Below are 115343 nucleotides of genomic sequence, written 5' to 3'. Positions count from 1 at the left end.
GTGAACATACACCGCCCGATCACCGTGCGCCTGTTACCTTACCAATATATACTCAAGGGGATGCCAAAAATGGTGCTACTATCTATAAAGAAGCTTGTGGTCAGTGTCATCAGCTGAATGCTGGACTTAATAAGAAAGGCCCGCAGTTGATGAATATATATGGTGCGCCAGCCGCTCAGCTCAAGGATTACAACTATAGCCATGAGCTGGCACAATCAGGCTGGGTTTGGGATGCCAAGACGCTTGATCCTTATATTGCCGATGCCCAAAAAGCCATACCAAACTCCAAGATGCTCGCAGACCCCATGCCTGATGCGAAAGAGCGTACTGATTTGATCGCTTATTTATCGACGCTTCGTGCGGTAGTCCCAGCGGCAGACGATAATAAAAACAATCCTTGATCATCATTCCCCTAACAATGAGCCAGTAACTTACTATGACCCATTCAGCGACCGACTATCAACACAATCAGCAAAAAATCGCCAAGATGATGATACAACTCAATCAAATTGTTTTGGACAAGCCGCAAGCAGTCAAGTTGGCACTCAGTGGCATACTGGCAGGTGGACACTTATTGTTGCAAGATTTGCCAGGTATGGGCAAGACAACCTTGGCGCAAGGGTTGGCGCAGTTATTGGGGTTGAGCTTCAGCCGTGTTCAATTTACCAATGATATGTTGCCTGCTGATATTTTAGGCATGAGCATCTACGATCAAAGTAAGCTAAAGTTTGAGTTTCGGCCCGGTCCTATTTTTACGCAGTTATTGCTTGCAGATGAGATCAACCGCTCTAGTGCTAAAACGCAAAGTGCTCTATTGGAAGCCATGGAGGAGCGTCAGGTAACACAAGATGGACAGACTTATCCGTTGCCTCAGCCGTTTTTTGTGATTGCAACGCAAAACCCTTTGCAGCAAGCGGGCGTATATCCATTGCCTGAGTCGCAGTTGGATCGGTTTTTATTGTGCTTATCGCTGGGCTATCCTTCAACCGCCGCAGAGCGTGAACTGTTAAAAGGACAAGATCGCCGCGAATTATTAAAAGATTTGGAACCGATGCTGGATACAGAGACGGTGCTCTTAGCTCAACAAAGGGTCAAGCAAGTTTACGTCGCTGATGTGGTGTTGGATTATTTACAGCGTTTGGTGGCAAAGACCCGATCAAGCCAAGAATATCACGGTCTATCACCGCGGGGCGTATTGTCCTTGCAACGTGCTGCACAGGCTCACGCCTATGTGTCGGGTCATATGGAGATGACGCCTGAAGACATTCAGGCAGTATTTGCAGCCGTGACCGATCATCGTTTGGGTCAGCGTTTTGTACCAGCCCATGTGACAGGTGGCGGGCATGCGCCGCAGACCATTGCGCAGCGTATCTTGGCGGATGTCCCCGTAATCAATTAGAAGTGCATGAATGTTTGACGCACGACTGTTAGCAAAACTTTCGCCGTATCTCTATGATGTTTTTAATGATGGGGTAAGAATAGGGTAATCATGAGCCTTTTGCCAAACGCCTTAACAGCGCCTATCACATCAGCATTGAGCCGATGGTTTGCCTCGCGGGCGCCCAAAAGTGACAGCGCGACGCTCAATTTGCGTAACGTTTATATCTTTTTTAGCCGCGAAGGCATGTTGTTTGCTTTGCTGTTGGTTATCACCTTTATCGCAGGCGTCAACTATGGCAATAACTTGGTGCTGGGGCTGTGCTTTTATCTCGTCAGCGTTTGGCTTATCAGCTTTCATGTAACCTTCGCTCATATTTCAGGGCTGCAAGTCCGTCTGCTAGAAGTAAGCATGGCAGAGTCGGGTGCGCCTGCTTGGGTTACGCTACAAATACGTAGTGATAGCCGTCAACCAAGACGACAACTTGCTTTTGGTTTTGAGTCACGCAATAAAAAAACCTCTAAGCGTCAGGATAAAGAAAACAAAAACAGCGAAGAGGATCAGCAGGCTGTGCTGGTCACGCAGCTACAAGGGGAGCAAATCATTCGCCTACCTGTGCAGACTCACACTCGTGGACAGCTTGAGTTACCGCGTTTGACAATAAAGACCGTCTATCCGCTAGGTATCATGCGTGCTTGGTCCTACGTTTATTTTGCGCGGACAGCATGGGTTTATCCGAAGCCTGAAACATTTGATTGGCAAACGCACTATTCAATAGTCAGTGTAGAGGATTTGCCAACGGGTGGGCAGTTTCGGCAAGGGCAAGATGATTTTGAGCGCTTGGATGATTACAGAGAAGGCGAGTCGTTGGCACGCGTTTCTTGGGGTCATGTGGCGCGCGGACAGGGTATGTTTACCAAACATTTTGCTGATCCCGTCGGTCATGAGCAAACCTTAGATTATATGGATATGCCAGCAGCTCATCACGAACATAAGCTGTCACAATTGGCGTATGGGGCGATCAAACTGGGCGAGCTGGGTGTACCTTTTAAAATGCGTTTACCAAATGATGCATCAGCCTCCGCTGCGATGGGTGAAGGTGACGGTTTTGCACAAACCTGCTTGCTAAGATTGGCGAAAGCACCATGACTGACTCTCAGCGTTTTATTAAGACGCCTTCTACCAATTCCTCTCAAGAAACCTCTACCGCAAGCTTGGCAATCTTTGAGCGCTTAGCGTTGGGGCGGCTCGGTGCGCAGGCTAGCCTTGGCAGCGAAAATAAATGGTATCGCAAGCTCTTGGCATTACCTGCTTATTATTGGGTGCTGATCGCGCAAGTGATTGTGGTTTTGCCGCACGCCGCTCATCTACCCTTGTGGTTGATAGGGTTTGCTATTATCAGCATCATCGCCCAGCTACCAAGGCTAAAGACACGCTTTAAGGAAGTAAGACATTTAAAACGCGTGTATCAAGGCATGCAAATGCTTGGATTTTTACTGGGGCTGGCAGGTCTGTGGCTGACTTATGGGACAGCGTTTGGGCTGGATATGGGGATAGCCTTTTTGGTGTTATGCCTGATCAGTAAGCTGTGGGAGCTGTATAAGCGCCGTGATGCGTATGTTGTTTTGAACTTATCCTTGTTTGTACTGGCTGCTTTGTTTTTGATGGATCAAGGACTACTGACCACGCTAGAAGTGGTTATCGGTGTGCTGGTTGTTGTGCTAGCGTTTATTGCGCTAAACGATGACGGTAATACTCGCGGAGAAGGCCGTCTACGTACGCTGGGCGTCTTAGGTATCGGAGCGTTGCCATTACTGGTTGTGCTGTTTTTGTTTTTTCCGCGCCTGCCACCGCTTTGGTCTGTACAGTTATCCAGCGGACAAGCGACCACCGGCGTGTCCGACAGTATGTCACCTGGCGACTTTGCCAATTTGGGACAATCTACTGAATTGGCTTTTCGCGTCGAGTTTGAAGACAACCGACCACCTAGGCAAGCGCTTTATTGGCGTGGATTGGTATTTAGTGATTTTGATGGTGTTACGTGGCGACCAAGTCCGCAGCAGCGGCAATGGCGTCCAACAGCGCGGCCGCCCGTGTGGATCGAAAATGCCCTTGCCACTATTCCTGATGCCGCAAAAAACACACCTGCAAGTTATAAGATTGTTCTAGAGCCGACTCAGCAAGACTGGCTATTTGGACTCGATTATCCTTTTACTCAGCGCCAAGACGTGAGTGTAACGTCAGACTTTACGCTCTTAAAAGATCGACCTGTCACCCAGCAACTGCGCTACGATGTATTACAGTTTGCACCCATGCGTATTGATCCCGTTTTAAGTGCAGAGATGCGGCAATTGAACCTAGCGTTACCAGCCGAAGGCAATCCCCAAGCGCGGACATTGGCCAAACAACTCTTTGCGCAATCAGGCTCTGATCCGGTTCGTTATATGAATGCTATCGAGCACTGGATCAATCAAACAGAGTTCCGCTATACGCTATCACCGCCACGGCTGAACAACGACCGTATTGATGAGTTTTTATTCAAGACCAAAGCGGGGTTCTGTGAGCATTACTCGTCAAGCTTTACCTTTATGTTGCGAGCGGCTGGTATTCCAGCACGCGTTGTGGCCGGCTATCAAGGTGGTGAGTTGAGCCGTGGCGGCAATGTTTGGGAGGTACGACAAAGGGACGCACATGCTTGGACGGAGGTTTGGCTCGACGGTCAAGGCTGGGTACGTATTGATCCGACGAGTTTTGTTGCACCTGAGCGCGTAGAGCAGGGTATGAACGCGATCACGCAATCGCGCGGGGCGTCAATGTTTGGAGAGGGAGCTGGTGCCCAAATCAGTTATCAGCAGTACCAAATGCTACAAACCTTGCGCCGTTTATCCGACCAAGCCAGTTATTATTGGCAAAAAGACGTGGTCGGCTACGATCAAGGTAAGCAGGCAGACTCATTATTAAAGTGGTTCAATATTCGCTCCATCATGGAGCAAATTATCTGGTTGGCCGCCAGTGCTATTACGGTCATTGCTATTTTGGTATTGATTATTTGGCAGCGTCGCCGCAAACGCTGGCATCCTGCTGATCGACCACTGGCACAGCTGTCCAAACGTCTTGGTAAACGCGACAAATTACTGGCGCGAGCTGACAACGAAGGGCAACTGGCATGGCTTGAGCGCTTGGCAAAAACAATGGTCAATCAACATAATGATACAACTGATCAGACGGATGACAGTCAGCCAAACAGCCTGCAAGCAAAAATTGCGCTGATTCAACAAGACTATCGGCAACTGCGTTATGGACGTTTGAGCACAGTAGAGACCAATGATGGCGACTATCAAAAGGTTTTAGGCGAGTTGAAAAAGAACGTACGAGAATTGCGCTAACAGTTTGAAGAATAAGAGAGAAAAGCTATGGCCATCTATGTAGATTTTGTGCGTATAGAATTTAAAGGCCACCGCTGGTGCCATATGCTGGCCGATACATTACAAGAGTTACATGAGTTTGCCGCACTGATTGACGTGGACAAGCGCTTATTTCATCGCAACGCCAGCTATCCACATTATGATATTACGGTACAGATGCGAGAAACAGCGCTTGAATATGGCGCACTGCCTGCCGATAGAAAAAAGATTATTGAATGTGCTAAGAAACTCAAAATAGAATTAAATCATCAAGCCTAGTAGCTTTTTAAGCCAAACATGCTGCTAGATAATCTACCAGCAATCTAATCTTTGGTGAGAGATGGCGGTTATGCGGATACACCGCCCAAATGCCTTCTTCAGGCTCCCTGTAGCAGTCGAGCAAACTCACCAGCGCACCGGACGCTAAATGCTTTTGCACATAATAATCGGGTAGTTGCACGATGCCCAGCCCCTTTAGCGCCGCATCAACCAGACTATGACCGCTATTATATTGCACCGATCCGGACACCTGTAAGTTTCTCTCTTTTCCAGATTCAACGAAGTGCCAATAGTCACGAGTGCCCAGTAGACAATTATGCTGACTAAGGTCATTTAACGTCTCCGGAATACCATATTGCCCAAGATAAGCGGGCGCGGCGCAAACAAAATTGGTACGCCGACTGAGTTTCTTTGCCATCATCGTCGAGTCACTCAATTTACCAATGCGAATCGCCAAGTCATAGCCGCCTTCAATCAAGTCAAGTTTTTGGTTGCTCAAAAAAGCCGTCACTTCGATATCACGATGCTGCACCATAAAATCATTCATCAGCGGTACCAATTGTTGCTCGCCATAAGTCACAGGCGCGGTCAGCTTAATTCGACCTTGCGGTTTTGACTGTAAATTGCTGACCGCTTGCTCGGCGGCATCGAGGCCATCGAGTACACCGCGGCAATGTTGGTAAAATACACGGCCTTCTTCGGTCAGGGAGACTTTGCGTGTGGTACGGTACAGCAGTTTAATATTAAGCCGCTTCTCTAAGGCACTGATCTGACGACTGACTTGCGCGGTGGATATCCCAAGCGCTTTTGCCGCGCGGGTAAAGCTCTCGTATTCTGCCACGTAAACGAACTCGCTAATACCGTCCCAGCGCATGATTATTACCTGTGTGTAAAAGATATTTGCAAATATAGCATATTGTTATCACCACAGAAAAAACTATAATGGTAATCATTAAATAAAGCGCAACACTCTATTACCTTACAGCTTGCCTACACTAGGTAAGCAGGATAAGCTAGTGTTATTGTCAATTGACCCGTCATTTAAATCAGTTACTTGAATCAGTCAGTATAGGCATTTCAAAATAAAATCGATACATTGATCGCCTCAGAAGTAACCACAGGTGACGGGTATAGATTTTACTTGCTTACTGCTAATACAGAGGCTGCGCAAAATTCTTTCCAGTCGCTCTTAAAAAAAATCGACTATACCCCATAAAAACAATCCATTAAAAAAGAGAATATGCTTATGTCAGACCAATTTATCAAATCCAAAGCCGCCATTGCATGGGGCCCAAAGCAGCCACTATCGATCGAAGAAGTGGACGTTATGCTGCCCAAAAAAGGCGAAGTCCTAGTCAGAATCGTGGCAAGTGGCGTGTGCCATACCGACGCTTTTACCTTGTCTGGTGAAGACCCAGAAGGCGTGTTTCCTGCGATCTTGGGTCACGAAGGTGGTGGTATCGTTGAGCAGATCGGTGAAGGCGTGACCAGCGTCGAAGTTGGCGATCACGTCATTCCTTTATACACGGCAGAATGTGGCGTCTGTAAAATGTGTCAGTCAGGTAAAACCAACCTTTGCTCTGCGGTGCGTGAAACTCAGGGTAAAGGTCTGATGCCAGATGGCACCACGCGTTTTTATAAAGACGGCGAGCCCATCTATCATTATATGGGCTGCTCAACTTTTTCAGAGTATACCGTTTTGCCAGAGATTTCTTTGGCCAAAGTTAATAAAGAAGCGCCATTAGAAGAAGTTTGCTTACTCGGGTGCGGTGTCACTACGGGTATGGGCGCGGTCATGAACACTGCCAAAGTAGAAGAGGGCGCAACGGTTGCCATCTTTGGTTTGGGCGGTATCGGACTATCCGCTGTTATCGGTGCTACGATGGCCAAAGCTCGCCGTATTATTGCCATTGATATCAACGAAAGCAAGTTTGAGCTGGCCAAAAAACTGGGCGCAACTGATTGCATCAACCCAAAAGACTACGACAAACCAATCCAAGAAGTCATTGTTGACTTAACGGACGGCGGTGTTGATTATTCGTTTGAATGTATCGGTAATGTCGATGTCATGCGCTCAGCGCTTGAGTGTTGCCACAAAGGCTGGGGCGAATCGATCATCATCGGTGTCGCAGGCGCAGGGCAAGAAATCTCGACTCGTCCATTCCAGCTAGTCACCGGACGTGTCTGGAAAGGCTCAGCGTTTGGCGGTGTCAAAGGCCGTTCAGAATTACCAGGCTATGTTGAGCGTTATCTAGCCGGTGATATCCCACTACAAGATTTCATTACCCACACTATGCCACTAGAAGATATCAACGAAGCGTTTGATTTGATGCATAGAGGCGAGAGTATCCGCTCTGTGGTTCACTTTACAGAATAACGTTTTACTCCCTTTTTAGAAGCGTAAAAAAATGCTACTCCAATAATGGGGTAGCATTTTTTATGTTCAACAGGCCCTAGTCAATCCAATATAAAATACATACAGTGCTGCCAACGTCATATTTCCTTGCTTGCTGTGCCTTCGCAAACAGAGGCTACGAAAATAGATCGTTGGCGATTCATTATCATTGTTGTACCTTTTTTATTTAGGATTAACTAACCAATGTTAAATGGACAGTTGCCAGTGATGCAATCAACTATCCCGTCCATTATTCAACCACTTGTTAAACCGATTTTTTACCAATTATTTGATCGGCAAGGGCAATCAAGTCTGCTGCCATAAAGTTTGGCTTAGGGACATTGGTTGCCGGAAGCATGGCATTATGCGGCCTTGTGAGAAAAGCGGAATAACAACCAGCTGCTTGTGCGCCTATGTTATCCCATAGATGGCAAGCGACGAGACACAAATCCGACGTATCTACTGTCAGCGCATCGGCAACCATTTGATAGGTTTCAGGGGCGGGCTTGAACTTACTGACCGTCTCAACGCTAAAATGATGCTCAAAAAAATGGCTTAACGCCGCTTTTTCCAGTGGCGTCGGTGACGCACTGCTCGGTGAATTAGTTAGCGTCACCAATCGAAAACCCGCCTTACGCAAACGAGTCAGCGCTGGTACTGCGTCAGGATGAGCAGGCATACTACTCATGCGCGCTTTTAATTCAGCAATATCACTGTCGCTCAGCGTGACCTGATGAATGTAAGCCACCATACGTAATGCGCCAACCCCAAGCTCACTAAAAGACGTATACAGACCAGACAAAGTCATGGTTTGTGAATACAGCACCAGTTGTGCAAACCATTCTCTGAGCACAGTTTGCTTATCAAAAACTCGCTCAAATAAAGGGGCAAGCGTGTTGATATCGAGCAAGGTTTCATTCACATCGAATACTAGGATATTTGGCGTATTATCTGAGGACATGTCAGATCCTTTTTATTCTCAATAATGGTTTAGTTGGGCGTGGTTTTAGTCAGACATTTTTAGTCAGGCATGTTGGCCAACTGCTCTAAAATATTAATATAATTATCGACCCCTTGTGCTCCGCTAACCAGATGGCGCTCATTAAAGACAATGGCAGGCACGCTTTGGATACCTTGTTGTTGCCAATGCTGCTCTTCTGTCCGTACTTCTTTTGCAAAAAACTGACCTTCTAATACTGCCAACGCCTCACTACGATCAAGTCCAGTTTCGGCTGCAATATCGGCAAGCACCTGAATGTCGGATATATTTCTATTGTCGGTGAAATGCGCGGCAAACAAGGCTTGTTTTAACTCGTGCATACGTCCTTGCTGATCGGCCCAATGTAAAAGCTGATGCAAGTTAAATGTATTGTGCATACGCGTGTCATCATTGAAGTTAAATTCAAAGCCAACCTCTCTCCCAGCTTCCGCCATTCTTTCTCGGCTGGCATCAGACTCTTGCTTGCTAGAGCCGTATTTTTCCATGATGTGCTCGCGTAAGTTTTGACCTTCGGCTGGCATGTTGGTATTAAGCTCAAACGGATGCCAATGAATGGTATGGGCAGTATTCGTTTGTTTGAGGGCTTCTGCCAACTGACGATAACCAATGACACACCAAGGACAGACGACATCTGAGACAATGTCTATGCGTAAGGGTTTTTGGGACTGGTTCATAATGCCTCTCAGGATTTGTTTTGGGGTTCTATTCTAGACGTTTATTTTTTTCTAGCTGTCTGTTTTCTTATCGCTTTCTATTGCCTAAAGATTGATTAGACGACAATTGAAGTGTTAAACGCTACTAGATACTTTAAATAATACTAAGAGAATGTTAAAGCGATTGCAATGTAGGCTCAGTTACTACTTCAGTTACGCCCTGTAACTTCAATGTTGCACAAATTAAACGCATCACAAAATGAGCAGTAAGCAGGGAGTACTGAGCAATAGGCGATTTGGCGAGCACATAGCGATGCTTTGCTTAATAACAAATGGTGTGAACAGTTAACCAATCTGTAACGGTCACAAAGTCGATTTATACTTAAAGTTGGTGTGGTCACAGTGACAGGAATGATAGATAAATTGTAATGATATAGTTGATCCACTATAAAAGAAATACAGCAATACTGGCAACCATTTTGCGCCGCCTCTGTCAGCAACGGCACAGCAAGCAAGGAAAATGGTTGCCAGTATCGCATGATCATATGTGTATCTTTTTTATTTAGGACTGACTATATATTACCCATTGCGATACATAACTTATGGCGATACATAATTTACGGTAAAAAGCTGTTATTAGAAACTTGTCACTGTAAAAACTTGTCACTATGGAAATTTTTATTGAAATATTAAATAATAAAAAAGAATAGCAATTTTTAGTACCCAATGAAAAATAGGAGTACCAGATGAAAAATCTCAGTGAAGCCATGAATTGGCGTTATAGCACGAAAGCATTTGATCCCAATAAAAAGATATCTGAAGCGGATTTTCAACATTTAAAAAATATTCTGCGTCTTAGCCCTTCAAGCGTCAATATTCAACCTTGGCATTTTGTGATTGCTGATGATAAGTCTGGTAAGTCTCGCGTTGCTAGAGGGACGGAAGGAAGTTATGAGTTCAATATGCCCAAAGTCATAGATGCCTCACACGTTATCGTTTTTTGTAGCCGTATCTATGCTGATGATAGTTTTTTAGATGAAGTATTGGACAAAGAAGATATCGATGGCCGCTTTGCCAAGCCGGACCTCAAAGAGCAGATGCATCAAGGTCGTAAGATGTTTTTGGAGACGCGTCGCTATGATCAAAAAGATGAGTCACATTGGTTGATTGAACAAGTTTATCTAAACATGGGCGCGCTATTATTGGGTGCTGCTACTTTGGGTATCGATGCTGTACCAATGGAAGGAGTAGACCTAAAGGCGCTTGATGAAGAGTTTGCTTTACGAGCCAAAGGTTATACTGCGGTTGGCATCGTGTCCTTGGGTTACCGCTGTGAAGATGATTTTAATGCAAACCTGCCCAAGTCTCGTTTGAGCGAAGAAGTTATCATCACCAAAGCATAAAAAACACTCAAGTATAAAAATCGCTAAACCATAAAAAACATGAGTGAAAAAATGGAAGGCTAAAGCCAAAAATTAAAAAACTACACCCTAACCACTACAAAGTAAAAACAAAACAACATTTTTGATAGGTCATAATAAATTTTAATAACGCTAGCGCAATAAGCGTTTGTACATAACTACTATTTTCTGATTATCTGCCAGCGAGAAGCCAGCATGTCTACTTTGACGTTAACAATAAATAAGCAAGATTATCAGCTTGATAATCTCGATGCGCGTACGACATTACTTGATGTCTGCCGTCATCATCTTCAAATTACAGGCCCAAAAAAGGGGTGCGATCACGGCCAGTGCGGTGCTTGTACCATTCTTATCAACGGACGACGGGTTAATTCTTGTTTGACCCTTGCCGTCATGCACGAAGGGGATGAAATCACGACCATTGAAGGTATTGGAATGCCTGAAACATTGTCAGAATTACAGCAAGCGTTTGCTGATCATGATGCCTTTCAGTGTGGTTACTGCACACCCGGTCAGATATGTTCGGCGACCGCTCTCATAGAAGAGGTCAAGCAAAATTGGCCAAGCTATGTGACCAAGGACTTAAAAAATCCTGATGGATTGTTGGTTCAAGAAATTGCTGAACGTATGAGTGGTAATATCTGCCGCTGTTCTGCATATCCCAATATCATTAAAGCCATCTCACAAGTACTCGAAAACCAAGTGAATGAGCCATCTACAAAACCTACCACTGACTCGATATCTACGACTGATTCAGGTTCGAAAGTGACAGGTATTTGGTCACCGCCGCCTAGCGAAACCCAGCTTGGTAAGTCATCACACAATCCGCAAGCAACCAACACGCTAGGAGGCCGCTCATGAAACGTTTTGACTATGATCGTGCAAATTCACCTGAGCAAGCGGCGACATCAGCGGCTGCTAAAGAAGCCTCATTCATTGCAGGTGGTACCAATCTACTCGATTTAATGAAGTTTGAGATTGAGACGCCGACCAAACTTGTAGACGTAACCCGTCTGTCATTGGCGCAAGTAGAAACCACCTCTGACGGTGGATTGCGTATTGGCACGTTGGTCAGCAACAGTGATCTGGCAGGCCACCCTGAAGTGATTGCCAACTACCCAGTGTTATCGCGAGCCATTTTGGCAGGTGCCACCGGGCAGCTACGCAACAAAGCCACGACTGGTGGAAACTTCTTACAGCGTACGCGTTGCTATTACTTTTATCAAACCGATAGCCCATGTAACAAGCGTGAACCGGGCACAGGCTGTCCTGCTATCGATGGGGAAAACCGTAGCCTTGCCATTTTAGGAACCAGTGATGCTTGTATTGCTCAGCATCCGTCTGACATGGCAGTTGCGATGCGTTTGCTGAATGCTCAAATCGAAACCGTGAAAGCAGACGGCAGTACACGCACCATTCCGGTTAGCGAGTTTTATTGTTTACCGAAAGATACACCACATATCGAAAATGTATTGGAGAGTGGTGAGCTTATCACGCATGTCGTTTTGCCCGCGCCAATTGATGGGATGCATACTTATGACAAAGTGCGTGATCGCGCATCTTACGCCTTTGCACTGGTCTCTTGTGCAGCCGTTCTAGACGTTGATGACAGCGGCCATTTGAATACCGTACGTCTAGCGTTTGGTGGTATTGGTACCGAGCCATGGCGTAATGAAGCCGTTGAGGCATTATTAACGGATACAGATGGCAATGATGAAGTGGTCAAACAGGCCGCAGACCTACTATTGCAAGACGCAAAAGGCAATGGGCAAAACGATTTTAAAATACCACTGACACGTCGTTTATTAAAACAAGTCATTCAGCGTGCATTAGCTGGCGAAGGAGCATAATCATGTCATTATTGGACTCAGTACTTCAATCAGAACCTACCAAAAAAATGATGATGAATGAGCCTGTCGGTTCTTTGTTTAACGAAACAGCAAATAATTTGGTTGGTAAACCTATTAACCGTGTTGATGGCTCCCTAAAAGTGAGTGGTCAAGCACCTTATTCAGCAGAGATTCATCGAGAAAACCAAGTCTATGGTGTCTTGGTTAGTGCCAAGATTGCCAAAGGACAAGTTGAAGATATCGATAGTAGTGCCTTAGATAATATCCCCGGCATCATTAAGGTGGTGACTGATCCAAAGCAGTTTTTGCGTAACTCACAACAAGGCGGCGAGACCAAAGCGCCGACTCAAGGCGTGAGTGAAGTCTTTTATCATGGTCAGCCTATCGCGGTGGTCATTGCAGAAACCTTTGAGGCCGCAACAGAAGGCGCTCATGCTCTGAAGGTCACTTATAAAGATGAGACGGATCAAGCTACTTTAAATTTCACCAAAGCACTGCCTGAAGCTCATGACGTCAATGAGCAAAAAGGCTCAGATAAAAATTCGGTAACGGGCGATCCTGAGCAAGGACTAGCCGATTCAGCGGTGACGCTTGATCGCTTTTATCATACCCCAAGTCAGAGTAACTCTCCGATGGAGCCGCATGCAACGTTGGCTTATTGGGAAGAAGATAAACTCATTTTGTATACAGCCAATCAGATGATTGCGTCTTGTAAGCAACAAGTAATGGATGCTTTAAACCTAAATAAAGATCAGGTGCAACTCATCTCTTATTATGTGGGTGGCGGTTTTGGTAGCAAACTAGGTATCGCGCCTGAATTGATTGCAGCCGCCATTGCATCAAAAGATTTAGATCGTCCTGTGTTGATTTGTATGACACGTCCACAAGTGATGGAGGCGACGGTTAGACGCTCAAATACCCGTCAGCGTATTGCCATTGGCTGTGATGAACAAGGTGTCATCAATACTTTGATTCACGATACCGTGTGTAGCAATTTACCTGGTGAGGCGTTTTTTGAGCCTGCGGCCTTATCGACCCATTATTTGTATCGCGGTGAAAATCGCCGTGCAAATTACAAGCAAGTAGACATGAACCAAGTGCTGGCAGGCTCTATGCGTGCGCCTGGTGAAGCAGTGGGTATGATCGCCCTTGAATGCGCCATGGACGAGCTTGCCACGCAGTTGGACATTGATCCCATTGAGCTACGCCGCCGTAATGAGCCTGAAAAAGATCCCAGCCAAGATATTCCATTCTCGACGCGTCAACTCATTGCGTGTATGGAACAAGGTGCTGAGCAATTTGGTTGGAGTGAGCGTAATCCCAAACCTGCCAGCCAGCTAGAAGGTGACTGGTGGATAGGAACAGGGATGGCTGCGTCTTCTCGTGGCAACATGCTACAGCAATCGGAGGCGCGTGCGACTTTGCAAGTCGATGGATCAACAGCGCTCGGTATTAAGGCAGTTATCGAAACGGATATGACCGATATCGGTACAGGTTCTTATACGGTGTTTTCGCAGATAGCGGCCGATTTATTAGGTTTGCCTGTCGATCATATTGAGATGAAACTGGGCGATAGCGAGTTGCCACCCGCATCCGGTTCAGGTGGTAGCGTAGGCGCTGCAAGTTCTGGTAGTAGTATCTATCTTGCTTGTGAGCAACTGCGCGATATGCTGGCCGAAAAAGTCGGCTTGTATCCGGACAACATCGAGCTTGATCAAGGCCAAGTCAAACGTTCAGGCTCACATCATCTGAGCGGCACAGAAGCGGCGATTGAAAGTCTCAAAGATAAAGCAGAAGGTCTAAAACAGAAAGTCAATGAAAAAACAGGTTTGGGTCTGCCAGAGCCTGCCAACCAAGACTACGACTTTAGCAATTTTCAATCGTATGCGTTAGCAGATATCATCGCTGACTATGATGAGCAAAAAATCAGTGCTAAAGGTCAAATCAAACCGGGTAAAAATGAGCAAAGCCATCGTCAGGCGTCTTTTGGTGCCAACTTTGCAGAAGTTGCTGTACACAAGGTGACGGGCGAGATTCGGATCAGACGTATGACTGGCGCTTTTGCAGCAGGTCGTATTCTCAATCATAAGACTGCCACCTCGCAGTGTTATGGCGGTATGGTGTTTGGTATTGGTTCAGCCTTGATGGAAGAGATTATCCATGACAAGCGTGATGGTCGTTTGTGTAATCATGACCTCGCGGAATATCACGTTCCAGTCAACGCCGATGTCCCGCAATTGGAAGTGATATTGGTCGAAGAAGATGACCCTTATACCAATCCTATGCACATTAAGGGTATTGGTGAAACGGCGATTTCTGGTGCGGCTGCGGCCATTGCCAATGCCGTTTATAACGCAGTTGGTGTGAGAGTATATGACTTTCCTATTACGCTCGACAAACTGCTTTATGAGATGCCAGAGTAAGCGTTAACATTCTTTGCTTTATAAAAACCCGCTTAATTAGCGGGTTTTTATGACCTAGATATCTGTTATAAATAAACAATATAAATAAGTAGAATAAGAGACACTATGAATCAAGTTGCTGATATTCTGAAGCTGGCAAATGATGCTCAGCAAGACAACGTGGATGCAGTACTGGCTACGGTCGTACGTACGGAAGGCTCGGCCTATCGCCGCGCAGGCGCCATGATGCTTATTTGCGCAGATGGCCGTTCGGTTGGAATGATCAGTGGTGGCTGCTTGGAGCCGCATATTATCAAACGGGCTTTTTGGCTCACTCGCAGCGGTGCTAATGTACAAGTTTATCAAACGGGTGAAGACATTGAATACACCAAAGATGGCGAGGCAAAACAGAGCAAGTTAGAAGAGGGCAAGTTAGAAGAGGGCAATCAAAATGATAAGACAGCAAGCAACGAGCTTTTAGATAACGCTAGCTTTTATGATGATGAGGATGACATTAGCGAGTTAGATGAGTTGAATTTTGGCCTAGGCTGTAACGGACGGGTTCATGTTTTGTTTGAGCGTTTAGACAGGGCCAAACCCTTGTTAGAGACCATTGCTCAGGTTCGTCGTACTCAGCAACCAGTCACAATGGCCACGTTAATTCGTTCCAACAGTGGACAGAGTATGCCTGAGTTGCCAATTGGTATGCGAGTCAATCTCAACCAAGCCAGCAAGTCGGAACCGTTGGCCGCTGTTACATCTGAGCAAGCATCCTGTCTCACTGACTCTGCTGTATCGAGCACCCTCACCAATATGGTTGATGCATTAACGGAATACGAGATATCTGATAAAAATGTTGAATATGTCGTTTTAAAAGATGCAGACGTATCAACAGAGTGGCTCGTACAACGCCTACAACCGCAAATTCGCTTATTGATTTGCGGTGCAGGTAACGATGTGATGCCATTGGTCACGATGGCAAAACTGCAAGATTGGCATGTGACCGTGATAGACAGTCGCGCTCAATATGCGACACGTCTGCGTTTTCCTCAGGCGGATGCTGTACATGCGCTGCCATTAGACAATACCGAGCAGTTACTCAAGCTCAGTCGCAATGCCGCCGTTGCTTTGATGTCGCATAGTCTGAGTCAAGATCGTGCGCGTTTGGCTACGCTATTGGAATGTCCTGATAATTATCAATATATTGGCCAGTTGGGACCGCGCTATCGTACCGAGCGCTTGATTCGAGAGATCGGGGCGACCAAAGCCGATCCTAACGCCATAGCGGAAGGTATTCGTAAATTGCATTATCCTATTGGCTATAAATTGGGCGGCGATGGCCCTGAAGCGTTGGCACTTGGGATCATAGCGCAAGTCAATGCGGTGATGTACAAGCAAACATCGCCCGCCGAATTTGCAAAATCTGAACTGACTACTTCTGCGTTTGCCAATGCCAATGCTTGATCATGCACTGACCTCCAATCACGCTGTGATTATTTTGGCCAGCGGACTCAGTCAGCGTTTGGGTCAAAAAAAGCAATTGCTCTATAAAAATGGCAAACCGTTAATCAGCCATATGACCACCCTTGCATTGACGGGCAAACCACAAACCATCATTGTGGTCATTCCTGATAATAATCCTGCAATCGAGGAGGCGATAGCGCCCTTGTGTTTACAGTATCCAGTTATTCAAACAGTAAAAAATCCGCAGCCAGACACGGGTATGGCGCACAGTTTATATTTGGGTATCGAGACTTTATCTGCCATAAATTTATCAGTTGATCGAGTATTGATCATGGGCGTCGATCAAATATTGCTTGATGAGACACATTTAACTGCATTGTTGACCGGCAGTCAGGCAGTGGTGGCGAGTGGTTATCATAACTGGACACCTGCTGACAAGCATGTAAATGACCCTTCTGCGAGCAATGTATCGGCAAAAAATATCATCGGATTACCGTTAGTCGTGGATGAGGATTTACTCAAACAATGGCAATCTGTATTGGCAGGTGACAAAGGCTTACGTCATTTGATTAGAAGATTGCCGTCCAGCCAAATAAGGACAGTGACCAACGCTCAACTCAGCTATGATATAGACACGCCTGAGCAGCTGGTTTTTGCTCAGAAAAAAGGCTGGCTTGATAGATAAGCTTGACGACATGAAATAGTAAGAAATAGAGATAACGCATGATAGAAACCGAGCGGCTGTACCTTAGACAATGGCAAGCGAGCGACTTTGCCACATTTGCTGAGATGAATGCCGATCCTGAAGTGATGAAATACTTTCCTAAATTATTAACCACTTCCATGAGTAATATTATCGCCAAAAAATGCCAAACGCTGATTGAAGATAATGGGTGGGGGTTTTGGGCAGTCGGTTTAAAAAACGCCGTAGCAAAAAGTGATGCTTTTATCGGCTTTGTGGGTTTAAACAATACACATGCGGATATGTCGTTCGCGCCTGCTGTCGAGATTGCTTGGCGACTTCATAAAGACTATTGGGGACAAGGCTATGCCACTGAAGCCGCGCGTGCAGCATTAGATTTCGCTTTTACCGAGCTGGTGCTTGAAGAAGTGGTCTCGTTTACTGCGGTCATCAATAAGCGCTCACAAAAGCTTATGCAGCGCCTTGGTATGACCAATATACAGGAGGATTTTTATCATCCTATGCTTGACGCCAAGCACCCACTTGCTGAGCATGTCCTGTATAAAATCACACGAAAGCAATGGCAAGCCCTTAGCGCATAATGCATTCTATTTATCTGATACGGCTGATCTTGAAAACGTCAATATATGCCCTTTAAACGGCAACTCTAGATAAGTCGTATTTTCAGGTTTAACGTGCTGACTACTGAAGCCAAATTCCGTCATTTTATGGGTCAGTTTGTTTTTGCGGCCGCGACCCGGATCGACGACGATGACTTCACAGGTTGGTCGTGCATGACGCTCAATAAATTCGGCCAAAATATCAATGTGTTGGTCTTCATACAATAAGTCGCTACCGATAATGATATCGAACTTGCCAAGATGACTATTGTCTTCGGCCCAATCCAAACGCTCAAAATTGATTTCTTTATTATTATTCAGTGTCGTATTGCGATCAAGAAAATATTCAACCGTTGGATGATAATCAGTCGCCGTGATATCGGCATGTCGGTGATTGAGCAATAAACTGGATAGCGCCATGCCGCAGCCCACTTCCAAAATACGTTTGCCCGCAATATCATAATCGAGCATATGATTGGCCAGCACCAAACTTGACGGCCATATCACCCCAAACATCGGCCAAGAAGCCGAGCAAATACCCAAATTTAACGCTTCATCGCCAGGATCACTAAACTGTTGATTGTCACGTAGGGTGCAAATGTGAATGTCGGTGTTGCCAATTTCAATCGTTTGATAACGCACACGCACAGTGGTCAGCGAAGTCATAAACTGTCCTAAAAAATAAGCAGGAATGCAAGGGCTGGCAAAGGTTGCCACTTTCTATGAGGATCGTTGGAGAGGAGGTCTTGACGCTTAGAGCTTTAATAAAAATGTCGAGATAAACAAATAGGAGTATTTAAAAATAGGAAGGGTAGTATGACTTAATAACCGATAAGTTGTTGTTAATTCTCAGGGTATTATTATTACTATGATCGATTTAAACAGAATAAGAATAAATATTGTCATATGTGAACAAAGGCACCTAGCTGACGGTTAGGTGCCTTTATTATGAAGATAGGTCTAATGCTGAATTTTTATGAGATGGCGGCTAAAAGTGTTCGGTGTTTTAATTTAAGAATCTCAATCCTGATGTGTTCAATGCCCATACCAGCTCCACAAAAGCACGACTGTTGGTCAAGGGTTCGCCATCGATGATGAGTACATAGCCTGCGCCATCAATCCATAAAAACACAAAGCTGGTCTCAGGAATCAGCAAATCCACTTGCTGAAAAAACGAGATGGCTTGGCTTTCTACTGCCCAGCCGCGCTGCTTTTGTCGTATCATAAAACCTGAAAAGTCAGCTGCTGCCACACTCAGCATGTCCGCCTCTTCTTGGCTATAGCCAATGCGTGCCAGACAAAATCCTTCGTCAGAGCCAATCGCTGCTCGGCGTTTGCCAGATAAGCTGGCAACCACATAGGGCAAAAACTGATCTAGCGGTAAGTTGGGCGCAGGTAATAGTAGGGACAGTTTTTCAATCCAGCCTTGCTCAATGAAGTACTGTAACCATTCGTCAGAATAGTGCTCAAGCCAACTGGCTGCAAGTAGCGTCTGTTCATGAGACAGCAAATGTTGTAAGGCTTGCTGCTCATCAGTGGGTTCACTTTGTGAAAATGCCTCAAAAATACCAGCTGGCGTTAGGGTCAGATAGGTTTTATCAGCATTCAAGTAAGAGGACATAGCGGCTACCATTAGAATAAAGGGGTTGGATAGAAGGTAAATTATGTTTTGACGGTTTGATCAAGATGTTGCTGGCAGTTATTCCAGCGCTCATCAAATTGCCAGTCACTTTTGCCCAAACGGAACCAGACCAAAGAAAAAGCAAGACGATCATTGCGAGCGATACAGTGGGCAAAAAATTCATTTTCGATTTGCTCGATGGTGCCCCAATCCTCTTTATCACGCGCTTGCATCAGCTCGTTTGTGATGTCTTTGGAGATTTGTTTGGCGTCATCACTACTGATACGCAGTCGCTGCTCTTGCTCATTGAGAGAAGGCGAGACCAAGACACTCCAGCGCGTTGCCAGCATACTGTTGCGCTGAATGTATCTTTTTTTATCAATACAATCGCGGAATCCTTGCTGCACATGAGGATACAGACGATCCTTAATACGGGTAAACAAGTTGTTTACATCGTAAGGAATATCATACCAGCAGCCATAAAAAAAGTCGGCAACCGCGCCTTGTAAGGGTTCTTTTTCCTTTAACAATAACGCGGCGTTGATACGTTGTTCATGAAAATGGCGGTTATTGGGTGCCAAAAATACTTTACGCGAATACAAGCGAAACACGCGGTGCACCTCTCTTGCATTTTCTTCGATAAGGTCTACATCAGACATAATGGTGTCCTTTGAGTCATGGCAACTGGTGCTATCGTCTGGCGATGATCATTGATCGCCTATAGGCCATGACGTAACTAAGCAAAAAAACAGCACGCCAACGAATCAGTCAATGGCCAGTTAAAAACAAGTCAGTTAAAAACCGGCCAGTCAAGCGGTGACTAGTCAAGTAAGGTCTGCATCAAATCTATCATAAATTCGCCATCTTCTTCGCTCATTGCCTCAAATCCTTGCGGCATGCCAAGTTCAGTCAATGCGTCTTTACCTTCTGCATCCTTGTTCAAATTAAGAATGGCATCCACGAAGATTTGGGTATCAGGAAACCCGTCTTTGATCAAGAGCACGTGGCTGATATCGGCCAAATCACTTTCGATAAGGACAGACAACTGAGTCTTGGTCAGACGTGAAAAGCTGTGAAAAATCTCTGATAAAAAGAAAGCGGCTTGAGCTTCACCTTTGATGACTTTGCGGGCGGCGGCCTGATAGGTCTCAGTAATATCCCAATTGAGATCTGCTTCTTCGATATCAACCGCTTCTAATAACCGTAGGCCGATCAGTTTGACATCGCGATTGTTTGCCATGGCAATAGTGGCACCAGCTTGCACGTCTTCTAAGCGATTGATATCGCTATTTGCCGCAGCAGCAATCACCATTTCATCAGATTTACCGATGGGGCGGGCAACGGCTCGGTAGCCCTGCTCACGGATCAGCGTCGCTGCATCAAAGGGATTGGCATAAATGATCTGAATATCACCTGCGTTAATAAGCTGTTCTTGTTCGCCATGTGAGGCTGGTATGTTTAGGTGCATGTTTAGGTTGGCACGTTTTTGGATCAAGGTATTAAACATGTGCCAGCCTGCAAAACGCTCAGGCGAAAAATCAGGGGCGATTAACATATTGTGTGTCGTCATGATTCAGCCTTCCTCGTTCTGTTTCATTTGGGCATATTGAGTCATTGCGGCTTCGATTTTGCTGCGTGAGGGCTTACGACGTACCGAGGTATAGCCCACGGTTTCACCGCGTCGAATATTAGGCACCACGGTCGCATAAACCCAATAGTGACTCCCATCTTTGCATAAGTTTTTGACATAGCCATGCCATTTTTGTCCAGCGGCTGCCGTATCCCACAAATCTTTATAAGCGGCTTTTGGCATATCAGGATGGCGCAAAATATAATGCTGTTGTCCGATGAGCTCATCAATATCGTAGCCACTAATCTCGACAAAAGCATCGTTGACGTGCGTGATGATACCGTCCAAATCGGTGCGCGATACAATCAACTTACCGTCAGGGTAGGCACGCTCAATGCCCGTATCATAGACCGTTCGCGATACGCCATCATGATAAGTCAAGGTAATCTGCTCAGCAGGCATATCAGGCTTAAGTGCGTCAGGGATCTGAGAACCCATAGTAATATCCTTCATTTATCGTTATATTCATGATTAAAAAGCCAATTTGGTCGGGTATTTACCCATCAAACCTAAAACGACTTATCAGATCAATTTTGCAAGGGCTTCTGAGGCACGCTTGATATCTAAGAATATCAAACCGAGCTTCGCATTCGGTTTTGCCATGATAGTGAGTACGGCTTCCTCACCTGATGAGGTCATAATCACATAACCTTTTTCGCCTTGAATCATAATACGGTCAATACTACCGCGCGCCAGTTCACGACCTGCGCGGTCACCCAATGACAATAACGCGGCAGACATAGCGCCAACGCGGTCTTCATCAACGCCTGTGGGCAGGGCTGAGGCAATCATAAGGCCATCGTTAGAAATTAAGGCAGATGCTTCAACATCTGCTGATGAGCTGTTTAGGTCTTCCAAAATTTGCTGGAACGAATCTGTACGCATATCGATTTCTCTATGACGGGTTATTGAATGTATCAAATAACTGGTGTTAAGGTTAAAAAGGAGTTTTTGTCTCAGTCGATAATTATAAACCCTTGCTGCTAATAATGATATAGATTGGTAAACACAAATCGCCAAGTTTTTATACCAGTCAGTATTAACGATAATTATTTATAGCCAACCTTGATTAGACAGGGTTCTGATAGTGATGTTCACTAGAGTGATATAGTTGATCCTAAATAAAATGGATACAAGAAGTGATAGAGCGAGACTTGAACCAATTTTTCTTGCTTGCTGTGCCTTCGCAGACAGAGGCATCAAAAAATGAGTCCCATTCTCGCTGTGCCTTTTTTATATTGGATTGACTATACGTGTCAACAACTAACAATGTCATACAGTGGCAAGATAGATTTTTTGTCACTATGGACGATCATTATTTTTACTAAAGGAGCGCTATATGAGCATCAGTCAGGCCATCGAAAATATCGAGACACGTTATACCCATCAACCTGAATTTGTACAAGCGGTCAAAGAAGTCGCCATGACTATTGCGCCGCTATACGATGCGCATCCAGAATATAGTACGTCCAAGATATTCGAGCGCCTTGTTGAGCCTGACCGGATTATTGGTTTTCGTATTAATTGGGAGGATGACAAGGGCGAGATTCAAGTAAATCGTGGCTGGCGGGTCCAGTTCAGCAACGCCTTAGGTCCTTATAAAGGCGGTATCAGATTTCATCCCACTGTCACCCCGTCCGTTCTTAAATTCTTAGGGTTTGAGCAAATATTCAAAAACGCTTTGACCGGTTTGCCCTTGGGCGGCGGTAAAGGCGGCTCTGACTTTGATCCAAAAGGCAAAACGGACAATGAAATCCGCCGCTTTTGCTATGCGTTCATGCGTGAGCTACACCCTTATGTGGATAAGGACGTTGACGTGCCAGCAGGTGACATTGGGGTTGGCAGTCGCGAAATCAGCTACATGTTTGCCATGTATAAAAATCTGACCCACGAATATGGCGGTGTACTGACAGGTAAAGGGGTGGGTTTTGGCGGCAGCTTAATGCGTACCGAAGCCACAGGATATGGGGCGGTCTACTTTTTAGAAAACATGCTTGATGCGCAAGATGACAACATAAAAGGTAAAAAAGTGCTTATCTCAGGCGCTGGCAATGTCGCTTTACATGCCGCTGAAAAAGCGACGATGCTTGGCGCTATCGTTGTCACTGTGTCAGACTCACAAGGGGTTTTGTACGATAAAGAAGGGTTCAATCAAGAAAAAATCGACTGGATCAAAGCGCAAAAATCTGAAGACAAACCGCTGGCAGATTATGTGAGCGTCCATGGTGGTGAGTGGTTTGATAAGCAAAAGCCGTGGCAGTTTCAGGCAGACATTGCGATTCCAGCCGCGACCCAAAACGAAGTTAATGAAGACGATGCCAAGCTTATGGTCGATAACGGCGTTAAATACGTGGTTGAAGGTGCCAATATGCCATTGACCGCTGATGCGATTGACTGTATTCGTGAGCACCGTGTACATTATGCGCCAGGCAAAGCGGCCAACGCGGGCGGTGTCGCTGTCTCTGGGCTTGAGATGTCACAAAACTCAGTCCGGCAGTATCAAACCTCTGAGCAAATAGACACGCGCCTCAAAGAAATCATGAAAAATATCCATGACAGTGCGGCTGATGCTTCAGAGCAATATGGTCAAACGGATGACGGCTATATTGATTATATGGCGGGTGCCAATATGGTGGGTTTCAAACGCGTTGCCGATGCGCTGGTGGCTTACGGTATTCTAAACTAGGCCTGATACCAGTTTTGACATATATAAGGACAAAGACATATAATCGCGATTGAATCATATCGTGTCTATCAAAATGAATAGACACGGTATTTTTTTGTCTTATAAAAAACGATTATGTCTTTATAAGAACGACCCGTGTAACGTGCTACTGAGATAAATCTTGTTTGCTTACTGCTAACGCAGAGGCGGCAAAACTTCTCGTTTAAAGATAAGCATCCCAGTCACGCTGACTTTTTTGTAATGTCTCTTTTTATACTGACTTGATTATAAAATAAGTAGATAGGGTTTTTTTACGCCCTATATCTTTTCGCGCCACTGACCTTGCGACATAATACCTTTAATCGGATTCAGGCCTATCTGATATGCAAGATCGGCAGGGCGGGTAATGTCCCAGATTGCCAAATCGGCATCGCAGCCTACTTCTATTCTGCCTTTTTTATCTAACCCCAGTGCTTGTGCGGCATGAACTGTGGCTCCTGCCAATACTTCTTCAGGCGTGAGATAAAACAAGGTACAGCCCATATTCATCGCTAGCAGTAGTGACGTGAGCGGTGACGTACCCGGATTGCAGTCGGTTGAAATTGCCATCGGAACTTTATGTTTACGCAGAGCGTCAATCGGTGGCAACTTGGTATCGCGTAAAGTATAAAATGCCCCCGGCAATAGCACCGCGACCGTATTGCTTGCTGCCATTTTTTTGATATCGTTTTCTGATAAGTGCTCAAGATGATCGCTTGATAGTCCCTGATATTCAGCGACCAAGGCGCTACCACCTATGTCTGATAATTGCTCAGAATGCAGTTTGACAGGCAAATCTAACGTGCGCGCGACTTCAAACACTTGCTTGATTTGCTCAGTGCTAAACGCAATGTTTTCACAAAACCCATCCACCGCATCGACCAAGCCTTCGTCATGCAAGATGGGTAGCCACTCGCAAACTTGCGCGATATAGTCATCGGCGCGGTCCTGCATGTGAGACTTGTACTCAGGCGGTAGAGCATGAGCGGCGAGGTAGGTAGTGCTTACATGGATATTGTGCTTGTCACCAAGCTGGCGCGCCACCGTTAGCATTTTGCGTTCGGTTTCTAAATTCAGGCCATAGCCTGACTTGATCTCCACACTGGTAACGCCTTCTTTTATCAGCGCAAGCAGGCGTTTTTCACTTTGCGCAAACAGTGTCTCAATACAGGCGTCACGAGTAGCGCTGACGGTGGCGACAATACCGCCACCTTGCGCGGCGATGTCTTGGTAACTGGCGCCATGCAAACGCGCCTCAAACTCATTACTGCGGTTGCCGCCATAGACGATGTGAGTATGGCAATCGATGAGTCCGGGCGTTATCCAACACCTATTTGCATCCGTAATCTGATGGTCTTGATAGCAACTCAGATGCGGGGTTATGTGCTCATGCGTACCAATCCACACAATTTTGCCGTCTTTGATAGAGACGGCTGCATTTTCTAATTGACCATAAGGCGTGCTTTTTATCGATGTGCTGTCTGTCGATTCTGAGTCACTGTTTTTTATAGCAGATGTATTGTCAAAACCATAGTGCGGGGAAAATGTGGCAAGATTGGCATTGATAATAATATGATCAAATGCGGTTAAGTCATCACCGAGTGTCTGTGCGGGCGAGTTTGGCATAATAAGCTCCTGCTTCATACTGAGTATCGAGTGAGTATACAAAATTGGTTGATAGAGTCAGATTAATACAAAAAATTTGTACCAATCGTGACTCATCATGTAGCGCGTTCGTTTATTCAATAGCGATTATAAAGTGAGTAAATGCTGTTCGATAATGCTGGCCAACAGGCGAGCCGCGACCTTGCAGCTACGACTATCAATATCAAACGTAGGGTTGATTTCAGCAATATCGGCAACCTTTACTTTGCCAGATGCCATCATCAATTTAACCGCGCGTTCAACGAAAGGTAGCTCAATTCCATAAGCCGCTGGCGCACTGACACCCGGTACGACGCTTGATGGCAGACAATCCATATCAATGGTGAGATAGAGCACATCGACTTTGTTGATAAAGGCCTCAATTTGCTTAGCCAGCACTTCCCATGGCTGATAATGACAGTCCTCATCGCTGATGATATGGACGCCTAATTGCTCGGCGCGATCAAAGAGGGCGGCGGTATTCGACAAGCGACTGACGCCAATACAGCAATAATTAAAAGGTTGACCGTTTTCGCTGAGGTGCTCGGCGATTTGGCGAAACGGCGTGCCAGAGGTCGCCACATCAGATTGACGAATGTCCAAATGGGCATCAAAGTTAATAATACCTATTACGGGTAATTTGTTTTTATCATGGAAAGTATCTGCTTTGATTAGCGTTTGCCACAATCCCAAAAAGCTGCCATAAGCAATGGCATGACCACCGCCAAGCCCGATGGGCAGGCCGCCTTGTTGAATAATATGGCTGACCTTATCAGCATACGCGATTTGAGCCTGTTCGAGAGTGAGCGCTGCCAAGTCATTATCGTCATGACAATGGATATCGTCCGCGTCACCGAGCAATGTTGCCAGCTGACCGTCAAAGCGCTGTTGCAATGCTGAGATGACTGGCAGCGCGGCAAATACTTGACGAATCAAAGGCGGCGCGGCTTTTGCACCCACACGCCCTTGATTGCGCCTGACACCTTGGTCACACGCAAAGCCAACCAGCCCAATACGCTGCTGCTTATAAGGCGCGGCAATCTGATACCAATAGCGGGCGCGATCGGTTTCAAACGGCTCTGCTCGTCCAGTCCATCGAGTCATATCGGCAGCAGTGTGGCTGACAGTTGGCTTGGTCATCATGTTTTCCTTACTTTGATTCGTACCAGTTACTACGCAGTTCTTGCCAATGCTCAGCAAGCGTGCCATCTAATACCAACTGTTTTGCCGCTTCGATGTCAGGGGCAAGGTAGCGATCTTTATCATAAAAAGTCACTTGCTCACGTAGCTTTTGGTGAGCGATCGCTAGCATCTCTGAAGTTTCAAGCCCGCGGTGAAAGTCGATACCTTGACCGGCTGCCAATAGTTCAATACCGATAATGGTGGCGGTGTTTTGTACCATCTCGTATAGACGGCGCGCACAATAGGTCGCCATGGACACGTGATCCTCTTGGTTGGCAGAGGTCGGGATGCTATCGACACTACCCGGATGAGCGATGGATTTGTTCTCTGAGGCAAGCGCTGCTGCGGTGACATGCGCAATCATAAAGCCGGAGTTTACGCCTGCATTTTCGACCAAAAATGGTGGCAAGCCACCTGATAAAGTCGCATCAATCAGTAACGCAATGCGGCGCTCAGACATAGAGCCAATCTCGGCGATTGCTAAGGCTAAGATGTCAGCGGCAAAGGCGACAGGTTCAGCGTGGAAGTTACCACCTGAGATAGCAACTGGGCCATCATCGTTGTTAAAAATAAGCGGGTTATCAGTCACCGCATTCGATTCAATCAATAAGGTTTTGCCTGCTTGGTTGATGATATCAAGACAAGCGCCCATGACTTGAGGCTGACAACGTAAGCAGTAAGGGTCTTGTACTCTGTCATCTTGCTCGCCATCATGCGAGGCGCGAATGGCACTGCCTTTGATAAGCTGGCGGTGCGCTTTAGCGATTTCGATTTGACCATGATGACCACGTACGTCATGAATGCGTGCATCAAATGGTGCGTCCGAGCCTTTGGCAGCATCAATGGACAGTGAGCCGACGATGGTTGCTGTTTCAAGTAAATCGCGCGCTAAGAAATAACCGCGCAGTGCTAGGGCAGTTGATACTTGCGTCCCATTGATAAGGGCAAGACCTTCTTTGGCAGCCAAGGTGATTGGCTCAAGACCATGTTGTGCCAACGCATCAGCAGCCAGTACCTTTTTACCAGCGACATACACATGACCTTCACCCATCATGGCAAGCGTCATGTGTGACAAAGGTGCTAAGTCACCAGACGCACCAACCGAACCTTTGGCTGGGATATTGGGCGTGATTTGATTATTAATCAATCCAAGTAAGCTATCAACCACCGTTCGGCGTACACCAGACACGCCTTGCGCCAAGCTGGCAACTTTCATTACCATAATCAGGCGAACTACGCTGTCTGGTAGGGCCTCACCTGTGCCCACTGAATGAGAGACAATTAAGTTACGCTGAAGCAGCTCAAGTTGATCATCGCTAATACGCGTCTTGGCAAGTAAGCCAAATCCGGTATTGATACCATACGCGCTCTTATCGCGTGCAATGATGGTTTGTACGTCTGCGTGTGACGCATCTATCGCTTCATACGCGCTGTCAGGCAAGGTCAAAGCGACTGGGTAATCGTAGATGTCGCGTAGCATCTCAAAGCTAAGCTTGCGCGGATGTAGGGTAAGTTGTTTGATAGCAGTCATGGAGTAGTCCTAGTTTTATAAGCGATATGAATTATACGGTAAAGCTCGCTTGAGTTATTTAATCATCGGCAGGTTGAGACCATAGTCTTTAGCGGTTTTAATCGCCAATTCATAGCCAGCGTCGGCATGGCGCATGACGCCTGAGCCGCAATCGTTGACCAGTACGCGTGATAAGCGTTTGGCTGCCGTATCCGTACCATCAGCGACGATGACCATGCCAGAATGCTGCGAGTAGCCCATGCCCACGCCGCCGCCATGATGCAACGATACCCAAGTAGCGCCACCTGCGACATTGAGCATGCCGTTTAGGAGCGCCCAGTCAGATACCGCGTCTGAGCCATCTTTCATGCTTTCGGTTTCGCGGTTAGGGCTGGCAACAGAACCTGTGTCTAAGTGGTCGCGACCAATGACGATAGGGCCTTTTAGCTCGCCATTTTTGACCATCTCGTTAAATGCCAAACCTGCTTTATCACGCTCACCAAGACCTAACCAGCAGATACGGGCTGGCAGACCTTGGAACTGAATGCGCTCTTTTGCCATATCAAGCCAGCGATGAATATGTTGGTTTTCAGGGAATAGCTCTTTAATCTTTTGATCCGTTTTATAAATATCTTCTGGATCGCCTGATAAAGCTACCCAACGGAACGGGCCTTTGCCTTGGCAAAACAGCGGACGAATATAAGCGGGGACGAAACCGGGGAAATCAAAGGCGTTTTGAACCCCTTCATCAAACGCCACCTGACGGATATTATTACCATAATCGGTTGCTGGAATATCCATCGCTTGCAGATCCAAGATCGCTTGTACATGTACCGCGCAAGAAGCTGCTGCCGCTTTGGTAAGTGCAGCATGTTGCTCAGGATCTTCTTGTGCGGTTTTCCATTCTTCTACTGTCCAGCCACTTGGTAGATAGCCATTGATTAAGTCATGAGCCGAGGTTTGATCGGTGACTAAGTCAGGTTTGATTTCACCTGCACGTGCGCGCTTGACCATCTCAGGCAAGACGTCGGCAGCATTGCCAAGTAGAGCAATGGAGACCGCTTCACCGGCTGCGGTATGCTGCTTAATCAGCTCATAAGCGTGGTCAAGATTGTCCGCTTGCTTATCGACGTAACCAGTACGCAAACGAAAATCGATACTCGACTGCTGACATTCGATGTTGAGAGAAGTGGCACCAGCAAAGGTTGCGGCGAGTGGTTGCGCGCCGCCCATACCACCAAGACCCGCCGTCAAAATCCAGCGTCCTTTCCAGCTGCCATCATAGTGCTGACGACCTGCTTCGACGAAGGTTTCGTACGTACCTTGGACGATGCCTTGCGTACCAATATAAATCCAGCTACCTGCGGTCATTTGCCCGTACATAAATAGGTCTTTGCGATCCAGCTCGTTGAAATGCTCCCACGTGGCCCAGCGCGGCACAAGGTTGGAGTTGGCAATCAACACACGCGGGGCATTTTCATGGGTTTGAAAAACACCAACGGGCTTGCCAGATTGCACCAATAATGTCTCATCGTCTTCTAATTGTTTAAGGGATTCTAAAATTTGATCATAGCTTTCCCAGTTGCGCGCCGCGCGTCCGATCCCACCATAGACCACGAGGCTTTTTGGGTTTTCAGCGACATCAGGATGCAGGTTGTTTTGTAGCATGCGATAAGGGGCTTCGGTGAGCCAGCTTTTGCAATTGAGCGTACAGCCAGTGGGCGCGGCAATATCACGGCTCTCGTCACGGCGGGTAAATTCGTTATCGCTGACTTTTATAGCTTTGCTCATTCCATTATCGGTGGTCATGATCGTTCCTTGTGTTATTAATACAGTAAGATTAATACAGATTTTGAATCATATTATTTGAAGCAATTCGTAAGTTGTATATACAAATTATCAAAAATCATTTTTTCATGCAAGCAGTTTTTTATAAGTGGCTGAATGCGAGCGTTTCTTAGTCATACTCAATGATTAATAATAAGCATAAACACAATAAGTCGATCTAATGAAGGTTGTCGTGATTGGCGTGATACTATGGCGCTATTCTTATGAACGAAACTGACGGTTAAAAACAGATATGACAAAGGCGATTCCGGCGTATCAGCGGATTAAAAAGGCGATATTGGATAATATTCATTCTGGTAAATGGCAGGCAGGTCAGGCGATTTCGACAGAAATGGCGTTGGCAACAGAATTTGGTGTCTCACGCATGACGGTCAATCGCGCCTTGAAGGAATTAAGCGCGGAGCGGGTATTGGAGCGCAGGCAAGGGTCGGGGACATTTGTCGCCCAGCAGCAGTTTAATCATACCTTTGTGGAAGTGCGTAATATCGCCCAGGATTTAAAATCCGCCAATCGTGATTATAAAGCTGAGGTGGTAAGTAAGCGTGCGGTCACAGCAAATATGTTGGATGATGAGCTGCGCCGCAAATTTGATATTGAGATAGCGCCGATACCTTCTGATTTAAAGAAAGGGATTGAAGACAATAGTGATGACGTTGATAATAGTGATGCAGCCCCTGTTTTATACGAGGTAAAAATCATTCACTTTGCCGATGGTGAGCCGATACAGTTCGAAGAGCGCTGGGTTGATGCCCAAAAAGTCCCAGAATTTATTGAGCAGGATTTTAGCGTGGTTAATACCAGCGATTACTTGATTGTCAAAAGCCCACTTGAGCGTGGTAGTTATACCATTCGAGCCTTGGCCGCCCCAGATGAGGTTGCAACTGCGCTGCAAATTACCCCGCAGTCGCCCACGTTGGTATTGCGTCGTCAGACATATTCGGCAGGTCAGGTGGTGACCTTTGTCAAAATGTGGCATGCAGGCGATCGTTACCAATTTTCAGGTGAGCTATAACGAATGTAGTCGTGTGCTCACTGTTTTTGTACGTTTATTCTTTTTGAAGTGCGCTAATATAGCGTCATTGTTACTCCATGCAATGCCGTACAATCAAAATTTGCCTTAAAACCGCTTAAAAGTTTAAAATAATATAGAAACAGTATTGAAATACATGCTGAGAATCCTCAAATCGAGCAGCCAAAGCAAAATAATACAGAGCGGATGTTCTATTGCGTTATCTATCTGTGCTTGTATCGCTTATTTGCTGGCATTATATAGTGTTGATATAACAGTCTCGATCCATCCATTTACTCTTATAAGGACGTCCTATGAAACGTCGTACTCTCTTAGCGTTTGCCGCTAGTACAGTCTTACTGACTGCTTGTGGTCAATCTACTACCAATGAAGCAGATACCACTGCAACAGACAATGCGGCAACAAGCGGCTCTGATCTGCTACAACGTATCAACAATGGTGGCACTATCAACGTTGGTACAGAAGGTACGTACCCTCCGTTCACGTATCATGATGAGAGCGGTAAGCTCACAGGTTATGATGTCGAAGTGACGCGTGCGGTTGCTGATAAGTTAGGCGTGGACGTTGAGTTTAAAGAGACTCAGTGGGATGCGATGCTAGCTGGTCTTGACTCAAAACGTTTTGATATGGTGGCCAACCAAGTCGCCTTGACGACGCCAGAGCGTCAAGCAAAATATGACAAAACGACTGCATATAGCTGGTCAGGGGCAGTCGCTCTGGCACCGAAAGATGATAGCCGTTTTAGCGCTTGGGATAACTTAAAGGGTCTACGTACTGCTCAATCACTCAGCAGTAACTATGGTGAATTGGCAGAAAAATATGGCGCAGAAATCGTTCCTGTTGATGGTATGGCGCAAGCGATTCAATTAGTCAAACAAGGCCGTGCTGACTTTACGATGAATGACAATCTGGCGGTATTGGATTATCTAAAAAAATTCCCTGATTCAGGACTTGAGATTAAGCTAACGGCTCCTGCTAGCGAACAAACGGGCTCAGGTATCGTCTTGCTAAAAGGTGATGATGCCGTTGTGACAAAACTGAACGAAGCAATAGCAGAACTGCAAGCCGATGGTACGTTCACCAAACTTAGTGAAGAATTCTTTGGTGCTGACGTAAGTCAACAAAAATAATGCTAGGATCTATAATGTCAGTGTCGTGGTTAGCTGAATTATTGGCGATGTTGCCATTTATGAGCCCTGATCGGGCCCAGATTGTCATCTCATCTTTTTGGCCAATGCTGAAAGGCGGTATCTATTATTCGATACCGCTTGCATTGATTTCATTTACGATTGGTATGATCATCGCGCTGGCCGTTGCCTTGGTTCGGATCGTGCCGCGCGCTGGCTGGCTCCATGAGATTTGCTATCGGCTTGCTCGTATTTATGTGTCTGCCATTCGCGGGACACCGATGCTCGTGCAGCTGTTTATTATCTTTTATGGACTGCCAAGCGTGGGCGTGAAGCTTGATCCCTTTCCCTCAGCGATTATTGCGTTTTCACTCAATATTGGGGCGTACGCCTCAGAGACGGTGCGCGCGTCGATTCTGTCGATTCCAAAAGGACAATGGGAAGCAGGCTCAACGGTTGGACTGACCTATCTACAGACGTTTCGCCATGTCATCTTGCCACAAGCGCTAAGGGTTTCTGTACCGCCTTTATCCAATACCTTTATCGGTTTGGTAAAAGAAACCTCATTGGCCTCGTTGGTCTTGGTGACAGAGCTGTTCAAACAAGCACAGATTATTACCGCCCGTAACTATGAATTTATGCTGGTTTATACAGAGGCGGCGTTTATTTATTGGGGTATTTGTCTGTTCTTAACCTTTATCCAAGGCAAGCTTGAAACGCGGCTTGATCGCTATGTGGCGAAATAAAAACTTGTCAACAGTATGATGACCTTGGTTATCACTGACCCAGCAGCACTATAGATATCGGTACAATAGGAATTTTCATGATCAAAGTCACTAATATTCATAAAGCCTTTGGCACCAATCAAGTGCTAAAAGGCATTGATTTGACTATCGATAAAGGCAAGGTGATCGTCATATTAGGACCGTCGGGATCAGGTAAAACCACGTTCTTACGGTGTCTCAACGCGCTTGAGATTCCTGATTCAGGGGTGATTGCTTTTGATGATGGCAGCTTAAAGGTTGACTTTGCGACTAAGCCTAAAAAAAGCACCTTATTAGCGCTACAGCGCAAGTCAGGGATGGTTTTTCAGTCTTATAACTTGTTTCCGCATAAAACAGCCCTTGAAAACTTAATGCTGGGCCCGACCGTCGTACAAGGTCAAACCAAGGCGCAAGCTCGTGAGCAGGCATTGGTATTGTTAGAAAAAGTGGGGCTGTCAGACAAAGCCGACCTTTATCCGTTTCAGTTGTCTGGTGGTCAGCAGCAGCGCGTTGGTATTGCGCGCGCGCTTGCTATTGAACCGTCACTTTTGCTATTCGATGAGCCAACCTCTGCGCTTGATCCAGAGCTGGTACAAGACGTTCTTGAGAGTATGAAACAGCTGGCCTCTGAGGGCTGGACAATGGTTGTGGTGACACATGAGATCAACTTTGCTCGCGATGTCGCGGATCATGTGGTCTTGATTGAGGATGGTGTGGTGGTCGAAGAGGGCAGTGCCAAGCAGTTATTTGAAGACTCGCGCCATCCACGTACGCAAGCGTTCTTGCAGCGTATCGATCAGAAGTAGCTTATGTCGTTGTAACATACACAGCTGTAAAAACTAAAGCCCATTCAGGGCTTTTTTTATGTTTATGATTTGAGTTTAATTTCTATACTAGAGTATCGGCTGTCGGTTGTATGCTCAGCTTTTATTTTGGCTATTACAGAATCGTTGACTGTGATTGCTTGTTAAGGAAAAATTAGTGGTTTTCTAGTAAGGGGTTGAATCTTTGGATGTAGGTTAATAGTATCAAGAGTTTGAGTTATTGTGATAATAGCGATGTAATTCGCAGTGCACTTATCGAGCAGATTAAGATATTTTTCAATCAATGCCTAACGCCCCTAAACAGAGAACTTTATGAATATCACAGTGGTACCACTATCTGAAAAAGTGTATCAGGACTTATTTAGTTTCGAACAATATAATTGGGATTACTTCGCACAAACAGTCGGCGCAAGACCTGATACCTATCGATATTATGAGAGTTTTTTATGTGCTCAAGAGGATCTTTTGCAAGAACAAGCGAATGGTGATATTGCCTTTTTTGTAATATATCAACAAGACAAATTGATAGGACGCATTAATTTACGCGATATTAGAGATAATAATGCCAGTTTGGGCTATCGTATCTGCCAATCAGCCGTTGGAAAAGGTATTGCGACCTTGGCCGTTAAAAAAATTATAGATATTGCCATACAAATGGGTATCAAGCGAATTAATGCTGTGGTTTTAGAAACCAATTATTCTTCAGAAAAAGTATTACGGAAAAACGAATTTGAGTACTCGCATACTGAAGATGGCGACAAGAGTCTGAATGCTACCATTATCAATCTCAAACATTTTTATAAGCTGATAACGCTCTAAAAAGTATACCTCAATAAAACCACTCATTTCACTCTTCAAGCCTATCGATAGAACCACTTATATCAGAGTGTGTTTGATGATTGATAAATAGTGTCGCTAAGCTACCAGTTATGTAAAATAGGTCTGTTCTCAAAATTAGGGTATTACTCAATCAAGCCAAAAAACAATACGTGTTCTCGGCTGGTGATTTTTTTGGCTTATTCATTATTCTTATCATCATTAAACTGTTTTCTCTGAGGTAATCGCTATTTTAGTGTTCGCCGATACAGGGACTTTTCTTGCGCTCAAACTGTTTACTGTAATGCTTATTTTATAGAAATAAGACGTGGTTTCCTAATGAGAAACTGAACATTTGGCTGTATGCCGATATATCAATATTTCAACTATTGAAACAGTCACAGTGCACGTTGTGGTGTGCATAAAACGGGCTATTGGCTCATTATTTTTTATTTATTTTAAGCACTGCCATAAGAACAACAACCAGATATTTTTATTAACTGACGCTATGTATGTTAGAATTATGAGAAATATCACTTCTTTAACCTATAAAAGTCGTTTACCACAAAGATGAATACGCCACCCTAGTTGTACCTCTCCTCAGTAAATAATTGCTCCCTATAGCAATTTCTATCATAGAGCGTCTTACGCTTTTTCCTGTGCACACGCACTGCTTTAATGTTTGTATCCATAATCGATTTATCTATTGAGTCGTTAAGGGCAAGCTATTAAAGGCAAATTATGCCAATAACTTACTAAATACGATGGTTCACATTTTTACATCTGTTATTTGATGGGCATTATGCCTAGATGAAAATGTGTCAGACTTTCTATTTCAGATGTCTCTTATCTCAGATATCGCGATTATTGACAGACTAAAGCAGTTCCTAAAAACTGAGTTAAACATGTTAACTACTATTAAACAACATTGGTTATCCAATGTCAGAGGCGATGTCCTAGCTGGTATGGTCGTCGCGTTAGCCCTCATTCCTGAAGCCATTGCGTTTTCTATCATTGCTGGTGTCGATCCACAAGTTGGACTATACGCTTCTTTTTGTATTGCCGTCGTCATTAGCTTTGTCGGTGGTCGTCCAGCGATGATTTCGGCCGCAACGGGTGCGATGGCGTTACTTATGGTCACGCTGGTTAGAGAGCATGGCTTGCAGTATTTGCTGGCCGCCAGTGTTTTGACAGGTGTTATACAGATTGTCTTTGGCTTTTTAAAGCTGGGTAATTTGATGAAGTATGTTTCGCAATCTGTTGTCCTTGGCTTTATCAATGCCTTAGCCATTTTAATTTTTATGTCACAGATTCCAGAGCTGATGCCGCAAGCAGGCTCAAACCTAATACACGTCTACGGTCTTGTAGCGCTCGGCCTAGTGATTATCTATGGTTATCCGTATATTCCCAAAATTGGTAAAGTAATTCCCTCACCGCTGGTCAGTATTGTACTGGTGACGGCCGTCGCCATTTTATTAGGTGCAGAGGCTCGCACCATCAATGATATGGGGCAGCTGCCTGATACCTTACCTATATTTTTACTGCCTGATATTCCTTTAAACTTAGATACTTTACTCATTATTTTGCCGTATTCCATCAGCCTTGCAATCGTTGGTTTGCTTGAGTCTATGATGACCATGACCATCGTCGATGACTTAACTGATACTAAAGGGGATCGTACCCAAGAATGTAAAGGTCAAGGTATCGCCAACGTCGTCAGTGGTTTTTTCGGTGGTATGGCAGGCTGCGCGATGATTGGTCAATCTATCATCAACGTAAAATCTGGTGGCTATACACGTCTCTCTACTTTGGTGGCAGGCGTGTTTTTATTATTGATGGTGGTGTTCTTAAGCGATTGGTTAAAGATTATCCCCATGGCCGCGTTAGTCGCCGTGATGATTATGGTATCAATTGGTACGTTTAACTGGGGTTCTTTTAAAGAGCTAAAAACCAAGCCTTTGCAAAGTAATATCGTCATGATTACGACCGTTGCTGTGGTGGTCGCCACTCACAACTTGGCGTACGGCGTGCTAATCGGTGTATTGCTATCAGCGCTATTCTTTGCCAATAAGATTGAACGCTACATGAGTGTGCATACCCATCTGGATGAAGCAGAACGAACCCGTTACTATCGCGTCGATGGGCAAGTGTTTTTCTCATCAGCAGAGCGCTTGATAGACTCATTTGACATCAAAGAATCTGTCTCTAAAGTGATTATCGACGTATCGCGAGCCCATTTTTGGGACGTGACGGCAGTCGCTGCCATAGATAAAGTCATGATTAAGTTTCGCCGCGAAGGGACTGATGTTGAGCTAATCGGTCTGAATGAAGCAAGTCAGGCGATGATAGAAAAATTTGGCGTTCATGACAAACCTGAAGCCGATCAAAGTTTGGGCGCTCATTAATAGCATCAGATTAGTAGGAAGAACGTTTAAAAAATAAATTTAAGGACAGATTATGAACACAGAACAGCACATTTTAGCTTGTATTGATGGCTCGGCCGTGACGGAATCCGTTTGTGATTATGCAGCATGGTATGCAAGCCGATTGAACCTACCAGTGGGCTTACTACATGTCAGTGAGGTTGCTGCTTCAACCAGACGTGATTTATCAGGGTCAATAGGCATCAATAGTCGTCAGTTTCTGCTAGAAGAGCTTACGCAACTCGATGAGCAAAGAGCAAAAGTCGCTAATAGCTATAGTAATGCTTTGGTGGAAGATGCAAAAAGTCACATCCAAAGTAGCTTTGATGGCTTAGGCGTTAACGTCTATCAACGTCATGGCAAATTGCTACCAGCTATCGAACACTTCAATACCAAAAACCGTGTCATCGTGATGGGACGACGCGGCGAAGATCACAGAAATAGCCAGATCAATATTGGTAGTCAAATTGAAACGGTAGTGCGCGCCTCAAGCGTACCAGTGTTGATTTGCTCAGAGGCGTTTAAATCACCTACTTCTTATATGCTCGCATTTGATGGTAGTAAAACTGCTATCAAGGCGGTCAATATTATTGCGAAAAGTCCACTATTAAAAGAGATGCAAGGGCATATCGTCATGGTAGACAATCATAATGAGACGTCTACAAAAAGCTTGGCAGTAGCGACTGAGCAGTTAACAACATCAGGCTTTAAGATAGAAGCACATCATTTATTAGCCGCTGATGCCGTTGACGGTTTACTCGACTTTCAAAAGCAAAAGGCGGTCGATATTATCGTCATTGGTGCTTATGGGCATTCTAAATTCCAACAGCTATTTGTGGGCAGTACCACGACAAAAATCATTGCCAAGACACTGTCGCCAGTAATTTTGGTTCGCTAAGATACCAAACAAACATCTTGGCAAATCAGTGTACCCATGACAGGAACTAAACCCACTTAATGAGAATTTTTACTGTTGTGATTAAGTGGGGTCTGTTTTTTTAATAACGTTAAGTACATGTGTTTTGGATATACCTCAATCAAATTAGTTATTTCACTCTTCAAGCCTATCCATAGAACCACTTATATCATAGTGTGTTTGATGATTGATAATAGGTGTCGCTAAGTTACCAGTTATGTAAAATAGGTCTGTTCTCAAAATGATGATATGCTCTATTTAATCCAAAAAAGTTAGCTCTATTCTTGGCTATTGTTTTGTTGAATAAAGCAGACCTTTTCGGCCTGCTTTCTCGGTTGATGCTGGGCATCAGCACCGCAGTCTTCGTATCTTTCAGTATTTGCCTTCTACGTAAGCGTGTTTACTAGCAAAAGCTTCTAATGCTTCACAAGCATCTGTCCACGTATTGTCATCATCGTATAAAGCCGACTTTAAATAAGCGGCTGTCATTTTTTGAGTAATGGCGAGACGATCAGGATCTTCGTCATCTGTTTCTTTTGCATCATAACCAGCAACGCCACCTAAACCATGTTTACCCCCAATTAACGTCAATAAAAAGTCACTGGCTGGAGAAATGTGATAAGAATCTGTATGCCAGTCTGCACCACGAGTTGTAAAGTGAGGGCTAAGATCCTCGTCACCACAAACTACTAGATTTCTAGTGGTCATGGATGAATAGTCTGGGTTAAATGCAGGCCACCTTTCTCTTACGGATTCAATTAAATCATCTCCTCCTTTGCCAACTGTCGCTAACAGAACACCCACTTTGATGCGCTTATCTAATACGCTCTTGCTTTCTGGTGTTAATAGCGTCATGCCCATCAACATAGCGGCTGTCATAGAGCCTAGAGAGTGACCGACTATTGCTATGCGTTCTTTGTCTAATCGGCCAGTAAGGTAGGCTGTATCATGCTCAATTTGCGTCAAACTATCCAAAATGGTTTTCATTTCGAGCACTCTTTGATTGAGAAAGAGTGGTGCCTCTGGGTGGTTATTGCCGAGACCACCCACTCTTGAACTTGCGTGAGTAGGTTGAATAACGGCAAACCCTTGCTCTGCATAATAGTTAGCAAGTGGGGCATAACCGTCTTTGGAAGATAGGTATAAGGATGGGCCGCCTCCATGTGAAAGTAAAATAACAGGGATGTTATCGCCTCTTAAAGGCAGGGTAATACGGAGTTCAAGCGGTGTTTCACGGCCTTCCATAGTTAAGGTGATTGGACTAATAGACTGGGTAAGTTGTCGACTAGATTCTGGAATATTTTTAGATGCAGTAACGAGATTATTCATAAAAGCTCCTTAAGCGGTTGAGATACCCACTCTATCTAAAGATGCTTGTACAATATATAATGCAGAATCCATATTACGTTATCAATGGTATTTAATTCATGGATCCTCTTTCGAGTATAGTGACCTTGTTAAAGCCCAAAGCCGATTTTTCCAAGGTGGTGCAAGCTGCAGGTACATGGCGAATTAGGCGTGAAGAAATCGGTAGTCCTTTTTATTGTGTGGTATTGAAGGGAAGTTGTGAGTTCACTTTAAAAGGCGATGAACCGGTTTATTTAACCGCTGGCGATTTTGTTCTCGCTCCAGAAGCCCATGCTTTTACTGTAACAAGTAGCCATCCACCTTCGCTGGACGAAGCTGATACAGTGCCCATTAAAACCGCGGTCAGTACCTATTTTGTCGGTGAAGCAGAACGTGCGTTGAATGCATATTTACTCATTGGTCATTGTCAGTTTGAGGCACCTGATTCAAAACTATTGGTATCACTGCTTCCCAAACTTGTTCATATTCGGGCTGCTACAAGGCTCACTGCTTTAGTCGAGCTTGTGATTGAGGAATCTTTGGCGCAGCGTCCTGGTCGCGAGGTTGTGTTGGCTCGATTATTAGAAATTCTGTTAATTGAGGCATTTAGAACGAAGATGGATACGCCAGAGGTTCCAGGCTTGTTAGTCGGTTTAGCCGATGAGCGACTTGCCATTGCGATCCGAAAAATCCATCAAGATGTGAGTCAATCATGGACGATTGATCAATTAGCAAAAGAAGCCACCTTGTCTCGCTCCGCCTTTTTTCAACGCTTTAGTAAAGCCGTGGGTTATACACCAATGGAGTATGTCATTGCATGGCGTATGGCGATTGCGAAAGACCTCTTAAGGCGCCAAACGTTTACTATGGCCACTATTGCAGAACGGATAGGTTACCAATCTGCCAGTGCATTTAGCTCTGCTTTTAAAAAGCATACAGGGCTATCGCCGTCGAAGTTTTTGAGTGAGGACGATTTTCAATAACAGATTGCCAGTTCGAATCTAGTTATGCTTCCTAGATTAAGGCGAACTTCATTAAAATTTTTTGCAATGATGTGTATTTAATCAATCCACAAAAAGTAATCTGGTTGGCGGCTGTCATTTTTTTGAATAAAGCAGACCTTTTCGGCCTGCGTTCTCGGTTGATGCTGAGCATCAGCGCCGCAGTCTTTTGAGCGCTGTTTAATCCACTGAATCTGCTCTTGCTTTAAGTCAGTTTCCATATGCTCGCCATATAACCGCGTGACTTCATTTCGTGTTACTTGATAGCTTTTATCCAACGCTTTATCAGAAGCCGCATATTTACTATCAATAAGAGCCGCTTGTGATGTTAGTGACAGATAGGTCGAGTTCTCTTTAAAAATGACGGAACTGCCATCTAGCGTCCACTCATTGCATGGGAAGACACGCATCATAGGTTCATACCTGCTGTAAGAAATTCGTGAGTAAACGCTTGGCACCCTCGGTTGCAAAAGACTCTGGGTGAAACTGCACGCCTTGAATCGGATAGTCTTTGTGCTGTAGTCCCATAATCTCGTCACCAGCCAGTGCAGAATCACTCAAGCTTAGCGCAGCATGGTCATCATTGGCGACGACGGCTGTGACCGCCAAGCAATCTGGTAGCGTGTCGGCTTGTACCATTAGTGAGTGATAACGCATAATCTCAAGCTCTTGTGGCAATCCTTGAAAGATACCAGCGCTGTCATGACGAATCGATGAGACCTTGCCGTGCATGGGGACGCTGGCACGAACCACGTCACCGCCGAACACATGAGCAATGCCCTGCATTCCCAAGCAAACGCCTAACAGCGGCGTTGTCTTACCCATCACTTCGATCACCTCGCTACAGACACCAAAATAAGCAGGATCGTCAGGCGCGCCGGGGCCAGGAGAGATAATAATTCGATCCAAATCCATCGCTTGCACATCGGCTAAAGTAATCTCATTATTGCGTTTGACGATGACGTTTGCCGCTTGACTGTCATCCATGGTTTGCAAAATCTCACCGATATACTGATAAAGATTAAAGGTGAACGAATCGTAGTTGTCGATAATTAAAACATTCATGGTGTATAAACTCTTTAATAGAATAAGCTCAATTTATGGCGTCATAAAACTGTCTAAGACCACTTTCATCGCGGACAGTTTGCGCTGGATTTCTAGATACTCGTCGGCTGGATTGGAGTCATAGACATTGCCGCCGCAGGTTTGCGCGTAGGCTGACTCGCCATTGATAAATAGGCTGCGAATAGGTATGGCAAAGATACAATCGCCATTGAAATTGAATGAACCCAATGCGCCGCCATAAGCGCCGCGACCATCTGGCTCCAGCTCATTGATGACTTTGATGGCTTCAATCTTCGGCGCACCTGATAGCGTGCCCGCCGGGAAGTTACTGGCAAGGGCGCTAAACATATCTTCATTCGGATGTAAGATACCCACGATTTCAGAAGAGATATGCTGGACGTGTGAGAAGCGCTTGATGTCCATCAGGCTGCGCACCTTTACCGTACCAAATTGCGCCACACGGCCGATGTCGTTACGATGCAAATCAACGAGCATGTTGTGCTCAGCAATTTCTTTGGCGTCATTGAGCAAGGCGCGAGCAAGCTTGCGATCTTCAACCACATCGACGCCGCGCTTAGCGGTTCCTGCTAGGGGATAGGTTTCCATCTCGCCTTGACGCAAGCGGAACAACAGCTCAGGAGATGCCCCAATGATGCATTGCTGGGCAAACTTCATAAAGTACATGTGCGGTGATGGATTGACAGCGCGCAGTTTTTCATAAATGGGCATCTTTTCGCCAGCAATACGATACTTGGATTTAAAACCGACTTCGCACTGAAAGATACGCCCAGAGACGATGTCCTCTTTGACTTGCATGACGGCGCTGGCATGTTCTTCTTGACTCATGCCATCACCCAAAAACTCAACCGCAGGCGGCTCGTAGCTTGGTATCGGCGTGTCGAGTAAGTGTTTAATCTGCTCGATGCGATTGTCTTGCTGGGCGGTAGGATAATAAAAATAGAAAATCTCACCCGTCATTTTATCAAGTGTCAAACCATCCAAATAGACGCCAAATTTAAACGGTTCAAAGTCCTCGCTCGATTTGGCGTTGAGACTGGGCTCAAAAAAATTCACACAGTCATATCCTAAGTAGCCAACCAGACCGCCACTTTGGTCGCGAGCAATGACATGCTGCGGGGTAATTTGACGCAGTAGTTCATAAGGGTTGTCAGTCTGATAGTGAGTGGTTTTCGCCGTTTTATTGTCAGTAATAGCAAGCGTGGTACGATCCAAGGCGACAATGGTCGTAATAGGATCAAAACCAATGGCGTGATGGCGTGAGATATGACTGTCTTCGCCCAATGACTCAAGCAAATAACAGGTATCAAATTCACGCTCAATGCGTTTGAAGAGGGCAAAAAAATCGATATCTTGGGTCAGTTTTATGCGCTGCGGCTTGCTGGGAATATCGATAAGTGTAGGTTGTGCGGGTGTAGAAGCGGTCATAACAACATCCAAAATGTCTCAAAAAGGTAAATAGTAAAAGTAAGATAAGGCAGATTGTGTCTGTTTTGGTATCAGTCTTTTATGGTGTCTCGTCTGTGAGTCGTTAGTAAAGCGCTGATATCATAATTTTGTATAGCTTTAGCGCCGCGTGAGACAGTTGCGATACCAACACCCAATTGCTCAGATATATCACGCTGGGTCGCACCGCGCTCGAGCAGGTCAAAGATACGGATACGGTTGGCAATTTCATGTTGCTCTTTATCCGTTAGTAGCGCTTTTAATAGCACGTCGATATCGGCTCTATCATGGCTGTGCGCTAAGTGGGTCAATAAACTCTGATAAGGATCAGTACTCATGAGTGGGCATCTTTATAAAAAGGAATTGTCTTGTTTCAGTATTCTAGTACAGTAGTACAAATAAAACAAGTCATAAGACAGTCGCACATCGATATTCAATGACTTTGACGCTGCGGATAAGGTTGTATCGGTTTAAAAAGTATAATGAGAATGATGATAAATAGAGCAATGCGCTACTGAAATAAGGTTATTTACTTGCTGTGCCTATACAGACAGAGGTTGGCAAAATTTATTCTAGTAGTACGGTATTTATTTTATGCAGAATCGACTATGGCAAAGAGCCGACTCTTTATACGGTATCGATAATGACTGGACGACCTTGATGATTGAGAACGGTCACATCAACGTTATAGAGCGCTTTCATGGTTTCCTTAGTCAGTACTTCAGCGGGCTTACCAACCGCCATTACTTGTCCTGATTTCATGGTGACCACGGTATCGGCAAACTGCGCGGCTTGATTGATATCGTGAAGGACAATCACGACTGTTTTTTGTTGGCTATGACTGACTTCTCGTAGCTCACGCATCAAACGTCCAGCGTGGTACATGTCCAAATTATTCAACGGCTCATCAAGTAACAAATAGGGCGTGTCTTGGCAGACAATCATCGCAATCAATACCCGTTGGCGTTGACCACCAGACAAAGTCGATAAAAACCGATCGGCCAAAGGTGCAAGCTCAAAACGTTCGATGATTGCTTGTACTTTTTGTTGATCACTAGCGGTTGGTTGTCCTTGATGATAAGGATAGCGTCCGAACATCAGCAGCTCATGCACGCGCAATCGACCTTGGACTTGATTGTCTTGTCCGAGCATCGCCACAGTCTTAGATAATGTCCTCGCATCACAGCTGGCAATATCATGCTCGCCAAAACTCACTTTTCCTGACTGCAAAGGTTGCAAGCGCGACATGACAGAAAACAGCGTAGATTTGCCCGCGCCATTAGGGCCAATTAGTGCAATAACTTGCGCGCTCGGCAACGATAAAGTGACGTCATTTAGGATTTGTTGTTTGCCAATGTGGTACGAGATATTGTCTATTTTAATCATAGTGAGTCTTGTTTTAGCGAATAGTAAAAGGGTTTATGCTGATAGAGCGCAACTGGAACCAATTTTTCTTGCTTGCTGTGCCTACGCTGACAGAGGCGTCAAAAAAGGTATTCCAGTCGCGCTGACTATTTTTTTATTGAACCGACGCTGTTTTTGACGATGCTGCTTTTAACAGTGCGGCTGTTAACGATGTTTGGTCATAAAAATCAATAGTAAAAAGACCAAACCACCTGCCAATTCAATGACCACCGATAGCACGCCTGCCATACCCAGTACTTGTTCAAACAAAGTCTGGCCGAGTACCAAGCAAATCATCGCGACCAAGCTGACCAAGACCAAGCGCTCACTATGATACATATGACGCGCGATGCGATTGGTGATGGCGCAGACCAATAAACCGAAAAAGGTCACTGGGCCTACGAGTGCGGTAGCCGTCGCCACTAGTACCGCAATGACGGTAAGCAGTCCAAACGCTAAACGTTGGTAGTTGATGCCAAGGTTGATGGCTTGTGCTTTACCCAGCATCAGGACATCGCATTGATAGCGCCAGCGCCAAATAACCAAGCCGCTAATGACACAAATAACGAAGCTAATGCCAAGCAGCTGTGGATTTACCGTATTAAATTGCGCGTAGCTGGCAGACTGTACGACCACAAAATCATCAGGGTTAATCAGTCTGGCAATCAATGCCGATAAGCTACGGAACAGCACGCCAAAGACCACGCCTACCAAGATCAATCGCGTCAAATCTTGACTGCTTTTGGCAAACAGCAATTGGAATAACAACAAGGACGCGACAAACATGAGGACAATTTCAAGCATAAACTTGGCGATAGGATTGATACTGGTAAAGCTGATTGCGCCCAAAAAGAAAACCAACAAGCTTTGTAGCAAAACATAGAGCGAGTCAAAACCCAATAGAGAAGGCGTTAGAATGGGATTGTGGGTCAAGGTTTGAAACAATAATGTTGAGACGCCGATGGCATATCCGACCACCATCAATGCCAACAGTTTTTTACCGCGTAGTGGCAAAGCAAAATCCCAGTACCCATTGACGTTCAGTGTCAAAAACAGCGTCATGGCAACGACCAGTATGAGCGCTGCTATTGATTTTGGATGAGTGGCTATGAACGTCCAAAACTGAGCAAGGTATTTTTGCCACGTGGCAGAAGCGCCGTGTTCATTTGCTGCGGTGCTCTTGTCGGTAGAGTTGGGCGTGGACGATGAAAGCATGGGCAAATCCTATATGGTCAAGCTTAACCAATCAGACAAAAAAACAGTGACATTTAAAAGGACAGTGGCATTTAAAAAACAGCGGTATATACAGTCCTTATGTGCTACCAACATCAATTGGAAAGATCATGAATAAATGAATAGGAGCAATCAATAAGCGCGCTCAAAAGGGTTACTGTTCGGCAGGTGCGCGCAGGAGCAACCACAAAAATAGCACAGTGCCAACCACCCCAAAAACAGTGGCAACAGGCACCTCAAATGGATAGCGAATAGAGCGGCCAATGATATCGCACAAGAGTACGGCCGACGCCCCTAACAACGCGACCGCTGGTAAACTGCGACGCAATTTGTCCCCCATCAAGCGGCTGACGATGTTGGGTACAACCAAGCCAATAAACGGAATCATACCAACGGTCACAACGACCACCGCGCTCATCATCGCCACCATACCAACGCCAAGCCAAGTGACTTGTCGCTTGCTAATGCCTAAGTTTAACGCGATGTTATCGCCCAAGCCGACGATGGTCAATTTGTCAGCAATGATATATGCCAGCACGCACAGCCCACCTGTCAGCCAAAGCAGCTCATAACGGCCTGCCAAAACCCCTGAAAAATCACCAAACTGCCAAACGCTGAGCATCTGTAACGTCTCGGTTTGATAAGCAATAAAGGTTGTCACCGCCTCAATAAAACCGCCAAAAACAATACCAATGAGCGGAATCATCAAAAAGTCAGTAGGAGGAATGCGGTGGATGAGCGCCATAAAAATCATCATACCAAACACGGCAGCGATGGTAGCCACGCCCATTTTTATGATAAGAGCGCTGGCTGGAAATAGCAGACTGACGACCAATAACCCAAGCGCCGCACTTTGAGTGGCACCGACCATAGAGGGTTCAACAAAGCGGTTTTTGAGCACCACTTGAATGATCATTCCCGCCACCGCCATAGAGATGCCCGTCAAAATAATGGCAACGGTACGCGGTATACGGCTGATAAGGAGCAGGGAGGTATCGGAATTAGCACTTTGACTGATCAGGCTTTGCAAAATACCGGACCATGAAAAATCCGCCACGCCGATAGACAAGCTTAACAACACCAAAAGCCCCATGATAATGAGGCTACCGGTGTTAATCAGCCATGGTGGTATGGCGATACGTCGATGTTTGGAATGCAGGTGGTCACCAGCCCCATTTTGCCAACTTGATGACGCAGCTGGCAAAGAAGAATCGGCTTTCACGCTGGTATGAGCACGATGTGAAAATAACGACATAGTGACTACTGGCTTAAAAATAAGAGGTTATAACGAAATTAAAGCAGTGGCTTAAACAGTGATGACGCTTACTGAGCACCTGCAAACGCGTTTTTAATCGTGGTCAAGTCCTGTATCCACTGATAATAACCACCGAAGGCAAGATAAGAATCTGGGCTTAGGTAAACCACTTGGTTTTTACGCCACGCATTGGTTTGAGCGACCAGCGGATTGTCTAATACAGCCTTAGCACCCGCGCCATCTTCGCCAATGGCGGCACTACGATCGAGAACAAATAGCCAATCGGGATTGGTCTTTTGTAAGTATTCAAACGATACGGGCTGGCCATGTTTCGCGTCTTTGATTTGATCGTCTGCCATAGGCACATCGACGACAGAATGAATAAAGCCATAGCGGGATTGGGCACCATAAGCGGACAGTTTATTACCATTCACCATGATAACTAAGCCGGTTCCTTTATCTTTAATGACCGCTTTGGTCTCGTCGATAAGAGTATCGATATCTGCTTGTAGTTTTAACGCCTCGTCGCTCTTACCAAATAACGCACCCAAATCATGTAGGCGCTGCTTACTCGACTCATAGCTGTTTGCCGTATCGATGCTCATATCTAAGGTTGGCGCAATCGTTGACAACTCATCGTATTTGTCAGCCATACGGGAGCCAATTAGAATTGCTTGCGGCTTCATCGCGTTCAAGGCTTCAAGATCTGGCTCAAATACTGTACCAACCCCTTCTGGTTCGGGCTGAGTTTTGGCGTGCAAGTTATCTAACATGAGGTTACTTGGCGTACCATCAACAGCCACATTCAATGCGGCCAAATCTTGCAACAAGGTCATGTCATAAACGACGAGTGGTGACGGGTTTATTGGCACATCGACATCGCCTTTTACCGTGTTGACCGAAATTTTCTCAGAAGAAACCGCGTCATTATTGGCAACATTTGTAGCATTGTCAGCGGTTTGGTTTTCAGTTTTGTCATCTGCTGGCTCAGAGTTATTGGCCTCAGGCGCACTACAGCCGGTCACACTAATGGTCGTCACCAGTGCTGTCATGATAGCAGTCAAGAGTGGGCGTTTAAGAAAAGGAAGAGAAGAGCGACTAGACAATACAGTAGAAGACATAAATAACTCGGGTTACCAAAGGTTTGGGCAACATTAAAAATACAATAATTGCCAATAAAAAAAATTGTATGGCGTAATTTCCTGCCATCCAAGTCTGAAAGAAGTTGTTTTAAATATCATTGATTTTTATTGCTTGCTTTGTTTTTTAAAAGGCAAGCATTTAGTGGATAGCCATTTATATTCTTAGCGTTTTGAGCTTTTTTAACATTATAAAGTGCGTAATCAATCAGCCATTATAATAGATTAATTGAGAGTCATTATCAATACAAATGATAATGATTTTTATTAGCAACACTAAAACTGCCATTTTATGCTACTGTTAAATGTGAGAAATGGGTTGAAAATTAACCTTTCGGGTCAGGATTTGTCTCTTAAAATAGCAGTACTATCGTTGAATATAACCAAGAAAATACGCAGAATTATTGTGATTACTATTGATAATAATTATCGTTTGCATTATTATCTACGGCATTCCATTTTGGTTAATCAATATTAGGGTGTTATGAGTTCAACGGATTTAGCAGCGCCATCACGTAGACTTTTGCTCACCGCTATCCTTATAGTGGTGGGATTGCATGTGTTGACGGTAGTCGCCTTAGCAGCCATTAAAACGCCTGAATTGAAAATTGATAAAAAAGAAACACCGCCTATTGAGATAGAGCTGGTTACGCCACCTCCTCCTCCTCCTGTTGAGATTGAAGAGATAAAAATAGAAGAAAAACCGGAGCCAGTTCGTGAGGTTAAGCCTAAGCCGAAGGCGCAACCAGTGGCTGCACCGAAGCCAAAACCTGCACCGAAGCCAAAACCTGCACCGAAGCCGGAACCAATAGTAAAAGAAAAAACAGTAACGCCTAAAACAAAACCGGTCGCACCAGTAAAAAAACAAGAAATTGAAAAACCTCCGGAAGAGCCATTAGTAGATCCTAAGATTGCCCAAGCAGCGGCAGACGAACAACGTAGAATCATAGCGGCGCAAGCAGAAAAAGCTGCTCAACAAGCGCAGGCGCAAAAAGCTCGCGAAGCCCAAGCGATTCGCGATGCTCAGGAGCAAGCAGCTCGTGATGCTGCTGCTGAAAAAGCTGCCGCAGAGGCTAAAGCCGCAAGAGAAGCCGCTGCTAGAGCCCAAGCTGAGGCCGCCGCCGAAAAAGCTGCTGCCGCTGCCAGCAATACGCCGCAGAACTTTACTGCGACCAACGCTAACTGGGCATCTGCACCGCGCTTTAGCTTCCCTAGTCGTGCTGCTCGTAGTGTACGCTCAGGCGAGCCACTCACCGTTGTATTGAGACTAAGAGTCAATAAGCAGGGCGGTATTGATAGCGTCAGTGTGGCTAAGTCTTCAGGTAATAAAGCGGTAGATAGTGCTGCGGAGAGCCAAGTACGTTCTGGTAAATTTAAACCATTCACCAAAAATGGTGTGCCAGTGGTAGGCAACGTCACATTACCTGTCTCTTATCAAGCACCATAAATAGATAGATAGCACCAAAAATAGATAGACACATAGTATTAATGAATGCCGAAGCAATAAATAATCACGTTATAGCAATGAAATAACAAATCAAGGAGTCTGACATGGACTTTATGCAATATTGGCAATTAAGCGACATGGTGACAAAAAGCCTGTTCTTTGTGCTCTTAGCTTTATCCATTATTTCATGGGTAACGGGCATCATTCGTGTGTTGCAAAGCCGCAAATTGGCCGCCAACGTGGCAGACGATTTGAGTCAGCAAATTCAGTCAACACAGAATGAACTGGTAGAGTCGGACGCGGCGACTCGACGTGTGGTCACCGAGCAAACCTTGCTCAAGCACATTGGTCGTTACCGTTTCGCTAGTGAGCGTGGCTTGCCTATCCTTGGTACGACGGCCGCGATTGCGCCATTTATCGGTTTGTTTGGGACGGTCTGGGGTATTTTTCATGCGCTACATAATATCGGTACGAGCGGGCAGGCAGGCTTAGGACAAGTAGCTGGGCCAGTCGGTGAAGCACTGATTATGACAGGTCTTGGTATCGCGGTTGCCATTCCAGCGGTGGTGTTTTATAACCTTGCGGTACGTATCAACCGCCGTGTGATGCATCAAGCCAACGATAGAGCGCATGATCTATTGGCAAACTCTGCTCGACTACCGACTCCTGCTGAGTCTGCTATGAGCATTAAAGCGCACGTCGCTCAGCCGCCAGTAGTAAAGGCGTCTCAGTCAAATGCTGAAGAAGTACAGCAAGCTGGACACTACCGTAGCTCAACATCATAGCCTTAATTATTATTAATTAATAAAGATAATAAACAGGGTGGTAAATTAAGAAAAAACAACGCCAGCGATGCGTCAAGAATGCTGGCTGCATTGAGAATAACCAAACGTATTGAGAAGAACTATGGCATTTCAATTGGGTGATGATGACGTTCAAGGTATGAATGAGATGAACCTCATTCCGCTTATCGATATCATGCTGGTATTGATGATTATATTTCTATTGACGGCAACCGTGCTAAATCCAACGGTGCCATTAGACTTACCGAAGACCAGTGCGGCGGTGAATGACACCCCACCAGAAGCCATTCAAATCAGTATCGATAAGGACGCTGGTATATTTTGGGACAGCGATCCGATTAGTATGGAGGAGCTGGAAACCCGGTTGCAACAGCAAAGTGCCGCGGGTAATAACCCTTCTGTTCAGCTGCGTGCTGATAAAGAAAGTAAGTACGATACCGTGGCTCAGGTATTGGCAGCGACCAGTCAAGCGGGACTTAGCAAAGTTGCCTTTGTCAACGAATAACCTGCTTTGATAGAGACGACGAAAAATTTATCCGCTTATACTGTGTTTTTATATTAGTAAACTCACTAACAAGATCAGTAAACTGATGCATAGAAAAATTGCCAAGATAATAAGAAGAAAAATCAAAGTAATAAGTCTCTCCTTTAACCTCACTTGGGTCACCTTGTGAGGTTTTCTTTATGCTAGTCATACTGAAGTTTTTGGATGAAAAACAAGTATGATCAATGGAGATTGGCAAGTTTTGTACGTTTATAGCACTCTGTTAATGGGCAATGGCGAGCTAAGATAGGTAAGTTTTAGATAACAGAGTAAGGAAATATCATCCTATTACCAGCCATAGCCAAAGGGACGATAGCCGTAACCGAAACGACCAGGGCCATAACCAAATGGAAAAGGTGAGCGCAAATAGTCAAGGTCACGCTGACGAATATAATAGTAACGACCTTGTGAATATGCTTCTTCTAGCTTTTCAATGCCTTCAAGTGGGCAAACAGGTTGCCAATCATAACCTTCGCGTCCCAGTTTATAAGCATTGAGTTCGGTACAATAGTTTTTGAGGCCTTGCTGGCGTCCTTGCTCCCATTGTATGCGGTTGGGCATGGCACCGCCCACTTTGGCGCAACTATCAGCATAATGGCCAAAGTAAGCGCCTGAACGTCCTCGCAAGCCGTCCGCGTAGCCAATTTCCTGCCAATTGCCGGTTTGACATTGCTGCGGTGTCAGGCTCTGAGTGGTGGCACAGCCTGATAAGGCCAATAGGGCAGCGCCCGTCAACGTCACAGTAATACCAAAGCGACTGGTCGCCGTATGGGCAAGCTTACGGGCAAAATCAGTAGTTGATGAGTTTAGCTTAAGAAAGTAATTCATAATAAACCTGCGCGCGTTTAAAATTATGGTTTATCATAGCACTTTTTGCAGCAGGCAACTTTTTATATCTGCTTATGATGTCTATTTTATTTTATCTAAGTGATTGATATCCCAATATAAATAGTGAGGTAAGATCAGACTGCGCTATTGGGTTTTGACTACTGACGGATGTCACAGGCTTGATTTTTATTGGTTCGCGCTCATTATAAGCGTCTATATATCAGTTGTTTGCTATATGCAGCTTTTATTGCCAACTGGCGCACAGTGGTATTTTTTAGGATTATTTACGTTTTTGATGCTATTCAAATTTAGTCAAAAGGCCAGACCATCATGGGAACATTAATTGGCGTTATCATTGTACTGTTCGTATTAGGGAGTATGATGGCGCTCAAACCTAACGGTATCGATCAGCGTTTGGATCAACTGCGTATGACTGCTCGTCGTTTGCAGCTAAATCCAAAACTCGTTGCTTGTCCTGACTGGATAAAAGGCCGAGACAATGAGTATGGGCGCGGAATGATGGGTCAATATTGCTTAGTGCTAGAAAACACCCAGCTACCGCACACGCGTTATCAAGTCATTGATGGTCAATGGCGACCAGACAGTAGCTTTGTTGATACGACTAAAGATGAGGTCAAGCTCAATATCCCAAGTGCTATTCGCTCCAACCAAGGCCGAGCCAATGTCGCTGTTAAGAAGACTGATTTTAGCTTGGATAAAGCACCACTGGACTTACCCAGCAGTATCGAGCCTTTTGTAAAAGGGTTACTGACCAAGGCCAATAGCATTATTATTTATTGGGAAGACATTGCTTATGTGCGTCCGGCAAGCAACCCCAGCTACCAAAAACAAAAGATTGAAGCTGATTTATTAATATTGAAAGAAAATCTTGAGAAATGGGCATTGGAGATGCAAAAAACGCCTATAGCATGATAAAAAATTTTTTAATCTCCAATAAAAGACAATATGCAAGCACTTTTCGCAAACGCACAGTCGTTTATCATTGACAGTTTGACGCTTAGCAGTGTAACGTCTTCATAACCCTACCTCTGCCCTGAGGTCATTATCTGTTTTGTAACCGTTTTTGAGAGCAGCTATTACTACAAGAACCAATGAGCGATGATAAATTGCTCTGCTGCCAAATTTATTATTATCTTTAATTTACTTATATTATGGTGTCGTCAAATATGGCAAAAACTACAACGAAAAAAAGTCCAGCATCCGATGCGGACAGCCCAAAGGGCAAGTCTTTGGTGATTGTAGAATCGCCAGCCAAGGCAAAAACGATTAATAAATATCTCGGGACTGACTTTATCGTACGTTCCAGTATTGGTCATGTCCGTGATCTGCCAGTCAGTGCCAGTAAGAGCACCAAAAAAGCCGCTGCGACCAAAAAAGATGAGAGTCTGAGCAAAGAAGAAAAAGCGCAGCAAGCACTGGTACGCCGGATGGGTATAGATCCAGAGCACGACTGGGCAGCAGTATACGAAGTACTGCCAAACAAAACCAAAGTAATCAAAGAGCTCAAAGCCCTAGCCAAAGACGCTGACAAAATCTATCTGGCAACGGATATGGATAGAGAAGGTGAGGCGATTGCTTGGCATCTCAAAGAAGTCATCGGCGGGCCGGATAGTAAATATCAGCGCGTGGTCTTCAATGAGATTACAAAATCTGCCATTCAGAATGCTTTTAAACAACCCTCAAAGCTCGATATCGACCGTGTCAATGCACAACAAGCGCGTCGGTTTTTGGATCGAGTGGTCGGCTTTATGGTATCGCCGCTATTGTGGCAAAAAATCGCCCGCGGTCTGTCAGCAGGTCGCGTCCAGTCGGTTGCGATGCGCTTGGTAGTTGAGCGGGAGCATGAGATTCGCGCCTTTATTCCAGAAGAATACTGGCAAATTCATGCCGATACCCATATCGCTGATAGTAAAGCCAAAAATACCACAGACGCTGAGCCAATTGGAATTCGCTTAGAGGCGACCAAGCAAGCTGGCAAGCCACTTAAGCTTGTGAATAAAGAGCAGACTGACAAAGTCTTAGCCGTGCTAAACGCAAGCGACTTTATCGTGAAAGAGCGGGAAGAGAAGCCTACGCAGTCACGTCCGAGCGCACCCTTTATTACCTCGACCTTGCAGCAAGCGGCCAGTACGCGTTTGGGATTTTCTGTTAAGAAAACCATGATTTTGGCGCAGCGCTTGTACGAAGCGGGTCACATCACTTATATGCGTACCGATTCGACATTCTTATCAGGAGATGCGCTCGCGGCCGTGCGTGGTCATATTGAAGACAGCTATGGCGCAAAATATGTGCCAGAAAAGCCAAACTTCTATGGCAATAAGCAAGGCGCACAAGAGGCGCATGAAGCCATTCGTCCGTCTAATGTCAACATGAAGTCAACCCAGTTAAAAGGCGTTGAGCGCGATGCCATTCGTTTATACGAGCTAATCTGGCGTCAGTTTGTGGCTTGTCAGATGCTACCCGCAAAATATCTGTCGGTGAACTTGTTTGTTAGTGCAGGCGATGTTGAGCTAAAAGCGCGCGGTCGTACCATGGTGTTTGATGGTTATACCAAAGTGATGCCACCTGCCAAAACCGATGATAACTTATTGCCTGATGTCAAAAAGGGCGATCAGTTAACGCTGGATAAGTTGGATCCAAGCCAACACTTTACCAAGCCACCACCGCGCTATACAGAGGCAAGCTTGGTAAAAGAGCTTGAGAAAAAAGGTATTGGTCGTCCATCGACTTATGCCTCTATCATTTCCACCATTCAAGATCGCGGCTATGTAAAACTTGAAAACAAGCGTTTATTTGCCGAAAAAATGGGCGACATTGTCACCGATAGATTGACAGCCAGTTTCCCAGATTTGATGGATTATACCTTTACCGCAGCGCTAGAAGACAAGCTCGATCATGTGGCAGAAGGCGAGCAAAACTGGAAGGATGTGCTAGACAACTTCTACGGCGAGTTTAAAACCACCCTTGAGCATGCCAAAGAAAAAGATGGTATGCGTCCGAATGATCCGACCGATGTACCCGATGTGCATTGCGACATTTGTGATCGTCCGATGCAACTACGTACGGGCTCAACAGGGGTGTTTTTAGGATGTACGGGTTATAACTTACCACCAAAAGAGCGCTGCAAAGGCACCAAAAACTTAATGCCAGTTGAGGCGTTTGCCAATCTTGATGAAAGCGACGCGGCTGATGAAACCGCTGAAGTCAAAGATTTGATGGAGAAAAAGCGCTGCCCGAAATGCGGTACAGCCATGAACGGTTATATCGTCGATGGCGGGCTTAAACTGCATGTTTGCGGTAATAATCCTGATTGTGACGGTTATATTCTAGAAGAAGGGAAATTTGAAGTACCGGGCTCTGATGCGCCGACCATCGATTGCGATAAGTGTGATGGACAAATGGAGCTTAAGACCGGACGTTTTGGTCCTTATTTTGCTTGCCAAAAATGTGACAATACACGTAAGGTACTAAAAACAGGCGAAGCGGCACCGCCGCGCATGGATCCGATTCATCTACCAGAATTGAAATCGACCAAGCACGATGATTATTTTATCTTGCGTGAAGGCGCGGCTGGTATGTTCTTAGCGGCATCTAAGTTTCCGAAAGTTCGAGAAACGCGTCCGCCAAAGCTTGCCGAGCTGCGAGAGATCAAAGATAAGATGGAAGATAAATTCCAGTACTTGTTTGAAGGGCCAGACGAAGATCCTGACGGCAATCCAACGATTCTGCGCTGGTCGCGTAAGAAAAAAGAGCAATATATTGGCTCTGAGAAAAATGGTAAAGCCACACGTTGGGGAGTGTACTGGCGTAAAGGCGAGTGGGTCGAAGAATAACAGTTTTTCTATCAACCATAAAAAAACCTCTTAGATACTAAGAGGTTTTTTTTGATCTAAAAATAATATTAGTTATAAAATATACACTTTATCTTATACTTAACTTTATTTTTAATAACTATTATATTCTAAAGAGCTATTAGGTTTTCTCGATGATACCACATGCAACACGGTCGCCTGCATTACCAGCGGGCTGGCTCTTATAGTCATCGGCATTGGCATGAACAATAAATGCTAAACGATTGACACTGTATTTGCCTACTTCAGCTGCAGAGATTTTCTTGTTCACGTAGTTAATAGTAGCAACGCCATTTTCATCGGCTGTTAAGTTCGGTAAATCACCTGCGTGACCATTCATGTCATCTGGGTTTGAGTGTGGCTTGTTGTCTGGATTGAAATGGCCACCTGCCGCTTTACCCATATCTGCACAGCTACCCGTTTCATGAATGTGTAGCGCAACCGTTTTACCTGGCTGCAAGTTCATAAGCTTACCATAGACTTGAACACCGCCATCAACTGGACGTAAGAAGACTTGTCCCACTTCTTTTTCTTTACCATCTACTGTCTTAATCGTTGATTTTAGAGCAGGCTGGTTTAATGGATTACCTGTCTGCATTTGGCTTTCAACCGTTTGGCAACCTGTCATCGCTAATGCTGAACCACATAGTAGGGCACTTGCAAGCATCGTCTTATTCATTATTATCTCCATTTATATTTAATTGTTATGAAGAATGACTTTCACTGTCATTACTGTCATTTTGTTTGAATTGCTAGAACATTGCTTAATGTCATCATTAGTATAGCCAAGGGCGTCGTGTAGATATTCATCAAAAGCGCAACAATCAGTTAATAAATGTAAGTAACGTACGGGTTTGAAATTTCTTAAAATGCTCTTTTTGCTTCATTTTGCCAAACTAGAGTTTCACCTGACTCTAATTTTTGAGTGAGTAAATAATAAGGCAAATTTGAATCGTCAACACTGGTACTCGGAAGCTGCTTTAAGGACAACTGACTTTTACTCAGCTGTTCAAGGGATCTGATTTTATCTTCTGCGGCCTCACGTTTGGGTTCACAGCCCATCATAGTTTGTGGCGCGGAACCAATCATTAAGATGTTGTCAGACGTTAAAATATACGGACCGCCAACACCGTTGCAGTCAGAATAAAAGCCAGCGCGATGCTCATCTAAGTTAGATAAAGAAGAGCTAAAATCGGCTGTGACTGGGTATCCCGTACGTGTAATGTCTTCTATGGTTTCCTGTTTGCTATCCATAGCACTAACCAAGCGCCATCTATAATCCTCTAAAAAAGCATAATCAATCGGTAGTCCAAAGATTGGCTTTACTGTCTTGGCTTTTCCCTCAAATATGAGCTGTTTGTCTTGCGTATTTAAAGCCAGCAGAGGCGAGGTTTGATTTTTTAAAGCGAGTTTATGCAAGGGTGATGGTAAATTTGAGGTAGGTATTATTCTAAGAGTAAAACGTCCTCTACCATACTTGGGAAATAATTGGGTTAGATATTCAGAGATATCGCTTGCGACTTGCTTATCTTTAATTAGGCAAGAGGATGTTGTAATGGTGGTTACTTCATAAGAGCTGTAATGGTAATTCTGATAACCATCATGGTGTAAGCGATAACGCTGGCAATCATACTTAAATACTAGGTTATTAGGACGTATATCCAGCTTTAACGACTGTTCATTGTCAATTTGAGTAACGACGTTGTCTTCGTCTATCAAGCCTACCTGTTGCCAATCAAAGCGATTTAAGCGCTCGATAGGAAGCTCAGGCAATTTCCATGAAGAAATGTACTCGTTATTTTCACTTTGCGAAAAATTAATAATTTCTTCAAGCTTCACTGGTATTGACGTTTGGATAACTAAAGGTGTACTTGTATCATTATTCGTCGTCTGGCAACCTGTCAAAACAGTTAAAAATAAAATACCTAGAGACGCTGATGAATAAAATTGGTGCAAAGTCATGATATTCTGCTATATAAACATTTGTTTAAAATATAGCATAGCTGCTTGATTTCATCAGTGTTTTATTTTTGCCATAAAAAAAGCCGCCCATCTTAATGATGAGCGGCTTTATAGTTTTTAATACTTAATTAATAGCTAATTAGTTATGTAGCGCTTTGCCCGAGGTTTTATCAACCGTTACTTTAGCAGGCTTAAGCGGTTTTGGCATACTAACCAAGGCAACCTTTAATATCTCATCAATCGTTGCCACAGGCTGAATGGTCAGACCTGCTTTGACGTTGTCAGGGATATCCGCCAAGTCGCGCTCGTTACTTGCTGGAATCAAGACATGCTTGATACCACCGCGATGCGCCGCGAGCAGCTTCTCTTTGAGACCGCCGATACGTAGGATTTTACCACGTAAAGTAATCTCGCCAGTCATCGCGATATCTGGACGAATGGCAATGCCAGTCAGTGCAGAGACTAGGGCAGTGGTGAGTGCGCCACCAGCAGATGGACCGTCTTTGGGTGTTGCCCCTTCTGGCATATGCACATGGACGTCAGTCGTCTTGTACGCTTCATAGTCAATGCCTAGGCTGTCACCGCGAGCACGAACCACGCTCATGGCGGCACGGATCGACTCTTTCATCACATCGCCCAATGAGCCAGTAAAGCTCAGCTCACCTTTACCTTTCATGGCGACCGCTTCGATGGTTAATAGCTCACCACCGACTTGCGTCCAAGCAAGACCAGTAATACGGCCAATCTCAGGCTCTTCTTCAGCCAGACCGTAGTCGTACTGATGCACGCCTAGATAGTCATCGATGTTTTTGTCATCGACCACGACCAGTTCGCGTTCTGCTTTTTTGGGAGCGCGTGCGCCATGCGTTTCAACCGAACCGCGAACCACTTTGCGGCAGATTTTATTCACTTCACGCTCAAGGTTACGCACACCAGCTTCTCGCGTATAGCTGCGCACGATACTGTGTAATGCCGCTTCCACGATCTCGATTTCACCATCTTTGAGACCATTTTGCTTAATCGCTTTTGGCACAAGGTATTTCTGCGCGATATTGACCTTTTCTTCTTCGGTATAACCCGGCAGACGAATGACTTCCATACGGTCAAGCAATGCTGGCGGAATATCCATGCTATTGGCTGTACAGATAAACATCACTTGTGACAAATCTAAGTCCATGTCCAAATAATGGTCATTAAACGTGTCGTTCTGTGATGGATCTAATACTTCCAGCAATGCTGATGCCGGATCGCCACGGAAGTCTTGCGCCATCTTATCGATTTCATCCAATAAGAATAATGGGTTTTTGACTTCAGCTTTGGCCAGCGATTGTACGATTTTACCCGGCATGGCTCCGATATAAGTACGGCGATGACCGCGAATCTCGGCTTCATCACGCACGCCGCCAAGCGCCATACGCACAAACTTGCGACCAGTGGCTCGAGCAATCGATTCACCCAATGAGGTCTTACCCACCCCTGGAGGACCGACAAGACACAAGATCGGGCCACGCAGTTTTTTCACGCGTGATTGTACGGCGAGATATTCTAAGATGCGGTCTTTTACGTCTTGCAAACCGTAGTGATCTTCATCTAAGACAGTCTTTGCTTTGTCTAAATTGATAGAAACCTTGGTCGTTGCATTCCACGGCGTGTCCAAAATCCATTCAATATAGTTGCGTACCACTGACGATTCACTTGATGCAGGCGGCATCATTTTGAGCTTTTTAAACTCTTGCTCCGCTTTTTTACGCACATCGTCTGGTAAGTCAGCATCTTCTAAACGCTGCTCAAGCTCAGCCACATCATCTTCGCCATCGAACGCGCCGTCATTCATATCTGACAGCTCGTTTTTAATGGCTTTCATTTTTTCATTTAAGAAGTATTCGCGCTGGTTGTCTTCCATTTGCTGACGCACGGCTTCTTGAATGTCTTGTTCGATGTTTTGTTCCGCACTTTGCTTGACGAGATATTCTGTCAACGTATTGATGTGTGTTTTGATGTCGTCTTCTTCTAAGAAAGACTGTTTAACATCAAGATCCATCGACACACGTGTTGAGATGAAATACACCAACTCGAGTAAGTCATCGATACGTTTTGCCACGCGAGTCAGCTCACGCGCATTACGCAGACGCGCATCCGCATAGCTTTCAAACAATGTGGTGAGTGCCTGAATGGTATTTTTCTGTTGGCTCTCATCCATACTGACATCGAGATCAGCACGTTCAAATTTTGCCATCAGTAGCTCGTCGTGATTCTCAATCGACTCGACGCGCGCACGGTATTGACCTTCGATCAATACTTTGATGCAGTTCTCATCGCTATCATGGGGCATGGTGCTGACAATGCGACAAACCGTACCATACTGGTATAAGTTGTCCTGATCGATGTCTTCTGTTAGTGAGTCTTTTTGGGCAACGACCAGTACTTTACTGCCGTACTCCGCTTGCGCCAATTCAACTGCTTTGACGGATGGGGCACGGCCCACGAACAATGCAATTTGCATGTGTGGATAGACCACAACATCACGTAGTGCCAACAACGGTAGATAGCTGTCAGTAGGATTGTTTTTTACGTCTTTGTCATCAAGATCATGGTCTTTGCCATTGGTTGACGCAGTCTCTAGTGCATCATTAGACGAGGTCTCAGATGCAATATCTAGCTCGTTGTCTTCTGCAACAGTAGATGAAACGTCGACATCAATATCGATATTGTCTTGGGTTATTTTATGTTCACTCATAGATTCTTCCTCGTTCACCAGACTTGTAAAGTCAAGTTCGTGGTTCATGTTTAGATAAATGGTGTCCACAGATAAAATTGCAAGTCTCATTGACGAAGTTGCGCGCTTATCTTTATGAAATAGCGATGTCTGTTTGCACATTAAAGCGACTACTGCGATGAATTCAATACGATATTACGCTATATCTGTGCAGCCTAGATATATAACAACTGGCATACGGTCAATAACCATCGGGTTCTATGCGTAGGTTTTATAAGCAAAATCAGGTAAACTGACGCCCGTCTAAAATGCAGAGCTAATACAGAGCTTAAGTGTAGCGCGTTCTAGTTAGCGCGTTCTAGTTAGATGGTATTTCAGACCGCTCTTTTAAACAGTAGGTTTGAGATACTTTTTAAAAATTTATCCCAGCCACGCTGACAGTTTTTATAGTGATCTTACTATAGCGTAATCGGTTTTAAGCAATTCGTTGGTCATCATAGGCCAAACAGACAAAGCAAGTAGAAAAGGGGCAACACATGGCAATCAATGCAGTACTTCTAGCAGTTATCATCATGCTAGGACTGTCACTCTCAAGAGTGCACGTGGTGCTCAGTTTATTGATCGGGGCGCTGGCAGGCGGATTGCTGGCAGGTCTTGGTATTACTAATACGTTAGAGGCTTTTCAAGAAGGCATTCGCAATGGGGCGCAAATCGCGCTCTCATACGCCTTGCTGGGCGCGTTTGCGGTTGCGATCGCACATTCTGGGTTGCCGCAATCATTGGCAGGCGCTGTGATTAAACGTATTGATGCAGGCGGCACCAGTGGTTTGATTAAGTATATGCTATTTGCAGGCTTAATCACCATGAGCTGCTTTAGTCAAAACCTAATCCCCATTCATATTGCCTTTATTCCATTGCTTGTACCGCCATTACTACTGGCCTTTAATCGGATGCAGATTGATAGACGACTCATCGCTTGTCTGTTGACCTTTGGTCTGGTCACCACGTATATGTTTATTCCGTACGGCTTTGGTGATATTTACCTCAATCAAATCATGCTAAAAAACGTTGGCGAAGCGGGCATCGATGTCGCCAATATTTCGGTTGTGAAAGCGATGGCCATTCCGGCTCTAGGAATGCTCTTAGGCTTAATCGTAGCGGTGTTTGTCAGTTATCGTAAGCCGCGTCATTACGAGCAAGTGGCGATAGACAAAGCGGCTCACGATGCCGTGGTAGAAGGTGATGCGTTAAGCAAAACGGCTGCGGACGCGCAAACGCAAAGCAAGCTAAAAACGCTGGTTGCCTTGGCTGCTATTGTCACCGCATTTGTGGTGCAGCTCTATACCGATTCGCTTTTGCTTGGTTCTATGTTTGGCTTTGGTGTCTTTATGGCGACAGGCGTGGTCAAGTGGCGGGAAGCCGATACCGTCTTTAATGATGGCATCAAGCTGATGGCAATGATTGGCTTTATTATGATTACCGCACAAGGCTTTGCAGAAGTGATGAAAGCGACTGAGCAGATTCAGCCATTGGTCGATGGTGCGGCGTCTTTGTTCGCGGGCAACAAAGCGATTGCGGCATTTATCATGCTTGCCATCGGTCTCATCGTGACGATGGGCATTGGTTCGTCGTTCTCGACCATTCCTATTTTGGCCGCGATTTATGTGCCGCTGTGTATCTCTTTAGGGTTTTCACCATTGGCGACTGTGGCGATTATCGGTACGGCGGGCGCGCTGGGTGATGCAGGATCGCCTGCGTCGGATTCAACCCTTGGGCCAACGTCCGGTCTCAATATCGACGGTCAGCATGACCATATTAAAGACAGCGTGGTGCCGACTTTTTTGCATTATAATCTACCATTATTGGCGTTTGGTTGGATAGCGGCGATGGTGTTGTAGATAAGCAGATTATTAAGTTTTTTATTTGCCAAAACTTCGTCGCAAAATAAATAAAAAAGTCTGACAAAAACACAGTATCAAACATAATATAAATGACAAAAATGTCCACATAATCATCCAAGCTAATGAGGGCGGCGCATGTATTGCCATCATCCCAAAGTAGACCAGAAACAATGCCGTCATCATTAGCATGATTAAAAACTTCCATCTACTACGCATATATACATCTATAACGACGAGTAAGCTTAAGTTTAAAATCATCGAAATCATTAATATGATGACTAATGCCATTGAATAAGAATGCGGCTCAGGATTATCATCAGGTAAGGCATAAGGGTTTGGCAAAAAACCTGAGGCAATAATTTGATAGGCGAAAAACAGCCATAAAACAGCAAAAGCGATGCGCAATGGTTTGGCGTAGAAGTAAGCTTTTATTGATTTTAGAGAGAGTCGCTTTGTTCGCATGCGTTATACTCGCTACTTGCTGAGTTATTATTTTGGATAAGTACTATTCATCAAAATCCTTAATCTCACCATTCAAACTACTCAAAAAGTCATCACTTTGTGCGAGCAACTTATTTAAGCGTTCTTCATTGATTAATCTTGTCATATCTTCAGAACTAAACGGCTGTTCTTGACTGTAATAACGTATCTCCCTAGCGTCATCATTGCCCAATGTTTGCAGATACTCGTCCACATTATCCGCGCTAGATTCTTTTTCGTCAGACTGTTTATTCCTACTCATCAAAACCACCTTATGCCGCTTGGCGTAATCAAACCATCTAATGGTACATCCCATGGCTGACGTTGCAAAGCTTCAACCACTTGAAAATCATAACACCAGCCAATTTTTAATGGCCTTGACGCACCAGCACGATAGCTTTTGCCTAGCGTGGTGTCATAAAATCCACCACCCATTCCCATACGGTTGCCGTTTAAATCTACCGCTACCAGCGGGCAGATAATCACGTCTAATTCGCGCGCCCACAGCAAACGCCGATGATGGTTTTGCTTCATACCCAAGCGATGAATACGGGTTGGTACGTTGACGAGTTTGGTATGATAAATCGGTACAAAACGCAATCGTTTATCGTCACTGCCTAATGAACCAACGACAGGCAAATAAGGCAAATAGCCTAAGCGCCTGCACCAGTCCAGCAGTGACTGAGTGGGCAACTCACCGAAGCCATCATAATATAAGCCGATACGCGAATTGACTGGCAACCGCTGCTGTAGCTTGGTTAAATGCAAACTTGCTGCTTGTGCTAAATTTCTACGTGCGCCATCGCTTAACTGACGTCGCTGGCGTGTAAAGTGTCGTCTGGGTGGGTTGCTGATTTCAGAATCCTTTGATGTAGGACTTTTGGGTTCAGGAAGCATATAAAGGCGATCCAATCATGTAGTAGAGTCGATTCACTTTACAACCGAAGCAATGCTACTGGGGTAAATTTTTTGTAGTCTCTGTCACGCTTGCGAACAGCAAGCAAGAAAAATTGATACCAGTAGCAGGTGACTACTCACGTATCGATTTTGTTTTGAACTGGCTATGAGTTGAAGATGGCTGATATTTTTAGACAACCGCAACGTTTATTTGTGAATATTCAACGCGCGTTAGTCATGCTATCATAACGCCACTTTATATCGTATTCTCCTTTATGTGCAGCGGATGTTGCACTTTTTACGGCTCAGCCATAAAACAACAAACCATCAAAGAGGGTAGTTATGTCGACACAGAATCAGGCAACTCGTACCGAAAAAGACACCATGGGCAATGTGGAAGTCCCAGCTGACGCTTATTGGGGTGCGCAAACGCAGCGTAGCCGCGAAAACTTCAAAATCGGTGGCGAAACATTGCCGCGTCCAATGATCGAAGCGATGGCATTGGTCAAAAAGGCTGCTGCGATTACCAATGCAAGCCTTGAGCGTATCGAAGATGACAAGCGTGATTTGATCGTACAAGCGGCTGACGAAATCATCAACGGTGGTCTAACGGATCAGTTTCCACTCGTTGTATGGCAGACAGGTTCTGGCACACAGTCAAACATGAATATGAATGAAGTACTTGCCAACCGTGCCAACGAAATCGCGGGTTCTGAGCGCGGTAGTTACACGCCAATTCACCCAAATGACCATGTCAACCATGCTCAGTCTACCAATGACAGCTTCCCAACCGCGATTCGTGTGGCGGCTGCGCGTCAGATCAACAGCTTATTGATCCCAGCGGTACAAGCACTGCGTGATACCTTGGACAAAAAAGCAAAAGAATTCGACAGTATCGTCAAAATCGGTCGTACGCATTTGCAAGATGCCACGCCTTTGACGCTAGGCCAAGAGTTCAGCGGTTATGTGAGCCAACTGGACCATTCATTAACGCGTATCGACAACGCGCTACAAGGCTTGTATGAATTGCCACTAGGCGGTACTGCCGTTGGTACTGGTCTAAATGCCCATCCTGATTATGCCGTAAAAGCAGCTGAGCAACTGTCAACTTTGACGGGCTTGCCGTTCGTCACGTCACCGAACAAATTTGAAGCGCTGGCCGCTCGTGATGCCGAAGTATTTGCGTCAGGCGCTCTAAAAACGCTCGCTGCTAGCTTAAACAAAATCGCGAACGACGTACGCTGGTTGGCATCAGGCCCTCGTTGTGGTCTTGGAGAGTTGACGATTCCTGAAAATGAGCCAGGCTCTTCTATCATGCCGGGTAAAGTAAACCCAACGCAGTCAGAAGCCATGACCATGGTTGTCGCTCAGGTTATGGGTAATGACGTAACTATCAGCATGGCTGGTGCATCAGGTAACTTTGAGCTAAACGTGTATAAGCCAGTGATCGCCTTTAACTTATTACAGTCTATTAAACTGCTTGGCGATGCGTGCAACAGCTTCAACGAAAACTGTGCGGTGGGTATCGAGCCAGTAAAAGACAAAATTGATGACTTCTTGCACAACTCGTTGATGCTAGTGACGTCATTGAACCGTCATGTTGGTTATGAAAATGCAGCAAAAATCGCTAAGACGGCTTATAAAGAAAACAAAACCTTGAAGCAAGTGGCAGTTGAGCTGGAGCTATTAACTGAAGCGCAGTTTGATGAGTGGGTCATCCCTGCTGATATGGTACATCCTAAGTAAGCTATCAAAGACTTCTTAGAATAAAAAAAGACCTTGTCATTTGGCAAGGTCTTTTTTTTGGTTTTGTTTACGCTTATTTATCGCTTTAAAATTCCGAAGCAAGAGTGACAGATGTTATCGATAGGGTAATTAGTTAAAAATGCTTATCTAGTATTTTTTCCATAAAGCAATCCAAGAACTCCTCAGTAACTCCCCTAAGACTTCTTCTTTGACAAAGTGAATAAAGCTCTTCGACCGCTGAATAGGTAAAATACCTTATATCTAACTCCTTAAACTGAGGTTTGTTAGCCTCTCTTATTACCTTATCCCGTAATTCATCAGGCGCAACAATTACATATCTTGTGGGGTAAGGTGGAAACTTATCGTAAAAGTTTTTCATTCGAGTCAGGCCACTTGTAACTCCCGTAGAGTGCTCAATCTCCATAACCGCAGGCATCAACCTTCCGTTTTTGAACCATATACAGTCAATCAGTAATGCTGCTTGAATTGCATCATCATATGCAGTCATCAGTTTTTCATCTTTTAATGAAGCAATTACTCCTTCATACTCGCTAATCCTTTTATTCTGATAAAGAATCCCTTTATCATTTTGCGCAATCCAAGTTCTAAAACTTAATTGTTTACCAATAAAGTAAAGCGCTATCTGAATTTGAGCATGTCGCCTTTGTATATCAATATCTATTTCTTGTTGTTCAAATGAATCTGGAAGTACAAGTGAATCATAAAACGCATCTAGTGCGGGCATTTCGGAAATTACAATATCTGTTTCAATACTCTCAAGTATACCTGATCTATGTGGAGCTTCAGGCTTCCAGATTATATGCTTATGCCCATGCTTAACACTTGATAGACTCCCTTTGTTCTCGATACGACCTGGATAACAATAGTAAAATTGAGGAGTATGTGCTAATAAAGCTTCAAGAACACTTCTTGTATTATAACTACCACCCAAGACACGATCAAAGTTTATGGGTTGATTTGGATTAAAAGCATTAGCGATTCGCCAAATCAATTCGCTTGAAATAGTTTCAATCTTTTTATCTAGTTCAGTTTCTCCTTTAGAAGGGTTCCACCTTTTAATTCTTATAGGACCCTCAGGTAGATCAATGCCTTCAATTTTTATTAACCCTTTTGTTTTTGGATTTATATAGTTGTAAGTCTGATTCTTATCTAGTTGATTTAGAAAATATACAAGGTTTCCTGCTGATAGCTTTTGCATAGTACCCCTTCTTACTTATTAAAACTTTCTATGAAATGTTGTAGCGTTTCGGCAAGACCTTTCGAGGCAAGATAAGGAACACCATTGCCAATAGTTTTAAACATATTAGTAAGAGATATGTTTTCAGGAATAACAAATTCTTTTGGTAAAGACTGAATTGCTAAAGCCTCAGCAGCAGAAATTCTTCTAGCTTTATATGGATGTAAATGAACTTCATTGTTACCGTATGCCGCTGTAGGTGAATATCGCCATCTATGTAATCGTTTATATGATTTTTTTAGATCATCGCCTTCTCTGATTGATTGGAATTTTGGTAAACCTGCTCTCGGTTGGAAGTAGTGCTGTGAGTTTGGATGGTTTAAAACATCGTTCTTATCGAACCAGTGCTGGACTGTGAGCTTTTCATTAACCCCATCAGGACAAGGTTTATCTAGATTCTCAATAAATGTTTCTTGCGTTGGCCAGTTTTGAGATAAAATATTTTTAGCGTCATATAATAGTTTAGCATCCCAATTAAATGATTCAAGAACTGAGGTGCTACGTATCTTTACACTAAATCTTTTTAAAGTGCTCTGCTTGAAACCTATAAGAATGATACGCTCACGATCTTGCGGTGCGCCAAATTCTAGGGCATTTATCAATTTTTCTGTTAATAAATAACCCTTGTCAATTAACTTTATTTTCATGTCATCGAAAAAAGCTTTATGTTTTTTAGTACGATAAAGACCTTTTACATTTTCAAAAAGAAAGAAATCAGGTTGGTTTTTAATTATTAACTCAACATAAGTCGCTGAAAGTTTCCCGTTTTCACCTTCTATGCCTTTATTTTTGCCACCGACTGAAAAATCAGGACAAGGAGGGCCTCCAATGAAGCCTATCAAGTCAAAATTAGACTTTGCTGCTATTATGTTCTCTGACAATGATGATAATAAGCATTCATTCTCTAGAAATTCGCAAATATCTTCAGTACTATATCCAAACAAAGGCTCCGATATATTCATTTTCTCTCTTGAAGACTTATAAACTTCCATGAAAGGCTCATGGTACTCATTTACAAATAAAGTCTCAAAGCCAGTGGTAGTATCAAAACCAAGGTCCAAAAACCCAGCTCCTGAAAAAAAAGAAAATATTCCAGTTTTTATTTGTTGATTTTTATTCATAAATTGAAGTCAAAAGTCCTATGTTATATTTAAAGCATTGATTTTCTAGATAAATTAAAGCAAACTAAGTGTCTTTGATGATTCAGTACGTGAGTCTACCATCGAACTATTATACTGCTCATTTTGTACATAGCTAACACTTTTTCCTTGTTTAGCTGCAGTTTACCTTGTTATTGAAGTGATGATTATATTCAGAGTTAAACAGACCTTGTCTCGCGACAAGGTTTTTTTATGCTTATGAATTTTTGATGAAGAGGACGCGACAAAGACACAGCTTTTACGCAAAGTAAGGGTGATGAGATAGGTATATTAGGACCATTAGATAAAACAACTATTGCTCCAATATACTAAGTAAGGATAACTCATGAGCCTTGACGATACTTATTCCAACCCGCCAACACTGTCTAAAATAGCTCTGTACATGTGGCTGCTATCCCTATGTTTACCCACGCTACATTACGACGGTGAGACCTACTTTGGTTATGAGACTTTAGTCACGGGTATTCTGTTTGGTTGGATGGGTTTGGTATTTCAAGCTTATAGTAATCTCACTTTTTTGCTAGCGATATACCTGACGTTTCGCCATAAAAATCCGATTGAGCTTGCCGCTTTCACTTTTATTCTGGGGTTGTCCACTTTTTTACTCACAACCATAGTAGCAACAGGCGATAAAGGAATTCATGATTCAGAAATCGAACTAAAAGTTTGGGGCGTTGGATGTTGGATTGGCTCATACACATTGTTATTTATAAGCACGGTTTGGCGCTTCTATTTAGAGCGAAAATCGAATAAGATACGATAAAAAAGCCAGCAAAGCGTTTGAATTTACAACAGCTCGACTTAAACCAAAAAAGCCAAGCAAAATGCTCAGCTTTTCCATATTAAATCTATCAAAAACTCTAGAACTTATACAACAAACCGAGCGTCGTCGTTGCATCCGTACGTGAGTTGACCATTGGGCTGTCATATTGCTCATTGGGCAAATAACTCAAGCTTTGATTGGCAAATCCTGCCCAGTTTTCATTAAAGTCATAATTGGCGCTGATATTGATATACGGGTTCAGACTGTTGTTAGACTTATACGGTTCAACGCCTGATTTTGCTGACTCTGCTTCGGTCACGCCATAATAGTAGTTGTTATAATCTTCATCAAAATATTCAAAGCCAAAGCTTGGATAGACGGTTAGCTTATCTGCGGTGATTCTGCCAATATAAGTCAAGCGTGCCGTGTTGCCCCCACTTTTATCCAAAACATCAGTCGCGACTTGTGCGCGAAATGCACCAATAGGCGTACGGCGCTGATAGCTTACACCTGCCGACGCTGAGATTTTACGCTCGTCCAATTCTGCCAAATTGCCACTGGCATCGTCAGGATCAAAGCTGTTGCCAGACGGTTGAGCATAGACAGACAACTGATTGGTGCCATCATTGATCAGATACGCGCCCGCTTGTGCGCCGCGTGCGTAGACTCTATTGTTGTCATAAAATACGCCTGGCAACACCCGAAACTCGGTATTGTCATCTAAATCGTAGGCAGACTTGACTGCCATGGCGTTGACGCCAACACTCAACACAGCGTCATGGTCGGTCGGTAAGTTTTTATTCAGAAAAGGAATGGCACTAGACATGCTAGACACACTGAACAACGCAGTCGCCGTTAACAGGCTAAGTGAAGTGCGCGCAGAGAGAGTAGGTAGCGCTGCAAGTTTAAACATAATCAAGTCTCGTGATTGAGTGGGGATGGTTGAATAGTAGCACTAGGCAGAAATAATGGAGTAGGATAAGCTCAATGAGTATGATGCTTTTACAACAATTCAGCAATGATAAATAACTATGCTCGTTTACTCAATGCTTTTTAATACTTCTAAGAGTTGCTGGTGAATGTCTTGCCACCACCAGACAAAACCAATGCTGATGAGAAGTATCACCGCCCATGGTAGCAATTGCCAAATTAATGAAGGCCTCGCCGCTGTTTTTTGTTCGATGGCTTTATTGTGAGTAATATTATTGAACCTTGTCTCATCTTCTGTATTAGCTTGGGTTGACAGAGAACTATCAGCATCAGATGCTTCGTTAATGTAGCGGGTCTGATAGGTGTGCTCGCCATTATTGCGATAAGGGCTTTGCTTATTGGTTTGATAAATGCTTTGGTTTATCGGTGTGCTTATAGATGGATTTTGCTGGATTGGGGTTAGATTATTCACGCGCTGACGGTGAGCAACCGCAAAAGATAGGGCGATGACTAGCCCTGTAATCGCACCGCCAATGTGACCGGCGTTATCAATACCGGGCACAGCAAAACCATACACAAGATTGATGCCCATAATAAAGAGCAAGCTTCTTAAATTGAGCCTCATGCCATTGACTGACATGTTAAAGAAAGCGGCCATCAATAAAGCCGCGCCAATGCCCATGATGCCACCTGAGGCACCCGCTGACAGTCCGACTTGTCCCGTGCCATCCAAAATGCTTAGCCATGTCACTTGCGTATTGAGTAAATTACCACCGATTGCTGAGAGTAAAAACAACGCCAAAAATTTACCCGAACCAAACATCGGCTCAGCAATCCGACCAAAAAAGTACATAGCAAAGCCGTTAAACAGTAGATGCATCAGACCGATGTGTAAAAACGCACTACTGACCAAGCGCCACGGCTCATCATTCATGGTAAAAGGTAAGGCGTTAGCCCCCCATTTTATCAACATCTCAGACGTTGGGTTGTTGGCATCAGCGCCTGTTAATACCTGCATAATAAACAAACCGATAAAGCTTATTAATAATAAAGTGGTGACAGGTGCTGTTTTTAATAATTGTTGAATGGTCATAAAAGCTAATGGTGACGGAAAATTTATCAGTAAAGTATACAGGGTATATAGTGAGTTCGGCATAAAAACGATACAGCGGAACGGATATTAATTTTTTGCAGCCTCTGTCGGCGTAGGCACAGCAAGCCAAAAAAAATTATATTAGTTCCGCGTCGTGATATAACGTATCTGTGTTATTTAGAATCGACTATAATCAGACGACGTCACTTATAAGCGCACAGTTATTGTCTAACGGTTATTGGTTTTTTTAGAGTATTCTATTTAAATTTTAAGATTTTCATACGTGCCTTTTACTAAGATATCGTCCGTGACGTTATTGATATCGGTATGACCACAAAATGCCATCGAGATGTCGCACTCCTTATAAATAAGTTCAAGCGCACGGCGTACGCCATCTTCGCCATAAGCACCCAATCCATAAAGAAAAGCGCGACCAATCATCGTGCCTTTAGCGCCCAACGAGATGGCCTTTAGCACATCCTGACCGGAGCGGACGCCACTATCGAGCCACACCTCGATATTGCTGTTTTCGGCTTGAACCGCCTGTACGATATCTGTGAGCGCAGAAATAGAGGAGAGCGCACCGTCCAATTGACGACCCCCATGGTTTGAAACCACCAGCGCATCGGCACCGCTACGCGCAGCCATAATGGCGTCTTCTGGCTCCATGATACCTTTGATAATCAGCTTGCCGCCCCACATATCTTTGATACGGGCGACGTCGTCCCAACTGAGTGCTGGATCGAATTGCTCTGCTGTCCATGCAGACAAGGAAGAGATATCCTCGACGTTTTTTGCATGACCAACGATGTTCCCAAACGTGCGTCTTTTTGTGCCCAGCATATTGAGACACCATTGCGGCTTGGTCATGAGATTCAACATATTGGTCAAGGTCGGTTTGGGCGGCGCTGATAGACCGTTTTTGATGTCTTTGTGCCGCTGACCGAGTACCTGTAAGTCGGCGGTTAATATAAGGGCGGAGCAATTGGCCTCTTTGGCACGGCGAATGAGGTTCGCCATAAAATCTTGATCACGCATCACGTAGAGTTGGAACCAAAACGGTTTGTTGGTGTGAGCAGCAACGTCTTCGATAGAGCAGATACTCATGGTGGATAAAGAGAAGGGGATGCCAAACTTTTCTGCCGCTTGCGCCGCTTTGATTTCGCCATCCGCCCACATCATTCCTGTAAATCCAGTGGGAGCGATGGCCACTGGCATCTTGACAGGCTCGCCAATCATGGTAGTCGCCAGACTGCGGTTTTCCATATTGACCAACACGCGCTGACGCAGCTTAATACGGTCAAAATCGCTTTCATTGTTGCGATAGGTGGTCTCAGTCCATGAGCCGGAATCGACATAATCGTAAAACATACGTGGCACTTTGCGCTCAGCCACACGGCGTAAATCCTCAATTTCTGTTATTTTTTCTAAGGGTTTCATAGTTTCCTCACTCTAGACGGGTTACGATTGGCTCACGATTAGGGCATCAATAACTGCTGTAAATCCATCACCGAAAAAGGATAGTTTAAGCGCTTTGATGGCGTCAAAATCACGGGAATGGTGGTGGCAAATTCCATCATTAATGACTCATCAAAATCGGCAATATCGATGTTTTCATAAGTAATCGGCTGTACCGCTTGAAATTGCATCAATATTTGCTCTGCGATGTCGCATAAATGACAGCCAGAAGTCCCTAATAGCCACCACTTATCGACGGTTTGACATGTGCCAAGACGTGGGCTTTGCTCTATGATGCGTGCTCGTAGTGCTTTAATATTATTATCAGGTATAGTGCTAATAGACATAATTGTTCTCTTATCTTAAGACGTACCAAATATTACCTGAGGTTAAAATCTCAATCAAAAAACATGAATACTGTTTACTCTTTATGCCATGATAAAGAAATTGGGTAAATAATGACAGCGATTGTGAGATTAGGTAAGATGACTTGCGGTTTTTAATTACTGATTTATAGGCTTTGGCTTATCACTTTTTATTGATAGTGGTTTTTTATTGATAGTAACTTATTAATAGTGAATTATTAATAGTGACTCACTTTATCTTAGCCTTTTCATCTTATTATTTTTTCAATCACTTGGGTATCTCACATGGCAAGTTTTAGCAAATTTTTCAAACGACTATTACTGGCATTAATACTATTGCTAGTGACCTTCCATGTGTTGGTTGCAGGCTTATTGTTGATTTGGAAAACCCAGCCTATTAACAACAGTATGTTTATGCTGACTCATCGCTTGACAGGCGGTACGGTCACGCAGACGTGGGCGGAATATGACGCCATTGCAAAATCTGCCAAACAAGCAGCGATAGTTAGTGAGGACTCTACATTTAGCCAGCACAATGGCTTTGATTTTAAAGGCATCAAAGCCGCCCAAAAGAAAAATGAAGAGACAGGAAAAATGTCAGCTGGCGGTTCAACGATTACCCAGCAGCTGGCAAAAAACCTATTTTTAACCTCGCATCGCTCGTACGTTCGTAAAGGCGAGGAAGCTGTGATTACGGTGATGCTCGAAACATTTTGGGACAAACAGCGAATCTTGACCGCATATCTAAACGTAGCAGAGTTTGGCAATGGTATATATGGCATTGAAGCGGCGGCTCAGCATTATTTTGATAAATCTGCGGCCAAGCTCAATCGTGATGAATCCGCCTTGCTGATCTCTATGTTGACCAACCCAAAATACTATGAAGACAATCAAGGTGATAGGCGCTTACGTAATAAGCAGCGTATTGTCAAAAAACGTATGAAAAATGCCGTATTACCCCAAGCAACCTAAAAATAGTGTCAGTAAAGGCAAGTTTGAATGGTGATGATGTGTTTTGTCACAAATAATGATTATAAAAGAGGGTGGTAAACCAGCGCTCAAACAATATTATAAAAATAAGCGTATCGATAATGAGACAGGAGTAGTGACGTGACAGATGTGTACGATGAAAAAAACGATGGCAACGGTCAGAATACGATGGATATAAGTGTGAGCAACAAGAGCGATCATCAAACCGATGCGATGAGTGACGATGTGCCATTAACTGAGGTGGAATGGCAACGTTCAGAAGATGGCGGCTATTCACCCAGCAGTTATATCAATCGCGACTTGTCTTTATTACAGTTCCATCTGCGTGTGTTAGCGCAGGCGGCCAGTCCTCGTCATCCGCTACTTGAGCGCTTGTTTTTTTTGATGATCTTTTCATCGAACCTTGATGAGTTCTTTGAGATTCGGGTTGCAGGTATTATGCAAAAGCTTAATATTGGCGATGTGTCCACCAGCGCTCATGGTATGCGTCCTAGCGAGCTGCTCAATGAGATATCTACCATCACTCACGATGCCATCGATGAGCAATATCGCATTCTGAATGAAGATATCCTGCCGGCGCTTGCCCTTGAAGACATTCGCTACCTAAAACGTGATGAGCTCAATGCCGAGCAGTCCGCTTGGATGAAGCGTTATTTTATTGAGCAAGTATCGCCCGTATTGACGCCGATCAGTATTGATCCGGCCCATCCATTTCCGCGTTTGGTCAATAAAAGCTTAAACTTTATCGCAACTTTAGAAGGCAAAGACGCCTTTGGTCGTAATATCAATCTAGCGATTGTACCAGCGCCGCGCAGTCTGCCGCGGGTGATTCGCCTGCCCGATGAATTGACAGGCGGCAAAGAGCATCATGTGATGTTATCAGCCATTATTCATGAGCATATTGGCGAGCTGTTCCTCGGTATGAATGTGACAGGTTGTCATCAGTTCAGGCTGACCCGTAATGCTGACTTGGATTTGGCCGATGATGTCGAGGATATTGCTAAGGCGCTAGAGGGCGAGCTTGAGAACCGCCGCTTTGGGGACAAGGTGCGCTTGGAAGTCACGACCGATTGTCCTGAACATATTAGTGATTACTTACTCGATGAGTTTGACCTGCATGATAATCAGCTGTACCGAGTCAATGGCCCGGTCAACTTAACGCGCCTACTGTTTGACTTTAACATTCCCGCCTTGCGTTATCAGCCTTTTACTCATGTGGTGCCAAAAGAGTTTCGCCGTGAGATGGACAAGTTGGACAAGGCGACGAGTATGTTTGCCGCCATGCGCAAAAGTGATGTGCTGGTGCACCATCCGTTTCATGCGTTTTCACCGATTATCAATCTACTGTGGCAAGCTGCCAGCGATCCAAAAGTGCTGGCCATTAAGCAAACGTTGTACCGCTCAGGAACCAATTCAGAAATCGTTAAAGCGCTTGCAGCAGCGGCGCGTAATGGTAAAGAAGTAACGGCCGTTATCGAGCTACGCGCACGCTTTGATGAAGCCTCCAATATCGCTGTGGCCAACTATTTACAGGAGGCTGGCGCGATTGTGGTCTATGGTATCGTCGGCTACAAAACCCATGCCAAGCTGATGCTCATCGTACGCCGTGAAGATGACCGCATTCGCCGTTATGTGCACTTAGGCACTGGTAACTATCACGCTGCCAATGCCAAAGTATATACCGATTACGGGCTTTTTAGCGCAGACCCTGATATTTCAGAAGATGTACACAATATCTTCCAAGAGCTGACAGGGATGGGCAAACCTGCCAATCTAAAAAAACTGCTACATGCGCCTTTTACTTTACATGAAAAATTAATGGGCTTTATTGATGATGAAATCACTCATGCACAGGCAGGCAAGCGCGCTCATATTATTATCAAAGCCAACGCGTTAACCGAACGTCGTTTGATTGCTAAACTGTATGATGCTTCGCAAGCAGGGGTCAAGATTGAGCTGATTTTACGCTCTATGTGTTGTTTGCGTCCGCAGGTAAAGGGATTGTCTGAAAACATCACGGTACGCTCTGTCATTGGCCGTTTTTTAGAGCATACGCGTATTTATTACTTTTATAATAATGGTGCCGAACGCTTGTATTGTGGCAGTGCGGATTGGATGGATCGCAATTTATTTCATCGCGTAGAGGTGGCTTTTCCCATTGAAAATAAAAAGTTGTTTAAGCAAGTGTATGAAGATGGTTTACTTAACTATTTGCAGGACAACGTGCAAGCATGGACGTTGAATGGCAACGGCGTTTGGAAGCAAGTACAGCCAGCGCCTGGAGAGAAACCGCATGTCGCTCAGTCGCATTTATTAAAAGTGATTAATAGTGTCGATGAGACCCTTTAGCGCATTCATAAAGCTTTAGTAAGTATTGCCCAAAACCAAGTACTGAAATATTTAGTGCTTGGTTTTTATTTGGGTGCTCGCTTTTGTTTAAGGTCATTTCTATCAAAGTTACAAACTGTCTTGTAACCTCACATTTATTCACATATTGATACGGCAGTACACTGGTAACGCCAACCATAGACTTCTTATACTAAATGGCAGTCGCAAAGGATTTGTCAGTATAGGAATGGTTTATAAATAATAATTTATCTAAATGTTAAACCGTTTTACTATCTGCAATATCACTTGTCTATCCCACATACAATAGGAATATGTCATGAGTAATACTAATAACGGTGCCAGCGATAACAATGCCAGTAACGACAATGTGAGCAATGACAGCTCAGACGTTAAAAAAGCCGTCGATCATGCAAACGGTGAGCAAATCGAAAAAAACCTTGAAGAAAATAAGCAAGTAGATGCACCAGAACCATTAAGCGAAGAAGAAGAGACACCTTTTATCGAAGATGACCTACGCACGGATAAATAAATAGTAGGTACGGATAAATAGTTTGTTGTCTGCGTTTGGCTATGAGGAATAAATCATAGTCATATAATTGACTCTTGAACGATCAGTCGTAAGGAATACATTATGTTAGAGAATACGCCACCAAATGATGAAGAAGCCGTACCTGTTGTCAATCCTGCTGAACCGCAAAACAGTAATTCTAAAGCCAGTAACTCTAAAGCTAGTAACTCTAAAGACAGCTACGAGGGTCGAAAACATAAGCCAGATATAGATGGCCCGCAGCAAGCATCAGAAGAAACTGACGAAGTCTACGTCGACCCGCGCAAAGAAGAAGACCTCCCAGCGGGTGGCAAAAACGTCGCTGACTTAAATGCTTATGATTTAAGTCAAAATGCTAATAAATAATAATCGCAAAATTTTATGTCTCAACAGAGTTGGTCATTTAATTGAATAGTGATGAGTCATCTGATTGAATAATAATTATAACAACCAAAAGGATATTACAATGGAAACCAAAGATCCTGCTTTAACGAAGGTTCGAGCCACCAAAGCTGATACTGACATGACACGTGATGAGAATCAGACAATCAATCGCCATTCTGACGACGATATTGATAATCATATCGATGACCATGATGAAGTGGAAAAAAACGTCAGAGAGAACAAAGGGACAGACACCTTTAAAGAAGGCGTGGTTGATTCCGAGCATGTTAACAAAAACGACAATCCTGCACGGCAGCCTGATCGCCGCGACCAACCAGGTAACGGGTTTGATGACAACATCAATGAAGAAACAGTGGGTAGCGAATCGCCCGATAGCGACAAGATCAACAACATGAATCGCTATGCCAATATCGACAATGCACAAACGCGTGTGCTAAATCCTGATGAAAAAAACAGCAACAGATAATGAGCATTGGCATTTTGTAAATGCAAATATATCAATATGCAATACATACTAAGGAGCGAAGATGAGCTTACCTGATGATGATAAACAAGAAGCAACGACTGGCCATAAGCTAAAAGATGCTGATGACAATAATGGTATCGTTCCTGATGATGCGTTGCAAAAAGCCAATCCTGCGGCGGCTGAAAAAGCCACAGACGATCATGATCCGCATGGTGTGACTAAAGATCATAAGCAGTATGATAGTCCGCTTATGGAAAGTGATAAATAATCGTGTGATACTAACTGTATTTCCGATTTGTCTCTACAAGGCGATGAGGGTTTTGAGTTCAATCTCAAAGCCCTCATCGCTTTTTTTTGATTAGCTTAAAAGCGAGCTGGGTAAGTAGCAGCTAGGCAGGCTTCTACTGTACAGGTGTTCCACTAAGTAGGCGTTTCACTAGGCAGGCGTGCCGCTATGAAAACGCAGTTCGTTATCAGGACTGGATATCAGCTCTGCTTCCACCTCTTTAAAAAACGCCACTCGCTCATCGATATTATCCTCAGACAGCGATTGAGCCAGTGCCAGATAATCCTCAAAGTGACGACTTTCTGACTTCAGTAAATAGCGATAGTATTTTGCCAAGCGCTCATCGTCGATGACGTCTGACAGCGCGGCAAAACGTTCACAAGAACGCGCTTCGATAAAAGCACCAATAATCAATACATCCACCATTGCCGCAGGCTCATAAGTGCGTTTGTGCTTTAACATGCCTTTGGCATAGCGTCCGGCACTTAAGTATTGCCATTCTTGTCCACGATCATTCATCAGACTGAGTACTTGCTCGTAATGTAGCATCTCTTCGCGTATCAACTGCGCAAGCTTACACTGTAAATCATAAGAGAACTCGTAGCGAAATATCAAATTCATTGCTGTGCCAGCTGCCTTCTTTTCACAATTGGCATGATCTTGAATGATGAGCGGTAGATTTTCGATGGCCGCATCAACCCAAGACTGCGTGGTTCTAGCACCCAAAAAATCATAAACAGCAGACAGATCTACTTTTATAGGGGAGCGCAGTTGTCTGATATCCACACTGTCTTCTGCTACGTCATTGTGGTTCATATCATCGGTAATATTGCTGCTTATAGTATTGCTCATATGATTAGGCTTCTTATCTTTACTTTAGGTGTTTACGATCTTACTCATTGGTCATATACGCTAAACGCCGATGCTACCTGTATTATCATTATTCTACAACCCAAACATTTATTTTATGAATGGCCATTTCTTGTTTATTTTTATAATTGATAGTAGGATAAGATTTTGCTTGCATGGCATCTTGGCTTACTATTGATAACACGTTAATACAAGACAACACGCATTATAGCAATTACTAATATGATATAAAGCAACAGATGTCCAAAATTCATCTGTCTGCATCCACATAAGTAAAAGCAGTCAGCGTCATTTACAACATAGCGTATCACGAGTATTTTTTAATACATGGACGTTGATACAGCAAAGATTCGTTTCATAATCTAATGTAAATGTTTGAGCCGTTATTGACGGCGCGCTTATATTATAAGGAAATAAGTTTGCCTTTTATGCTCTCTCGGTTGAGCATATATTCAAAGCTGACAATATCTCATCATTGCGATAGCAATTTCGTATTTACATACCTCACGAACAGATAAGGATAACAACATGAGCCAGTCTTCTAACGACAATCGAATTCAAAAAGGCATTCTTGCCATCGACCAGCAGTTGTATGACTTTATTGAAAATGACGTGCTACCAAAAGTCGGGGTTGATTCAGAAAACTATTGGTCAGGTTTTGAAAAAATTATCAAAGAATTCACCCCGCGTAACAAGGCACTGTTAGAAAAGCGTGAAAAGATTCAAGCACAAATCGATCAATGGCATCTACAACATCCTGCTAAAGACGGTGAGATTGACTATCCAGCCTATAAGACGTTTTTGCAAGAGATTGGATATTTATTGCCAGAAGGGGAGGATTTCACTGTCACGACAGAAAATGTCGATGATGAAATTGCAAGTATTGCAGGGCCGCAGCTGGTAGTACCAGTACGTAACGCTCGTTATGCGTTGAACGCAACCAATGCCCGTTGGGGCAGCTTGTACGATGCTTTATACGGCACAGATGTCATTAGTGAAGAAAATGGTCAAGAAGCAAAAGGCGGTTATAACCCAACTCGCGGTGCTGCGGTTGTCGCTTACGCCAAACAGTTCTTAGATGAGCATTTTGCGTTAGCATCAGGCTCCTATACGGACGTAACAGGCTTTAAAGTTGCTGACGGCAAGCTTGAAGTGATTCAAGGCGATAGCAGTACGACGTTAAAAGATCCGGCTCAGTTCGTTGGTTTTTTAGATGAAGCGACAGCGCCAACGGGTATCTTGCTAAAAAATAACGGCTTGCATGTAGAGATTCAAATAGACGCCAGCCATCCAGTTGGTAAAGATGACCCAGCCCATATTAAAGACGTGCTACTTGAATCAGCCATTACCGCTATTCAAGACTGTGAAGACTCAATCGCAGCGGTCGATGCAGAAGAAAAAGTAGAAGTGTATCGTAACTGGCTTGGGCTGATGAATGGTGACTTGCAAGAAACCTTTGAAAAAGGCGGTAAGACGCGCACTCGTCGCCAAAACCCTGATCGTGAATACAATACGCCAGATGGGAGCAAGCTTCGTTTACCCGGTCGGTCATTATTGCTCATCCGTAACGTGGGTCACTTGATGCAAAACCCTGCCATTTTAGTGGATTTGGGCAATGGTCAGGAAGAAATCTTCGAAGGGTTGATGGATGGTTTGATTACACCATTATTGGCGCTCAATGATTTGAGAGGTAAAAACGAGCTATCTAACTCTCGTAAAGGCTCAATGTATATTGTTAAACCAAAAATGCATGGTCCTGAAGAAGTCAAAATGGCCAATGACCTGTTTAATGCCTCAGAAGACCTATTAGAGCTGGAGCGTTATAGCATAAAAATGGGCATTATGGACGAAGAGCGCCGCATGACGGTCAACCTAAAAGAAGCCATTCGTCAAGCAAAAGAGCGTGTCATCTTTATCAATACAGGCTTCTTAGACCGTACCGGTGATGAGATGCACACCAGTATGAATGCAGGCCCGTTCGTACCAAAAGGGGAGATGAAGTCGCAAACGTGGCTGCCCGCATACGAGCAATGGAACGTTGATATTGGTTTAGAGACTGGTCTGCAAGGTCATGCTCAGATTGGCAAAGGCATGTGGGCAAAACCTGATGAGATGAAAGAGATGATGGAGACCAAGGCGGCACATCCTAAGTCTGGTGCGACCACGGCATGGGTGCCATCTCCGACAGGCGCAACCTTGCACAGCATACATTACCATCAAGTAGATGTTGCTGATGTACAAAACAACTTAAAGTCTCGCGAACGTGCCAGCTTAGACGATATCTTAACCATTCCATTGGCAAAAGATATCAACTGGACGGAGAAGCAAAAGCAGCAAGAGCTTGATAACAATGCGCAAGGTATTTTGGGATATGTTGTACGCTGGGTAAACCAAGGTGTTGGCTGCTCGAAAGTCCCTGATATCGATAACGTGGGCTTAATGGAAGATCGTGCGACGTTACGTATTTCCAGTCAGCATATTGCCAACTGGTTGCATCATGATGTGGTCAGTGAGACGCAAGTGATGGATACCATGAAGCGTATGGCCAAAGTGGTTGATGAGCAAAATGCGGATGATGAGGATTATCAACCAATGGCAAATGACTTTGACAACTCTTATGCCTTCAAAGCGGCGTGTGATTTGGTCTTTAAAGGTCGCGAGCAGCCTAGTGGCTATACTGAACCGTTACTACATCAGGCGCGCCTTGATCTAAAAGCCCATTGTTAATTTGGCCAGATGTTTACCTGTGCTGTAAATAGGATAAATTGTTTTTATAAGCGCTATTTATTCATAGATAAATAGCGCTTTATTATTAGTCCATTGAAAGTTCATTGTTCAGATTGAGGACACTCTCTTACAATCAAAGCCATTATAGGAATCTATTCGGTCTTTATCTGTATTTGCAGGTAGAGCGTTTTTTTGTGGATAAATACATTCAATAATGTGCATATTAATTATTAATTGTCACGTTTAAAAAGCGAAAAAATGTGTTGCAAATTATGTCAAAGTTGTTATGCTTGTATTCGAAGTATGAGTTTGGTAACGGATGTTACGCAACGGACCGATTAAGACCAAAGTTTACATGGCAGTTACTTTTTTAATCCAAGTTATGTAAGTCATGGTTTTTTTCATCTTACTGTAATAGAACTTCGCCACACTTGTTTCTGACTAATCTCGGTAGCCAGTTACACATTATATCTTTGAGGATTTGTGACGATACCATTATGAGCATCAGCTAATAATAGCTCGCTTATTACTAAAATTGTAAAGTGGAGATACCCCATGAAAAAACTACTTTTAGCTACAGCAGTTGCTGCTTTATCTGTATCTGCAGCCAATGCAGCGCCAACTCTATATGGTAAAGCATTCTTAGCTGCTGACTATGTGAATACCGATTTTGATTCGAACACAGGTTTTCCTGCTTTCAACTATGATGAAGACACGGTAGAGATTAATTCTCATGGTTCACGTATTGGTCTAAAAGGTTCTGAAGCCATGACTGCTAATACTGATGTTATCTATCAGTTAGAGTATGGCACACGTATCGATGGTGATAGCAATGGTTTCACTAACCGTGATACGTATCTTGGTGTGGTAAACAAGCAGTTTGGTGAGTTCCGTGTTGGTAAAAACCAATCAAGCCTAGCCAGAATCGACAACGTTGTTGTTAACCAAGGTTACTGGGATAACTTAGGTACTACACAGAACGAAAGCGAAGCTGTTGAAGCGTTAAACATGGCGGATAGTAACCGTATCCAAAGTTCAGTTATCTGGACTGCACCAAAGTATGACGGTCTACCATTACAATTGTCTGCCATGTACAGCTCTGATGATGCAAATGGTAACGACAATGCTGGTTTCGGTGTTGCGATGATGTTTGATCAAGGTACTGGCTTCACTGCTGGTATTGCATACGATAAAGATCAAAACATCGATGGTGATATCATCCGTGGTACGGCTACTGTTGATTTAGGCAAATATATCGCAGCCCCTGTAAGACTAGGCGCGCTATATCAAGTAGCGGATTATGATGGTGCTGATAACTCAAGTGACAATAAGAAAGAAAAAGGTTTTGTTATCAGTGGCGAGATGGGTCTAACTAACTTTGCCCGTCCAGCGTCTGTATACGCCCAGTATAACAACACTAGTAACTTGAACGGTTTCAATAACTCTGATTCAGACCAAATTGTTGTTGGTGGCAGATACTTCTTTAAAGACAACATCATTATGCATGCTTATGCTGGTATGAACAAAGCTGACAATGCTGGTTACTCATGGACTGATACTGTACAAGAAGAAGATCAATTAGTTACGACTTCTGGCGATACTGAAGTAATCGTCGTTGGTACTGGCCTAGAATACAAATTCTAATCTAACCATTAGAATCTGATTATAAAAACTCATCCTTCGGGGTGAGTTTTTTTATGTCGTCTAAAATTTTTTGTTAGGTATAATGGCGCGATTGATAAAAGCATTTTAAGATTTTAAGTATTACAGAACTCTACATGACAGAAATGAAATGGTAGAAAAGGTATTTCAATGAAGAACGTATTTTTAGTCACAGGCATGACAATGTTACCGCTAGCTGCCGTCCATGCGGCGCCGGAGATATACGGTAAAGCTTTTGTGACCACCGATTATAGTGATACTAGCGTCAGCACTGATAATCAACCAAATCGCTTTGATCGCGTCGATAGCGATAATGTACAAATCAATTCAAACTTTTCAAGATTGGGTTTGCGTGGTTCTGAAGCCTTGACCGATAACACGGATTTAATTTATCGCTTAGAGTACGGTATTCAAATTGATGGTTCTGGTAGCGACGCATTCAATAGTCGCGACACTTATTTGGGTATCAAGAACAAAAACTTTGGTGAGCTGCGTGTTGGACGTAATACGTCAGTACTAGGCTATGCCTATGGTCCAATGGTGGCGCGAGCTTATTGGGACAACTTGGGCAAAACCATACCGGCCTCGAACAATATTGTCTCAGCGCTTAACATGATCGATTATACCCGTAAAGACAATTCTATCTTATGGATTGCGCCGCAATTTGATACTCTGCCTATAGATGTAGTGATGCAGTATGCCACGAATGAAGAGAGTGAGGATCGCGATGCTGGCATCGGTGCTTATGTAAACTATTCATCTAATAAAGGCATTGATACTGCGATCGCTTTTAGTCGCGATATTGAGGCGAATGGCAGCATTAATGTACAAGATTTTGTCACCGATAAAAACCTTGATGGACGAGTCAACTATGGCGGTGATGTGATTCGCGGTACCATGACCTTAGATATCGATCACTATGTCGATATGAAAGCGCCCGTCACGCTAGGCGCTGTTTACCAACAAGCCGATTATGATTTTGATGGTGCGATCACAGAAAAAGGATTCATTGCCAGCGCCAATATGAGCCTGAAGCAATTTGCGCATCCGGCATCACTTTATGTTCAGTACAATCAAACCGACAATTTAAATGGCATTCGTAACAACGAGTCCAAACAAATAGTGCTAGGCGGTGAGTATGAATTTAAAGACAATATCATTGCCCACGCATACATTGGTCAAAACTCAACTGATTATAACGACCCTCGGGATAATGCGCGTAAAGCAGCTGATATCAAAGTAGTGGCAGCTGGCGGCGGCTTAGAGTATTTATTTTAATAAAAATCATCATGCAGAGTAAGTGACCGCGTTGGGTTTTTTTCTGATATTAGTCTTATTATTTGGCGTGGTTTTTTATTATGAATTTTTTGCCGAGATCGTTCAATCTGAATAAATACGAGTTAGAGACGAAGAGTTTTAAATAGTTTGTGCTTTTGCCCTATATTTTGTGGCTTATTTTTAGTAAAATCCTTCCTTACCAATTACCGACAGATTACTATGACCAAATTTATATTTGTGACCGGTGGGGTGGTATCCTCACTAGGAAAAGGTATCACCGCAGCGTCTCTGGCAGCGGTCTTAGAAGCACGTGGCGTGACCGTTACGATGACCAAGATGGATCCGTATATCAACGTTGATCCAGGTACGATGAGTCCGTTTCAGCATGGCGAAGTATTCGTGACCGAAGATGGTGCTGAGACGGATTTAGATTTGGGTTATTACGAGCGCTTTTTACGTCATTCAAAAATGAGTAAGAGCAACAACTTTACCAGCGGCCGCATCTATCAAAATGTGCTCAACAAAGAGCGCCGCGGTGAGTACCTTGGTGGTACGGTACAGGTGATTCCGCATATCACTGATGAGATTAAAAACAAGATCTTGGCAAGTGGCGAAGGCTACGATATCGCTATTATCGAGATTGGCGGTACCGTTGGTGATATTGAATCACTGCCATTTATGGAAGCCGTACGCCAAATGCAAGTGGAGCTTGGTCGCAATAGAGCGATGCTCATGCATTTGACGCTTGTGCCTTATATCGCGAGTGCAGGTGAAACCAAAACCAAACCAACCCAGCATTCTGTCAAGGAGCTGCGTTCTATCGGTTTACAGCCTGATATCTTGATCTGCCGCTCTGATCATCACATCTCACAAGATAACCGTCGTAAGATTGCGCTGTTTACCAATGTCGAAGAGCGCGCCGTCATTATGTGTGAAGATGCGCAAAGTATTTATCAGATACCACGTACGCTTCATGAGCAAGACCTTGATGATTTGATTTGTGAGCGTTTTGGTCTTGATGTGCCAGAAGCAGATTTGAGCGATTGGGACAAAGTAGTAGAGGCCCAGCTTAACCCCGAAGCGACAGTGACTGTGGCGATGGTGGGTAAATATGTTGAATTGCCTGATGCTTATAAGTCGATTAACGAAGCCTTGCTGCATGCTGGTATCACCCACAAGCTTGATGTCAAAATTGACTATATCGATGCAGAAGTTTTAGAGAGTGATGAGACTTTATTTGTTCGTTTGAGCGATGCCGATGCAATCTTAGTACCAGGCGGTTTTGGCGAGCGCGGCACCAATGGCAAAATAAAAGCCATTACTTATGCGCGTGAAAACAACGTACCGTATTTGGGTATTTGTCTTGGTATGCAGTTGGCGGTGATCGAGTACGCACGCAATGTTCTGAAGATCGATGCCAACTCGTCTGAGTTTGATCGTAAGACAGCCGAGCCTATCATTGGTTTGATTACTGAATGGTTAGATGAGCGCGGCGAGTTACAGATTCGTAGCGATGATTCAGACCTTGGTGGTACGATGCGTTTAGGCGCTCAGCAAGCCGAACTGGTCTCTGGCAGTAAGCTGAGCCAAATCTATGGCGCAAGCAATATCACTGAGCGTCATCGCCACCGTTATGAGATGAACAACCGCTATATAGAGCCATTAGAGCAATCAGGTATGACCATCTCAGGCTATTCTGCCAAGCAGCATTTGGTAGAGTCGGTAGAGATCTCTGAGCATCCATGGTTCATCGCGGTGCAGTTCCATCCGGAATTTACCAGCTCACCACGTGGTGGTCATCCATTGTTTAACAGCTTTGTCAAAGCGGCGAAAAACTTCACCGCAGCCAAATAATAATCAAAGCAATACGCCGCTATTTATTAAAAAAGACTGATCTTCGGATTGGTCTTTTTTTGTGCTTATATATTTTCAATCTAAAATAAAAGTAGTACATACAAGCGTCATGTGCTACTGGGACAAATTTTCCTTGCTGGCTGTTCGCAAGCGTGACAGAGGCTTCGCAAAATGTACGCCCGTATTGCTGTATTTTTTTTATAGTGGATTGGCTATATATTGACTTAATTATTGATTGCAGGTAATTACGCTTGAATACTTTTTTTCATGGGTCTATCGGTTACAATGTGACATACAGACACGAACAACAATAAAGAGGATAACGGTTTAATGGAAAATTTATCAGCGGCACAATCGCACATCCACCTTAAAACGCCTGACAATAAGACAATCAATATTGGTAACGATCAACCCTTTGTGTTGTTCGGTGGAATGAATGTTTTAGAATCCAAAGAGTTGGCATTCGAGATTGCTGAGCAATATATTGAAATATGTCAGCGTTTGGGTATTGGCTACGTCTTTAAAGCCAGCTTTGACAAGGCCAATCGCTCAAGTTTGCACTCTTATAGAGGGCCTGGGTTAGAGCAGGGCATTGATTGGCTCGGACAAATCAAAGAAAAATTCCAAGTGCCAATTATCACAGACGTGCATGAACCGCATCAAGCAGCGCCAGTGGCCGAAGTGGCTGACATTATCCAGCTTCCTGCCTTTTTGTCACGTCAGACCGATCTGGTGCATGCGATGGCGAAAACGGATGCGATTATCAATATTAAAAAAGCCCAGTTTTTAGCGCCGCATGAGATGCGTCATATCGTTAATAAATGTCTTGAAGGTGGCAATGATAAGTTGATACTGTGTGAGCGTGGCAGTGCCTTTGGTTATAACAATCTTGTCGTGGATATACTTGGCTTTGATACGATGAAGCAAATGGACATTCCGGTATTTTTTGATGTGACGCACAGCTTGCAGCAACCGGGCGCGCGTAGCGATAGTGCAGGTGGACGCCGAGAGCAAATCACCACGCTGGCACGTGCAGGTATGGCAACAGGACTGGCAGGGCTATTCTTAGAGGCGCATCCCAATCCAGAAACAGCAAAATGCGATGGCCCTTGTGCCTTAAGAATGAATCAATTAGAACCATTCTTGCGTCAACTTAAGCAGATTGACGACTTGGTTAAAGGCTTTGAGACACTCGATACTCATTAATAGGGAAGAGGATAAGACCATGGCGATAAAAATGGCGCAGGTAAGTATTGAAAATATCGATGATGCCGAAGGGTTAGACAGTGTGATGACGGCATTGAAAAACATCACAGGCGTGACTGCTATCGATTTGGACAAAGCAAGTAACACCGTTACCATCCGTTATGATGACACGGACACAACGATTCATGCCTTTACGGCGGCAATTAGTATGGTGGATTATGTGACCCAGCCATTTCCTATCGATGCACCGCAAAACCCGCGTTATGATGATTAATCTTTATGGTTGCCGAGGAAGTAGTGGTGAATAATGATTGAATAGCACGGTTAACTTTGGGTTTTTAATAGATTGATACCTAAATACGTGTCTGTTACCCATTATGATTAAACGGTAATTAAACCGCTGCTGGACTTTAACATTATTAATAAAGCAATAACCAAACCGCCTTGTTGTCGCCCGTGATTCGGTTTATGCTGGTTTTATGCTTTCCAATCGGTCTTTAAAGGACAGCAACATAAAAAAGACCGTTGTAAAAGTAGATTATTCACCAATAACAATAAGGAGCCCTACATGGCAAACCAAACACGTATTATTAAGATTGAAGGCATGACTTGCGGCGGTTGTGTGGCAAGTGTGCACAGTGCGACACAAGACATTGATGGGTTAGATACCATGAGTGTTGAGCTTGATACCAATCAAGCCACCGTCACTTTTGACGACAGCAAAACCAGCGTAGAAGCGATTGCTGCCGCTATCGATGACGCAGGCTTTGATGCAAGCGTTGCCAATTCATAAATTTTATTTGTTGTTTAGAAAAACCAGCTATCATGGCTGGTTTTTTTAATGAGAAAAGATTGATATTGTAGACTGAAGAAAATGAATCAACGTGTTTAAAATTGCGCCTATTGAATGTTAATTTGTTTGCTTTAGTAGCCTTCACCCACCGATGTTTTTATGGCCTATATCAATTAAAAACGCCATACGAGTCCCACTTATGAAAGATTCTACCCATACTGACCCTCATGATATTGACAATAACAATAAAAATAACAGTAATAATGACTATGATGTCGATACTGACATTCAAGCCAAAACGACACTCTCGCCGCAGTGTGCTCATCTGCAGCTTGGTATTGATGGCATGAGCTGTCAGGCTTGTGCGTCACGTATCGAAAAGGTGCTTAATAAAAAGCCTTCAGTATACGAGGTGAATGTAAGTTTTGCAGGCGAGACCGCCAATGTTGATTATGATCCAGCGCAGACGACGCCTGAGCAAATAACAGAATGGGTGAACAAAACAGGCTTTGTTGCCAACTTGCAAACCGCTGATAATCTGTTTGCACAAACCGATGAAGACACTACCACGCAGTATCCGTGGCGGTTGATTGGGTTGTGGGTATGCTTGTTACCGTTTTTAGCGGGCATGGTAGGTATGCTGGCTGGAGAGGGCATGGCGTGGATGCCGCCTATTTGGGTTCAATTTATTTTAGCCACGATTGTGCAGTTTGGGCTGGCCTTACCGTTTTATAAGAGTGCTTGGGCGTCTATTAAAGGTGGTCTTGCCAATATGGATGTGTTGGTTGTCATTGGCACCATAACCATTTGGGCATATTCGACTTACCTGTGGCTCACTCATGGCGATGGGAGCTTAAACAGCTTGCTGCATAGTAGTCATATGGGTGGCCACAGTATGAGTAACAGTCCTGCCGTCTATTTTGAGGCTGGCGTAATGGTCATTGCTTTTGTGCGAACGGGCAAATATCTTGAAGAGCGTACCAAAAAGCACAGTCTCAATAGTATTGATTTATTATTGTCATTAACTCCTGATGAAGTAGAGCGCCAAGCATCCAATGGTGAGTTTCATAGTGTCAGTCTTCAAGAGGTGCAAAAAGGGGATATATTGCGTGTCAAGCAAGGTAGCCGTATCGCAACCGATGGTGTGGTCATTGACGGCAGCGGCTGGTGCGAGGAAAGTCACCTAACAGGGGAGTCAGTACCGCTCAAAAAAGATGAAGGTGATACGTTGATGGCAGGTGCACTGCTAGAAAATGGTAGCTTACTATATCGCGTCAGTGCTAAAGGCAGTGATACCAAGCTTGGCGATATGGTACAAGCGCTGAGTGACGCTCAAGGCTCAAAAGCCAACTTGGCGCGCCTCGCTGACAGAGTAACGGCGATCTTTGTCCCCGTTGTCATCACCATTGCTTTGATTACCTTTGGGTTGACTTGGTGGCTGACAGGTCTGGTAGATACGGCGCTCATGCACGCAGTATCGGTTTTGGTGATTGCTTGTCCTTGTGCGCTAGGATTGGCCACGCCAGCGGCGATTATGGCAGGTATGGGTGTGGCTGCGCGGCACGGTGTTTGGTTTAAAGATGCGCAAAGTCTTGAGGCGGCAGGTAATATTGATACCGTCGTGCTCGATAAGACAGGCACATTGACCATCGGCAGACCCACCATCGTGGATAAGCTGATGGTAGATAAGTCTTTGGCAGTCGATGATGTATTACAAATTGCAGCCAGTGTCGAGGCGCATGCCAGCCACCCATTAGCGACCGCACTTATTCACGCGGCGGCAAAACGTCAATTGCCCCTATTGTTGGTGAATGATATCAATGTCGTAAAGGGCGCGGGGATTCAAGCCAATATCGATGGACTGGGTTTGGTCAAGGTTGGGACAGCAGAATTTGCAAGCTTAAAGCTGCCCAAACTGATGCCAAAAGTTTGGCAAATTGCCAGCACGGTAGCAGTGAGTATCAATGATGAGCCGTTAGGTGCTTTTGCCTTGGCGGATGATTTAAAAGCGGATACGCCTCAGGCCATTACTGCGTTACAACAGGCAGGTACTCGCGTTATTTTGATGAGTGGTGATAAGCAGTCTGTCGTTGATCATGTAGCAGGGCAGCTGGGTATTGAACAAGCCTATGGTAAAATGAGCCCGCGTGACAAAGCCAGTCAAATTGCCTTGTTGCAAACGGCTGGGCATAAAGTTGCTATGGCAGGGGATGGCGTCAATGACGCACCAGCGATGGCAACCGCCGATGCAAGCTTTGCTATGTTTGAAGGCACAGATGTGGCGCAGCACAGTGCTTCTGCCCGCTTGATGGGCGAGTCGCTCATGCATATTGATGCGGCACAAAAAATCGCGCAAGCAACGCTACGCAATATCAAACAAAACCTGTTTTTTGCCTTTATTTATAATTGTCTTGGTATTCCGCTTGCTGCATTTGGCTTTTTAAACCCTATGATTGCGGCGGCTGCGATGGCGCTAAGCTCCATTTCTGTATTGATGAATGCCTTACGATTGACTCGGTTTAAGACAGAGGTAGCGCTTGACAACACCGTGTCTGCTTCTCGTATTAAGACAGACACTGCCACAAAAGCATGACTGTCATTTTAATCAATATCCATGAGTATTGAGCGCAGGCCATAAACGTAAATACTGGTTTTTGTGTTAAATATTATGATGGCAAGTCGGTGTAAGATAAGGGCAGTTTACGAATAAATATGATATGATGCCAAGCACTATAGCGGGCTGTCGCTGTCATCAACAGACCTTACGCCATACTTAAAGTAGCCCATATATAGCACTTTTATATTGAATTTACGATACGATAGTTTGCTTTACCTTTTTTGTATTCTAGTTGCCGTTATTTATCCCATAAACTTGGCATGACCAAAGGAATTAACAGACATTATGTACGCTGAAGAAACCAACAACGTCACCGCAATTAAAGACATTCGCGCCCGTGAGATTTTAGACTCGCGCGGTAACCCAACGATCGAAGCTGATGTAATCTTAGCTGATGGTACTATTGGTCGTGCTGCTGCTCCAAGTGGTGCTTCTACTGGCTCACGTGAAGCGCTTGAGCTGCGTGATGGCGACAAAGATCGCTACATGGGTAAGGGCGTTAAAAAAGCGGTCGCTAACGTCAACAGCCAGATTCGTAGTGCCTTGATGGATCAAGACGTCACCGAACAGCAAAGCATCGATGATATGATGATTGCGCTTGATGGCACAGAAAACAAAGACAGTCTTGGTGCCAATGCCCTGTTAGCGGTATCGCTTGCAACCGCTAAAGCCGCTGCCAAATCACAAAATCTGCCACTACATCAGTACATTGCCAATTTGCGCAACCAGACGTCGCTCACCATGCCTGTACCGATGATGAATATCCTGAATGGCGGTGAGCACGCGGACAATACGGTCGATATTCAAGAATTTATGATTGAGCCAGTTGGCTTCACAAGCTTTTCAGAAGCCCTCCGTGCTGGTACAGAGATTTTCCACAGCTTAAAATCGGTTCTAAAATCACAAGGCTTGAATACAGCAGTCGGTGATGAAGGCGGTTTTGCCCCAAACCTACGTAGCAACGAAGAAGCCATCACCGTTATTTTGCAAGCGATTGAGCAAGTTGGCTATAAAGCAGGTGAGGACATTCATCTGGCTCTAGATTGCGCCGCAAGCGAGTTTTACAAAAACGGTCAGTATGTACTGGCAGGCGAAGGCAATAAAGCGTTTGATAGCCAAGGCTTCTCAGATTATCTCGTGGGTCTGGCGCGTCAATATCCTATTATCTCTATCGAAGATGGCCTTGATGAGTCAGATTGGGATGGTTGGAAGTATCTGACCGAACAGATTGGTGATAAAGTCCAATTGGTCGGTGATGATTTGTTTGTGACCAATCCTGCTATCTTGCAAGAAGGCATTGATAAGCACATTGCCAACGCAATTTTGATCAAATTTAACCAGATCGGTACGTTATCAGAGACACTAGATGCGATTTATCTGGCGAAGAAAAACGGCTATGCGACCATCATCTCCCATCGCTCAGGTGAGACGGAAGACAGCACCATTGCCGATTTAGCCGTTGGCACCGCAGCCGGTCAGATCAAAACGGGTTCACTGTGCCGCTCAGACCGCGTGGCAAAATACAATCAATTGCTGCGTATCGAGCAACAAGTACGTGCAAGCTACCGTGGCCGCGAAGAATTTATCGGGTTACGTGGTTAAGAATCTGTCATTGTAGCTGCCGCTGAGCAATAGAGACTCATTAAGATGAGAGTATATTGCTCAGCAGCGTTAGCTGATAATAAGCGTGGCTTATTTTTAATTTACCATTTTTTATCGTTTGGCGTGATTATATGAAATACTTTAGCCAATTTATGTTACTTGCTTTAGCGGTTGCAGTGCTGTTGGGACTGCAATATCAGTATTGGCTGGGTGAGAACGGTCGATTTGGGCACAATAAACTGTTGACTCAGATTGAAGAGCAGCAGCACCTGAATGACAACCAAGTCGCTGCCAACAACTTATTACGTACTGATGTCTACGACCTAAAAAATGGTCTTGAAGCCGTCGAAGAGCATGCACGCTTAGATTTGGGTTTGATTAAGCCAAATGAGACATTCGTCCAAGTATCTACGGCCCCAACGACCCACACTCGCTATTGATTTCTCAAAATTTCACCCCACCTATGTTTATATAGTACAAACATGGTCTACAGTTAGTATTATCTTCGATTGATGTTTTTTTATTTAGCCAATCTTTCATGGGTTTTGACCATGAGTGCTAGTTTATGAATAAATCTCCTCGTATTTATGCCATGATTGTCGCTGCTGGTCGCGGTAGTCGTTTTGGTGCGCCTGTTGCCAAACAATATACGATGCTGCAAGGACAGACGTTGCTGCAACATAGTGTGGCGCGGCTTGCCTGTAGTAAGTACATTGATCAATGCTTACTGGTTATAGCAGCAAAGGACAGTACCGCGCAGACGCTCGATTTTATGCTTCCTGTGCGTTATACGGTTGGTGGTGAAGAGCGTTGGCAGTCGGTACAAGCAGGTGTGGCCGCTATCGATCGTATAGGTGCTGATGACGCTGATTTGGTCTTAATTCATGATGCAGCGCGTCCTGTCGTACCTAGGCATGATATTGATCAAGTCATTGAGGCGGCCATGGGAGATCCTTACGGCGCTATTTTAGCCACACCAGTGGCTGACACCCTAAAAACGGCTTACACGCCATCTGAGCTGACTGAGGAAGCCTTAGACGTAAGTTATAAGCATACTTATGCCAAGCGTACTATTGATCGCAGCCATATGTGGCAAGCACAAACGCCGCAAGTATTCCGATTGGGCGCGTTAAGGCAGGTACTTAACCATGTGTCCGCAAACCAACTCACGATTACCGATGAAGCCAGTGCGTTTGAGTATTTAGATTTGCCCATTCGCCTTGTCACTGGTAGCCGTCAAAACCTCAAACTGACTTATCCGGATGATGCTGTATTGATTGGCGCTATCCTTACTGCTCAATCAACGATCTAGTAAGATTCAGATATTTCAGCCCTCTTAACTTCTACATTCATATCATTTATCTTCGTTTATTTTTGTCCTTATATAAGCGTGATAACTTGTGTAGAAACTGGCTACTAAGATGCATTTTCAGTAGGCTTTACAAACAGTTATAAAAAAAAGTTTACTAATGATAGTTACTAATTTAATATAATCATAAGTTGCTTTGATGACGTAAGTAGCATATGATGTAACCAACTTAATACAATTAATATAAATATTTATAAAATCAATAATATACAAAACCAATTAAGGGGTTTTGTTCCTATATTTTTTCTAAATTTAGTATGGTTGTCTTAGCTACATAGACCTGATTATAGGGAGAAGCTGATTGTCAACACTCAATGATTCTACAAATCCAGTAACCGCAGAGCTTTACCAGCTTGTTTATTTGAGCCAAATCACATCGACTGGGCTTTCAGATTCAGGCACGCTCAATGACATCGCAGAAATCGCTGTCAATCGCAATAAAGAAGACAATATTACAGGTATTCTTTGCTACGGCAATGGATACTTCCTACAGTGTGTAGAAGGTACTGAACAAGCGCTGACTGATCTTAAGAATCGTTTGCTCTTAGATGATCGCCATAAAAATCTAAAAATATTGGATTTTTCGGCGATTGCTGAACGACGTTTTGCGGGTTGGTCGCTGCGTTCTATCACGCTTGAGCGTTGGATGGTGAGTGAGCCTAAACTGAAAGATTTTATGCCATTCACACCTGACAAGTGGGCGCCTAACGAATATAAGGAATTTTTAGCTATTTTACAGCGTTATTACGAAGAGCAGGTAGAAAGCGATAAGGTTGATACTCAGCCTATTAAATACAGTACGCTAGGTCTGACATTGGGTAAAGTCATCGGTCAGCATCAAGTGTTCTTTTTAATTCAAGCCATACTCGGGGCATTGATTGTACTGGCGCTATTTTGGTTATTGCTATAAGCGATTGGCTAGTATAAATAGATGTTATTTAAAATTGGAGTCAGCCTAATGGGCTGGCTTTTTTTATTGGGTACAGCAGAAAATCGCTAGAGTGGTTATAATTCATCCAAAATAAAAGTGGTGCATAACGTCATAGTATTCTAATGGTATAAATTTTCTTGCTGGCTGCGGCGTTGCGGACAGAGGTGGCAAAAAATTCATACCAGCCACGCTGACTACTTTTATCGCGATCTGACTGTAGAACGAATTGGCTATATATAGTAAATAGAGATAAGAAACGACAGGCATAAAAAAACCCAATCACCATATATCGTGATTGGGTTTCTTCGGTGGTACGCTTATTAGTCTTACTGACTGCTTTGTAGCAACTTTGCTAATAAGTGACGCCAAATAGTGGCGTCCCCAGGGGGATTCGAACCCCCGTTACCGCCGTGAAAGGGCGGTGTCCTAGGCCTCTAGACGATGGGGACTAGTAACAACACTTCAACTGCTTTCACCATTTATGCTGAAGTGGTGCGTATTCTAATGGTGTCCGCGTTTTCTGTCAAGACTTTTTTTACGCCTTTTAGAAATTAAATATCTTTTTCTGAGAGCGCGGCGAGGATGCAAGTCTTTACGCTTTAAATGATATCGAATCCATAAAGAAGTACAGATGCTAATGGTTAGTGCTAGCAGCATATAACCAATGATGGTTCCCCATAACTTGAAGTGTGGATCCATGATAAAGTCCCTCCCATTAAGCCTTCATAATGTTTGCTCTTAATTCATCGTGGGTAACTTACACCATCTATAAATATGTAAACGCTCTTTTGTGGTAATTATCTAGCAGTTGATCCCTGTTCTCTTATTTTTGAATGACCATGTATTTAAGTAGCTGAGTATTTAAGTAGCTGAATATTGAAGCGGCTAAGTATTTAAGCGACTGAATATTTAAACAACTAAAGTCATTAAGTATTACAAATAACATTATTGGCAGTGGTTAGCAAGGCGTGATATGTGAGAGCGGCTTATTTATCATCGTCGGTGGGCGCTTCGTCAGTTGCTTCAGCGTGCATGGCGTTTGCGAGCATAGGGTAGTGATTAAGAATATAACAAAACAGCTCCGCAGTTTTTTGCGTGTCGTACAACGCCGAGTGAGCATCTTTACCGTCGAAATTAAGTCCCGCTGCTTTACACGCTCTTGCCAGTACGGTTTGACCAAACGCCAATGCCGAGAGGGTGACGGTGTCAAACACTGAGAAATTATGAAAAGGGTTGTGGCTTTTGCTATTGGTACGTAATACGGCGGCGTTTAAAAAAGACAAGTCAAAATGGGCATTGTGTCCGATTAACACGCATTGACGGCAATCCTCAGCACGACGTATCTCTTTTAATCCTTTAAAAATACGGCGTAGAGCCGTTTTTTCGTCTTCAGCAATGGCTTTACGCATCGGATTGTTAGGATCAATGCCCGTAAAGGCAAGGGCACTTGGCTCTAAGTTTGCCCCTTCAAAGGGCTCAATATGCGCATTAAACGCTTCGCCTGCATAAAATATGCCTTGATCATTGAGTAGGATAGGAATACAAGCAATTTCTAATAGCGCATCTGTTTGGGCATTAAAACCGGCTGTCTCAACGTCCACAACGACAGGCAGAAACTTACGAAAACGCTCTTTTAAGCGCATGGGTGCTTGCGCTTCTGTTGCCAAATCGCCATCGGGAGTATTTGATATAGGGCTGACACTATTTACTAAAGTGTTTGATGAATTGTCGTCAGATAAGGTGGCATCGTTTTGAGTGGTCATATCAGGTTAAATCACTTTTATCAGTCGTACTATTATAAGAATTAAAAAATACAGTAATGAGAAAATACCGTAATTAAAAAAAGGCGTCTCCTATGATAAAAATGACACCGCTTGTGATAAGGGTGCCCGTTATATCATAGGATAAAATAAAAAAGCGTCTTAATGGTTTATGAGCTTTATGCTTTGATCGACCAAGGTAGCCTCTCACCTGCCATCAGTGGCGTCAGCAATCCACCCTCTAAATAAGGATAATTGGCGGGCACTTGCATGGGTGTGTTGACCAAGGTAATCGTACTTTCATTGACCGATAAGCCATAAAAATTGGCACCAAAACGACTGGCAAAGCCTTCTAACTTGTCGATTTTACCCACACTATCAAAGGCAGTGGCGTATAGTGGTAAAGCGGTCGCCGCGCTATAGCAACCAGCACAACCGCAAGCCGCTTCTTTTTTGTCCGTTGCGTGCGGGGCGGAGTCGGTACCCAAAAAGAACTTTGGATTGCCGCTGGTCGCCACATCCAATAATACTCTTTGATGGCTTTCACGCTTTAAGATAGGTAAGCAATAAAAATGCGGCTTGATGCCACCGACCAGTAAATGATTACGATTAAACATCAAATGTTGCGGCGTAATAGTGGCAGCAACTTGGTTGCCTTGCGCCAATACAAAGTCTGCGGCATCACTGGTGGTGATGTGTTCCATAACGATTTTTAATGTCGGAAACTTGATAATAATTTGTGCCAATACCTCGTCCAAAAATCGCTTTTCACGGTCGAAAATATCCACATGATCTTGCGTGACTTCGCCGTGTAGCAATAAAGGCAGATTATATTTTTCTAGCGCTTCAAAGACATCGACGCAGGCGTTGATATCAGTGACGCCATCAGCCGAGTTGGTGGTAGCACCAGCCGGGTAGAGCTTAACGGCTTGGACAATACCTGACTTGGCGGCCATCTCAATATCTTGTGCGGTCGTATTATCCGTCAAATACAAGGTCATACGCGGATCAAACGCCGCTTTTCGCTCATCGTTTATGTCGCTGGTCTGCAAATGGTCTAAAATGCGGTCGCGATAGGCCAGTGCCTCATCGACATTTTTCACGGGTGGTACTAGGTTTGGCATACAAATGACACGGTTAAAGCTACTGGCTGCGTGCGGTACGGTCGTACTTAGCGCCTCACCGTCACGTAGATGAATATGCCAATCATCTGGCTGGAGGATAGTCAACTCTCTAATCGAATCAGTCATAAGGTTGTCGCGCTCTATGTCTTCATATATGAAAATAAAAGGAGGGGATGCTGTAGCGCTATCATAACAGATTTGCCTACTTGACTAAATATGCGACCAAATATCTGTACATAATTCGTTGATTAATTTTCAACGTATCGTTAAGTCAAAAAGTGCCAGTATCAAAAAGTGCTAATCAAAAATTTTAGTAAAGGAATATCAAAAAAAAGGAGTCAAATAAAAAACATGAAACTATAAACGCTCAAAATGTAAGCCGAAACAGACGCCTTATGTCAGTTGCACTTTTGCCTATAGTAAATATGATGTACACTGAACACGTAATGTATTTTTCGATTCAATCTTAGCGCTTTTACCAAAGCGACGTTCTTATAATAGGGGTTATTCATGGCTCAACTTGATCCAAAAAATATCAATAAAATCGTATTGGCATACTCAGGTGGTCTTGATACCTCCATCATCGCTAAATGGCTACAAGAAACTTATGATGCAGAAGTCATCACTTTTACCGCTGATATTGGTCAAGGCGAAGAAGTTGAGCCAGCACGCGCCAAAGCGAAAGCCATGGGTATCAAAAACATTCATATCGAAGATTTGCGCGAAGAATTCGCTCGTGACTATGTGTTCCCCATGTTCCGCGCCAATGCGATCTACGAAGGTGAGTATTTACTAGGAACGTCTATTGCCCGTCCCTTGATTGCCAAGCGTTTGGTTGAAATCGCTAAAGAACACAACGCCGATGCCATCAGTCATGGCGCGACGGGTAAAGGAAACGACCAAGTACGTTTTGAGTTGGGTGCGGTTGCCTTATCGCCAGACGTGGTGACCATTGCGCCTTGGCGTGAGTGGGATTTGTCTAGCCGCGAAAGCTTGATGCAATATGCCAAAGAGCATGATATCGCGATTGACTATGCAGGCAGTAGCAAAAAATCGCCTTACTCAATGGATGCCAACTTACTGCATATCTCTTATGAAGGTGGGGTTTTAGAAGATCCGTACGCAGAAGCAGAAGACGATATGTGGCGCTGGTCAGTGAGCCCAGAAGAAGCACCTGACGAAGCACAGTATTTAGAGCTTGAGTATGAAAAAGGGGACATCGTTGCAATCGATGGCGAGACGCTTAAGCCTTATGAGATTATGATTAAGCTCAATGAAATTGGCGGTAAGCATGGTATTGGTCGTTTAGATATCGTTGAAAACCGTTATGTGGGTATGAAGTCACGCGGCTGCTATGAGACGCCAGCTGGCACAATCATGCTCAAAGCGCATCGCGGTATCGAGTCATTAACGCTAGATCGAGAGGCTGCGCATTTAAAAGATGAGCTTATGCCACGCTATGCAAAAATCATCTACAACGGTTACTGGTTCAGCCCTGAGCGTATGATGCTGCAAGCACTGATCGACAAGTCTCAAGAACACGTCAACGGTACTGTACGCGTGAAGCTATACAAAGGCTGTGTCAGTGTGGTTGGCCGTAAGTCAGACGATTCATTGTTTGATGAAAAAATTGCCACGTTTGAAGATGATGCGGGTGCTTATGATCAAAAAGATGCAGAAGGCTTTATCCGTCTAAACGGTCTACGTCTTGCTATCGAAGCCAGCCGTGGTCGTGACTTGTCAAAGTAAGCTTTTAGCTTATTTTGCTTTGGTTAAAACGCCAAATCATCATAAAAACAGAGGCACTATAAAATAGTGCCTCTGTTTTTTTATGGCTATTTATGGGAGTGCTTTTTAAAGTAGAATTAGCCTAAAGTAGAGCCAGTCTAAAGTAGAATCAGCGTCAAATGAAAATACAGTCAATCCTAAATAAAAAAAGCACAGTCATTATCACGCGCTACTGAAACAAGTTTTCCTTGCTTGCTGTGCTTTCGCAGACAGAGACGGCGCAAAATTTACGTCCATAGTGCTGTACTCTTTTTAAGATTTATCGGCTATGGCTACTTTATGACCGTTCTCCCTATTTTGAATTGTCTACGTCTTCTGTACTACTCTCATCATCATCATCGACCCTAACAATCGCCACATCTTGCTGCTGACGCTGCTCGTTAATATCTTGTTCAGACACTTCCTCTGTCGCAAGGAGACGACCGTTGGCTTTTTGCGTTTGATATTTAAGAGTGGCAAGCGCGCCCAAGACACCGATGACAAGAACAATGATAAGAATGACAGGGTTCTTCCAAAGCGGCATTGATGCGTCGTATTCAATCGGTTTTTCGCTAATAGTAGTCGGGATATTGTCACTATTGCCACCGATCAATCCTAAGCTAACCAAAGGCGGCTTTGGTGGAGTGGTCGGCTCAGAGTTTATGCGCAAGCGATTGCGGCTCAGATAAATATCTGATATTTTTGCCAGTTGTAATAACCAGCGTTGGTGCGGTAAGGCAATCGCGTGCATCTCAGCAAACACCAGCATGTCATTGTGACGCCCTTGCTGTAGGTTGTCCGGTGAGCGACCGATGGCTTTTAAATAATTGCCCGTTGCCAGCTGCATATCTTGTACAGGTGCTTGACTTTGAGACTTAAAATCAGTCAGCGTAAACCAGTAAGGATCAAAAGCCGGTGGCGAACTGGTTGCCAGCGTAGTGTCTGATGCATGGGGTTTGTTAGCGCTATTTAACGTTGGTTCTTGTTCTGGACTTGATGCGTTTTCTGCCGTAATTACAGGTTGTTTGTCTTCGTGAGCTTCTGTCGATTCTCTAGAAGCTAAGTCAGAGATGTCCTCGGCAAAGCGTGCGTCTAACAAAAACTGAGGTTGTAGCGCAAACCATTTATCAATCTCATCGTGATCAAGCTGGCTGTACTCTGTCAAAATAGCCAATTCACGTAGCGCAACCACGCATAAAGTCGTTAGCAAAATTTGGGCTTGCCGTACTGTTGCATGGATTTGTGTAGCGATGTGCTCGCTCGCTTTTATCACAAGGGCATTATCATGAAATATGGCGTCTGCGGCATCATGACGATGATATAATGTCGCATTAAGCGTCGCAAAATTCATAGAGTTGAATTGGCGCAGCTCTTTGACAGCCGCGCGGCCAAATAATCTTTTGTTAACGGCTTGCCCTTGATGGCGCTGCTGATAAACCAGAAGCGCACTAACAATCGCTTGTAAACTGGCCGTCGTTGCCAGACGCGCTTGCGGTAAGGACAGTTGGGCGGCATCTGCCAACAAGGGCAGCATAGGCATGGTATCTTGATATAGAAAATCATACATCGACACACGTGTCGGTGAAATAGTCGTCATAATCTGCTAGCATCAAAAAGTGTGCCCCTATCTTACGGTGCCAAATGCCACGTTACAATCCCTTGATAATAGAAATTTCCAATCATTTTTCATCCATCGTATTGGTTTGTACCCAACAGATGACAAACCTATGGTTGGTTTCACTATAAATAAACGCCGGACGTATCCATGAATGATCCTAACAATCTCGATAGTCAGCTAATCATTAATATTGCAGCGCAAACCTTGACGGTGTACCAGCAGCAACGTGAAATCAAAAAATACTCGGTATCGACTGCTAAAAATGGGCTAGGTAGTCAAGAAAATAGTGGCTGTACGCCCCTTGGTCAACACATCATCGCAGACAAAATAGGTAAAGATGCGCCTATTCATTCGGTGTTCGTTGGTCGTGTTGCAACTGGCGAGATATATGATGCAGCGCTTGATGCGTTATATCCTGAGCGCGATTGGATATTGAGTCGTATCTTATGGCTCAGTGGACTTGAGATAGGTATCAACAAAGGTAGCAATGCTCAAGGAAGCTGTGATACTTACGAGCGTTACATCTACATTCATGGTACGCCAGACACTGAACCGATGGGTCTGCCACTCTCGCATGGCTGCGTGCGTATGTGCAATCAAGACATCATTGAATTGTTTGAGCAAGTTGAGGAAGGCATGGCGGTGACTATTGTGGCTGAGTAGAGCATAATGACTATGTCATGAATTTAGCAGCTTAACGATAAAGCAGCGTTTAAGCAAAAAAGACAGCTCACACCATGTAAGCTGTCTTTTTTTATTCGGTTTTTTAAATCACTTCATTCTAAGCATGAGACAGAGTGATTGGGATAGCGTTGCAGTAAAGCATTAATAAAACTAAATGCTAATAAAATAAAGCATTTTACTCAAAGCATTTAGATTGCACTTTCCTTAACTTTATCCAAGCGTTTTTGGATACCTTTGTCCTCTTTTTCTAGCATAGCGGCAAACCAGCCCGTGCCATATAGTGCATTGGATTCGGTCCCTGCCTTTAATACATAACGCTGATGGTACTGGGTGTGGGCATGATATTTTTTGAGAGCCTTATGCGCTTTGACTAAATGCTTCAATCTACGTTTGGCTTTCTTTTTAGAGGATTTTTTGCCAAATAACGGCGCACAAAACTCACTGACATATCGTAGCCTCTCTAGTTGATTGTACAACGAATCTATTGAATCTGCTTCTTTAACGCTATCAAGGTCAATAAGGCGCTCGTACTGCTCAGACAGGATTTGAGTGAGCTTATCGATAGTACGCTCATTACCTTGCGGTTCGAGCTCTGGATCACTCATGGTAAATGCAATCAGCTCTAGCAAGGTGAGCTGAAAATCATTGGCTTTTACCGCATCCATTGGGCTGATTTTGAGCAACTTAATGTCAGTCGTCCAATCGGTGGCAGGTGAATCATAGGCTTGTAGTTCGGCTTCTACGTGGTTTGCTAAGTACGTCAGTTCTCGATAGTCGTCAAGTAGAGCCGTCGTTTGCTGCAAGATAGGTTGCCAGTCAGGATTGATCTCATCAGAGAAGTCTGCAAAGGCAGTTATCGCCGTGAGCAGACGTTTAATACCCGTTTGGAATTGTAAAATATGCTCATGATCAGTGCTACCTGCAACGATTGCACTACTATTTGGTAGGATTTGGAGCAGACAGTTATGTACGGCGGCTCTGACAAAAGCGGGCTTACTCATTTTTTTATGAATGGACATTTGGCTAAGATCAGCGCCAACGGCTTGGCTGTAACGCTGCTCCTTGATGAGCAGTCCACCGCGCTCTGCTTTGGTGACGGTAGATAAGCAAAGCTTGTAGCGTTTGCACCAAGTTTTGGCAGTCGTAAATAAAAAATCCACATCGCCCGATATCAATTCAAATTCAATCTCTTGAATGGTGTCGCGCTGAGTATGGTCATTACCATGAATAATCTGTCCTTGATCGTATGCAACCTCGATCTTGTTTTCAGGAAGATTACCAGAACCGTAATCAGAGTCGTTGCTTGTCTTGTCTACCAGCAAGCGTGTGGTACGTTGTACATCAGTGACATAAAGTGGTGTCAGCTGATTGGACAGTTTTTTGATTTTAAAGTCATCTAAAATAGCAGCGATAGGGGTGTCCTGATAAATGGTTAAGTCAGGTATGAGTGCATTATTATCTAGCATGGTTTGAACGTGCTCATTGTCCAATAGCGCATTGTGTTCTAGACGTGCTACGATACCATCTCCACCCGCTTTGATGGTCTGTACCCAATTATCACCTTCCTTACGAATACGTAAGCCAATACCAGCTTTTGCCAGTTTCTGGTCATCCGTGTCGTAATAGTGGGCGGCCAGCTGCATCACCTGTGAGGATTTGACGTGCGTTTGCCGCATCAAGCCTTTTAGACGTGATTCTGGCACCAAAAACTTCAGCTCTATTTCTTGCATGGCGATTCCTAATAAATTTAATTGCTTCCATCCTATGAAAGCTATTGGCGAATAACAAGCAAAATTTAGACTTAAAATAGCGTTCTGATATTAACAGTATACTTTTTATCATTAATCACTATAATTGAGTAAATTAACAAACAAAAGTAAGTTTTAAATGACTGACTATACGGTAAAAACTAAAGTGGATAAACGTAATACAAGGACGGATAAAAAGAGAGTTTTATGTCTTCATTTGAGTCATCATGATGCTCATCAGTCCTATCTCGAACTGAGTTTAAAAGCTTTACTACTGCCAGCAATGTTGGGATCATTCATATTGATCGGTGGTTGTAGTAATTCTAATGAATATTCAGAGAGTGAGTCCGTTCAAACCGAATTGGAAGAAGTGACAGATGATTCGATAAACGAAATGGTATCTGAGGGTTCAGCAGATATAACGACAAATGCAAAGCCTACCGCTAGCAACTTAAGTATTGATAATTTATCAGGTGGTAGTGAACCAGTACTGGGTAGCCAAGCGGCAGATATTCAAATTGCTGGTAAGGAGCTGCTGATTACTGCCAGTGTTGATTTTAAAGTTAAAGAGGTTGTCAAAAGTAGTAATGCCATTGAGAATTTAACGCGGCAACAAGGTGGTTATGTCGCACTCAGTAATATTAGCAACTATCCACGTGATAGCCGTACTTTTGTACAAGGCGATAAAAATATTACGCTTACCACTTATACGCGTCAGGCTGATATGATCGTTCGTGTTCCGCGAGTCAATGTCAATAAGTTCTTGGCGCAACTACAACAGCAAGTCGCGTTTTTAAATGAGCATCAGTTTAGCGCGCAAGATGTCACATTGGATATATACCGTGAACAACTTGCCAGCCAGTTAAATAAGGACATGGCAAGCGAGCTTAGTCAAGAACGTCTTGATAGTAAGAATGACAAAGATCAAGGCAGTAACGTCGACGCTATTACTGCCACTTATGCTGCTCGGCGCCAGCAAGCGCTTGCTCAGCTTGAGCAGATGGATATGGCAGATAAAGTCAAATACAGTACCATCAGCCTGACATTTATGCAGCCAGATATCAGTTATAAAGAAACCACGCAAAATCTAGAGGTAATATTAGATGCTGAGCGTCCAAATTTTAGTATGCAAGTTAACCAATCATTCAAAGATGGCTGGAATATACTCAGGTCATTGGCATTGGGTCTTATAAAATTATGGTGGCTGGTTGTGCTTGGTGGTGTCTTCTATCTCATTTATAGAATGATAAAAGCAATCTATCGTAAGTTTTTCAAAAATGACCCTCGTATAAAAAATATACGACGTGAGTTAATGGGTGAAAATCCAGAAATTAATCATTCAGAGAATATAAAGAGCAATCAGCTAGGTAATAATACGGACAAGGCTAAAGAGACTGACAGCAAGAATGCTAAGCATTAGAATGGAAAACTAAAAAGCTCACAATAACAGAGTGTCAATAAAAACATATAAAAAAGCCGCCCTACGTCATGTAGGGCGGCTTTTTTTAAGACTGACGGTTATAAATGATCAGTGATTAGAACTGGTTCATTGTGTTTTTGCCGCCGCCTGCTTTTAGCGCGTTGTCACCTGAGAAGATCTCTTTGTGATCATCGCCAAGATCAGAGCCTGCCATGGCTTGGTGCTTAACACAAGCGATGCCTTCACGGATCTCTTTACGTTGTACACCAGCGGCATAAGCAAGCATACCTTCTTCACCAAAGTAGCCTTTAGCCAATTCATGAACGCTAAGCGCGGTCGTGTGGTAAGTCGGTAGCGTGATCAAGTGATGGAAGACACCGGCTTCACGTGACGCATCACGCTGGAAGTTTTTCGCGGCGATGTCAGCGGCTTTGTCAAGCTCAGTACCATCATAATCGGCACTCATCAAGTCGTCTTTATTGTATTTAGAAACGTCTTGGCCTTCTGCTTCCCACTGTGCGATCACTTGCTTACGGAAGTTAAGCGTCCAGTTGAATGATGGGCTGTTGTTGTAGACCAGCTTCGCTTTAGGTTGTTGCTCTTTAATACGGTCAACCATTGATTTGATATGCTCTACGTCTGGAGTCGGGGTTTCAATCCAAAGTAGATCCGCACCGTTTTCTAGCGCAGTCACACAGTCAAGGACAACACGGTCAATGTTGGTATCTTCACGGAACTGATATAAGCCGTTCGGTAGACGAACTGGACGTACCAGTTTGCCGTTGTGCTTAAGTAAGCTGTCGTTCTCGTCTGCATCTTCAAGAGAGATTTCTTCCATTTCGATGAAATCAATGTATTTAGAAGCAAGATCGCCTGGCTCATTTGATACTGGGATTTTTTGTGTGAGCGATGCGCCTTCAGAATCCGTACGAGCAACGATGACACCGTCTTCAACACCAAGCTCTAAGAATGCATAACGAATGGCGTTTAGTTTAGAGATGAAATCTTCATGTGGTACGGTAACTTTACCCGCTTGGTGACCACACTGCTTAGCATCAGATACTTGGTTTTCAACCTGAATCGCACACGCACCCGCTTCGATCATCTGCTTGGTCAATAGGTAAGTGGCTTCTTCGTTACCAAAACCTGCATCGATGTCAGCAATGATTGGCACCACATGAGAATCAAAGTTTTCAATTTTTTCTAAGATCGCTGAGGTGTCTTGACCTGCTTCTTCAGCAGCGTTTAGCTCACGGAAGTAATCGTTCAATACTTTGGCATCTGCTTGACGTAAGAAAGTATAAATCTCTTCGATTAGCTTAGGCACTGATGTTTTTTCGTGCATAGACTGATCAGGTAGAGGACCAAACTCAGAACGTAGGGCAGCTACCATCCAACCTGATAAGTAGATATAAGTTTTAGAGGTGGTGCCGAAGTATTTTTTCTTAGCGTACATGGTTTGCTGTGCCACAAAACCATGCCATGCGCCTAAAGATTGAGTATATTGAGACGTATCATTGTCATAGTCTTCCATGTCTTGACGCATGATTTTTGCAGTATATTTGGCGATATCCAAACCCGTTTTAAAACGGTTTTGAGACATCATACGTGCCGCATCAGTTTCGCTGATATTTTGCCAGTTACCGTGCTTTTGCTTTAGTTCACGTACTAAGTCGATCGCTGATTTATATGCAGTTGACATCTGTAGTCTCCTTGGTGGGGTATGATAAACAAATAAATTAAGTGCTAAAATAATGACGATTGGGTATGGCTAAAACTTTAATGTTATTAAATCGTGTTATGAAAAAATCTCGCTTTAGACGTCGCATGATTGGTTTGGGTTATTGTAGGCTATCGATGAACGCCTTTTATTTACCATAAACAAACCTATCTACGAATACAAGGCAATGGCTGAACTCGGTAGTTAAAAATAATGGATGGCGAATCAATGGTAACCGAGCTTACTCATACATTCTAAAGGGCTTGCGCTATTTATTGATTGATGCCGCCATCACGATCAATAAGAAATGTTACAATAATAGACGGGGCGAATGACAAAGACAGTTTTACAAATCATTCTTGCTAGTGGTCGTTGCCAATCAACCAGATTTTGCTGTCCATTTAATCTAATAACCTATCAGCTCATTGCGTCATTTAGATGAATGCAAACCGCCTATAAATCTGAATTTTATGGTCTGTGTGACAAATCATCCATGAGCTTCACTATAACCGCCTCACTGAGATTTATCTAATTTATGATAATTATCTTTGGTATTTCTGTAATCTATATTGTATAAAAAACAGTATCTTAGGTTGGCAAAATTGGGTTATAATTGATAAAAACTATATGACTTTGAGCAAAAGTTAGAAGTATTTTCCTAAAATAACGTCTAAATTATTGAAACAGCACCAAAAATACCGAGCGTATAAAGGTATTTATTCAAAGACCAAGAGAACTATATATGAACTTGCAGCGGGTAGATTTAAACTTATTGGTACATTTAGATGTGCTGCTACGAGAAAAGAACGTGACTCGTGCCGCAGAGCAGCTTGGCATTACCCAACCAGCGATGAGTAATATTTTGCGTCGTCTGCGCAAACTGTTCAATGATCCACTGCTAGTGCGTTCCTCTGAGGGGATGACACCGACCGAGCGTGCTTTAGAGCTGCAACCTCGTATCCGTGAAATATTGGCTGATCTGACACAAGTGTTAGAACCTCGTACTGAATTCCGTCCTTATAGCACCTCACGCGTGTTTCGTATTATGACGTCAGACTATGCCGAAGCGACCTTAGTACCTAAATTGGTTAAAGCGCTACGTTCGGAAGCGCCCAATGTGATTTTGGATTTTTTAACGCCTTCAGATGTGTCTTATCGTGATATGGAGCAGGGGCGAGTGGATTTGGCAATCAATCGCTTCAATGAAATTCCTCAAAGCTTTCACCAAGTATTGGTATGGCGTGATACGTTTAGTTGTTTGTTGTCTGCTGAGAGTCCTTATGCCAACCGTTTTAATTTAAAAAATTACCTAAAAGCGCAGCATGTATGGGTATCCAAGACTGGAATGGGCGTAGGGTTCGGGGTCAATCCAGAAAAATCTGGGGGTTTGGGTTCTATCGATCAAGCCTTGCAACGTCTCGGTCAAAAACGCCAGATCAGCGTCTTTACCCGTCATTATCAAATGCCAGCAATGCTTGCCGCTAATAAAGATTTGATAGCGACATTGCCAACCCGTGTGGCGCGAATGCAGGCGAACAACGATAGCATTATGATGGAAGAGCCGCCATTTTTTATTCCTGAGTTCGAGCTAACCATGGCGTGGTCACCGCTATTGCAGCATCATCCAGCGCATCGCTGGTTGCGTCAACTGATCATGCATGTGGCGCGTCAAGTCGTGGCAGAAGAAGAGAATCCGCCGCAAGACATTCCTGTGACAAACCATTTGTTTTAGTAAGACACTGATCTGCTTTAATAAGACCCTAAATAGGCATCTATCATAATTTAAAATATGTAATGTCTTATTCTAACGATTGATGCCAGTCGCCTAGAATATAACTCAATCAAACCAGCCTATGAGCTGGTTTTTTTGTTTTACTATTATCGAAAATAGCATGTCCAGTCATAAGACATTCTTAATAAGACCGTCACATTCTTAACATCTTACGCACACTTCTTCATAACTTGTAAAACTACTGGCTCAGTAGTTTGTTATGATATTTGCACATTAAGAAAAAAGATAATTAAACGTTCTATTGTTAAGATAATCTTGAGTTAATAGTCCTAAGCTAGACAAACAAACCTTGATCTAGACAAATAATATTATCTGTCAACGCCTATAGAGTGATGTTTGAAACTCGATTACTATATTTCGTAGACAGATAATCTAACCGCTAAACCAATAATAATTCTGAAAAATAACCAAGGATAATAACCATGGCTGACATTACCACTGTAAACCCAGCAACGGGCGAAGACATTAAAGAATACAACTACATGAGCAATGACGAGGTCAACAAGATTGTTGAGGCCTCGCATCAAGCATTTTTAGAATGGCGCAAAACCAGTCACGAAGAGCGTGCAAAGGTGATTAAGTCTATCGGCGACACTTTGAAAAAATACGAAGAAGAGCTGTCTAAACTGATGACAGAAGAGCGCGGTAAGCTCTACAGCCAAAGTAAGCAAGAGATCACTTTATGTAAAGGTATTTGTGATTACACTGCACAGCAAGGCGTTGCTGCATTGGCTGATGACGAGCGTGATATCGAAAACATGAAAAAAGGCATCGTAACGTATCAGCCTATTGGCGTGATTTATGGTATGCAGCCTTGGAACTTCCCAGCCTATCAAGTATTCCGTTATACAATCGCCAATCTAATGGCGGGTAACAGTATCTTGCTTAAGCATGCAGCAAACGTGACAGGTTCTGGATTGTTGATTGAAAAGATTTTCCATGAGTCAGATTTGCCTAACGATTTGTTCCGTACTATTTTGATCGATCATGATCAATCAGAAGAACTAATCGGCAATGATAAAGTGCGCGGTGTTACATTGACAGGTAGTGACGACGCTGGTCGTATTGTCGGTCAACAAGCGGCAAAAGCCATCAAAAAAGTCGTTCTAGAGTTAGGCTCAAACGATGCTTTTATCGTTCTAGAAGATGCTGATTTGGATGTTGCTGTAGAAACTTGTACTCAAGCGCGTCTGACTAACAATGGCGAAACTTGTGTGGCTGCTAAGCGTTTCATCGTCGTTGATAGCTTATATGATGAGTTCCGTGAGCGCATCGTTGAGAAGTTTGCAAACGTAAAAGCAGGCGATCCAATGGATAAAGATTCTGACATCGGTCCATTAGCGCGTAAAGATCTGCAAGAAAAACTGCATGAGCAAGTAGAAGAAAGTGTAAGCAAAGGTGCTACTATCGCGGTTGGCGGTAAGCTACCAGAAGGGAAAGGCAGCTTCTATCCAGCCACTATTTTAGAGAATGTCGAAAAAGGTCAGCCAGCTTATGATGATGAGCTGTTTGGACCAGTGGCGTCACTAATTCGTGCCAAAGATCAAGATGATGCATTACGCATTGCCAACGACAGCCGTTACGGTTTGGGCGGCGCTATCTTCTCTAAAGATGAAGAAAAAGCGATCCGTTTGGCGCGTGATGAGTTTGATACAGGTATGGTCTACATCAATGGTTATGGACTTGCAAACCCAGGATTGCCATTCGGCGGCGTAAAAGACTCAGGTCACGGCCGTGAGCATGGTGGATTCGGTATTAAAGAGTTTGTAAACATTAAAGCGTTACATGTGTTTGCAGGCCAATAATACTTAATAAGTTTGGGAATAAAGAGGGTTAGATGCTGTTTTTATACTGATCCTTTTTATACCTAGTTACAGACAAGCCCAGTCATTCAACATTGAGTGACCGGGCTTTTTTATGACTAACTATTATGACTATAGAGCAATGATTGGCTTGCTTACGACTAGATCACTCTTCTATATAGAGCTTAAGTGGTAGCGCTGGCATAAAAGCGTTTTGCTGAGCGTTAAGTGGTGCTTTGTTCAGCGATAATACGCCTTTGGCCAATAGCAAAACGGTCCAAGGAAGCAGTTGATGCTCAAGCTTCTGTACCCGTTTTTGTAAGTCATCAGCCGTATCTTTGTGCGTCAAGCTTAGCACAGCTTGAGTCAACACAGTCCCAGCATCAAGCTCAGCGGTCACCACATGGATACTACAGCCGTGAAGCTGCTCACCTGCTTGTAAGACGCGTTGATGCGTATCAAGGCCTTTATAAGCGGGCAATAAAGAGGGGTGCAAGTTGATCATGGGCGCTGGTGCGTTGTCAATAAACGCACTACTCAAGACCCGCATAAAGCCCGCTAAAACAATGAGGTCTGGTTGCCATGCGTTCAGTTGCTCACTGGCATGGCGCTCAAACGTTTTGATACCCATACGCTTGCCGTTCGCTACGTGCGACAATATCGCGACTGGAATGGCGGCGGCATGAGCACGGGTCACCGCATAAGCGTCCTCACGATTGCTAATCACACCAACGATCTCAATGGGTAGCGTACCCGCTTGCATGGCATCAATCAGCACTTGCAAATTACTACCGCTACCAGACACCAAAACGACCACTCGTAAAGGCTGGCTAGTAGCAGCAGTATTGTTGGTGTTAGTAGATATAGTATCAACAGCCATTAACGGTACACCACTGCATCCGCCTGATCATCAGTGCCGCGTTTGACCATTTCGCCCAACTGCCAAGCGTTCTCACCTGCGTCATTCAACGTGTTGATGGCGCTCTCAGCTTTATCTTTAGGAACGACAATGACAAAACCAACGCCGCAGTTAAAGGTACGATACATCTCGCTTTGTTCGATGTTACCTTGCGTTTGTAACCAAGTGAACAGCTCAGAGAACTGCCAGCTGTTGGTATCAATGCTGGCTGCCAAATGGTCTGGGAGCACGCGCGGTAAGTTATCGGTCAGACCACCACCTGTGATGTGAGACATGGCATGCAACGCTGAGCTACCAAGAATGTCTTGCAAGGCTTTAACCGCTTTTACATAAATGCGAGTAGGGGCCATAAGGGCGTCTTGAATAGGCTGACCGTCTAATTGCTCGTCGCTATTGGTTACGTCAACGCCGCTCACTTCAATAACTTTGCGAACCAATGAATAACCATTAGAATGCGCGCCACTTGAGGCAAGCGCAATCAGTACGTCACCTTCAGCGACATTTTCGCCCGTGATTACTTCGCTCTCTTCCACCACACCCACGCAGAACCCAGCCAAGTCGTAATCTTCATCTTGATACATGCCCGGCATCTCAGCAGTCTCGCCGCCGATGAGCGCACAGTTTGACAGTTTACAACCTTCACCAATACCAGTTACGACCGTGGCAGCGGTATCGATATCGAGCTTGCCTGTGGCGTAATAGTCTAAAAAGAATAATGGCTCTGCACCGCACACCAACAGATCGTTTACACACATGGCAACCAAATCAATACCGATCGTGTCGTGACGGTTTAGCTGTAAAGCCAGTTTGAGCTTAGTACCGACGCCGTCTGTACCTGATACCAATAAAGGTGAGGTGTAACCAGTCGGAATACGACAAAGCGCCCCAAAGCCGCCAAGTCCGCCCACAACCTCAGGACGAGAGGTGGCTTTTGCCACTGATTTGATACGTTGAACCAACGCATCGCCAGCATCAATGTCAACGCCAGCATCTTTGTAGCTTAAAGAAGGCTTATTACTCATGGTCATCTCACAAATTTTATAGGGAATGAAGGTCAGTCAGTAGAAAAGCGAGTCGATCGTGTTAATTTTGTAGATAGTGCGCGCATTATACCCAAAAAAACCCCTCACTCGCAAAGCAACTTAGCGATATTTGGCCGATATTTCATTAGGATTGATCGTCAGTCGTAAATAATAAGTTGAGAAACAAAAAAATGACTGATTTATTGTTGGACTCTGCGATAATGGAACGCTAAATTTATTGTCAACAACGGCTCATTATTATACGGGTGTCATCCAATAGATATACGATCTACTCAATCACGCCGCTGTTTCAAATTAGCCCAATCATAGGATTGCTTATCATGATAAACCAACCAATAGATCCCTTTTTTCGGCGTTTATTTATTGTCGTTGGTATGGTTATCGCTATTTATTTATTATATTTGATGCTACCAGTCATTACGCCGTTTGTGGTGGCATTCGTACTGGCTTATTTATTCAATCCATTAGTGAGACGTTTATCGAAGTATCTTAAGCGTTGGGTGGCAATTATTATTGTGTACTCTACCATCACTTTGGGGATGGCATTGCTACTTTGGTGGTTGATCCCGACTTTGTGGTATCAGTTGCAAGCAGCGTGGGAGTATTTGCCCAAAGTGCTGAGCTGGTACAATCAAGTGGTACGCGAATGGTTTGTGAGTAATACGCCCATGCGTCTGCCTAGGCTTGAGTCCAAAGAGTTCTCCGATACTTTGGTAGATTATATGCAAACGAACTATAAGTTTTCAGATGCCAGCACTTTGATGAGTCAAGTCATTGCGTCGAGTATGATCTTTATTAACAATGCAGGACTCATTGTACTTGTGCCCATTCTGACCTTTTATTTCTTATTTAACTGGGACAAACGCCTACACACGTGGAAGATGGCGCTTCCTGCTCCTTATTGCGAAAGAATCATTCATATCGCTCAAGAATGTGATCGTGCGCTGATGGCTTTTATCAAAGGTCAATTATTAGTCATGGTATTGTTAGGGGTTATTTATGCCGTGCAGTTACAGCTCATCGGTCTTGAGCTTGGACTGATTATTGGTATGGTGGCAGGTATTGCCAGTTTTGTGCCTTACTTGGGTTTTGGTATTGGTTTCATTGCTGCCATTATTGCCTGTCTATTCCAGTTTGGACTGGATTGGACATACTTAGCGTTGGTTGTCGGAGCGTTCTTAGTTGGGCAGGCGGCAGAAGGCTATGTCTTACAGCCTCTACTTTTGGGAGATAAGATTGGGTTGTCACCACTATGGGTTATTTTTGCGGTATTGGCAGGGGCAAGCTTGTTAGGTTTTGTTGGTATGCTGATTGCGTTGCCCGTGTCTGCGGTGCTCAATGTATTGTTCCGCCATTTGTACGCTTACTACCGCTCAACGGACTTTTATAAAGGACGTAAGCAGTTGCTTTTGTTCCCAAAGAAGTAAGGAAGCTGTAAATAAATTCACCGCGTCACTCAATGTTCACAAAGAGCTGATATAACGGAAAGTGAATATAGAACAACCTTAATCCGTAAAAGACTTGTCAGTCATTTTGCAAATATGTTATATATAGGCGCAGTATTGATAGGATAAGTTGGCATTGAGTGAGTCTTCTATAAGAGTCGTTTTAATAAATCGTACCTCTTATAGACGCGAGCAAAGAAGGCAATTTATAAGTACTTATCTATGGGTGCTATCGTTGTTCCAAAACAGAATCGGTATATACAGTCATAATGTTTTACTGGTATCAGTTTTTCTATATTAAATGATGTAAAACGAGTTGATGATTCATGGCAGAAGCGCAGCTAAGTCTCAATCTGGACATTAAGCATGATGCAAGTTTAAGCGACTTTGCCGGTCCTGGTTGGATGTCGATTATTGATGCAGTACGGCAGTTACATGTCGGTCTGATAGGCCAGCTGTATCTGTTTGGCAGTCCAGCGACTGGTAAGTCCCATTTGTTGTCTGCTATCTGTGAGTCATTTATTGAGATGGACAAATCGGCCATTTGTTTGTCGCTTAATGAGTTGATTCATACCGATGTGCATGTGCTGTCTTCTTTAGAAAACTTTGATCTGATTGCAATCGATGATTTAGAAGTACTAGAGCAGAGCAGTCAGTGGCAAGAAGCACTGTTTCATCTGATTAATCGCAGTCGCGAAGGACAGCGGCAGTTATTGTTTGCGGCAAATATGCCAGCGGGTGATTTGCCGTTTCAATTGCGCGACTTATTGACTCGCTTGGCGCAAGCGCCAGCGTTTAAAGTACCGAACGGTCATGATTTGGCTGACCGTCAAGCGTTGCTACAGTCTATTTTACGCAGACGAGGTTGGCAGTTTGATGATCGAATTATCAATCATTTATTGACAGAAGGGCCGCACCGTATCGGGGCCATGATGGAAGTATTGAACTACATTCAACCGATGTTTTCTAACCTTGGCCGTAGCAATATATCCAAAGCGGTCATCAGTGATGCGCTGCGTACTATTGATGAGCAAACGCTCGCCGCAGAGCTTGCAGATATCGCGCAAGAGACACAAGTAGACAACGAGACGGCGGATCAAGAGCAACACACCATGCCACTCGATTTTTAGCATCAAGAATACCCACTTTTTGATTCAAAACGTTTTTACTACTAATGGAACCCCTTATGAAACCCAATGCTTCTTTGCTAAAAAAAATGACGATCAGTACGTTGCTTATTGCTGCTGCCGCCGCTCCTATGTTGTCACAAGCTGATGTCACCTTATTGGTCGATGATCACATCAAAGTGACTGCCATCAATGGTCAAGAATTAGAACAGAGCATTTTTCAACCCTTATCTAAAGAATTTACGCTCCAGCCTGGTCGCCATGCTATTACCGCTAAATATGATCGTCTGTATGATCTGAGTCATGATGAGCATGATTATTTACGCTCAGGCAACGTAAGTGTCATCGCAGAAATGGCGGACAATCAAACGTATCGTCTGACGATGCCAAACCAGCCAGAAGATTATCAAGCGGCAAGAGAATATGCTAAGCAACCAACATTGGCGGTACAGCAAGGTAATACGGTGGTTGCAAGCCAACAAGGCATGGGCGGTAATCAAGGCGGCTTGCTGTCAGGTTTGGGCAAAGCATTAGGCGGCGTTTTTGGTGGAACGGATGATGCTGGGCAACAAAACCAACGAGTTATTGCGTCACTAGATCGTCCAATGGCGACCCCGCAAAACACTACTACTCCAGTCGCTGCTGTGAGACAAACGACAAGCATGGATACTTCAACCAATACGCTCGATCAGTTTATGCAACTTTGGCTACAAGCCACACCAGCTGAACGTGAAAAAATGCGTCAATGGGCACAGAAGTAAGGTAGAGTTTTTATCAGTCGTTTTTGATTGGTACTTTTTCATCAGCACTTTTTGAGAATAATTAAATCAAAAAAAAGCACCTATTTAGGTGCTTTTTTGTTTTAAGTAACATCTTTAAGTAATATCGTTTTTATTTTGGCCTACTAGTTATTAGCCTAAAAACGCGTTGTACATCCAAACATGCTTTTCTTGTTGCTGTACATACTCGTCTACTAAGTCAGCTGTACCTTGGTCATCTGCTTCTTGCGCGACCGCTGATACATTACGTTGCTCTTCGATCAAGGTTTGCAAACCAGTCACAATGCCTTTTACACAAGTGCTGCCATCTTTGACGTTTTTGTCTTCTTTGATGGTTGTATGCTGAGCAAAGTCACTATAAGCATGAAGCGGCGTACCACCTAGTGTCAAAATACGTTCTGCAATTTCATCAATCTGTAGTTGCAACTCGGTATACAATTCTTCAAATTTAGGATGTAGTGAAAAGAAGTGCTCGCCTTTCACATTCCAGTGGTAACCACGTACGTTGATGTAGAAGGTATGATAGCTTGATAACAAGCCATTGAGCTTAGTAATCACGCCGCTCATATCTGCTTTTTCTAGACCGATTTGGTTGGTATCATTATTAGTATTACTCATAGTATTATCCTTATAGTGTGAGTGTTGATATAAAAGAGCTTAAGAAGCATAAAAGTGTAGCAACTCGTATGCCGCATTACTATACTCGTTAATATATCTAAGCCTTTTAGACTTAAAAATTAACAATATAATACGGCAATACGAAATACGACAAATTTGATACGACGGTAATTTATCATGACCTGAACTTATAATTACCCGTATCAGTAAAGCCCTTTATGTCTCTTCTTTTGATGCTTGTTATAATAGCAAACTACTATTGATAAGTTAAATTCGTTAAATACAATAATGCGATTGGTTTTTTAGA

The 115343-nt window shown here is 44.1% G+C and carries 100 protein-coding genes and 1 tRNA gene (1 of these 101 cut by a window edge); 56 read left to right on the top strand and 45 right to left on the bottom strand.

Annotation, left to right across the window (positions count from 1 at the left end; all coding sequences use genetic code 11):
• The 5 genes from AAJP47_RS02350 to AAJP47_RS02330 all read left to right on the top strand — a co-directional run.
• Window positions 1-401, top strand: the 3' portion of a protein-coding gene (locus AAJP47_RS02350) for a c-type cytochrome (RefSeq protein WP_346716295.1). 64 nt of this gene lie to the left of the window's left edge; 401 of the gene's 465 nt are visible here — the last part of the coding sequence; its start codon lies beyond the left edge, outside the window; the stop codon is at window positions 399-401.
• 35 nt (window positions 402-436) lie between these two features.
• Window positions 437-1399, top strand: a complete 963-nt coding sequence (locus tag AAJP47_RS02345; RefSeq protein WP_346716294.1) for an AAA family ATPase — start codon at window positions 437-439, stop codon at window positions 1397-1399.
• A gap of 90 nt (window positions 1400-1489) precedes the next feature.
• Complete coding sequence (locus AAJP47_RS02340) at window positions 1490-2527, top strand: hypothetical protein (protein WP_346716293.1); 1038 nt, start codon at window positions 1490-1492, stop codon at window positions 2525-2527.
• Window positions 2524-4764: a transglutaminase TgpA family protein gene (locus AAJP47_RS02335; protein ID WP_346716292.1), complete on the top strand. Its 2241-nt coding sequence runs from the start codon at window positions 2524-2526 to the stop codon at window positions 4762-4764. Before AAJP47_RS02340 ends, AAJP47_RS02335 begins: the two co-directional genes overlap by 4 nt.
• A 27-nt stretch (window positions 4765-4791) precedes the next feature.
• Window positions 4792-5061 (top strand): DUF4031 domain-containing protein, encoded by a 270-nt coding sequence (locus tag AAJP47_RS02330; RefSeq protein ID WP_346716291.1) that lies wholly within the window; start codon window positions 4792-4794, stop codon window positions 5059-5061.
• Window positions 5062-5068: 7 nt separating this feature from the next.
• Here AAJP47_RS02330 and AAJP47_RS02325 read toward each other — a convergent pair whose 3' ends face one another.
• Window positions 5069-5935 carry a LysR family transcriptional regulator gene (locus tag AAJP47_RS02325; protein ID WP_346716290.1) on the bottom strand — a complete coding sequence of 289 codons (867 nt, stop codon included), beginning with the start codon at window positions 5933-5935 and terminating at the stop codon, window positions 5069-5071.
• Window positions 5936-6307: 372 nt separating this feature from the next.
• On the opposite strand from AAJP47_RS02325, the gene AAJP47_RS02320 reads away from it, so the two are divergent.
• Complete coding sequence (locus AAJP47_RS02320; protein WP_346716289.1) at window positions 6308-7438, top strand: S-(hydroxymethyl)glutathione dehydrogenase/class III alcohol dehydrogenase; 1131 nt, start codon at window positions 6308-6310, stop codon at window positions 7436-7438.
• A gap of 283 nt (window positions 7439-7721) precedes the next feature.
• Here AAJP47_RS02320 and AAJP47_RS02315 read toward each other — a convergent pair whose 3' ends face one another.
• Both AAJP47_RS02315 and AAJP47_RS02310 read right to left on the bottom strand, forming a co-directional pair.
• The gene (locus tag AAJP47_RS02315; protein ID WP_346716288.1) at window positions 7722-8417 is read right to left on the bottom strand and encodes a haloacid dehalogenase type II; all 696 of its coding nucleotides are present in this window, start codon (window positions 8415-8417) and stop codon (window positions 7722-7724) included.
• A gap of 59 nt (window positions 8418-8476) precedes the next feature.
• A complete protein-coding gene (locus AAJP47_RS02310; protein ID WP_346716287.1) occupies window positions 8477-9130 on the bottom strand; it encodes a DsbA family oxidoreductase in 654 nt (217 codons plus the stop codon).
• Between the two features lie 725 nt (window positions 9131-9855).
• On the opposite strand from AAJP47_RS02310, the gene nfsB reads away from it, so the two are divergent.
• The 7 genes from nfsB (at window position 9856) to AAJP47_RS02275 (ending at window position 17530) form a co-directional block, all read left to right on the top strand.
• Window positions 9856-10512: an oxygen-insensitive NAD(P)H nitroreductase gene (gene nfsB, locus AAJP47_RS02305; RefSeq protein WP_346716286.1), complete on the top strand. Its 657-nt coding sequence runs from the start codon at window positions 9856-9858 to the stop codon at window positions 10510-10512.
• A gap of 213 nt (window positions 10513-10725) precedes the next feature.
• Complete coding sequence (locus tag AAJP47_RS02300) at window positions 10726-11391, top strand: 2Fe-2S iron-sulfur cluster-binding protein (RefSeq protein WP_346716285.1); 666 nt, start codon at window positions 10726-10728, stop codon at window positions 11389-11391.
• A complete protein-coding gene (locus AAJP47_RS02295; protein ID WP_346716284.1) occupies window positions 11388-12380 on the top strand; it encodes an FAD binding domain-containing protein in 993 nt (330 codons plus the stop codon). Before AAJP47_RS02300 ends, AAJP47_RS02295 begins: the two co-directional genes overlap by 4 nt.
• A 2-nt stretch (window positions 12381-12382) precedes the next feature.
• Window positions 12383-14803, top strand: coding sequence for a molybdopterin cofactor-binding domain-containing protein (locus AAJP47_RS02290; RefSeq protein ID WP_346716283.1), 2421 nt, complete (start codon window positions 12383-12385; stop codon window positions 14801-14803).
• Window positions 14804-14908: 105 nt separating this feature from the next.
• Window positions 14909-16246, top strand: coding sequence for an XdhC family protein (locus AAJP47_RS02285; protein WP_346716282.1), 1338 nt, complete (start codon window positions 14909-14911; stop codon window positions 16244-16246).
• The gene (locus AAJP47_RS02280; RefSeq protein WP_346716281.1) at window positions 16233-16931 is read left to right on the top strand and encodes a nucleotidyltransferase family protein; all 699 of its coding nucleotides are present in this window, start codon (window positions 16233-16235) and stop codon (window positions 16929-16931) included. The genes AAJP47_RS02285 and AAJP47_RS02280 overlap by 14 nt, the downstream gene beginning before the upstream one ends.
• A 38-nt stretch (window positions 16932-16969) precedes the next feature.
• On the top strand, window positions 16970-17530 hold the full coding sequence (locus AAJP47_RS02275; RefSeq protein WP_346716280.1) for a GNAT family N-acetyltransferase: 561 nt from the start codon (window positions 16970-16972) through the stop codon (window positions 17528-17530).
• A 6-nt stretch (window positions 17531-17536) separates the two neighbouring features.
• Here the strand turns inward: AAJP47_RS02275 and AAJP47_RS02270 are convergent, their stop codons facing one another.
• The 6 genes from AAJP47_RS02270 to AAJP47_RS02245 all read right to left on the bottom strand — a co-directional run bounded on the left by AAJP47_RS02270 (window position 17537) and on the right by AAJP47_RS02245 (window position 21684).
• Entirely contained in the window at window positions 17537-18214 is a 678-nt protein-coding gene (locus AAJP47_RS02270) for a class I SAM-dependent methyltransferase (RefSeq protein WP_346716279.1), read from the bottom strand.
• 340 nt (window positions 18215-18554) lie between these two features.
• Window positions 18555-19169: a hypothetical protein gene (locus AAJP47_RS02265; RefSeq protein WP_346716278.1), complete on the bottom strand. Its 615-nt coding sequence runs from the start codon at window positions 19167-19169 to the stop codon at window positions 18555-18557.
• Between the two features lie 41 nt (window positions 19170-19210).
• The gene (locus AAJP47_RS02260; RefSeq protein ID WP_346716277.1) at window positions 19211-19828 is read right to left on the bottom strand and encodes a hypothetical protein; all 618 of its coding nucleotides are present in this window, start codon (window positions 19826-19828) and stop codon (window positions 19211-19213) included.
• A 161-nt stretch (window positions 19829-19989) separates the two neighbouring features.
• Window positions 19990-20739, bottom strand: a complete 750-nt coding sequence (locus AAJP47_RS02255) for a PhnD/SsuA/transferrin family substrate-binding protein (RefSeq protein WP_346716276.1) — start codon at window positions 20737-20739, stop codon at window positions 19990-19992.
• A 3-nt stretch (window positions 20740-20742) separates the two neighbouring features.
• Entirely contained in the window at window positions 20743-21237 is a 495-nt protein-coding gene (locus AAJP47_RS02250) for a PAS domain-containing protein (protein ID WP_346716275.1), read from the bottom strand.
• Window positions 21238-21321: 84 nt separating this feature from the next.
• Window positions 21322-21684, bottom strand: coding sequence for a roadblock/LC7 domain-containing protein (locus tag AAJP47_RS02245; protein ID WP_040641606.1), 363 nt, complete (start codon window positions 21682-21684; stop codon window positions 21322-21324).
• Window positions 21685-22138: 454 nt separating this feature from the next.
• Between AAJP47_RS02245 and gdhA the strand changes: the two genes are divergently transcribed.
• Entirely contained in the window at window positions 22139-23485 is a 1347-nt protein-coding gene (gdhA, locus tag AAJP47_RS02240; protein ID WP_346716274.1) for an NADP-specific glutamate dehydrogenase, read from the top strand.
• A 297-nt stretch (window positions 23486-23782) separates the two neighbouring features.
• Here gdhA and hutI read toward each other — a convergent pair whose 3' ends face one another.
• The 4 genes from hutI to hutU all read right to left on the bottom strand — a co-directional run bounded on the left by hutI (window position 23783) and on the right by hutU (window position 29630).
• Entirely contained in the window at window positions 23783-25129 is a 1347-nt protein-coding gene (gene hutI, locus AAJP47_RS02235) for an imidazolonepropionase (protein ID WP_346716273.1), read from the bottom strand.
• A 126-nt stretch (window positions 25130-25255) separates the two neighbouring features.
• Entirely contained in the window at window positions 25256-26287 is a 1032-nt protein-coding gene (gene hutG / locus AAJP47_RS02230; RefSeq protein WP_346716559.1) for a formimidoylglutamase, read from the bottom strand.
• Window positions 26288-26297: 10 nt separating this feature from the next.
• Window positions 26298-27860 (bottom strand): histidine ammonia-lyase, encoded by a 1563-nt coding sequence (hutH, locus tag AAJP47_RS02225; RefSeq protein WP_346716272.1) that lies wholly within the window; start codon window positions 27858-27860, stop codon window positions 26298-26300.
• Between the two features lie 54 nt (window positions 27861-27914).
• Window positions 27915-29630 carry a urocanate hydratase gene (hutU, locus tag AAJP47_RS02220; RefSeq protein WP_346716558.1) on the bottom strand — a complete coding sequence of 572 codons (1716 nt, stop codon included), beginning with the start codon at window positions 29628-29630 and terminating at the stop codon, window positions 27915-27917.
• Window positions 29631-29919: 289 nt separating this feature from the next.
• Between hutU and AAJP47_RS02215 the strand changes: the two genes are divergently transcribed.
• From AAJP47_RS02215 to AAJP47_RS02185, 7 genes are all read left to right on the top strand, one after another.
• Window positions 29920-30699, top strand: coding sequence for a UTRA domain-containing protein (locus AAJP47_RS02215; protein ID WP_346716271.1), 780 nt, complete (start codon window positions 29920-29922; stop codon window positions 30697-30699).
• A 311-nt stretch (window positions 30700-31010) separates the two neighbouring features.
• The gene (locus AAJP47_RS02210) at window positions 31011-31847 is read left to right on the top strand and encodes an amino acid ABC transporter substrate-binding protein (protein WP_346716270.1); all 837 of its coding nucleotides are present in this window, start codon (window positions 31011-31013) and stop codon (window positions 31845-31847) included.
• A 14-nt stretch (window positions 31848-31861) separates the two neighbouring features.
• Window positions 31862-32590, top strand: a complete 729-nt coding sequence (locus tag AAJP47_RS02205; RefSeq protein ID WP_497198669.1) for an amino acid ABC transporter permease — start codon at window positions 31862-31864, stop codon at window positions 32588-32590.
• Window positions 32591-32667: 77 nt separating this feature from the next.
• On the top strand, window positions 32668-33414 hold the full coding sequence (locus AAJP47_RS02200; RefSeq protein WP_346716269.1) for an amino acid ABC transporter ATP-binding protein: 747 nt from the start codon (window positions 32668-32670) through the stop codon (window positions 33412-33414).
• Window positions 33415-33744: 330 nt separating this feature from the next.
• Window positions 33745-34251 carry a GNAT family N-acetyltransferase gene (locus AAJP47_RS02195; protein ID WP_346716268.1) on the top strand — a complete coding sequence of 169 codons (507 nt, stop codon included), beginning with the start codon at window positions 33745-33747 and terminating at the stop codon, window positions 34249-34251.
• A 902-nt stretch (window positions 34252-35153) separates the two neighbouring features.
• Window positions 35154-36653: a SulP family inorganic anion transporter gene (locus AAJP47_RS02190; protein WP_346716267.1), complete on the top strand. Its 1500-nt coding sequence runs from the start codon at window positions 35154-35156 to the stop codon at window positions 36651-36653.
• Window positions 36654-36705: 52 nt separating this feature from the next.
• A complete protein-coding gene (locus AAJP47_RS02185; RefSeq protein WP_346716266.1) occupies window positions 36706-37569 on the top strand; it encodes a universal stress protein in 864 nt (287 codons plus the stop codon).
• Between the two features lie 390 nt (window positions 37570-37959).
• Here the strand turns inward: AAJP47_RS02185 and AAJP47_RS02180 are convergent, their stop codons facing one another.
• Window positions 37960-38916 (bottom strand): alpha/beta hydrolase family protein, encoded by a 957-nt coding sequence (locus AAJP47_RS02180; protein WP_346716265.1) that lies wholly within the window; start codon window positions 38914-38916, stop codon window positions 37960-37962.
• 98 nt (window positions 38917-39014) lie between these two features.
• On the opposite strand from AAJP47_RS02180, the gene AAJP47_RS02175 reads away from it, so the two are divergent.
• A complete protein-coding gene (locus AAJP47_RS02175; protein WP_346716264.1) occupies window positions 39015-39917 on the top strand; it encodes an AraC family transcriptional regulator in 903 nt (300 codons plus the stop codon).
• A 77-nt stretch (window positions 39918-39994) separates the two neighbouring features.
• Here AAJP47_RS02175 and AAJP47_RS02170 read toward each other — a convergent pair whose 3' ends face one another.
• From AAJP47_RS02170 to AAJP47_RS02135, 8 genes are all read right to left on the bottom strand, one after another.
• Window positions 39995-40348, bottom strand: coding sequence for a lysozyme inhibitor LprI family protein (locus tag AAJP47_RS02170; protein WP_346716263.1), 354 nt, complete (start codon window positions 40346-40348; stop codon window positions 39995-39997).
• A 4-nt stretch (window positions 40349-40352) separates the two neighbouring features.
• Complete coding sequence (locus AAJP47_RS02165; protein ID WP_346716262.1) at window positions 40353-41000, bottom strand: anthranilate synthase component II; 648 nt, start codon at window positions 40998-41000, stop codon at window positions 40353-40355.
• A gap of 33 nt (window positions 41001-41033) precedes the next feature.
• The gene (locus AAJP47_RS02160) at window positions 41034-42446 is read right to left on the bottom strand and encodes an anthranilate synthase component I family protein (RefSeq protein WP_346716261.1); all 1413 of its coding nucleotides are present in this window, start codon (window positions 42444-42446) and stop codon (window positions 41034-41036) included.
• A gap of 71 nt (window positions 42447-42517) precedes the next feature.
• A complete protein-coding gene (locus AAJP47_RS02155) occupies window positions 42518-42802 on the bottom strand; it encodes a Trp family transcriptional regulator (protein WP_346716260.1) in 285 nt (94 codons plus the stop codon).
• 289 nt (window positions 42803-43091) lie between these two features.
• Window positions 43092-43850: an iron ABC transporter ATP-binding protein gene (locus AAJP47_RS02150; protein WP_346716259.1), complete on the bottom strand. Its 759-nt coding sequence runs from the start codon at window positions 43848-43850 to the stop codon at window positions 43092-43094.
• 183 nt (window positions 43851-44033) lie between these two features.
• On the bottom strand, window positions 44034-45083 hold the full coding sequence (locus AAJP47_RS02145) for an iron chelate uptake ABC transporter family permease subunit (RefSeq protein ID WP_497198668.1): 1050 nt from the start codon (window positions 45081-45083) through the stop codon (window positions 44034-44036).
• 172 nt (window positions 45084-45255) lie between these two features.
• Window positions 45256-46356 (bottom strand): ABC transporter permease, encoded by a 1101-nt coding sequence (locus AAJP47_RS02140; RefSeq protein WP_346716258.1) that lies wholly within the window; start codon window positions 46354-46356, stop codon window positions 45256-45258.
• A 68-nt stretch (window positions 46357-46424) separates the two neighbouring features.
• Entirely contained in the window at window positions 46425-47477 is a 1053-nt protein-coding gene (locus tag AAJP47_RS02135) for a siderophore ABC transporter substrate-binding protein (RefSeq protein ID WP_346716257.1), read from the bottom strand.
• A 502-nt stretch (window positions 47478-47979) separates the two neighbouring features.
• Between AAJP47_RS02135 and AAJP47_RS02130 the strand changes: the two genes are divergently transcribed.
• The 3 genes from AAJP47_RS02130 (at window position 47980) to AAJP47_RS02120 (ending at window position 50250) form a co-directional block, all read left to right on the top strand.
• Window positions 47980-48942 carry an energy transducer TonB gene (locus AAJP47_RS02130; RefSeq protein ID WP_346716256.1) on the top strand — a complete coding sequence of 321 codons (963 nt, stop codon included), beginning with the start codon at window positions 47980-47982 and terminating at the stop codon, window positions 48940-48942.
• Between the two features lie 104 nt (window positions 48943-49046).
• Complete coding sequence (locus AAJP47_RS02125) at window positions 49047-49727, top strand: MotA/TolQ/ExbB proton channel family protein (protein WP_346716255.1); 681 nt, start codon at window positions 49047-49049, stop codon at window positions 49725-49727.
• Window positions 49728-49848: 121 nt separating this feature from the next.
• Window positions 49849-50250: an ExbD/TolR family protein gene (locus AAJP47_RS02120; protein ID WP_346716254.1), complete on the top strand. Its 402-nt coding sequence runs from the start codon at window positions 49849-49851 to the stop codon at window positions 50248-50250.
• A 327-nt stretch (window positions 50251-50577) separates the two neighbouring features.
• Here the strand turns inward: AAJP47_RS02120 and AAJP47_RS02115 are convergent, their stop codons facing one another.
• Complete coding sequence (locus AAJP47_RS02115; protein ID WP_346716253.1) at window positions 50578-51117, bottom strand: DUF2799 domain-containing protein; 540 nt, start codon at window positions 51115-51117, stop codon at window positions 50578-50580.
• A gap of 330 nt (window positions 51118-51447) precedes the next feature.
• On the opposite strand from AAJP47_RS02115, the gene AAJP47_RS02110 reads away from it, so the two are divergent.
• Both AAJP47_RS02110 and topA read left to right on the top strand, forming a co-directional pair.
• Window positions 51448-52050, top strand: a complete 603-nt coding sequence (locus tag AAJP47_RS02110) for a hypothetical protein (protein ID WP_346716252.1) — start codon at window positions 51448-51450, stop codon at window positions 52048-52050.
• Window positions 52051-52304: 254 nt separating this feature from the next.
• Window positions 52305-54971: a type I DNA topoisomerase gene (gene topA / locus AAJP47_RS02105; RefSeq protein ID WP_346716251.1), complete on the top strand. Its 2667-nt coding sequence runs from the start codon at window positions 52305-52307 to the stop codon at window positions 54969-54971.
• 139 nt (window positions 54972-55110) lie between these two features.
• Here the strand turns inward: topA and AAJP47_RS02100 are convergent, their stop codons facing one another.
• The 3 genes from AAJP47_RS02100 to lon form a co-directional block, all read right to left on the bottom strand.
• Entirely contained in the window at window positions 55111-55668 is a 558-nt protein-coding gene (locus AAJP47_RS02100; RefSeq protein WP_346716250.1) for a superoxide dismutase family protein, read from the bottom strand.
• Between the two features lie 185 nt (window positions 55669-55853).
• Window positions 55854-56951: an META domain-containing protein gene (locus AAJP47_RS02095; RefSeq protein ID WP_346716249.1), complete on the bottom strand. Its 1098-nt coding sequence runs from the start codon at window positions 56949-56951 to the stop codon at window positions 55854-55856.
• A 139-nt stretch (window positions 56952-57090) separates the two neighbouring features.
• On the bottom strand, window positions 57091-59490 hold the full coding sequence (lon, locus tag AAJP47_RS02090) for an endopeptidase La (RefSeq protein ID WP_497198675.1): 2400 nt from the start codon (window positions 59488-59490) through the stop codon (window positions 57091-57093).
• Between the two features lie 713 nt (window positions 59491-60203).
• On the opposite strand from lon, the gene AAJP47_RS02085 reads away from it, so the two are divergent.
• A complete protein-coding gene (locus tag AAJP47_RS02085; protein WP_346716247.1) occupies window positions 60204-61565 on the top strand; it encodes a Na+/H+ antiporter family protein in 1362 nt (453 codons plus the stop codon).
• 21 nt (window positions 61566-61586) lie between these two features.
• Here the strand turns inward: AAJP47_RS02085 and AAJP47_RS02080 are convergent, their stop codons facing one another.
• Genes AAJP47_RS02080 through AAJP47_RS02070 form a run of 3 tightly spaced genes read right to left on the bottom strand, consistent with a single transcriptional unit; the run spans window position 61587 to window position 62945 of the window.
• Window positions 61587-62030, bottom strand: coding sequence for a hypothetical protein (locus tag AAJP47_RS02080; protein ID WP_346716246.1), 444 nt, complete (start codon window positions 62028-62030; stop codon window positions 61587-61589).
• Between the two features lie 43 nt (window positions 62031-62073).
• Entirely contained in the window at window positions 62074-62310 is a 237-nt protein-coding gene (locus AAJP47_RS02075; RefSeq protein ID WP_346716245.1) for a hypothetical protein, read from the bottom strand.
• Window positions 62310-62945 carry a 5-formyltetrahydrofolate cyclo-ligase gene (locus AAJP47_RS02070; RefSeq protein WP_346716244.1) on the bottom strand — a complete coding sequence of 212 codons (636 nt, stop codon included), beginning with the start codon at window positions 62943-62945 and terminating at the stop codon, window positions 62310-62312. Before AAJP47_RS02070 ends, AAJP47_RS02075 begins: the two co-directional genes overlap by 1 nt.
• Window positions 62946-63287: 342 nt before the next feature.
• Between AAJP47_RS02070 and fumC the strand changes: the two genes are divergently transcribed.
• Complete coding sequence (gene fumC / locus AAJP47_RS02065) at window positions 63288-64691, top strand: class II fumarate hydratase (RefSeq protein ID WP_346716243.1); 1404 nt, start codon at window positions 63288-63290, stop codon at window positions 64689-64691.
• 133 nt (window positions 64692-64824) lie between these two features.
• Here the strand turns inward: fumC and AAJP47_RS02060 are convergent, their stop codons facing one another.
• Both AAJP47_RS02060 and AAJP47_RS02055 read right to left on the bottom strand, forming a co-directional pair.
• On the bottom strand, window positions 64825-65910 hold the full coding sequence (locus AAJP47_RS02060) for a type II restriction enzyme NmeDI-related protein (protein WP_346716242.1): 1086 nt from the start codon (window positions 65908-65910) through the stop codon (window positions 64825-64827).
• 11 nt (window positions 65911-65921) lie between these two features.
• Window positions 65922-67070 carry a DNA cytosine methyltransferase gene (locus AAJP47_RS02055; RefSeq protein WP_346716241.1) on the bottom strand — a complete coding sequence of 383 codons (1149 nt, stop codon included), beginning with the start codon at window positions 67068-67070 and terminating at the stop codon, window positions 65922-65924.
• Window positions 67071-67434: 364 nt separating this feature from the next.
• On the opposite strand from AAJP47_RS02055, the gene AAJP47_RS02050 reads away from it, so the two are divergent.
• The gene (locus AAJP47_RS02050; RefSeq protein ID WP_346716240.1) at window positions 67435-67872 is read left to right on the top strand and encodes a hypothetical protein; all 438 of its coding nucleotides are present in this window, start codon (window positions 67435-67437) and stop codon (window positions 67870-67872) included.
• A gap of 97 nt (window positions 67873-67969) precedes the next feature.
• Here AAJP47_RS02050 and AAJP47_RS02045 read toward each other — a convergent pair whose 3' ends face one another.
• The 4 genes from AAJP47_RS02045 to AAJP47_RS02030 form a co-directional block, all read right to left on the bottom strand.
• On the bottom strand, window positions 67970-68785 hold the full coding sequence (locus AAJP47_RS02045) for a MipA/OmpV family protein (protein ID WP_346716239.1): 816 nt from the start codon (window positions 68783-68785) through the stop codon (window positions 67970-67972).
• Between the two features lie 126 nt (window positions 68786-68911).
• Window positions 68912-69895 carry a rhomboid family intramembrane serine protease gene (locus tag AAJP47_RS02040; RefSeq protein WP_346716238.1) on the bottom strand — a complete coding sequence of 328 codons (984 nt, stop codon included), beginning with the start codon at window positions 69893-69895 and terminating at the stop codon, window positions 68912-68914.
• Between the two features lie 261 nt (window positions 69896-70156).
• Window positions 70157-71335: an alpha-hydroxy acid oxidase gene (locus AAJP47_RS02035; RefSeq protein ID WP_346716237.1), complete on the bottom strand. Its 1179-nt coding sequence runs from the start codon at window positions 71333-71335 to the stop codon at window positions 70157-70159.
• 38 nt (window positions 71336-71373) lie between these two features.
• Window positions 71374-71700 (bottom strand): glutaredoxin family protein, encoded by a 327-nt coding sequence (locus AAJP47_RS02030; protein WP_346716236.1) that lies wholly within the window; start codon window positions 71698-71700, stop codon window positions 71374-71376.
• Between the two features lie 303 nt (window positions 71701-72003).
• Here AAJP47_RS02030 and mtgA point away from each other — a divergent pair, with 303 nt between their 5' ends.
• The 6 genes from mtgA to AAJP47_RS02000 all read left to right on the top strand — a co-directional run bounded on the left by mtgA (window position 72004) and on the right by AAJP47_RS02000 (window position 76743).
• Window positions 72004-72690, top strand: coding sequence for a monofunctional biosynthetic peptidoglycan transglycosylase (gene mtgA, locus AAJP47_RS02025; RefSeq protein ID WP_346716235.1), 687 nt, complete (start codon window positions 72004-72006; stop codon window positions 72688-72690).
• Between the two features lie 231 nt (window positions 72691-72921).
• Window positions 72922-75057, top strand: a complete 2136-nt coding sequence (gene ppk1, locus AAJP47_RS02020; protein WP_346716555.1) for a polyphosphate kinase 1 — start codon at window positions 72922-72924, stop codon at window positions 75055-75057.
• A gap of 316 nt (window positions 75058-75373) precedes the next feature.
• Window positions 75374-75586, top strand: coding sequence for a hypothetical protein (locus tag AAJP47_RS02015; protein ID WP_346716234.1), 213 nt, complete (start codon window positions 75374-75376; stop codon window positions 75584-75586).
• A 102-nt stretch (window positions 75587-75688) separates the two neighbouring features.
• A complete protein-coding gene (locus tag AAJP47_RS02010; RefSeq protein WP_346716233.1) occupies window positions 75689-75970 on the top strand; it encodes a hypothetical protein in 282 nt (93 codons plus the stop codon).
• A gap of 100 nt (window positions 75971-76070) precedes the next feature.
• The gene (locus tag AAJP47_RS02005) at window positions 76071-76475 is read left to right on the top strand and encodes a hypothetical protein (RefSeq protein WP_346716232.1); all 405 of its coding nucleotides are present in this window, start codon (window positions 76071-76073) and stop codon (window positions 76473-76475) included.
• A gap of 61 nt (window positions 76476-76536) precedes the next feature.
• Complete coding sequence (locus AAJP47_RS02000) at window positions 76537-76743, top strand: hypothetical protein (RefSeq protein WP_346716231.1); 207 nt, start codon at window positions 76537-76539, stop codon at window positions 76741-76743.
• Between the two features lie 168 nt (window positions 76744-76911).
• On the opposite strand, the gene AAJP47_RS01995 is transcribed toward AAJP47_RS02000, so the two are convergent.
• Entirely contained in the window at window positions 76912-77613 is a 702-nt protein-coding gene (locus AAJP47_RS01995) for a MiaE family protein (RefSeq protein WP_346716230.1), read from the bottom strand.
• Between the two features lie 546 nt (window positions 77614-78159).
• On the opposite strand from AAJP47_RS01995, the gene AAJP47_RS01990 reads away from it, so the two are divergent.
• The 12 genes from AAJP47_RS01990 (at window position 78160) to AAJP47_RS01935 (ending at window position 93649) form a co-directional block, all read left to right on the top strand.
• The gene (locus tag AAJP47_RS01990; RefSeq protein ID WP_346716229.1) at window positions 78160-80358 is read left to right on the top strand and encodes a malate synthase G; all 2199 of its coding nucleotides are present in this window, start codon (window positions 78160-78162) and stop codon (window positions 80356-80358) included.
• A 555-nt stretch (window positions 80359-80913) separates the two neighbouring features.
• Window positions 80914-82002, top strand: coding sequence for a porin (locus AAJP47_RS01985; RefSeq protein ID WP_346716228.1), 1089 nt, complete (start codon window positions 80914-80916; stop codon window positions 82000-82002).
• 168 nt (window positions 82003-82170) lie between these two features.
• A complete protein-coding gene (locus AAJP47_RS01980; protein ID WP_346716227.1) occupies window positions 82171-83298 on the top strand; it encodes a porin in 1128 nt (375 codons plus the stop codon).
• A 219-nt stretch (window positions 83299-83517) separates the two neighbouring features.
• A complete protein-coding gene (pyrG, locus tag AAJP47_RS01975; protein WP_346716226.1) occupies window positions 83518-85152 on the top strand; it encodes a CTP synthase in 1635 nt (544 codons plus the stop codon).
• Window positions 85153-85482: 330 nt separating this feature from the next.
• Window positions 85483-86358 (top strand): 3-deoxy-8-phosphooctulonate synthase, encoded by an 876-nt coding sequence (gene kdsA, locus AAJP47_RS01970; protein WP_346716225.1) that lies wholly within the window; start codon window positions 85483-85485, stop codon window positions 86356-86358.
• A gap of 19 nt (window positions 86359-86377) precedes the next feature.
• Complete coding sequence (locus tag AAJP47_RS01965) at window positions 86378-86632, top strand: heavy-metal-associated domain-containing protein (RefSeq protein ID WP_346716224.1); 255 nt, start codon at window positions 86378-86380, stop codon at window positions 86630-86632.
• 294 nt (window positions 86633-86926) lie between these two features.
• Complete coding sequence (locus AAJP47_RS01960; RefSeq protein WP_346716223.1) at window positions 86927-87151, top strand: heavy-metal-associated domain-containing protein; 225 nt, start codon at window positions 86927-86929, stop codon at window positions 87149-87151.
• A 199-nt stretch (window positions 87152-87350) separates the two neighbouring features.
• Window positions 87351-89744, top strand: coding sequence for a heavy metal translocating P-type ATPase (locus AAJP47_RS01955; RefSeq protein WP_346716222.1), 2394 nt, complete (start codon window positions 87351-87353; stop codon window positions 89742-89744).
• A gap of 309 nt (window positions 89745-90053) precedes the next feature.
• Window positions 90054-91370 (top strand): phosphopyruvate hydratase, encoded by a 1317-nt coding sequence (gene eno / locus AAJP47_RS01950; RefSeq protein ID WP_346716221.1) that lies wholly within the window; start codon window positions 90054-90056, stop codon window positions 91368-91370.
• A 131-nt stretch (window positions 91371-91501) separates the two neighbouring features.
• Complete coding sequence (locus AAJP47_RS01945) at window positions 91502-91810, top strand: FtsB family cell division protein (protein WP_346716220.1); 309 nt, start codon at window positions 91502-91504, stop codon at window positions 91808-91810.
• Window positions 91811-91935: 125 nt separating this feature from the next.
• Complete coding sequence (gene ispD, locus AAJP47_RS01940) at window positions 91936-92682, top strand: 2-C-methyl-D-erythritol 4-phosphate cytidylyltransferase (protein ID WP_346716219.1); 747 nt, start codon at window positions 91936-91938, stop codon at window positions 92680-92682.
• 358 nt (window positions 92683-93040) lie between these two features.
• The gene (locus tag AAJP47_RS01935; RefSeq protein ID WP_346716218.1) at window positions 93041-93649 is read left to right on the top strand and encodes a BLUF domain-containing protein; all 609 of its coding nucleotides are present in this window, start codon (window positions 93041-93043) and stop codon (window positions 93647-93649) included.
• A gap of 394 nt (window positions 93650-94043) precedes the next feature.
• Here AAJP47_RS01935 and AAJP47_RS01930 read toward each other — a convergent pair.
• From AAJP47_RS01930 to pyrC, 3 genes are all read right to left on the bottom strand, one after another.
• Window positions 94044-94119, bottom strand: a tRNA-Glu gene (locus AAJP47_RS01930).
• A 537-nt stretch (window positions 94120-94656) separates the two neighbouring features.
• On the bottom strand, window positions 94657-95313 hold the full coding sequence (gene rnt, locus AAJP47_RS01925; RefSeq protein ID WP_346716554.1) for a ribonuclease T: 657 nt from the start codon (window positions 95311-95313) through the stop codon (window positions 94657-94659).
• Window positions 95314-95609: 296 nt separating this feature from the next.
• Complete coding sequence (pyrC, locus tag AAJP47_RS01920) at window positions 95610-96680, bottom strand: dihydroorotase (RefSeq protein WP_346716217.1); 1071 nt, start codon at window positions 96678-96680, stop codon at window positions 95610-95612.
• A 384-nt stretch (window positions 96681-97064) separates the two neighbouring features.
• Here pyrC and AAJP47_RS01915 point away from each other — a divergent pair, with 384 nt between their 5' ends.
• Window positions 97065-98303: an argininosuccinate synthase gene (locus AAJP47_RS01915; RefSeq protein ID WP_346716216.1), complete on the top strand. Its 1239-nt coding sequence runs from the start codon at window positions 97065-97067 to the stop codon at window positions 98301-98303.
• Window positions 98304-98634: 331 nt separating this feature from the next.
• Here AAJP47_RS01915 and AAJP47_RS01910 read toward each other — a convergent pair whose 3' ends face one another.
• Window positions 98635-99918 (bottom strand): hypothetical protein, encoded by a 1284-nt coding sequence (locus AAJP47_RS01910; RefSeq protein ID WP_346716215.1) that lies wholly within the window; start codon window positions 99916-99918, stop codon window positions 98635-98637.
• Between the two features lie 168 nt (window positions 99919-100086).
• Between AAJP47_RS01910 and AAJP47_RS01905 the strand changes: the two genes are divergently transcribed.
• The gene (locus AAJP47_RS01905; RefSeq protein ID WP_346716214.1) at window positions 100087-100602 is read left to right on the top strand and encodes a L,D-transpeptidase family protein; all 516 of its coding nucleotides are present in this window, start codon (window positions 100087-100089) and stop codon (window positions 100600-100602) included.
• Window positions 100603-100811: 209 nt separating this feature from the next.
• On the opposite strand, the gene AAJP47_RS01900 is transcribed toward AAJP47_RS01905, so the two are convergent.
• Window positions 100812-102353 (bottom strand): CYTH and CHAD domain-containing protein, encoded by a 1542-nt coding sequence (locus AAJP47_RS01900; RefSeq protein WP_346716213.1) that lies wholly within the window; start codon window positions 102351-102353, stop codon window positions 100812-100814.
• 235 nt (window positions 102354-102588) lie between these two features.
• Here AAJP47_RS01900 and AAJP47_RS01895 point away from each other — a divergent pair, with 235 nt between their 5' ends.
• The gene (locus tag AAJP47_RS01895; protein ID WP_346716212.1) at window positions 102589-103791 is read left to right on the top strand and encodes a DUF4349 domain-containing protein; all 1203 of its coding nucleotides are present in this window, start codon (window positions 102589-102591) and stop codon (window positions 103789-103791) included.
• Between the two features lie 115 nt (window positions 103792-103906).
• Here the strand turns inward: AAJP47_RS01895 and AAJP47_RS01890 are convergent, their stop codons facing one another.
• Window positions 103907-105493, bottom strand: a complete 1587-nt coding sequence (locus AAJP47_RS01890; protein ID WP_346716211.1) for an isocitrate lyase — start codon at window positions 105491-105493, stop codon at window positions 103907-103909.
• Window positions 105494-106253: 760 nt separating this feature from the next.
• On the opposite strand from AAJP47_RS01890, the gene AAJP47_RS01885 reads away from it, so the two are divergent.
• Both AAJP47_RS01885 and AAJP47_RS01880 read left to right on the top strand, forming a co-directional pair.
• Window positions 106254-107243 (top strand): LysR family transcriptional regulator, encoded by a 990-nt coding sequence (locus tag AAJP47_RS01885; RefSeq protein ID WP_346716210.1) that lies wholly within the window; start codon window positions 106254-106256, stop codon window positions 107241-107243.
• A 482-nt stretch (window positions 107244-107725) separates the two neighbouring features.
• Window positions 107726-109108 (top strand): NAD-dependent succinate-semialdehyde dehydrogenase, encoded by a 1383-nt coding sequence (locus tag AAJP47_RS01880; protein ID WP_346716209.1) that lies wholly within the window; start codon window positions 107726-107728, stop codon window positions 109106-109108.
• Between the two features lie 163 nt (window positions 109109-109271).
• Here AAJP47_RS01880 and purN read toward each other — a convergent pair whose 3' ends face one another.
• Both purN and purM read right to left on the bottom strand, forming a co-directional pair.
• The gene (purN, locus tag AAJP47_RS01875) at window positions 109272-109985 is read right to left on the bottom strand and encodes a phosphoribosylglycinamide formyltransferase (protein WP_346716208.1); all 714 of its coding nucleotides are present in this window, start codon (window positions 109983-109985) and stop codon (window positions 109272-109274) included.
• Window positions 109985-111046: a phosphoribosylformylglycinamidine cyclo-ligase gene (purM, locus tag AAJP47_RS01870; protein WP_346716207.1), complete on the bottom strand. Its 1062-nt coding sequence runs from the start codon at window positions 111044-111046 to the stop codon at window positions 109985-109987. Before purM ends, purN begins: the two co-directional genes overlap by 1 nt.
• 341 nt (window positions 111047-111387) lie before the next feature.
• On the opposite strand from purM, the gene AAJP47_RS01865 reads away from it, so the two are divergent.
• The 3 genes from AAJP47_RS01865 to AAJP47_RS01855 all read left to right on the top strand — a co-directional run bounded on the left by AAJP47_RS01865 (window position 111388) and on the right by AAJP47_RS01855 (window position 114400).
• On the top strand, window positions 111388-112494 hold the full coding sequence (locus AAJP47_RS01865; protein WP_346716206.1) for an AI-2E family transporter: 1107 nt from the start codon (window positions 111388-111390) through the stop codon (window positions 112492-112494).
• A gap of 344 nt (window positions 112495-112838) precedes the next feature.
• Window positions 112839-113642 (top strand): DnaA regulatory inactivator Hda, encoded by an 804-nt coding sequence (gene hda / locus AAJP47_RS01860; protein ID WP_346716205.1) that lies wholly within the window; start codon window positions 112839-112841, stop codon window positions 113640-113642.
• Window positions 113643-113698: 56 nt separating this feature from the next.
• Complete coding sequence (locus AAJP47_RS01855; protein WP_346716204.1) at window positions 113699-114400, top strand: DUF2057 family protein; 702 nt, start codon at window positions 113699-113701, stop codon at window positions 114398-114400.
• Between the two features lie 150 nt (window positions 114401-114550).
• Here the strand turns inward: AAJP47_RS01855 and AAJP47_RS01850 are convergent, their stop codons facing one another.
• Window positions 114551-115036, bottom strand: a complete 486-nt coding sequence (locus AAJP47_RS01850; RefSeq protein WP_346716203.1) for a Dps family protein — start codon at window positions 115034-115036, stop codon at window positions 114551-114553.
• Window positions 115037-115343: the final 307 nt, after the last annotated feature.

The sequence above is a fragment of the Psychrobacter halotolerans genome (genome assembly GCF_039680845.1).
In the GTDB taxonomy this organism is placed as follows: Bacteria; Pseudomonadota; Gammaproteobacteria; order Pseudomonadales; family Moraxellaceae; genus Psychrobacter.
Note: the sequence above shows the minus strand (reverse complement) of the source record. Positions and strands in the feature narration are given on the sequence as shown.

What these genes read in the sequence shown, in the direction of transcription:
- AAJP47_RS02160 (WP_346716261.1), bottom strand. Translation starts at nt 42,446, where the DNA reads ATGACCGCTTCTACACCCGCACAACCTACACTTATCGATATTCCCAGC.
- hutG (WP_346716559.1), bottom strand. Translation starts at nt 26,287, where the DNA reads ATGACCAAGCCAACTGTCAGCCACACTGCTGCCGATATGACTCGATGG.
- eno (WP_346716221.1), top strand. Translation starts at nt 90,054, where the DNA reads ATGTACGCTGAAGAAACCAACAACGTCACCGCAATTAAAGACATTCGC.
- hda (WP_346716205.1), top strand. Translation starts at nt 112,839, where the DNA reads ATGGCAGAAGCGCAGCTAAGTCTCAATCTGGACATTAAGCATGATGCA.
- kdsA (WP_346716225.1), top strand. Translation starts at nt 85,483, where the DNA reads ATGGAAAATTTATCAGCGGCACAATCGCACATCCACCTTAAAACGCCT.
- AAJP47_RS01890 (WP_346716211.1), bottom strand. Translation starts at nt 105,493, where the DNA reads ATGTCAACTGCATATAAATCAGCGATCGACTTAGTACGTGAACTAAAG.
- AAJP47_RS02040 (WP_346716238.1), bottom strand. Translation starts at nt 69,895, where the DNA reads ATGACCATTCAACAATTATTAAAAACAGCACCTGTCACCACTTTATTA.
- AAJP47_RS02270 (WP_346716279.1), bottom strand. Translation starts at nt 18,214, where the DNA reads ATGACTTCGCTGACCACTGTGCGTGTGCGTTATCAAACGATTGAAATT.
- hutI (WP_346716273.1), bottom strand. Translation starts at nt 25,129, where the DNA reads ATGCCAAACTCGCCCGCACAGACACTCGGTGATGACTTAACCGCATTT.
- pyrC (WP_346716217.1), bottom strand. Translation starts at nt 96,680, where the DNA reads ATGACTGATTCGATTAGAGAGTTGACTATCCTCCAGCCAGATGATTGG.
- purM (WP_346716207.1), bottom strand. Translation starts at nt 111,046, where the DNA reads ATGAGTAATAAGCCTTCTTTAAGCTACAAAGATGCTGGCGTTGACATT.
- AAJP47_RS01955 (WP_346716222.1), top strand. Translation starts at nt 87,351, where the DNA reads ATGAAAGATTCTACCCATACTGACCCTCATGATATTGACAATAACAAT.
- AAJP47_RS02320 (WP_346716289.1), top strand. Translation starts at nt 6,308, where the DNA reads ATGTCAGACCAATTTATCAAATCCAAAGCCGCCATTGCATGGGGCCCA.
- AAJP47_RS01850 (WP_346716203.1), bottom strand. Translation starts at nt 115,036, where the DNA reads ATGAGTAATACTAATAATGATACCAACCAAATCGGTCTAGAAAAAGCA.
- AAJP47_RS02275 (WP_346716280.1), top strand. Translation starts at nt 16,970, where the DNA reads ATGATAGAAACCGAGCGGCTGTACCTTAGACAATGGCAAGCGAGCGAC.
- AAJP47_RS01880 (WP_346716209.1), top strand. Translation starts at nt 107,726, where the DNA reads ATGGCTGACATTACCACTGTAAACCCAGCAACGGGCGAAGACATTAAA.
- mtgA (WP_346716235.1), top strand. Translation starts at nt 72,004, where the DNA reads ATGGCAAGTTTTAGCAAATTTTTCAAACGACTATTACTGGCATTAATA.
- AAJP47_RS01865 (WP_346716206.1), top strand. Translation starts at nt 111,388, where the DNA reads ATGATAAACCAACCAATAGATCCCTTTTTTCGGCGTTTATTTATTGTC.
- AAJP47_RS01990 (WP_346716229.1), top strand. Translation starts at nt 78,160, where the DNA reads ATGAGCCAGTCTTCTAACGACAATCGAATTCAAAAAGGCATTCTTGCC.
- hutH (WP_346716272.1), bottom strand. Translation starts at nt 27,860, where the DNA reads ATGACTGCTATCAAACAACTTACCCTACATCCGCGCAAGCTTAGCTTT.
- AAJP47_RS02175 (WP_346716264.1), top strand. Translation starts at nt 39,015, where the DNA reads ATGGATCCTCTTTCGAGTATAGTGACCTTGTTAAAGCCCAAAGCCGAT.
- AAJP47_RS02150 (WP_346716259.1), bottom strand. Translation starts at nt 43,850, where the DNA reads ATGATTAAAATAGACAATATCTCGTACCACATTGGCAAACAACAAATC.
- AAJP47_RS01900 (WP_346716213.1), bottom strand. Translation starts at nt 102,353, where the DNA reads ATGCAAGAAATAGAGCTGAAGTTTTTGGTGCCAGAATCACGTCTAAAA.
- AAJP47_RS02345 (WP_346716294.1), top strand. Translation starts at nt 437, where the DNA reads ATGACCCATTCAGCGACCGACTATCAACACAATCAGCAAAAAATCGCC.
- AAJP47_RS02260 (WP_346716277.1), bottom strand. Translation starts at nt 19,828, where the DNA reads ATGTCTGATGTAGACCTTATCGAAGAAAATGCAAGAGAGGTGCACCGC.
- gdhA (WP_346716274.1), top strand. Translation starts at nt 22,139, where the DNA reads ATGAGCATCAGTCAGGCCATCGAAAATATCGAGACACGTTATACCCAT.
- AAJP47_RS02310 (WP_346716287.1), bottom strand. Translation starts at nt 9,130, where the DNA reads ATGAACCAGTCCCAAAAACCCTTACGCATAGACATTGTCTCAGATGTC.
- hutU (WP_346716558.1), bottom strand. Translation starts at nt 29,630, where the DNA reads ATGAGCAAAGCTATAAAAGTCAGCGATAACGAATTTACCCGCCGTGAC.
- AAJP47_RS02010 (WP_346716233.1), top strand. Translation starts at nt 75,689, where the DNA reads ATGTTAGAGAATACGCCACCAAATGATGAAGAAGCCGTACCTGTTGTC.
- AAJP47_RS02335 (WP_346716292.1), top strand. Translation starts at nt 2,524, where the DNA reads ATGACTGACTCTCAGCGTTTTATTAAGACGCCTTCTACCAATTCCTCT.
- AAJP47_RS02340 (WP_346716293.1), top strand. Translation starts at nt 1,490, where the DNA reads ATGAGCCTTTTGCCAAACGCCTTAACAGCGCCTATCACATCAGCATTG.
- AAJP47_RS02070 (WP_346716244.1), bottom strand. Translation starts at nt 62,945, where the DNA reads ATGCTTCCTGAACCCAAAAGTCCTACATCAAAGGATTCTGAAATCAGC.
- AAJP47_RS02330 (WP_346716291.1), top strand. Translation starts at nt 4,792, where the DNA reads ATGGCCATCTATGTAGATTTTGTGCGTATAGAATTTAAAGGCCACCGC.
- AAJP47_RS02135 (WP_346716257.1), bottom strand. Translation starts at nt 47,477, where the DNA reads ATGTCTTCTACTGTATTGTCTAGTCGCTCTTCTCTTCCTTTTCTTAAA.
- AAJP47_RS02180 (WP_346716265.1), bottom strand. Translation starts at nt 38,916, where the DNA reads ATGAATAATCTCGTTACTGCATCTAAAAATATTCCAGAATCTAGTCGA.
- AAJP47_RS02245 (WP_040641606.1), bottom strand. Translation starts at nt 21,684, where the DNA reads ATGCGTACAGATTCGTTCCAGCAAATTTTGGAAGACCTAAACAGCTCA.
- AAJP47_RS02265 (WP_346716278.1), bottom strand. Translation starts at nt 19,169, where the DNA reads ATGTCCTCTTACTTGAATGCTGATAAAACCTATCTGACCCTAACGCCA.
- AAJP47_RS02080 (WP_346716246.1), bottom strand. Translation starts at nt 62,030, where the DNA reads ATGCGAACAAAGCGACTCTCTCTAAAATCAATAAAAGCTTACTTCTAC.
- AAJP47_RS02285 (WP_346716282.1), top strand. Translation starts at nt 14,909, where the DNA reads ATGAATCAAGTTGCTGATATTCTGAAGCTGGCAAATGATGCTCAGCAA.
- AAJP47_RS01910 (WP_346716215.1), bottom strand. Translation starts at nt 99,918, where the DNA reads ATGACGACTATTTCACCGACACGTGTGTCGATGTATGATTTTCTATAT.
- AAJP47_RS02250 (WP_346716275.1), bottom strand. Translation starts at nt 21,237, where the DNA reads ATGGGTTCTCAGATCCCTGACGCACTTAAGCCTGATATGCCTGCTGAG.
- AAJP47_RS02125 (WP_346716255.1), top strand. Translation starts at nt 49,047, where the DNA reads ATGGACTTTATGCAATATTGGCAATTAAGCGACATGGTGACAAAAAGC.
- AAJP47_RS02115 (WP_346716253.1), bottom strand. Translation starts at nt 51,117, where the DNA reads ATGAATTACTTTCTTAAGCTAAACTCATCAACTACTGATTTTGCCCGT.
- AAJP47_RS02190 (WP_346716267.1), top strand. Translation starts at nt 35,154, where the DNA reads ATGTTAACTACTATTAAACAACATTGGTTATCCAATGTCAGAGGCGAT.
- ispD (WP_346716219.1), top strand. Translation starts at nt 91,936, where the DNA reads ATGAATAAATCTCCTCGTATTTATGCCATGATTGTCGCTGCTGGTCGC.
- AAJP47_RS02215 (WP_346716271.1), top strand. Translation starts at nt 29,920, where the DNA reads ATGACAAAGGCGATTCCGGCGTATCAGCGGATTAAAAAGGCGATATTG.
- AAJP47_RS02005 (WP_346716232.1), top strand. Translation starts at nt 76,071, where the DNA reads ATGGAAACCAAAGATCCTGCTTTAACGAAGGTTCGAGCCACCAAAGCT.
- AAJP47_RS02165 (WP_346716262.1), bottom strand. Translation starts at nt 41,000, where the DNA reads ATGAATGTTTTAATTATCGACAACTACGATTCGTTCACCTTTAATCTT.
- AAJP47_RS02130 (WP_346716256.1), top strand. Translation starts at nt 47,980, where the DNA reads ATGAGTTCAACGGATTTAGCAGCGCCATCACGTAGACTTTTGCTCACC.
- AAJP47_RS02170 (WP_346716263.1), bottom strand. Translation starts at nt 40,348, where the DNA reads ATGATGCGTGTCTTCCCATGCAATGAGTGGACGCTAGATGGCAGTTCC.
- AAJP47_RS02315 (WP_346716288.1), bottom strand. Translation starts at nt 8,417, where the DNA reads ATGTCCTCAGATAATACGCCAAATATCCTAGTATTCGATGTGAATGAA.
- AAJP47_RS02195 (WP_346716268.1), top strand. Translation starts at nt 33,745, where the DNA reads ATGAATATCACAGTGGTACCACTATCTGAAAAAGTGTATCAGGACTTA.
- AAJP47_RS02200 (WP_346716269.1), top strand. Translation starts at nt 32,668, where the DNA reads ATGATCAAAGTCACTAATATTCATAAAGCCTTTGGCACCAATCAAGTG.
- AAJP47_RS02055 (WP_346716241.1), bottom strand. Translation starts at nt 67,070, where the DNA reads ATGAATAAAAATCAACAAATAAAAACTGGAATATTTTCTTTTTTTTCA.
- AAJP47_RS02185 (WP_346716266.1), top strand. Translation starts at nt 36,706, where the DNA reads ATGAACACAGAACAGCACATTTTAGCTTGTATTGATGGCTCGGCCGTG.
- AAJP47_RS02325 (WP_346716290.1), bottom strand. Translation starts at nt 5,935, where the DNA reads ATGCGCTGGGACGGTATTAGCGAGTTCGTTTACGTGGCAGAATACGAG.
- AAJP47_RS02255 (WP_346716276.1), bottom strand. Translation starts at nt 20,739, where the DNA reads ATGACGACACACAATATGTTAATCGCCCCTGATTTTTCGCCTGAGCGT.
- AAJP47_RS02155 (WP_346716260.1), bottom strand. Translation starts at nt 42,802, where the DNA reads ATGAGTACTGATCCTTATCAGAGTTTATTGACCCACTTAGCGCACAGC.
- AAJP47_RS02060 (WP_346716242.1), bottom strand. Translation starts at nt 65,910, where the DNA reads ATGCAAAAGCTATCAGCAGGAAACCTTGTATATTTTCTAAATCAACTA.
- AAJP47_RS01980 (WP_346716227.1), top strand. Translation starts at nt 82,171, where the DNA reads ATGAAGAACGTATTTTTAGTCACAGGCATGACAATGTTACCGCTAGCT.
- AAJP47_RS01965 (WP_346716224.1), top strand. Translation starts at nt 86,378, where the DNA reads ATGGCGATAAAAATGGCGCAGGTAAGTATTGAAAATATCGATGATGCC.
- rnt (WP_346716554.1), bottom strand. Translation starts at nt 95,313, where the DNA reads ATGCGCTTAAAAGAGCGTTTTCGTAAGTTTCTGCCTGTCGTTGTGGAC.
- AAJP47_RS01885 (WP_346716210.1), top strand. Translation starts at nt 106,254, where the DNA reads ATGAACTTGCAGCGGGTAGATTTAAACTTATTGGTACATTTAGATGTG.
- AAJP47_RS02030 (WP_346716236.1), bottom strand. Translation starts at nt 71,700, where the DNA reads ATGTCTATTAGCACTATACCTGATAATAATATTAAAGCACTACGAGCA.
- fumC (WP_346716243.1), top strand. Translation starts at nt 63,288, where the DNA reads ATGTCGACACAGAATCAGGCAACTCGTACCGAAAAAGACACCATGGGC.
- AAJP47_RS01905 (WP_346716214.1), top strand. Translation starts at nt 100,087, where the DNA reads ATGAATGATCCTAACAATCTCGATAGTCAGCTAATCATTAATATTGCA.
- AAJP47_RS02300 (WP_346716285.1), top strand. Translation starts at nt 10,726, where the DNA reads ATGTCTACTTTGACGTTAACAATAAATAAGCAAGATTATCAGCTTGAT.
- AAJP47_RS02085 (WP_346716247.1), top strand. Translation starts at nt 60,204, where the DNA reads ATGGCAATCAATGCAGTACTTCTAGCAGTTATCATCATGCTAGGACTG.
- AAJP47_RS02100 (WP_346716250.1), bottom strand. Translation starts at nt 55,668, where the DNA reads ATGAATAAGACGATGCTTGCAAGTGCCCTACTATGTGGTTCAGCATTA.
- AAJP47_RS02035 (WP_346716237.1), bottom strand. Translation starts at nt 71,335, where the DNA reads ATGAAACCCTTAGAAAAAATAACAGAAATTGAGGATTTACGCCGTGTG.
- AAJP47_RS02145 (WP_497198668.1), bottom strand. Translation starts at nt 45,083, where the DNA reads ATGCTTTCATCGTCCACGCCCAACTCTACCGACAAGAGCACCGCAGCA.
- AAJP47_RS01960 (WP_346716223.1), top strand. Translation starts at nt 86,927, where the DNA reads ATGGCAAACCAAACACGTATTATTAAGATTGAAGGCATGACTTGCGGC.
- AAJP47_RS02140 (WP_346716258.1), bottom strand. Translation starts at nt 46,356, where the DNA reads ATGTCGTTATTTTCACATCGTGCTCATACCAGCGTGAAAGCCGATTCT.
- pyrG (WP_346716226.1), top strand. Translation starts at nt 83,518, where the DNA reads ATGACCAAATTTATATTTGTGACCGGTGGGGTGGTATCCTCACTAGGA.
- AAJP47_RS02015 (WP_346716234.1), top strand. Translation starts at nt 75,374, where the DNA reads ATGAGTAATACTAATAACGGTGCCAGCGATAACAATGCCAGTAACGAC.
- AAJP47_RS02110 (WP_346716252.1), top strand. Translation starts at nt 51,448, where the DNA reads ATGGGAACATTAATTGGCGTTATCATTGTACTGTTCGTATTAGGGAGT.
- AAJP47_RS01915 (WP_346716216.1), top strand. Translation starts at nt 97,065, where the DNA reads ATGGCTCAACTTGATCCAAAAAATATCAATAAAATCGTATTGGCATAC.
- AAJP47_RS02045 (WP_346716239.1), bottom strand. Translation starts at nt 68,785, where the DNA reads ATGTTTAAACTTGCAGCGCTACCTACTCTCTCTGCGCGCACTTCACTT.
- nfsB (WP_346716286.1), top strand. Translation starts at nt 9,856, where the DNA reads ATGAAAAATCTCAGTGAAGCCATGAATTGGCGTTATAGCACGAAAGCA.
- AAJP47_RS02210 (WP_346716270.1), top strand. Translation starts at nt 31,011, where the DNA reads ATGAAACGTCGTACTCTCTTAGCGTTTGCCGCTAGTACAGTCTTACTG.
- AAJP47_RS02295 (WP_346716284.1), top strand. Translation starts at nt 11,388, where the DNA reads ATGAAACGTTTTGACTATGATCGTGCAAATTCACCTGAGCAAGCGGCG.
- AAJP47_RS02000 (WP_346716231.1), top strand. Translation starts at nt 76,537, where the DNA reads ATGAGCTTACCTGATGATGATAAACAAGAAGCAACGACTGGCCATAAG.
- AAJP47_RS02290 (WP_346716283.1), top strand. Translation starts at nt 12,383, where the DNA reads ATGTCATTATTGGACTCAGTACTTCAATCAGAACCTACCAAAAAAATG.
- AAJP47_RS02050 (WP_346716240.1), top strand. Translation starts at nt 67,435, where the DNA reads ATGAGCCTTGACGATACTTATTCCAACCCGCCAACACTGTCTAAAATA.
- AAJP47_RS02280 (WP_346716281.1), top strand. Translation starts at nt 16,233, where the DNA reads ATGCCAATGCTTGATCATGCACTGACCTCCAATCACGCTGTGATTATT.
- purN (WP_346716208.1), bottom strand. Translation starts at nt 109,985, where the DNA reads ATGGCTGTTGATACTATATCTACTAACACCAACAATACTGCTGCTACT.
- AAJP47_RS01995 (WP_346716230.1), bottom strand. Translation starts at nt 77,613, where the DNA reads ATGAGCAATACTATAAGCAGCAATATTACCGATGATATGAACCACAAT.
- AAJP47_RS02205 (WP_497198669.1), top strand. Translation starts at nt 31,862, where the DNA reads ATGTCAGTGTCGTGGTTAGCTGAATTATTGGCGATGTTGCCATTTATG.
- AAJP47_RS02075 (WP_346716245.1), bottom strand. Translation starts at nt 62,310, where the DNA reads ATGAGTAGGAATAAACAGTCTGACGAAAAAGAATCTAGCGCGGATAAT.
- AAJP47_RS01855 (WP_346716204.1), top strand. Translation starts at nt 113,699, where the DNA reads ATGAAACCCAATGCTTCTTTGCTAAAAAAAATGACGATCAGTACGTTG.
- AAJP47_RS01945 (WP_346716220.1), top strand. Translation starts at nt 91,502, where the DNA reads ATGAAATACTTTAGCCAATTTATGTTACTTGCTTTAGCGGTTGCAGTG.
- AAJP47_RS02095 (WP_346716249.1), bottom strand. Translation starts at nt 56,951, where the DNA reads ATGACTTTGCACCAATTTTATTCATCAGCGTCTCTAGGTATTTTATTT.
- topA (WP_346716251.1), top strand. Translation starts at nt 52,305, where the DNA reads ATGGCAAAAACTACAACGAAAAAAAGTCCAGCATCCGATGCGGACAGC.
- AAJP47_RS02120 (WP_346716254.1), top strand. Translation starts at nt 49,849, where the DNA reads ATGGCATTTCAATTGGGTGATGATGACGTTCAAGGTATGAATGAGATG.
- ppk1 (WP_346716555.1), top strand. Translation starts at nt 72,922, where the DNA reads ATGAGTGACGATGTGCCATTAACTGAGGTGGAATGGCAACGTTCAGAA.
- AAJP47_RS01985 (WP_346716228.1), top strand. Translation starts at nt 80,914, where the DNA reads ATGAAAAAACTACTTTTAGCTACAGCAGTTGCTGCTTTATCTGTATCT.